The sequence below is a fragment of the Xylanibacillus composti genome (assembly GCF_018403685.1).
Lineage (GTDB): Bacteria > Bacillota > Bacilli > Paenibacillales > K13 > Xylanibacillus > Xylanibacillus composti.
Window position 1 is genome coordinate 1 of record NZ_BOVK01000031.1, and the last position, 115,343, is coordinate 115,343.

Below are 115,343 nucleotides of genomic sequence, written 5' to 3' on the forward strand. Positions count from 1 at the left end.
CGGCCTCTCACTTCCGTTAGCCGTCGAAGCCCGATCCAATTGACGAAGCGGCCTCTCACTTCCGTTAGCCGTCGCAGCCCGATCCAATTGACGAAGTGGCGTCTCCCTTCCGTTAGCCGTCGCAGTCCGCTCCAATTGACGAAGCGGCGTCTCCCTTTCGCTGGCTTTCATGCAGTTCACGCAAAAGACCATGAATTCTATGTGTAGACCCGAATTTCCGAGAACTGCTTGAGCACATCCACATAGACAGCGAACAGGGTATGAATGTTATGCTGATGCAGCCTTCTGTCATTAAATTTGAAGCTGATGACAATCTCTTCGCCATCCTCCTCGTAGCCAAGCGCTAGCTCATACGCCTGAAGCTCCTGCGCATGAACAGTCATAGCCTGCATCGGATATGCTAGCGGCAGCAGTTTTCCGTCCGGCTTATGCAGCAGTTCTGCAGCAGAGCAGGCAGCCTTGAACCGGTAGCCGAGCTCCGCCCCCTGCGCATATTGCGCCTTGATGATCGCAAACAGATCGCGCAGGCTGGCCAGCCGGGATAGGTCCAGCCGAAGCGGAATGACCGTTTCCCCATTGGGGGATACGCTATGCAATACGATGATTTCCTCTTCGCTTACCTCCGACAGCACGTAGGCAAATCCGGCCAGAAGCACGAGATCCAGCTCAACCGTATGCTCTTCCGCAAATTGCTTCAGCCCGTGTACGAGCTCGGCAGGCAGCGTATCGCGCAGCACTCCCTCGCCGCCCGCCCACGGCTCGTGGATGAAAAATTCCGGCGGCAAGGACAAGTAAGCGCCTAACCGATCGAACGAAAACGCGCTCGTCCGAGAATCGACAAACCGTGCAAACTCGGAAATGGTGCCGTATGTGAACAGATCGGCAACGCGTATATTCCACCCGTAGGCCTTTTCCAATTTGGCGTGCAGTTGCATGAGCAGCAGCGAGTTGCCGCCGACGTCGAAGAAGCGGTCATGCAGTCCTACCTGCCCCGTGCCCAGCACTTCTTGCCAGGCTGTTCGCACGCGTTCCTCCGTCTCGCTGGTGTAACCGTTCTCTGCAGCCGGCCGATCCCACGGTTCCGCTTGAATCGTCCGCAGCTTGCGTTTGTCCGCCTTAGCGTGGGCGGTCATCGGAATGTGCTCTACCCGATACAGCCGGGACGGGATCATGTAGCTAGGCAGCCGTTCCGCCAAAAAGCCTCTAAGGTTGGGGGAAGTCTCTGAAGCCGATGCAGCAGGCTTTATATATGCAGCAAGCGATGCTTCTCCTCCCGCTTCCTCCATCGAAATGACTACGGCCTGTTCGACCTCCGGATGCGCTGCCAGCGCATGCTCAATCTCGCCAGGTTCCACGCGATAGCCGCGTATCTTCACCTGATCATCATTGCGGCCGAGGAACGCCAGTCTGCCGTCAGGCAGCCATTTTCCCATGTCTCCGGTTCGATACATGCGCGCTTGCGGATAGAACGGATCGGCAACGAAAGACCTGCTGGTTAACGCTTCATTGCCGTAGTACCCCCGTGCTACGCCTGCGCCGGCGATGCAGATTTCGCCCGGAACGCCAATCGGCATCAACCGATTGTATGCGTCCAGCACATAGACCCGATAATGGCGGATCGGTCGGCCAATCGGCACGCGGCTTGGGTCGTCCTGCTCGCAGCGATGATAGCTGGCGCACACGGTCGCCTCTGTCGGTCCGTAGGAATTGTACACTTGTGCAGCCTGCAGAAGCTTGTCAATGTGGCTTTTCTTCAGCATATCGCCGCCGCTGATGAACAGCCTCACCCGTTCAAACCCAGTGCGCTTGTTCAATTCATTCAACAACAACGGCTGGCAGGTAACGACCGTCACCCCGTACTGCTCGATCAATCCCTGCAGCACATCCAGATCCAATACCTCCATCCGATCGGCCACCATGACGCCGGCCCCGTTCAGCAGAGCCGGGTAGGCTTCTTCAACGAAATGGTCGAAGGAACAGGATGCCTGCTGCAGCACAAGATCTGCGGCATTCAGCTCAAATATCTGCTGAAAAGCATCCACGTATGCCAGCAAGTGGCGATGCTCGACCATCACGCCTTTGGGCTTGCCCGAGGAACCTGATGTATAGATCAGGTAGGCCAAGTGCTCCGGCCTGTTCACCGGCTCCAGATTCGCCGGACTGACGCCCGCCAGCACAGCCTCATCGTCGATCATCAGCACCTTCCCGGAGAAGCGGGGCGGCTGGGCTGCCTTCACGGTCACCAGCACCTCTGCCCGGCTGTCCTGCAGGATATAGTCGATCCGCTCTTGCGGGTATTCATGGTCAATTGGAATATAGGCGCCTCCCGCCTTCAGCACACCCAGCATCGCTGCGAACAAGTCAGCGGAACGCGGGATGAGCAGCGCAATCGGCTGATCGGGCCGGACACCCGCCTCGCGCAGCACTCTGGCGAGCTGATTCGCCCTTGCGTTAAGCTCGGCATAGGTGAGCTGATCGTTCGTCGTCTGAATGGCACATTGTTCGGGCGCCAGCGCTGCCCGCAACTCGAAGGCCGTATGCACTAGACCGAATGCTTGCTCCTCTTGCTCCTCGTTGAACCGCTGTACCAGCTCGATCCGCTCTTCATCGGTGACAAGCTCCAGCTCCTGCAGACTCCGGTCAGGTGTGTGAACAAGCTGCATCAGCACATGGCGATAATGTCCGGCCATACGCTTGACCGTCTGCTCAGAAAAACGCGCTGGATCATAGGACAAATCAAGCTCAATCTCATTGGACATATGGATGCCAAGCGTGAGCGCATAGTGGGTCGCTTCCTCCATCTCGAAACGACGAATCCGCAAATGGCCGCTCTCCTGCAGCCGCTTGTCCAACGGGTAATTTTCCAGTACTACAATCGTATCAAACAGCGTTTCTCCCGTTTTGTCTGCGTAACGGGCAATGTCAACAAGCGGCGCAAACTCCATGCCGTCCCGTTCTTTAAGAGCATGATGCACAGCCTGCACATATTCCGCGGCGTTCCGAATGCCGCCCGTTCTCAAGCGAAGCGGAACAGTGGAAATAAACATCCCCACCATATCCTCAATTCCACCAATTTCTGCAGGCCGCCCGGATACTGTCGTGCCGAATACGACATCCTCGCTCTGACTGTACAGCTGCAGGAGCAACCCCCAGGCCGCATAGTACAATGCCGCTGGCGTAATCTCCATGCTCCGCGCATAGGCCGCTATTTCCTGGGTCGCAGCGGCATCCAGCGTCATTCGCACAGCCCCGCTTCCCCCGTCCGCAATATCTGTCAAGCGTCCCGCATTGCCAGAAGCGTTGCCTGCAGGCGCAGCCATCACTTCATACGGGATAGCTGGCTGCGGCTCGCAGCCCTCCAGCGTTTGTCTCCAAAACTGCTTGTAGGGTTCCTGGTTCTGCTCCTGCTGCCAGCGGAGATATGTCTTGAACGGCGTCTTCATACGGAAGGCAGGCTGCTCTCCCTTGCAGAGCGAATCATAGGCGGAAAGCCATTCCTGCAGCACAACGCCATTGCTCCAACCGTCAAAAACAAGGTGATGCCAGCTGACGAGCATAAAAGCGGCATGGCTGCTGCGCTTGCATATGGCAATGCGTATCGGTTCTTCCGCAATCGCAATGCCCTCGCGCCTTTCCTGCTCCCTGAGAGCCGCAATGCGCTCCGCCTGCTCTTCTGCTGCACAGACGGACAGATCGTACAGGGCTACCGGAACTTCTTTCTGCTTCAGTATGATTTGAACCGGGTGCTCCAGCTTCTCCCAGCGGTATACGGTGCGCAGCATCTCATTCATTCGCGCGACATGCTGCCAAGCAGCTGCCATATGCTGCAACTCAATCTCGCCTTCCAATTCAAGGGCAAGCTGCTGCACATAAGCATGCGGCTGGTCATCCGTGACGTAGTGATAAAGCATGCCTGCCTGCGTAGAGGTAAGCGCCAGAATATCTTCGATTTGGTTGCGGTCCAGTTTTTGATTTGTAGCCATCTCAATTCCCATCCTTTACGTAAGTTGTGCGGCGCTTCTTTGCTGCCCATCCAGAGCGGGCTTCAGCTCGGACATCTTGCCCATATCCATCTTGATTCGATAGTCCGCGCAATCGAAAAATCTGTCGTCATGCGTGATCGCGATGATGCATTTGCCCCGTTCCTTCAATTCGGGCAGCAAGGTGCGGTAGAAAAAGGTCCGAAATTCCGGGTCTTGGTCAGCCGCCCATTCATCAAACAGGTAAATCGGCCGATCCTCCAAGTAACTGATGACAAGCGCAAGCCGTTTGCGCTGACCGGTAGACAATTGGATGGTGCTGAACGCGCCGTCGGCGAAAGAGACCTTGTCGCTTAACTGAAGCTGCTGCAAATAAGTGTTAAGCTGATCCTGCCTCCCGTCCGCTTCCATGCCGTATAGCTTTTCGAACAGGTGGAAGTCGCTGTAGATAGCCGAGTAATGCTGACTAAGCGCCTCACTTGTTGCCTTTCGCCCATTGATCAGAATGTCGCCCGAGGTCGGCGTGTACAAACCAGTCAGCAGCTTGGCCAGCGTAGACTTCCCGCTCCCGTTGCCGCCTGTAATGAACGTGATTTCCCCGGAGCGGAACTCATAGTCGATTGGACCTACGGAGAAGGAGCCATCCTCTGTCTGATCATAGCGAAACGAGACACCGCGCAGCTCCAGCACAACCGGATTCGCCAACGATACCTGCATATCGCGCGTCTGTTGCTTGTCGCGGAATGCCTCCAGCTGGTCAACAAGCGCATTAATGCGCTTCCAACTAATGCGCACCATATAAATATTAGGGATCGTCCCCAATATGCCGTGAATCGGACCAGTCATGTAGAGCAGCACGAACACGTAACTGCGAATCGCGCTATCCTTCATTTCCGTGAACAAGAGCGGGAACAAAAAAGCGATGACCCCGACCACGAATGTAAACAACAGCTCGCCGATGACATTGACATTGGCAAACTTCATATCTCCCAAAATTCTTTTTTCTTTATAGGTTTGCGAGCTGCTTTTCATATCCGCTTTGAAATCGTCACGCTTTCGCGCATGCAGGCTGAGCTCCTTGAATCCCGCTATCAAATCCTGAATAAACTTGAAGAATATATTCTGAATATCGCGCGTCTGTTCCCACAGCCGGTTAGCCTGCTTGCCCATTAGAAAGTGCAGGCCGGCTGCCAGGACGATGACTCCTAACGAGACAAGCAAGCCGTAGAGACTCAGCATGCCCATGTAGACGAAGCAACAGATCAACGTTACCAAGCTGGTAGCGCCCGTAATGACAATATTCGAAAAATTGCTGATCGTCTCCGTATCATTGTTGAGCGAAGCTTCGATCCGCCCTCTTTCCATCTTCTCAATATGCTGGTAGGAGCTGTCCAGCAGCTTGTCTATCAGCACAACCCGCTTCTCATAAACCATTTGGTTCGTTATATGGATGAGACGCGTGCGCACCAGTTTTTGCCCGACTACATAAAGCAGAAGACCTAAGGAGAAGTAGAGCAGCAAGCCGCTTTGGAATCCTTCCCGATTCAAGGCTTCGTTCACGATGAAGATGATGAGCGCATTGCCGAATCCGCTGACAAAGCTAAGCAGGATCAGGGAGAAAAAAGCCTTTTCCTTCGGCTTCGCATAAAAAACTGACAGAATATAATACACGCTGAACAGACACACGGCCACGAACAGGGACCAAGCCGCAGCAGGCATTGCGGACGAAGTCCATACATACATGAACGGCCAGTTCAACCCATTAAAGAGCACATTCGGCAGTTGGTAAAGACTATAGGCAATGCCGGATACAAAGAGGAGAAAGATTCCCATACTTGCTGCAAGCTTCCCTCTGCTTCCCGAATAGCGCCGCCTTCCCTGCAGCGCCTCCCATATGATGCGCCCGATAAGCCACGCCAGCACGATGCTGACGGGAATGAGCACGAACACAATCGAGGAAGAGAATTGATCCAGCGTCTTGTACAGATCGGTAGGCGGGTCGGGCAGCTCCTTGTCCAGCAGCTGGTTGACAATGCTCTGGCCGATCATCTCGGTATAGGCTGAATTAAGATTAGCCAGAACGGCTACGCCAAAGCCATCCCCCGGACGCAACGCAATAAATGCAGAGAAGTTCGGATTGTTGCCCCCGTGTGAAATCTCTCCGCTGCCTCGCTGGAATACCGCCCAGCCTGCAGCGTAGGAAGCGCCGTCCGGACTTGGAGCTACTGACCTGTCCGGAAGCTGTGCGCGCAAGCGCAGCTCATCGCTCCACTCCGCCGGCTGCTCCCATCCCAGCTGATAGCGAAGCCACTTCTCCAGATCGTTGGCGCTGGAAATCACATAGCCTGCAGGCGTATTGCCCCGGTATATCGGAGCATCATATGCGTCCAGCCGCAGGAATGACCAGCGATAGCCGGTAGCCATGCGCGCAGACGCCTCATCCCTGAACAAATACGTGTCGTTCATGCCGAGCGGAGCCAGCACATGCTGCTCCACATACGCTTCGTAGGTAAGCCCGCTCAGTTCTTGAATAATCAGGCCTAGCACGTCGTAATTGATCGTCGCGTACAAGTATTCCTCGCCAGGGGCGAAGTCAAGCTCGCCGCCAACCAGTGTGCGTACCGTTCGCTCCAGGGCATCATCCCCTGTTGCCTCCGGAATAGCCCCTATGGATTTGAAGGGGATGCCGCTCGTGTGATGCAGAAGGTGGTACAAGCGCATGTCTGCTGGCTGACCCTCATAAACCATTTGAAACCATGGCAGGTATTGCTGCACCGGCGCCTCCAGCTCCACGAGGCCTTGTTCCTCCAGCTGCAAAAGCGCCAATGCCGTAAAAGCCTTGCTGGTGGAACCCAATTCAAACAGCGTATCGGCGGTTACAGGCCGGTTCTCCCCCCTATCCGCGTAGCCGAAGCCTTGTTTGAACACGCTCCCGTCTTCGCTTACAAGGACTACGGACATTCCGGGGATGCCGCTCTCCTTCCGGTATTTCTCGACCAGGGGAATCAGTTCAGCCCAATCGCTTTCCGACAATGCGGCCGCTGCCGACGGGGCCGGCGACGGGCCGAGAGCCATCCCGACAAGCAGTGCCGTCATGAACAGGCATAAGCTCAGCCAACGTAATCTTGTTCTTATCATCGTTCTCCTCTTGTTCCTGAGTGTTGTTGGATTTGCGTTGCTTCTTTCGGCTGCCATTCCGCTGTGTAACGCAAGATTTCCTCTGCGATGCGCGTCGGTCCCCCTGCTTGTTCAAAGGTCGCTTTCAGCTTCCGGCAGTTCTCCTTGTAGGCAGGATCACGAATCAGCTGGGTGACAGCGTCCCGCAATTGCATCGCAGAAGGCTCGTCCCCGCGCAGGTAAATACCCGCTCCCGCCCGTTCCACCGCCAATGCGCCCATGAATTGGTCAAAGCTCTGGGGCAGGACAACCGTTGGCACTTCATGACAGATGCTTTCATGCACACTGTTGGCGCCGCCATGCGTAATGAATGCCGTTGCCCGCTGAAGAATCGACAGCTGCGGCACGTAATCCTGAACGATGAAATTGGCTGGAACCGGTCCGAGATCTACCGGATCGACCTGCTTGCCAATCGCCATAACTACTTGCCAATCGGTGTCGCCGAACGCCTCCATGCATGTCCGGTACAGATTGGCAACGTCGTTGAAAATCGTGCCAAACGCGATGTACAGCAGCGGTCTCCCGTCCAATCGCTCCATCGGGAACGAATCCGGCTCCGTACGGGGATATAGCGAATATCCGGCGAATAAATAGCTGTCGTCGAACGCCTCCGGATACAGCTGCATCTCCCGGGAAGTCAGAATGACATTCAAGCCTTGCTTGCTGCAGAATATATCGTTGATCACATTGATCTCCCCGAGACCATATTTTGCGCGAATCAGCTTGGCCAGCTTGTTCAGAAGCCTTCTGTACAACTGGATCGGGTCCGGACTGTTCCGGTAAACCGGATCATTCTCTGCCCGCAGCACATGTCTCAGGAAAAAATCCGGATCGAAATCGGCCATTTCATCGATATACGCAAAATGATCAAAGACCGAGATGCCGGGTATACGCAGCATAGAAGCAAATTCTCTGCCCCAATAGCAGAAAGCGTCGTGAATGATATAGTCAGGCTGCAAGCGGCCTATTTCCTCGCGGAAATGCTCGACCACAACCTGGCTCCTCTGCAAAATAAAGTCCGCCGTTACCAGAAAGGTTTCAATTCCGCCGCCGTCATAAGTGCCAAACTGCACATCCCCTCGATAACTCCTGAATTTCGCGCCCGTAGACTCGATAATCGGCTGAAATGCAGGACCCGAATAATAAAACACCTCTTCGCCGGACTCGACAAGACTTCGCACAAATCCCAAGGTAGGATTGACATGGCCGTGCAAGTCCACACTGAAAAAAACAGCTCTGCCCATCAGTTCCCTCCTTCATTCAAGCGATATCGATCATGCTTAATGGCGTCATCCTTCGCATCGACTCCCCATGTCCCTGCATAGATGACTTGCTGCTCCGGCGGCAGCTGCAGAACTTCTTTCACTTCCTCGTCGTAGTAGCCGCCGATCGCCGAGTAGCCGAGCCCCATCTCCTGTGATTTCAGATAGACGAGCTGCCCGAGTATGCCGGCGTCGATAAGCCGCTGCTGGTATAGGGCATAGCTGTCTTGGCGAGAGGTCGGTATGTCCACTGCGTACATAAACAGGACCGAGCAGTCCCTGACGAACATCTGGCCCAGGCTAAGGCTGGCGGACAGCTCGCGGCATTCTCCCCTCCGCACGCAAGCCAGCTCCCCGTCCCACCGGTAGATACCCGGCGGTATCCCCTCTACTGCGTGAATGAACATATACAGGGTGATGCCCGTCATTTCCGTCTCCTGCATGAATTGCAGCATGTGCTGAAATGATTGCTTGCTAATGGCCCTCTGCTGATACGATGAGCTTGATCTTCTCCGAATGATCAGCTGCAACGCTTGCGCATATTCCAGCCATTCCGGCGGCAGCTTGTGGCGGGCAAGCCAGGCTCGGTCCGGTTCCTGCCGAAATCGGTCAACCTGGTTCCGAAACAAGAAGATCGGGTGCCAGTCGAACGTCTCGATTCCTGTATCCTGCGCCGCCTCCGAACGTGCAAACGGACGTTCGCCAGCTTCTCTTGCAACGGCTGCATGGCTTTCCTCCCATACATCCCTCTCCACAGTGGACGCTTGCTCTAGAACCGGCTCGGTCGATTGGTCTGACTCCGCCGTGTGGTGAACGGCGATAACCGAGGCTGCATCCTCATATGGACTCAACTGCAGCAGCTCGCGCAGTTTGTTGGAGACTGTTCCGGTATACACGTTTGTACGCAAGCCCAGACATTGAAGAACGAGCTGAAAGTTGGCTGTCACATGCCCGGCGTCAATGAAGCTGAAGCGGTAGCCTTTGTAGGAGTACTTCCAGCAGCTGCGCCAAGGAACAGTCGTTACGATGAAATAAAAGTCTGCTTGTCGGTCCTCCGGCAGCAGCAGCTCCTCGAACCGATCCTCCTCGTTGAAATCCCGCAGCTTGTACAGGGACGCCTGCAGCGCAGCATAATAGTAGATGCCCGGCGGAACGCCTGTCAAAGAGCGGATGGCCACATAAATTTCGATCGGGTAGCAAGCTCCTGCCGAGGGGAACGACCATAACAGCTCCGACTGATGGCCATGGAATTTCACTGAGGTTACGCCGTAAGACGGCAGCAATATCTGTTCCAGCACATGAACGCCGTCAAGGGAAAATGGCTTGCTCTCCTCTTCATGGAACAAGGATGTCTTCAAGCGGACGGATGACCCGTGAAAGTGCTTGAACCTTTCCGGCCGCGGAATGTCCATGCGGTTCCCGGCATAGCCTCTCGCGCGCACATATTGGAACAAGGACAATGGGTTATCGTCGCGAATCACGGCATTTATTCTATTCAAGTTCCCCACACCTTTGCTTGGTTTTTGCCAGTTGCCAGACTCATAGCAGCAGCCCGTCCAGCTCATCCTGGGACAGCTTGGCCGTATGAAAGTCTGAAGGTGTGAACTCGCTGTCCCCTTTCGTGCAGCAATGATGCAAAATAGCTTTCAGCTTTTTGTCCAACAGTTCCATCAAGGACGTCATCGTGGTCGTGTACATGCGGTTCCTGCTGTATGTGGCGTGTACCTGCAGGCAGCCGTTTGCAATCCAGGCATTGAACTCGATCAAGGCAGTCAGCGGGTTATCCGGATCAGATTCCGGACCTGTTGTCTCCGCTGACAGGGCAAATAACGAGTTGTTCATAGTCGTGTCCAGTTCTCCGAGATAATTCAGACGAATGGGCTTATGCTCGCCCATTGGATGCTGCGCTTTCGCGAGATAGCGCCATATGCCGTACCCCAAGCCTTTGCGCGGAACTTGTCTCAGCTTTTCCTTGGTTGTCTTAATGGCCGCGTCCAGCGACCCGCCTGTCTGCGCCAGCTGAACAGGGTACAGACTGGTAAACCACCCCATGGTACGCGAAACATCGATGCTGTCGTTCAAGGGTTCCCTGCCGTGCCCTTCCAGCTCGATGACCGTCTTCTCGACGCGAAAGCTTTCAAACAACGTTAATGCCAGTGCCGTGCAAAGCAGATCCTGAGGCTCGGTTCGGTATGCCCGGTGAGCAGCACGCAAAAACTGCTCGCTCTCAGACCGATGCAAACGAAAAGTCAACGTCTCACTGCTGGCCACAGTATCTTCGCCCAGTCTCAACTCCGGCTCCACACCCCTGCTATGCGCTGCCTCTGTCCGCCAGTATTCGAAGTCCTGCTTAAATGCGTCCACATGGCTGCGGAGATGGTGCGCCCAGGCGCGCAGCGAATGAGTCGGAGCAGGCAAGTTCGCTTGCCGCTTCTTCATTCTGGCTCCATACAGCTCGGTGAAGTCGTCCAGCAGTATCCTCCAGGATACGCCGTCCATAATCAGGTGGTGTGCGGTGAGCAGCAATCGGCTTCCATTCTGTCCAAGATCGAATTTGCAAGCGCGGAACAGCATGCCGGGCTCAGCAGCAAATCCCGACTTCAGCATGGCGCCCATCCGTTCCATCTCCGCCTGCTGCTCATTGGCCTGCAGATGCCGCAGCGAGAATATGCCCACTTTGATTTTGGCCGGACTGTTGTCGTAATAGAGTGCACGCGTGTTCATATCGATTCGGATGCGGAAAGCATCATAACGCTCTATCACGGTTTGGAGAACTTCCTCCACAACTTCAGCGGCAATATCTTCATGCAGCTTGAGCAGAACAGATTGATTGTAATAAGCCGGATTGGACAGTGGCTGCTCCCAAAACCAAGCAATAATCGGCCATTCTCCGACCGGACCCGTCCACTGTTCCTCGCGAGCGGGAAGAACGGGAATCTGGTCGTCCGTCGTCTGTGCGAGCATATGCGCCAGCACCGGATGATCCAGGATCTCGCGAACCTTCAAGGCAAAGCCTGCGCTGCGCAGCTTCGCAGAAAGCTGTATCGCTTTGATAGAATCGCCGCCCAGGTGATAGAAGTTGTCCTGCAGGCCCGCATGCTCTACATGCAGAACGGCTTTGACCTGATCGAGAAATGTGATCTCCCGTTCAGTAAGCGTCTCGATCTCAGCATCTCCCGCAGTGCCCCCGGTTGCGGGAGCAGGCAGCGCATCACGGTCAACCTTGCCGTTGCGGTTAAGCGGAATGGCGTCCAGTTCCATCAGCGCAGCCGGCACCATATGAAACGGCAGCCGCTGCTCAACATAGAGCCGCAAATCACTTGTTGACACGTCGGACGAAACAACTACATAAGCACACAAGAATTTGCCTCCTGATTCCGTCGTCCAGTCCAGCACAAGCGCGTCGTTCACCGCAGGATGCGACAACAGACAAGCTTCGATCTCACCCAATTCGATCCGATAGCCATGAAGCTTCACCTGGTGGTCGTTCCGTCCCCCATATTCGATCAATCCATTGTCCAGAAACTTCGCCAAATCGCCTGTCTTGTACATGCGTGCTCCCGGCACGAACGGATTCGGCAGAAAGCGCTCCTCATTCAGCTGATCTCTGTTCCAATAGCCTCGGGCCAAGCCTTCGCCCGCAATGTACAGTTCGCCGATGGTATTGGCCGGAACCGGGTTCAAGTGTGCGTCCAGCACATAGATCTGCATATTGTCAGCGGGCACGCCAATCGGCACGGATACCCGCTTGTCCTTGTCTCTGTCATACAAATGCGTCATACAGCCGACGGTGGCTTCCGTTGGTCCGTACTCGTTGAAAATATCAATGTCCCCCCCCAAAGCTGTCTTGGATGTCTCGCGCCAGGCTCGTTTTCAAATCATCCCCGCCAACGATCAGACGCTTGACCGAGGAACGCCTGTTGTCACACTCCCGCAGGAGAGAAAGATGCGCAGGAGTCAATTTCAAAACCGTAATCTTCCGCTCTTGCATCATGCGATGAAGTACGTATTCCTCGCCATCGTCCCGGTACACTTCAATGGTGCCGCCGCTGATTAACGGCGTGAAAATCGAGGTAACCGTCAAATCAAAAGCGAGTGACGAATATAGGGCGAATACTTCTTCCCCTTTGACGTACATTTTGTTGGCCCACCATATGTAGTGAGTCAAACTGTGGTGCTCGATCATGACGCCCTTGGGCTGGCCGGTAGAACCTGAAGTATAAATGATATAGGCCAAGTCGCTCGGATGATGCGCCACGCTCAAGTCGCTTCCGTCACCCGCATACAGCATAGGGTCCCGCAGATCGAGCTGGAAAATATGCTCCGGCCAGTGACTTCTGATTTCCTGATTGATCATGACCATGGCACATGACGTATCCTCGAGCATGAATGCTACGCGTTCGTCCGGATAGGACGGATCGATTGGCAAATACGCCCCGCCTGTTTTCAAAATGGCCAATATCCCTATGATGGTTTCAATACCATGTTCCGTCATCACGCCTACGACCGATTCTTTATTAACCCCCTTGCATCTCAGGAATCGGGCAAGTTGATTAGCCCGCTCATTCAGCTGTTTATAGGTAAATGCTTGATTGCCGTGTCTCACTGCCCATTTGTTCGGCGTCTGACGGACCTGCTGTTCAAATAACTGCGTCACGGACAGCCTTCTCGGAAATTCCGCATGCGTCTGGTTGAACGCAATCAACAGCTTCTCCTCCTGGAGCGCGCTCATGTTCGGCAGCTGCTGTATAGAGGTATGCGGCGCTTCGAGCACAGCATCGATTAACGTGTATAGATGATCGATCATTTGCTCGACCTGGGCTTCCGAATAATTCGCGGTTCGGAAATCTACATCCAGCGTAAGCCTCTCCGTTTCTCCCCAGTCCTTGATGATGAGCTGCATGGCGTAGAGCTGACAGCCATTATCGTGCTCCCTAACCTCCACAGTCATGTCACCGCAGCTAGTGGTGACCTTTGTGTTATAATAGTTGACACAGGTTTGAAACAGCTGATCATAGCCTTTTCGCTTCAACGCCAAGTCCTGCAGCAAGCGATCATACGGGTATTTCTGATGGAAATAGCATGCTGCCACCTCCTGCTGCAGCTGCTGCAGCGCGGACAGGAAGGACACCTCCGGGTCGATCTGATAACGAAGCGGCATCGTGCTTGTGAACATGCCGACCGTCAACTTTTCTTTCCTGCCCGAACGGTTCAGCACCGGCGTGCCAATAACCAGGTCCTCAAGGCCGGTTGTCTTGTGCAAATAAATCAGGTAAATCAGAATAAAAAAAGTATTAAGCGAGCTGCGCTGCTCCTTGGCCAATTGCTTGACCCTATGCGATCGGTCTGCGTCGAGCTGATAGGAATTGCGTCTGCCTGTCACCTCAGCTTGTCCCGGAACCGGCAGCGTCTCCGGCAATACGGCATATTTGTGCAGCCAGTATTCCCTGTCCTTCTCACACCGTTCAGAGAGCAAATACTGGTGCTCCCTTTCCCAAAAATGACTGTACGATGGCGCTGCTGTCTCCTCAATCGGCTGTTGCTGTTTCAGCTGTGCATAGGTTTGGCAAATTTCATCGATGACAAGGCTGCTGGACCAGCCATCGGCGATAATATGGTGAAAAAGCAGCAGGAACCCATGGATTTCTTCATCCATGCGAAACAGGTGAAAGGTGAACAGCCATTCACGATCAAGCGGGATAGGTTTCCTGGCTTCTGCTTCCACCCATCGTTCGAAAGCGATTTCCGCATTGGGACTAGCTGAGAAATCATGAAGCTCAAGCGGAAATGGTGTGTAGGATGCAAACCGCTGTTGGGGCTCTCCTTCCCCTCCCGCCAACCTGGTTCGCAATCCATCGTGCCGCGCGATCTGCAGGTGGATAGCCTCTTCCAGCAAAGAAAATTCGGCTTCTCCCCTGAACTTCACGGATCCGATAATGTTGTGCATGGACGTGCCAGGATAGATATTTTCCATATACCAAATCCTCTTCTGCGGATGGGTCAAAGGCCAGAGCGGACGATGACGGCCATCTGTCAAACCCGACATAATTAGGCCTCCTTTGGGCATGGGAATGTATGAACATGGAGCTGCCGCATAGAAAACGTCGAGCAGTTGAATGATTGACGCGGCAAATGTGTCGCACAGAACATTCGCGATTGCGTGTGCAAATAATTTCAATTTGTAGGAGACGTCATGATGCGGATGGCGGTCATGCAGAAAATGACCGGTACTGACTTGCATGCTTGTACAGATGAAGTGTCTGCGGTGAAGGATGAACTGGCGGTTCCATTCCATGTGGGGGCGGATTGCTGCAGCGCGGCGCCTGCCTATGTATTGCGCAAACGTTTTCACCAGCTTTAAGGACAGTATAGCTTATAAACGGCCCGTTTGAAAATAAAAATTTGGAAAATTTACGAATGGTTCCGTTCTTCCCTTGCCAACTCGCACAACCTGATCCACCTCCTGACGATTTCAGGGTTCGACCCGAAATGCAAGTGGGTATAGCCCGCACACAAATTGGCGAAAGCGAATCCTTCCCGCTTCATGCCGAATCTGCCTGCAGTTTCGTAAGCCGCCCCCGCGATGGGATCACCTTGTTTATCTGAATCTGATGCCCTCTCTGCATCCTGCAGCATAACAGAGTAGTGGAATTCATGTCCCTTCGCTGTCTCCCCATCGGGCAACAAAAAATTGAATGAAGTGCCGCGCACATCCCTGTAACCCAATGCTGCAAGCTTGTCCTGCATCACCACGCGACCCGCCACCAGGCCGGCCATCGGATAAACAACGCCGTCCGTCGTCTGGATCGACTCGCTCAATACCATATATCCGCCGCATTCCGCCAAGGTTGGCAAGCCTCGGGTAATCGCGTCTTTCATGCTGCGAATCCCGCTTTTTTGGGATGCCAAGACTGGGGCGAACTCCTCAGGAAACCCGCCACCGATATATAGACCGTCCGCTTCCGCAGGCACCGACTCTCCCGCCAGAGGCGAAAAATAGAGCAGCCGCGCCCCGTGCCACTCCAACAGCTCCAAATTTTCAGGATAATAAAAATGGAAGGCAGCGTCGCGTGCTACTGCAATTTGGATACGCGGCCGGCTTGGACTGCCGCGGAACAGCACAGGCTCTGCCGCAAGCTCAGACGCCTCGGAAAGTGCGAATACTTGATCGAGGTCAACGTGAGCCTCAATCAAATCCGCCAGCTGACCAAACAAGGGAGCCAGCTCTCCTCTCTCCAGCGACGGAATCAGTCCCAGATGTCGTTCCGGGATTTCAATCGCTTCCTCCTTGCGGAGATAGCCAATGACTGGAATGCCGCATTCCTGCTCAATAGCTCGCTTGACGAGTTGAAAGTGTCCTTCGCTCCCAACCTGGTTGGCAAATACGCCAACGATGCGAACTTTCGGGTCCAGGCTCTGAAAGCCCTTGACAATGGCTGCTGCGCTCCTAGCCATGCTGCTGCAGTTGACAGCCAGCAGCACGGGACTTTCTGTAATCAGGCTAATCTCGGCGGTACTGCCTGCATTCGATTCGGGACTTTTGCCATCGTAGAAGCCCATGACGCCCTCGATGACAGAAATGTCAGCATCCTGACTTCCTTTCGCCATGATCTCTCTGACAGCTTCCGGCGACAGCATCCAGCTGTCCAGATTACGGGATGGCCTGCCTGTTACAGCCCTATGATAGCTGGGGTCAATATAGTCCGGTCCACACTTGAAACCTTGGACTGCCAAGCCCCTTCTTCTCCATGCGGCCATAAGCCCGATTGTTAATGTTGTCTTCCCGACCCCACTGCCTGTCCCGGCGATGACCAGTCTTCGTTTCATCCGCCCTCCTCCTTCCTGACTCAGCAAGCGACTAGCGCTTTTGAACGATCCTTTGCTCCATTTACGATTTTTCACAAGCCACACAAGTAGACGACATTCTCTCTTGTTCGCAAGCTATTGCACAACGGCTTCTCCTGTCAGCTCAATGACGGGCAGATGCGGTCTGTTGTGAATTCGCATTGGGATAATGCTGTTGCCCAGGCCGCGGCTCACAAACATGCGCACATCGTTCTCCTCATACATTCCGGCAGTGTAGGCAGGGAACAGGCCTTGATTGGGCGCAATGACGCCCTGATCGAGAAAGGGGATGCGCACTTGCCCTCCATGCGCATGCCCGGAGAACACGAGACTGGGACGAATATCATGGTCACGGCTGGCATAACTGTCGAAGAGCTCCGGCCGGTGTGCCAAGAGCAGCATAGGCACCTCTGCCCCTGCTGCATCACGGAACAACTCAGGCGAATAAGGAATACTGTCCGCCAAGCCTGCGATGAACAGCCGCTCTCCTTCTCTCTCCACCCAATCGAACTGATTGTCTAACGCTTTGACCCCGTTGGCTGTTACAATCTCCCGCCACTGTTCTGCCCGTCCGTCATGATCGTGCTCATGATTGCCGGTAACGGCATATGTAACGGCGATATGGGCCAGTCCCCGACACAAGCGGTCCAGTCCGCTTGTCTCAAGTGCAGTACCCCGATCGACCAAGTCTCCGGTCATGACGATCAGATCCGGCTCTTGCTCTCGAACAAGACGGATCAAATGATCGATCGATGCTGCCTGCTGATCGAGATGCACATCGGATACATGCACGATGGTGTAGCCGTTGAAGGCCTTCGGCAAGCCTTCTATGGGAACGGCAATTCGGTCTACTTCAATCCAATTATTTTGTATGTATCCATAAATCCCGATGATTAGTATAATCCCAAGCAGGATGACCCCTCTTCTTACCAGTTTACTGCGCTTAACCAAAGCTCCACCTCGTCCGATTCAATCTGATCCCCTGCTTCCTGACGCCTGCATGTAAGCAGGACGGTTCGATCTTAAAGGGATCATGCTTTGCACGATTGTATTCGATGCATGCTTACAAATTCCTGCCGCATTTGCAAATTGGACACAACCGCTGCGCTTGACGCTGTCGGCAAAAGAAAAGGACATCTCGCCTTCGATCTGTTTCATCGCTTGATGCAGCGACATGGCAGATCAGAGGAGATGTCCTGTCATAATCAGAATGGACAATTACAACAGCTTAGCAGCCCATTGTACGCTTTGACGGATAACTGTGCGGTAGGCAGGAATATCGAACGGTCCGGCATCATGTCCCGGCATCAGGTAGACGACCCGTCCCAGCCCATATTCCTGACACCACCCTGCTGGAACCCTGCCTCCCTCATGTTCGTATTCCATTAATACCGTCTTGTCCGTATAAGGCAGCAAATCATACTGATACGGCTCGTCCTGAATGATGAACGAAGGAACGTCCTTCATGATGGGATGGTCCGTTGCTGCCACCTCAATCTGAATTTCGCGGTACGGAGGATGACCGGTAAACTTTGCTCCAATCATCCGGCAAACCTCGGATCGGCTTTGCAGCGATATGCCGTTATGGATACAGACGAAGGCACCGCCGTTGCTGACGAAGGAAAGCAAGCCCGCAGTCTGTTCGGATGTAAGTTTGTTTTTCCATTGATCAGCAAGGGAGACGAATACATCGTAGCTGTTCAAACTGTCCGCTAACAATGCATCGTAATCCTCCGTATAAGTAATCTCAACCACTTCCGACAGAATCGTTGTAACCCCTTCGCGAATCTTATCGAACGGATGCCAGTCGGCCTTCGCATTATCTCCCAACACCAACGCGCGCAATGCTGCCATTCCAATTCCTCCCATTCTTCGATTGTTTCACCCGTTTTACCAGAGCTGAGTCTTTCCTTCGTTGTCAATAAATGCCGGCTTGTCGCCCATATATTTCTTATGATCAAAGATCAGCTTGGCCAAGTCTGCCGCCGATTGTTCCGGCGTTAACGTCGCATGATCGGTATAAGTTCCGCTCAGATAGCTCTTCACCCATCCCGGGTGGAAATTCAGAACCTGTCCCCCGCGTTCCTTAATGCAGTTATGGGTAGTGACCGCATGCATATTCAAAGCCGCCTTCGCCATGGCATAGCCGTACCATCCTGTCCGGTAGCATTGTCCAATGCTGCCTGCTTCCGAGGAAATGTTCACAACGAGCTTGTGTTCGCTGTTCAAAATCGCTTTGATCAGCGCATGGGTAACGCGAAGAGCGCCCAGGCCTGACACATTGATCACTTGCAGGATTTGATCGAAATCCATTTCCTCGTCCAGAATGGAATCATCGATTTTCCCCAGAATCGCTGCATTGTTGACAAGCATCTCAAGCTTGTCTGTCTTGGACAAAATTAGTTGGGCTGCCGCCTTCACACTGGCATCGTCAGCTACATTCAAATCGACAATATCGATTTGCTCCGGGAACTCTGCCTTCAGCGCCTCCAGCTGGCCTTGATGAGGCATATATTGTCCCGCAAAAACATGAAAACCACGGTTTACAAATTCACGCACTAATGCCAAGCCTACGCCACGGTCCGCTCCTGTTACACATGCATATTTCGTCATAGCAATCCTCTCCTCTACTGGTTTGATGTGCTTCCTCCGAAGGTTTCGTAATCCAATATATCCTCCACGGGGAACCGAATCGTCTGATGGGCTGGCTTCTCCGCGTAGCCCAACGTAATGAGCATGATCGGCTTGTACCGATCAGGAAACTGCAGTTCTCTTCTTAATTCATCATGCTTAAAGCCGCCGATAGGGCAAGATGAAATGCCGAGGGCAGCTGCCGCAAGCATCAGCTGCATAGCAGCAAGAGAGGGATTGATCGTCCCGTCCTTGGCATCGATCGTTGCGTCTGTCGCATAGGTGGTGTGAATTTGCTTGACAAGAATGTCCCTGGCTTGCGGCGTCATATAGCCGGCCTGCACAGCAGCATCGCACACCTTTTCAGCATTTTTGTCCGCTTCCCAGTCACCGAGCACAGCGACTACTGCGGAACAATCCACGATCTGCTCCTGATTATACGCGATGGGGAGCAATCGCTGCTTCCTCTCTTCTTCCTGCACGACAATGAACTTCCAATGCTGCAAATTCCAGCCTGACGGAGCCGTTCCGGCCAACGCAATGATTTCCTCCAATGTTTCCTTCGGAATGCGCAGCCCTTTCTTATATTTCCGTACACTGGATCGTTCACGCATGATCTCTGCAATAATCTGATGTTTTGTATCCTGCATGGCGATCTCCAATCCTTTGATTATTCCGTATTCCACTATCGATGTTCCTATCTGCCTGAACCATTCGCTTAACATTTATAGTATAAGGGCTAGGAATGCGTTTTCCAATGCGGTATTTTTTCGAAAAGAGATAGGTGTAGAAAAAGATCAAACATAATGTTTACCATATTCATATTATGTTAAGTATTTCGAAATATAAAAGAAGACGAGCATATGTGCCCGTCCTCCTAGTAGCAGCACTAAAGCTCAATAGATTCGCCCGGTTTCAACGCACGACCCTTCAACCCATTGCTAATAAGCAGATCCTCAAATTTGCTGCCATCCTGCTTAATAAGTTCAAAGGTATTGTAGTGCACAGGCACGACAAGCTTGGCCTTCAGCCACTTCGCGGCTTCTATTGCATCGTCCGGTCCCATTGTATACAGATCACCCATCGGTAAAAAGGCCAAATCAATGTCATTGCGTTCGCCGATCAGCTTCATATCCGAGTAGAGATTCGTATCGCCGGCATGCAAGATCGTACGTCCCTGCCAATGAATCAGAAATCCCGCAGGCATCCCTGCGTAAATAATCTGCTTGCGCTCATGATCTACGATAGCCGAGCTGTGGAAAGCGGGGACCATTTGCAGTTCGGCAAATCCCAGGTTCATTCGCCCGCCGATATTCATATCGCGAGTGCGAACTCCCTGCCAGCTCATGTATGTAGCCAACTCGTGGATGGCAATCAGCGTAGCGCGATTGTTCTTCGCAATGGCAGCCGCATCTTGGATATGATCGGTATGCGCGTGCGTCAACAGCACGTGCTGAACCTGTATATCCTCCGGCTTGACGGCAGCCAGCGGATTGCCAGTCAGGAACGGGTCAATAATGATCGAATGCTCGCCCTCCGTAATCTGAACGCACGAGTGGCCATGATACTGAATCTTCAACATAACTCAACCTCCTGTTTCATCGTTATTCCCTTCTACTGTACCAAATGCAGGCATTCTCGATCAAACAGGACGTTGTCTTCCTTCAACTCACATCATAGAGGTTCAGCGCTTCCTGCTGCGGCTTGCGACGCTGGAGCTGGGAGACATAAGGAATGCCCTGCATGATCAATTGCCGCATGATTGCCGCATAGCGTTCATGCCTGGCAGGATTCTTGCTGCTATACAATATCGTTGCCAGTTCATCGATCAATTGCTCTTCCTCAGTCAGCAATATGTCGCGCCGCTCGACTTCCGCTGCACTCCCATCTTGTCGCTTCACCTTGAACATCGGGCTTCGATACCGCTCATACGGCATCCCCTCCGTGACAGATTCCACCTCGACAACTTCATCCATTGACAGCCACAAACCCTTCGTCCTCATGTCCTTCCCTCCTCTTCAAGTTCAACTCCCACATCTTCTCCTCTCATTATACCAGAACATCTGTTCGTTGTCTAGTATTTTCCATTCGTATTGCAAGAAGAATCTGATGCCAGTACTCTGTGCATGAGAATAATAAAAAAAGGCCAACCAGCAACTGATTGACCCGAAACTATGAAAAGCTCCTTCTGCCGACGATACCTGAAAAAATACAATTCTATCTCGCACAAAGGACAATTTCTGAAATTCCTGCGTGCGTTTTTCGATCCGACTGATCGCTTTTTGAAGGATCAAGGCTTGATGAACCTGTAACTTTCTTCGGACGTTAAAACATTTATTCATATCTGAGAGCCTCAATCGGTTTTAACGACGCCGCTTTGTTCGCCGGGAACAAGCCAAACAGGATGCCTAGCATAACCGAAAAGCCGAACGCGAACGCCATGACTGGCACTGAGCAGACGACATCCATCTGCAGCAGCGCGGACGCGCCTCGTGAAATGCCTGCGCCTAGCCCGACGCCGATCAAGCCGCCCATGCCGCTCAGCACGACAGATTCTATTAGAAACTGAAACAGAATATCCTTCTTCTTGGCGCCGATCGCCTTGCGAATCCCGATCTCCCTCGTCCTTTCCGTAACTGAGACGAGCATGATATTCATAATGCCAATGCCGCCGACTAACAGAGAAATGCCGGCAATCCCTCCCAGCGCCATCGCCATTGTATTGGAAATAGCGCTGAACGTTTCCAGCAGCTCCTGCTGGTTAAAGATCGTATAGGCGTTCGCATTGCCGCGGAACAGTTCTGTCAATTTGGCTTCAAGTCTCGGAACAGTCTGCTCCATCTTGCCGGGCTCCTCTACCTTCACATAGATCGTTCTTACCCCGGCAGTGCGAAATACCCGTTCCGCCGTTGACAGCGGGATCAACACCATCTCATCGTTCGAGCCTCCCATCGAAGAACCTTTCTCCTGCAGCAAGCCGACGACCTTAAAGCGAGAGCCATTGATCGAGATCCATTCCCCTACCGGATTCATATCGCTGAACAGCGCCTTCGCCACGCCCGAGCCGAGAACTGCAACCTTCAGGTGATAATCCAGGTCAACATCAGACAAAAAGCGGCCTTGTGCCAGCTCGTAGGCGCGGATGTCCGCATATGCGGCATTCGTGCCGATCACGCTGAACTGATCGTCTGCACTCGCATATTTCACAGTGCTGTTCTGCGTACTGGCAGGAGCGGCGCTGGCGATCCCGTCTGTTTCGGACAGCTGCATCGCCTCTTCATACGTCAGCGAGGTAGTAGATCCCCTGCCGAGTATATTTACGGTCAGCATGTCTGTCCCCAGCTCCTGAACCTGATCGGTAACGGCTTTAGTCGTTCCCTGTCCAATCGATACGAGCGCAATAACGGCCGTGACCCCGATGATGATGCCGAGCATCGTCAAAAAAGTCCGAAGCTTGTTCGCCAAAATGCTGGAAAAGGCCATTTTCATGCCCTGCCATACATTCATACGGATGCGCCCCCTTCGACAAACAAGCGACCATCCTGAATCCGGACAATTCGACTGGCCTGTTCGGCTACGTCGAGATCATGCGTAATCAGTACAATCGTATGACCGTGATTGTTCAGGGCGCGAATAAGCTCCATAACCTCGACACTTGTCTTGGAATCGAGCGCGCCTGTCGGTTCATCCGCCAACAGGATGGGCGGATTGCCGGCCAAAGCTCGCGCGATGGCCACACGCTGCTGCTGGCCGCCGGACAGCTCGACCGGACGGTGATGCACTCTGTCTCCCAAACCGACTTTGTCCAAGGCTTCCTGAGCCAGCTGCTTCCGCTGTCTGGCTGGCACGCCACGATAGATCAACGGAAGCTCGACGTTCTCCAACGCACTGAGCTTGGCCAACAGGTTGAAGCTCTGGAAGACGAAGCCGATCTTGCGGTTGCGAATCGTGGCCAGGCGGTTCTCCTTCAATCGGCTGACCTCTTCTCCATCGAGCCAATAGCTGCCGGAAGTGGGCGTGTCCAGACAGCCGATGACATGCATAAGTGTGGATTTGCCTGAACCTGACGGGCCGATGATCGCAAGGAAATCGCCAGGAAGCACTTGCAGCGAAACCTCCGTCAAGGCATGGACCGTTGCCCCTCCCATCCGATACTGCTTGCTTAACCGATCTATGCGAATGAGCGGTTCGCCTCCATTCCTCATGGACGGACACCCCCAAACACGCCTCCTCCCCGAGCACCGACACTGCCTCCGCCAGGGAAGCGCTCACCAGACATCGTTCCGCTCGGGAATGCATGCTGTCCGCTTACCGGGGCATTCGGCAGAATCACCGTATCCCCTTCACTCAGCCCTGATACAATTTCAATATAATCTTCGTTGGCAATCCCGGCCTCAATCTGGATTCTATGGCCTGTCCCGTGATCGGGTGTTGCTGCGGGCAACCCTCTACCCTCTGCAGCAAATCTGTTAGCGCGCTGGGCTAACGAAGATTCCCCATCATTGGAGCCCTCCGACCGCATCGGAGGTGCAGCTTCCCCACGCAAAGCGGCGTCTTGTCCCGACGATTCGCTACCGTCCGTGCCGTCATCCGCCTCTTCCCTGTCTGTTGACGGCTCTTCCATCCTGTCCTTATTGCCAGATTGCGCAACCACTCCAACGGTTTCCCGCATAACTGTTACGAAATAACTGCCGCCTATCGAAGCAACTGCATCAACCGGCAGCAGCAGAATATTTTCCTTTTTCTCCACCTGTATGGCTGCTTCTGCCGACATTCCCGGCTTCAACTGGTTGTTGTCAAGCACTTCAATGGTTACATCATAAGAAGCTACGCCATTCTGGGCTACTCCCTCCCTGGCGATATCCACGACGCGCCCTCCGATTTCCTCGCCCGGCAGAGCCTCCACATACAAGTCAGCCTCCTGGCCAATGGCAATCTTCGTAATATCCAGTTCATCAATCGAAGCAACCATATGTAAAATGTCGTAATTCACAATCGCGCCCAGGGCCGCGCCTGCCTTAATCTGATCCCCTGCAGCCGCATCCAGCTCCGTAACCATCCCGTCGATATCCGCCCGAATAACATAGTCCTCTTCATTGCCAGGCTCATCATCCTCCAACAGCTCGGCCAATTCTTCCCGGGCGATCTCGATATTCAATTGCTGCTTCGCAATGCCAAGCCTCGCATTGTCCCGTTCGCTCTCGTCCGCAGCAGACTTGAACCTGTTCTGAAGCTCGGTCAGCTCCAGCTCCAGCTGCTCGATCTGAAGCTCTTTGGAACGGATTTGCCTACTGGCATCGACTGCTTCCTCCCGCTCCAAGGTGATGAGAATCTCGCCCTTGCTTACCTTGCTTCCTTCCAGCACAAGAACTTCGGCTATGGTGCCGTCCTTCCCCGACTTGATGTTTGTCTGGTCTGAAGGCCGGATGCTGCCCGTGCCGCTGACGCTGACCGCCAAATCTCCACGTCGGACCTCTGTCGTCGCCACGCTTGGAGCCGTTGCTGCCTCATCCTCCGCCAACCAACGAAACCCGTAGGCAGCAGCTGCAACCAATACAACTCCTATGACTGCCGTCCACATGATTGTCTTTCTCTTCATAACAGTCTATCCCACCCCTTCTCCTATTCACCTGTCTGGTTTAGGAGTATAGCAGGACATTGTGAACAGAAAATGAACAGGCAGGCATCACCGAATGCTCAAACTTGTTCCTGTCATATGGGCGGGCAGTGTAAATTGTATGCGGGTTCCCTTCCCTTTCGAGCTTTCCAGAGAAATCTTGCTCTGATGCAAGGTCAAAATATGCTTGACAATCGCGAGGCCGAGACCCGTGCCGGTTTTGTGCGTGCGTGCCTTATCCCCCTTATAGAAGCGATCCCATATTTTATCCAGGTCCTCTTGGCGAATGCCAGCGCCCTGATCGCTGATGCTTACGCTCACATCCTCTTCTGCCAGCTGGATGACCACTGTCACCTGACTATGCAGGGGCGAATGCTGAATGGCATTTTGCAGCAAATTGACGATGACTTGTCCGATACGGACCGGATCGGCATACACATAAGCATCGCTCGGCGGATGAATCAGCTCGACCTTCATCTTCTTCTGGACGAACAGCGGTTCCAGCTGCGCAATGGTTCTCCGCAACTCCTCGGATAAGTTGAACGGACAAGGATCCATATCAAATTGGCCGGATTCAATCTTAGCCATATCCAGCAAATCGGATACCAGCTTCCTCATGCGATCCGTCGAATCCTTCATCATCATCAAATAATGGCGTTCGCGTTCAGGCTGAATGGTGCCGTCCAAAATGCCCGCCAGAAATCCGTGAATCGAAGTCAAGGGTGAACGCAAATCATGGGAGACATTCGCCAGAAAACCCTGCCTCATTTTCTCCAGAGACGAGAGCTCCTCTGCCATATAATTCAGAGACTCGCCCAATTGTCCAATTTCATCCGCGGACTTCACAGGCACTCGTCGGGACAATTCTCCGCCGGCAAATGACAACGCCGTTTCGCTCATTTCCTTGAGAGGGGTTGTCAGCTTCCGCGAAACAAAAAACAAAATAATGGCAGAGACCGGGATCGAAATGATCAGACTCCATAAAATCGGGCCGAACGGGCGGCGCACCTCCCGACCGAATTCTCTCGATGCGATCAAAATCGCTTTCTCCTCTGTGTCTAAGCCTTGCAGAATGGGCGAAGCAACATAATAGACTTCCGCTTCCTCGTGCGGCTCGACGCCCTCGACGGAAATCCCCCTCATGGCTTGCAGCACCTTGCTTCGTTCCTCAGTAATAGCCATCTGCTCCCCGCCAATGGTATACAGCAAGTCCCCTTGCGCATTGTATATCGAAAAAACACGATCAGGATGACCGAGAGCGAGATCCATGGATGCGACCAGGCTCGGCCGATCCAGCCCCATCTCATAAGCGTCCTGGATATGGTGGGCAATTCTGTGCTGCACCTGCACCAGATTGCGTTCGACAATGTGGCGGACATCCTTGCGGAAGAGCAGCGAAAACAGCAGGCTGGTCAAAAGATAAGATATGACAATAATGAGCAGCATGGACACGAACAATTTCAGGAATATGCTCCTGGAGGGCGATATCGTGGACAGCTTCGTTTTCATCGCGTGCCTGCCTCCAGCTTATAGCCCACGCCCCGGATCGTCTGGATGGACCATGGCTGATCAGGCTGGACAAGCCTTTCCCGGATTCGTTTGATATGAACATCCACGGTTCTTGGATCTCCTTCGTAGTCATATCCCCATACCTGGTCCAGCAACTGCTGGCGAGTGAAAACCCGATTGGCATGAGAAACTAGGAAATACAGCAGCTCCATCTCTTTTGGAGGGAGCGTAAACGCAGCATTCTCAGTCTCAACCGCATAACGACGCAAATCCAGCTTCAAGCCGCTAACGGCCGCCACTTCATCGTGGCAAAGCGCTGGATAAGAGCGGCGCAGTACAGCCTTGATGCGCGCCATCAGCTCCTGGGAATCGAACGGCTTGACAACATAATCATCAGCGCCAAGCTCGAACCCTGTCATCTTGTCATACCGTTCACCCTTGCCTGTCAGCATGATCACCGGAATATTTCGGTCCATCTTGAGGCGCCTGCACACTTCCCAGCCTTCGATTTCCGGCAGCATAATATCGAGCACGATGAGATCCGCCTCCAGATCGAGGGCAAGCGCCAAACCTGTCATGCCATCATGCGCAATTAATACCTCATAGCCTTCTTTCTCCGCATACAGACGAATGATTTCACAAATATACGGATCATCGTCAATGGTGAGCAGCTTTATCCGTTTCATGGGCGATACCTGCCTTCAAATGAGAGATTCGGACCGGTGCCCGGTCCCTATCTCTATTACAGTACAATGAAAAGATGAACAGAACATGAACGGCAGCTTAAGAAATATCCCCCAAATAAAACGGAGGCCGCTTCTCGCGGCTCAACTCCTTGCACAGTGCGCGGGGGAACACACGCATGTCCGGAAGATCTTGCAGCTTCACCCACTCCACACCGATCTGTTTCTCGTCCGGGTTTGCTGCATGCGCGAAGCTCTGTCCCGGGTCTCGCAAACGGCAGGAAAAATAAAATTCTACTTGATGCACATCGGCATCCCATCTCGCAAATTCATGATGGCTTCCGATGTATTCGCGGACAGTCAGCAAATCGCCTACTTCCACCTCGGCCCCCAGCTCTTCCATGCATTCCCGGACAACGGCGTCTTTCAGCTCCTCCCCCTTTTCCTGTCCGCCTCCGGGAAACAAATAGAAGATTCCTGTCGAGTCTTGATTTTTGGTAAGCAGCACGTTGCCGTTGTGAATAATGACGGCCTTCGCAGAATTTCGAATCGGTTTCGTCATTCGGAATGACACTCTCCTTCCTGCCAGTAACCCGCGTGCGTAAGGATTACCTTCGAGAACGGGTTCAACTGCTTATAAATGTCTGGCAACGCATAATAACGGAGCGCCAAGCCTTCATCGTCCTGGATGGCCGGCTCCCCTTGAACGCCTCGCGCCTCGTAGACAGCGGTGACGTTATAAACCTCGTCGCCATTCGGATATCGGTAATACATCTCCTTGCCGGACAGCAGCTTTACGAACCGATATGATTCGGCCGATAAGCCCGCTTCTTCGTAAAGCTCGCGCGCAGCTGCTTCCTCCATCGACTCTCCCAGCTCCAGCGCTCCTCCGAGCGTGCCCCAATCCAGGCTGTCGGAACGGAGCTGCAGGAGAAACTCTCCCTGCTCATTGCGTACTATTACGCATACGCCCGTCATAATCAATGGTTGAGACCCGAGAACTTTCCGCAGCTGCATCATATAACTCATGAAGCATCTCCTTCCGCAATCAATCAATTCATGGATTCGACAACGGTTAAAGTCTTATGATTGATATTATTAATATGATTAATTATTTATCTCACTAATATCTCGCTCAGTTGGCTGATCAGCGCGTCCATCTCGGCCTCTGTACCGATTGTAATTCGCAAATACGGCTTCACACGCGGGGCGCTGAAATGACGAACCAAAATCCCTGCCTCCCGAAGCCGGGAATAGATTTCTTCCGCATCGACGCGTCCATGCTTCACCCACAAGAAATTCGTTGAGGACGGGGCTACCCAGAGACCGATATCCTGAAGCTGCTTGATGGTCCTGTCTCTGATCCTCATAATTTCGCTGCGCGTATGCTGGAAGTACTCTTCATCTTCGAAGGCTGCAACAGCACCAGCATGCGCTACGCGGTCCAACGTATATGAGTTGAAAGAGCCCTTTACCCGATTCAATGCTTCAATCAGTGACGGATGCCCGAGCGCCAGTCCGACACGCAATCCAGCCAAACTCCTCGATTTGCTCAATGTCTGAACAATGAGCAAGTTCGGATAGCGTCTTATGAGCGGTAATGCTGTCTGCGCCCCGAAGTCCACATAGGCCTCGTCTACAACTACTACTTGGCTGAGATTCCGGGAGACAATCTCCTCTACTTGCTCCAAGGAAAGAGCCAGCGAGGTTGGCGCATTCGGATTCGGGAACACAATGCCGCCATTGTCCTGGAAAAAAGCGCTGACATCGATGGCGCCCGACTCGTCAACAGGAACCGTTCGGAACGGAATGCCGTAGAGCTTGGCATAAACCGGATAGAAGCTGTAGCTGATTTCCGGAAACAAGATAGGCCGGTCCTCATCGAAATAAGCGCGAAAAGCAAAAGCCAAAATCTCATCCGAACCGTTCCCTACAAACACTTCCTTCTCAGATAAGTGATAGTAGGATGCAATCGTTGTTCTAAGCCGCTCATCCGTCGGATCGGGATACAAGCGCAGATCGTTATTGACTGCCTGTTTCATTGCTTCCATTACGCGTGGAGACGGGGGGAACGGATTTTCATTCGTGTTCAGCTTAATCAAGCCTGCTTGCCTGGGTTGCTCCCCCGGAACATAGGGTTCGAGTTCGTTCAATCGTTTGCTCCAATAGTTGCTCATAGGCACGCTCCTTCTTCTTTCTATGATTCCATTGATTTCATACACAAGGCCTATCAATTGCATGTCTTAATAAGGATAATCTTGACATTGGCTTTCCAATATAGGAGGAACGGCTCATGCCGATGTTCCCATCTTTGCACCTGCACTTCCTTGCGGCTGCTGCTCGGCTTCGTATGACCGATTATGCCCCGGTTGCGGTTCACACAAGTGCCGGACAGCTTCCCGCAAGCAGTGGAAGCGCCTCCTACCAATCTCCTACTCGTACTTGACTGACACTATTATACGTGATTGAAGAAGGGGCATCAAAATTTGACAAAAACAATACTTTCGGATTATTGAATGCATTTCAGCCTTTTTCATAGAATAGAGTTACCCCCAGTAGCTTCATTTGCTTGCGAATTGATATGAAAATGGCAATTGTTGATGATACAATACCCCATTCGACCGGAGGTGATCGCGTGTTTGTAGCCTATGAAGACATGCATGCCAATCGTTTAGCCGGGCTTTACCGCTTCGAGGGACATTATCAACTGCTCCCTGAACACAATCATTTCGAAACCGGGGCCCCTCCGCAGGCCGGGAGCTATGAAATTAAAGCATTGACGGAAGGCCGCCTGTCCTTTCACGCAAACTGGGTTACATCCGACGGACGCGAACAACAAATGATATACAGTGTCAGACCCGATGGCAAGGAATATCCAAACGACAATCCGGTCATTGCCGATCATATGATTACGACACTGGAAGATCCGTACACCCTCGTAACAGTGAAGAAAAAGTCCGGATACACAGTCAGCCTCGCCCGCATCGAACTTTCGAGAGACGAGAGTTGGCTGAAGCTGATTCAATCCGGCTTTACGTGGAACGGAAAAGCTTTCAAAAATATTGCTTTATTTCTTAGAAAATAAAAGCCAGAAGCTGCATCGCAGATACATACAAGGTTTGGTTGCGAAAAACGCTATCCAAACCTTTTTTGCATGGAGAAGATTCTATGCAATTTCAGACTACCTCTATTCAATTGTGTCGAAAATAAGTATAATGAACTCTTGTGAAAAACGGACCCGGCCAACCTGAGAGTGGGAGGCCATACACTACTAGGTATAGACAATAGGAGAGAAACGACATGATGTTATTGCAAAAATTAAAAAACACTTGGCTGTTCAATACGCGCAATGATGTATTGGCAGGCATCACTGTCGCGCTGGCTCTAATCCCGGAGGCAATCGCCTTCTCGATTATCGCTGGCGTAGATCCGAAGGTAGGGCTCTACGCTTCCTTCTGTATTGCGGTATTAATTTCCTTCGTAGGCGGAAGGCCAGGAATGATTTCGGCCGCGACTGGCGCAATGGCGCTTTTGATGGTTACGCTTGTCGCCGAGCACGGTGTGGAATATCTGTTCGCGGCAACCATTTTGACAGGCCTTATTCAGATCGTACTGGGCATCATGAAGCTGGGCAGGTTTATTACTTTTATCCCGCATTCGGTCATGATCGGCTTTGTCAATGCACTGGCCATTCTAATCTTCGCAGCGCAGCTGCCCCATTTCGTCGGGGAAGGATGGATGATGTATGTGATGGTCGCAGTGACGCTGGTTATTATTTACGGCCTGCCGAAGCTGACCAAGGCTGTTCCCTCCGCGCTCGTGGCCATTATCGTCATGACCGTCGCAGCGATGCTGACCGGGATCCAAACGAAGACGGTCGGAGACATGGGCGAGCTTCCGGCTGGACTTCCCTTCTTCCATATTGCCGATGTTCCGTTTACTTGGGAAACGTTGATGATCATTCTGCCCTATTCATTCCCGTTAGCGCTGGTAGGGATATTGGAGTCACTCCTAACCGCTACGATTGTGGATGAAATGACCGAGACGAAGAGCGACAAAAACCGTGAGATTCGCGGACAGGGCATCGCCAATACGGTCACCGGCTTCTTCGGCGGCATGGCTGGCTGTGCCATGATAGGCCAGTCTGTCATTAACGTGAAATCCGGGGGACGCGGCAGATTATCCGCTCTGGTAGCAGGCGTTTTCCTGCTGATTCTGATCTTGCTGCTGGATCAGGTAGTGGTCCAGATTCCAATGGCCGCCTTGGTCGGCGTCATGTTCATGGTATCCATCAGCACCTTTGATTGGCGCTCGCTGCTGGATCTTCGCAAAATACCGGTAACGGATTCGCTCGTCATGATAATGACCGTTGCCGTCGTCGTCTACACGCATAATCTTGCGCTAGGTGTATTTGCCGGTGTTATCATGAGCGCACTGATCTTCGGCTGGCGAATTGCCAAGCTGCGCGTCGAGAGCAAGCTTCATCGAGACGGACAGAAGCAGTACGCCATATCTGGCCAGCTGTTCTTCGGCACGACGTCCCACTTCGTTGACGCCTTCGATTATCGGGAAGATCCGGAACGCATCATCATTGATTTCAGCTCCTCGCATGTTTGGGATCACTCAGCGGTAACCGCAATCGCCAAAGTGAATCTCAAATATCAGCAGCTGGGCAAGCAAGTGAAGTTCACGGGATTGAATCCGGATAGCGAGAAGCTCATTCAGCGCATCGGCAGTTCTGCCATATCCGGACATTAAGGCAATGAGGCCTGACGGTACGTACACCGTCAGGCCTTTCTATTTACCAATCATCTGCAACATTTTTATGAATCCCGTTCAAGCTCGGCGGCCGCTTTTTCATTTTTTCCTCGTTTGGCGTGCCCGCCTCATCCTTCATCGAATCCATGCGCTGCTGTTCATTGTAGGACTTGCTCTTATGCTGCGGCATCGTACCCCTCCTTCTTGGAACATGTATCCGTTAGGATATCCGTCATGCCAAGACCGTATGCGCCGTTCCCGATCAGTATTACCCGTTTTCATTTCCCGGGCAAGCGCAAGTTTCGATAGTCCTAGAAGAAATTAGGTCGAAAGTTGCGGGAAGCTGTCAAATTCAGCATCATGCCGCAACAATTTACTCTCACTCGGTGTATGCAAGCTATTTTTGCAAACCATCGTGAACCAATTGCAGCATGACCTGCTGATTGTCGGGATGGCAGGCGATTAAATAGGGCTCGCTGTTCATGCCGGTGAATGGCTTGCCGTTGAAGTCCACAACGACACCGCCCGCTTCCTTCACCATAAGCAATCCGGAATACAAGTCGTCCCCCTCCGAGTTGTACAAGACGATCCCATCCAGTTGACCGCAGGCCAGCATGCACCACTGAATGGTCGGTGCCCACAGCCGCAGCATCCTTTTGCAGCTCATGTCAATGTGCTGACGCAAACGGACAGCACGCGACTCCTGCTGAACCCGATGCCCCTGAATCCAGCCGATATTCGCTCTGTGCAAGTCCGCAGCCCGCCGCACTTGAATTGGCCGCCCATTGCATGTCGCGCCTTGCCCAGCCTGGCAGATGTACATGCGATTGACCAGTGGTTCGTACACGACACCCAGCACTGGCTCACGACGGTACAGCAATGTCATCGAATGCGCAAACACTGGCAAACCAATGGCATAATTATTCGTCCCGTCCAACGGATCAATCAACCAAAGCCAATCGCTCTTCGGACCTAGATGACCTGCTTCCTCACTGTGAATCTGGTGATCGGGGAAGGCACGCTGTACAGCCTCAAGGAGAATGGCTTCCGCCTGATGATCCACCTCTGTGACAACATCGCCAAAACGGTCTTTTTCCTCCACTATGATCCCACGGCCAAATTTGTCTCTTGCCCATTCGCCTGCCTGCTGAATGGCTTCCCTCGCTATCGCTTCCGCTTGCTGTAAGATCGCTCTGTCCATTTTGTCCTCCTTGATCTTAGGAATGAACAAAAAAGAGACGAGTTTTCGCCTCGTCTCTCATGTTGTGTGATTCAGTGTATCACAAGTGATGCGCATTGAAAACGGATTATGCATCATAAGCCGCAATGATCCGATCGACCCATGCATTCCATTCCTCGTCTATGCCGCAACGCTCCGGTCTCGCTTCGAAATACTTGATCGTCTGCCGGATACCCTCTGCGAACGATACAGTAGCAACGAAGTCCGGAACATATTGCTTGATCTTGCTATTGTCAAAAACAGCGCTGACCGCTTTATCGCCAAGCAAGCCTCCCTCTTCTTCCGGTGCATATTTGATAATGCCGGAGGAGGAGACGTGGGCCAGGATTGGTTCTACACCTGCCGCTTGACCAATGGCTTGATAAATTTGATTCCAGCTCAGCACCTCGTCTGAAGTAATGTGAAATGCATGCCCAATGGCCTGGATATGCCCGAGCAAGCCGACGAACCCTTTGGCAAAATCTGTGTTGTGCGTCATCGTCCACAGTGAAGTTCCATCCCCTGGCACCAGAATTTTCTTGCCCTTGCGCATCCGATCAACCAATGACCACGGCTTTTGCCAGCTGTTGATGGAAGCCGGGATCATCGTATTGCCGTATGTAAAGGACGGGCGGACGATAGTAATCGGAAATCCTTCGTTGCGATAAGCTTCGTTCAACAGCTCTTCGCAAGCAATCTTGTCCCGGGAATACTGCCAATACGGGTTGTGCAACGGCGTTGATTCGGTTATTCGGTAATGCAGTGCGGGCTTCTGGTAAGCGGAAGCCGAACTGATGAAAATATATTGTTTGGTCTTCCCGCGGAAAAGTTCAATATCTGTCTGTACATGCTCGGGTGTAAAAGCGATCCAGTCCACCACCACGTCAAATTCGCGGCCCTTAAGCGCTTGTTCCGCCGATGCGCGGTCGCGAATATCTCCCGGAATCACCTGAGCGCCTTCCGGAACAAATTCCGTGCGTTGGCCCCGGTTCAACAAATACAAGTCGATTCCTTTGTCTACGGCAAGTTTGGATACGGCTTCGCTAATCAGACCTGTACCCCCAATAAACAGCACTTTCATAAGCTTGCACCCCAATCTGTGGAATATCATGTCTTCTCCCTTACTATACCGCAATTGCTTGTTGGCATGAAGCCTGACTGACCAACCGTATAAGAAATTAAACCGTGCGTTGCCGTAAGCGAGCACAACGGGACTTTTCATCATCCTCCCGTTGCGCTATGATCGAAGGAACGAACAATAAACCGAGGTCAATATGCCTACAACGATCGAGACAAACCGAAGCCTGCACAATCGCATACGGATGAATTGGGCCTTTCGCCGAGGAAAGCTTATACGCGGCCGCTATCGCCTGCTGCGCCGCCTCGGCGTCGGAAGCTACGGCTATACGTATTTATGCCGCGACCTCAGTCATGATCAGCTATGTGTGCTGAAAGTGTCTCTGCCCGCAAGAGGGAGCGCTGAACGGGCCGCTCGCATCTACCAACATGAAATCAACTGTTTGTCGGCCATCCGCCATCCGCATATCCCTGCATTGCTGGAGACGTTTGCCCACAGCCGTTATTTGTGCTGCACCATGACTTACATCGAAGGGGATACTCTCGATGCCTGCTTGTTTCGGGACGGGCGCGTCTTCGCAGAATGCGAAGCGCTGCAGCTGCTCCATCAACTGCTTGATGTCGTAGGCTACCTCCACTCCAAAGGCTTCGTCCACCGTGATATCAGCATTGCCAATGTGATGCTTACAGGCAATACTGTGACGCTGATTGACTTTGGCCTGGCAAGACCAATTCCAGCGGATGAGACTGAACAACTGCGGGTAGAAGATGTGGAAGCGGATGACCCGACTGACAAACGCTTGCGGCGCGCACTTCATCCATCCAGTGACTTCTATGCACTCGGCCACTTGCTGCTCTTCTTGCTTTACAGCGGATATTCTGAACAGCCGGGACAGGAAGAAGCTGCAGATGCCAGCTGGGAAGAGGAGCTCCGCGTCCACCCGGATACAAAAAAGCTGCTCCGCCGATTGCTGATGGCGGAGCAGCCCTTCTCTGAAGCCAATGACATTCAACAGCAGATTCGCGCAATTGTCGAATCGCTCTCCCATCGGAATTAACTGCTGAACGAACTGGAATACTTGCGCTTCTTATAATAGGACTGTCCATATTGGTGATGAGGACGATGTCCATAGGCAGAACGTTTCTTATAGTCGTCGCTGCTTGCATACCGATGATAGGGCTTGCTGCGATAGCGTTGTGAAGATTTGCTGTGCAGCAGCTTCTCCAGCCATCTCTTAAACATCGTATCTACCTCCTTTAGCTAGTATACGCAGTTCGTTTTTTTTTCGTTTCACGCGGTGCCTTCCTCCTGTTGAAAATAGCGCAGTTTTCCCGCAGTAATATCCGCCTTCATGAAATTTTCAGCCGCAATGGGCGATCCTGCAAGACGGCGCAGCATGGCCAGCTGGCCTACGTGGGTCAGGGCGTCGCTTAACGGACCTTGGAGCAATTGCTGCGCCTTGCTGTCATCCAAAGCCGCGCTTGCTAACTGACGATCCGCATGCTCCATCGTCTTGAAAAACCGCTCCACCTCCGTCTCCCACGAATCCGCCTTGATAGAAGCTGATTGGCCAGTAGCAAGATGGCTGGCGAAATCCATAAGGTCCGAAATGTGGGCAAGAATCTCGCGAGGCGACTTCACCCCGTTCCCTGCCTGAAAGTCTCCATACCCCGACGGTGCCGATTGCAAGCATTTTGCGCAGCGATAAGCAAGCACAGCCAATAAATGTTGAACATCCAATTTCATCTTCAATCATTCCTTTCCCTTTTTTATACGAAATTTCACACATATTTTTATTGCGAGATTCATAGATTAAGACAACAAGAATAAAACAGTATGCAGTCACAGGAGGAATCTCGCACATGCATGACAAACAGCTTGACGGATTTTTGGGAGAATGGACGCTTGTCCCCCATTTGTGCAGCTATGAGGTCGGACAACCCCCCAAGCAAGGCTTATACCGGATTGAATGGAGCAACGATTTGCTGGTATGTTCCTTGAGTTGGGTGTCAACAGACAACACCAAGCATCAGACAACTTATTTGACGAAGCCTGACGGCGTTGCCCGTCCTTATACAACTTCTGATTTGGCCGATACGATACTCACCCGGCTGAGCGATGATCATACTCTGGACACGGCAGTGATGAAAGCTGACATCGTTGTCAGCTTCGCCAGACGCATCCTTGCGGAGAACCAAACGCAAATGACCATCACCCAGTCCGGCTTTACCCCGGAGGGCAAAGGGTTTGCCAATCATTCCGTCTACCACAGGCAACGGCCCTTATCCGGTTGTTAGAGGAAAGCGCTCCACCGCTCGATAGCGGACGCCGCCAGCTCCGAATACGGATTGATAGAGCACAAGCGCATTCGCTTTCCAGCGGACAGCTTGTACGGGCACTTGCTGGCGAAGCGCGGCGATATCATTCCCCTTCGGATTTCGTCCCATCGTAATATGTGGAACATAAGGCTTGTCCGCTTCAGCGTACCCATATGATTGCAACGCAGGAGCAAGGGTGCGCTGAAGCTCCAATAGCGCTGGTTGTTCCTTCACCCCAATCCAAATGACCCTTGGCCGAGTCTCGTTCGGAAACGCTCCCCAATCATTGAATTCCAGGAAGAAAGCGGGGCTCTGCCGTGTCACCTCCCGCAAGATCGATTGCAGCGATGGAATTTCGGATTCCTCAACTTCTCCAAGGAAGTGCAAGGTGAGATGCATATTCTCGATCTTTTGCCAGCGCTGGCATGGAAGGACAGTCCTGCATCCTTTCTGAAGCTCCTCCATATGCCGGGCAGCCTCGCGGGAAAGATCAACAGCAGTAAAGAGCCGCATAGGTCAAGCCTCCTTCTCGTATTCATCGCTTTAGTATACCCTGGTCCTTGTCCATGCTTGCGCCGCTATGTCTCTTAGACAGAAATGTCAGCGTCCCATTCCTTATAAAATTGATGAAGAAATTGCTCCATGAATAGGTGCCGCTCGGTTGCAAGCGCTCTCGCTGTCGGGGTATTCATCAAATCTTTCAGCATCAGCAGTTTTTCGTAAAAATGATGAATGGCCGTACCGGGCTCGTTCCGATATTGTTCGGCAGTCAGCACTCCTCTGGGAGCGCTTTCGGGTTCGTGGATAAGATGCCCCTTCGCTCCGGCGTAAGTGAACGTGCGGGCAATCCCGATCGCACCAATCGCATCCAGCCGATCTGCATCCTGCACGACTTGTCCTTCCAGCGTCCGCATCGGCGCTCCGCCTCCGCCGCGAAAAGACATGGTCGCAATAATCTCGACAATATGCCGGACATCTGCATCAGGCACATGATGCCGATTCATCCATAGTACGATGTTCTCCAGCTCCTGCTCCTTCGAATCGGTCAGCTTGTCATCGGGCAAATCGTGGAACAGCGCAGCTAACTGGCAAATGCCAACATCTGCTCCCTCCCTTGCTGCTATGGCTATTGCCAACTTCGTAACACGGTCAATATGCCGCCAATCATGCCCGGTTCCTTCGTGTGCCATTCTCTCCCGAACATATACTGCCGCTTCCTGACAGACACTCTCTAGTTTCATTCTATAGCCCTCCTTTCATCGGCTGAGCATCATCACCTCCTTCGAAAGTTTGCATTAATATTCATGAAGATGTATATTAATACTATATAACAATCCTATGGAGGCGTTTTACTATGGTGCAATTGATTCGTGCTGAGGCCGCCCATGCGGAAGCCATTGTTCCGTTATATCAAGCATTGATGCAGGAAATTGCGGATCGTTCCGGTCAAGCGCCGCTCACCGGCAGCGCCAATCCGACAGAGGCGTGCCGACAGTCCATTGAGCAAGGCAAGTATACCGCGTTTTTGGCGCAAGAGGGAGACGGTGATGCCGTGGGCTTCCTTTCGTTGTGTGAAAGCTTCTCCCTGTACGCAGGAGGATCATTTGGCATTATCCAAGAGCTGTACGTCAAGCCGGCGTTCCGTTCCAAGGGGATTGGCCAACTGCTGCTTCAAGCCGCATATCGGCACGCCAAAGAGCAAAATTGGAGCAGGCTGGAGGTCAATACCCCGCCTTTGCCGGCGTTCACGACGACATTTTCGTTCTATGCCAACAAAGGATTTACTGTATCTGGCGGACGCAAACTGAAGTGGACCGTTGCATAAGCCCTATCCATCCAGAGTCATCCTTAGACACTCCCTAAGGGAGTGTCTATTTTTCGTATTTATCCTCTGCAGCTGTCTGTCTCACAAATTGAATGAAATCTGTGTTCACGACTGGCAAGCCTGCGTGCGCCAGGGAGGCGGCGATTTGTCCGCGATGATAGCTGCCATGCAAGGAGACATGGGTCAAGATATCCCCAATGGACGTTTCAAACTGCTTCCCTGTACTGTTCGAATACGAGATAAGACGAAATAGATCGTTCTCGTCCAGCGATCCCAAATATTCTGTGTACCCCAGCCGGTTGGCAGCTACTCTCTCCTCACAGGCTGAGAGATCGAATCTTGGCCAAATCTCCATGCGAGAGGTGTCTTCCCGATTCAGCCGAGCCAGCCAGATTTGCTCCGCAGCCACAACATGCGCAAACAATTGAAGCGATCGAGCCGGAACCGGCTGCAACCCCTGCAACAGCTCCAGCAATTTTGCATTCGCCCAGTAGACATGCTCATACATCCGAACCATCAGCTTGCTCATGAACGATCATCCTTCCGTTCCGCATGTATTTGTTCTGGCAAATTATCAGATGCAGCATCCTGCATCCTATGCGCTGCTTTAGCTGACAGCAATTTAGCGAATGCTTCCCGTTCAGCCAGATTTAAATCCAACTGTCTGACATATTCCCGATCCAGCAATGTTGTGCGGATCTCGTCATCCTGATCGATCACACGCTTGTTTCCTTCCACACGATAGAGCTGCTCGAACCATTCAAAGTGGCGGACGAGTCGCTTGATCGTACGCTGTTTTTGGCGTTCTGCTCTTTTCTTCTCCAACCGTTCCGCGCTGTCTGTCAAGAACAATTCACCAAAAATATTGATAATGAAATCCAAAATGATCCCCATGATGCCTTCCTGCCTTCCAATATGGCTCTTGATGTGTCCGCAACTTGCAATCATTCTGCAGCGTTACCGTCTAACTGGATGTACGTCTTGAGCTCACGGATATGTGTCATGTTGGCTAACGGGCGAACTCCCTTCTTATGCAGAAGATCACTGTCCCCCCGGTAAGCGATAAAAGGGATACCGGCTGCTGCTGAAGCGATGCCATCAATCCAAGCGTCCCCCACAGACACCCATGCGGAAACCGGCAAACCCGGGAAGCGGCTCAACACTTCAAGGAAACCGGAAGGCGACGGCTTCATCTGTTGCATCTGTTCCCGTCCTACGACCCAATCGAAGTAAGACCAGATGCCGTTCTCCTCCAATGCGAGCCGAGCCGCTGCTTGCGAGTTGTTCGTCACAATCGTCAAGCGAAGTTGGCCTGCAAGCTCCTCAAGCAATGCCTGTACGCCCGGCTCCAGCTTGGCTCCGCGCATCCCTATGTATTCATGCTTGGCTGGGATTGTCCATAATTCTTGAAGCAACGCCTGTGTCATGTTGTTCGTATCAATGGCAGTTTGAATCAACGTAGAAGAAGTATGCTCTTCAATGGAAGGAAGAGGCGGGATCAATTCATGCGCACGCAAAAAAGCATAGATTTCCTCCCGCATCGCTTTGAAATCAATATGCGATTGCAGCAGCGTATTGTCCATGTCGAAGATGATCCCTTGTACACTTCGGTTCAATGCCCGATCCCCTCCTTTTCTTCTTGAATTCCTTCGCTTGTCAAGCAATCAACTGAATGCGCTGCAAGAATGCTACGGAAGCCTCTATCGTACGCGCATAAGGAACATTCCCATTTTCGCCATAACGGAAAAAACCGTGACCCATTCCTGGAAAAGTGAGCAGTGTACAGTCATTGCCGTTGGATTGCAGTCGGTTGACGAAACAGGAAACATGCTCGTATGGAACATTTTGATCCGCAGTACCGTGGAAGAACATGCTGGGAGGAACTCCAGATTGGATAAGCTTGACTGGAGACGCAGCCCTTAATGCGTCTGCTTCTTCCGGGAACAATGAGAGCAACGGTTCGGTATCCCTGCATTGAACAACAGACACGCATCCGGCTTGGAACTGACAGACTCGCCCCTCTCCTCCATCATCGCACAACATAAGCTCAAGTAGCCGCCTGCTGATGCACCGGCTGCAACAATGCGATGGACATCTATTCCTAATGTATCGGCATGTTGACGTACCCAACGGATAGCGGCACGGGCGTGGGCCAAGCATGTCAACGGCGAATACAAACCCTCGACAGATGCAGGCCGATACTCCACGCAGAAGGCCAGCATCCCGTATGAAGCGAATACACTGGCATGGTGCTGGAATTGGGATGGCGTCACCTGGTTAGTCGAAAAGCCTGCGCCATGGAAGAACAGGATGGCTGATTTGCGCTCCGTCGATCCCCGGCCACCTGTAATTTGATACAATCGCAGATTCGGATTTGAATAATAGTAGCGACTTATAACAGGTACCTGAAACATTAGCTGGACCTCCCTTCCCGCAGGCTCACACAATCATGGAACGAAGCAACCCATTGCCAGCGAAACTCATCCCTCCTCGCCTAACCGACCGATCCTATTTCTACACACCGGGCATATAAGCCAACACCATCTTGTTGCAGACAGTTAAGACCCTGGTACAAAATCCTCCTTGAATTCATCCTCAGGGTCCCAAATCGACCAAGCAGCTTCCAGCAAGTTGCCTTGGTCATCACGGAAGTAGAAGTATTTCGCTTCACCCGTGCCGAGCGTCTCCAGCGTATCCACCTCAACGCCTTTTTGCTTCAACGTTTCGTACGTTTGTTCAATATTGGAGCATTGAATTGCCATGATCGGGAATGGCCGTCCGTTCCGGGCAATTTCCAACCTGTGCCGATCCTTGGTCTCGATGAGGACAAGCGCAATTGAATGCTTGTGTGCATGGTGCAGCACAGCCAAGTAAGAGCCTCTATCCTCAAACTTGTTCATCAGCTTCAAGGCGAGATGAGTCGTATACCATTCTATGGATGCATCGATATCCGAGGTCGGTGCATAGACGTAACCAATCCTGTTAAACAAATATGTATGTTCCATTCATTCCACATTCCTTTCTTTATTTTATTCGCGTCAGTTAGCTTCGCCGTTCATAGCTTTGCAAATACTTGTCTTCAATCAATGGCAGCACGGTTGGGTTGTCCGCAAATTTCAAGATATAGTCTGCTATGTTAGGGTAAAGGACAAGGGAACCGAGCTCATGGAGCGGGACCCAGCGAACGCCGACTTGCATAGGGTCCGGATTCAACGGCAACTCGGGCACTTGCTCTTCTGGAAGTGTACACGCGAACACAATATGCAGAGAAGGACGCTCATCTGGGCTGTAGTCGCCTGACTGATGCAGCGGGTGAAATTCGTAGATGAAGGCAATGGGACCGACTTCGGCCTGGACATTCGCTTCCTCGCGCAGCTCCCTGACCAACCCCTCTATCAGTGTCTCTCCCTTCTTCAATCCGCCTCCTGGCAAATTGTAATGTTGCTCACCATTCTCCTCGTATTCAATGAGTAAAACATGCCGGTCGCGGAGTATCAGTGCAGTCGGCCTAATGCGATGCTTCTTCATAAGTCCTCCTTTCCAAATACCATGTCCTTCTAATCATACATAAGAACCACAAATTGTTAAAGTGCAGAGGCATCATCGTTAGTTCGATCGTGCTCAATTCAATCGGTCGAAGGCTTTTCCCACATTCCCGCCGTTTGCCGGTTTGCTCTCATCGATGTACATGGTGTCCATTACCTCGTTCTTTTCAGACAAAAACGTCAAAGTGAACTGTTGCCCATCTCCCTCTGTGAGAAAGAAGTACCAAAGTTTTACCCCAAGCTGATCTACATGCAATCCAGCCGTTCGATAGTTTTCTCCGGTAGTGTGGCTATGCACACTTACTGTATGATGCGCCGAATCCATCAAGCCGTACAGCATTGGAAACGGAGATTCGTATGGCGTCCCTTTCGTGCTCGGGAAGTACTGGTACGACCAGCGCTCGGATGGGGGGTGATCACCGAATGCCGCGGAATGGCCTCCTCCGTATCCCCAAATCCATCCCCGCCTCGTCTCCTTCACATACTCGGCCTGGAAATTCCACTCATCTACTTGCAGCCCCCTATGTAAAAACAACACTTTCCCACCATCGACGTCATGCTCATGGATCAGGGTCCCCTTATAGCTTCTGAATGCATGAACCGCTTCTAGCGGCGTTGCATACCCTCCTTCACTGGACCAGTTCCAATAACTTAGGCCGCCGGAAATGAATAGTAACAGAATGAGTATTCCGAAAAACCACTTCTTCATATGTTCCCCCTTGTTCTGCACGGCTCTCCTTTCCAGAGAACCCTGTTGCGCCAACAACCCTCTTACCGTTTCAATTCAAACATAAAAGACCGTTTCCATATTAGGATCGCCGCTTTCTAACAGCCTCTACGAGTGCGTCCAACTTCTCGATCATTTGCTTCTGGAATGAAATTTGCTGGCGAAGTCGAATTTCGATATAGATCACCTCGACAAGAATCAAGAAACCAAAAAGAGCTATTATTATTTCCATGACTGCCTCCATGTCTTTCTACTCCCGCCACAACGGGTCACTTATGCTGATGGATATGGAATCACTTAAATTTGTGTCTAATTCTTCCTTCCATGTTTGGATGAAAGCGTCGATTGCTTCATTAATTTGCATGAATTTTATGCTCCATTTTCAAAGAGTGGTAGCGGAAAATATACACGTGCATGAACCTATCGAGGCTATGACCAGACAGACATGCGTTCCGCCAATGTAGATGTATGTAGCTCAAATTCGATACCGTTGTTATCTAGAAAATTGACGCTCCATCCAGCCCCGCGTTTCAGCGGCCCGCGAACAATCGTCACCCCTCGCTCCCGGAGCAATCGAACAGCACTTTGAAACCCGCTTTCTTCTATATAAAATGCTATATGATTCATCCCTAAAACGCGGGCGGGTACAGAAGCAAAGTCAGGCTCTTCCACAATGCAAATCCAGGCATTCCCCCACTCCAAATAAGCATCACGTCTGCCTCGGTGGCACAAGGTCATTTGAAGAATCTCCGTATAAAAGGAAATGGTCTTTTCCAGATTCCCTACATTTAATGTCAGATGATTGAACCCTCGCACCTCTTGCATTTCCATTTTCTCCTTATCGAATCCGATTCTGATGAACAGTTAGAAATGGCAGATGCCCATCAAGTGACCGTTCAGCTCAGTGAATTCCATCGCTTGTATGCCGCCCATATCTTTAATCTCACTGACTTGAACGCCGTTTTCCTTCAACTTGGCATGTGTATATTGAATATCCGACGAATAGAAATTAATCATCGGATGTGGGGTTTGCTGGTAAAAAAACGACATCGGCACAATCTCCTCTACCTGCAAGAGCGTAATCATAGCAAGGCCAGACACGATATTCCCTTGCCCCTCTTGGCTCAGATGGACGTTTAGTGCAGCATAATCGCCTTCTTGCCACATAAATCTGCAACCTAGTTTATTCGTATACCAATCAATGGATGCAGACAAATCCTTGACAGGAATAAAATTGCAATCGATTCGCGTTAAGATATCCTTCATGTTTCACACTTCCTTCGTCTTATCGTTCAATTCGGTGTTAATCTTAGAATCTATTACATATTCCATTATAACCCATATGATAGCGGGTGGATAACCTTTTTTCCTGACGCAACCTATGAGTGAGACTATCCATTTCTACCAAAGCAGTACATGAAGGAACAATTTGGGTTTAATGAAGCTAGTTTCTATTCAAGTTATGTTGCCCTAATATCTGCTCTAGCTAAAAAAGCCTGAATATCCTTCACCATAGCAGCACTTTCAGTATTTCGGATGTCATGTCCCGAGTTTGGGTAGTTCTTTTTCTCGAGATGCATATACAGGCTCTCATATTCCTGCATATGCGCATCCGTCAGCATGCTGCCTTCCTGCATCCCCCGCAGGATTAACACGGGCAAATTCAATCTCTTGGCTAGAGATAGTTGAGTGGATTCCCGTTCAATTCCTCTGACTGCCTCCTGCCGAATATGGGCTTCCCGCTGTGCAGGAATCAGATAATCACGTATATAGAATTCTGCCCAGCTTTCGGGCATCTTCTTGTGCTCGGCGGGATAATCTTCCAAAACAAGGGATCGGATGGCCTCGTTATGGTTGAGCGCATAGCCCAGTACATACGACACTCCGCGCGAATGGCCCATTAGATGAAATGCAGGCAAGTTCGCCTCGCTTATGACAGCTTGCAAATCGGTCACATGCTCGGCCAGCCCGTAGCCCCGCTCAGGTGTATCGCTTCTTCCCCTTCCACGATAGGAAAGTACGATGCATCGGCGGGGATACATCTCATGCATAAATTCCATATATTCTTCTGCTGTCTCTGACAAGCCGGGGCTAATGACAAGCGGAGGTAAGGTAGGATCTGACATCGTCTTTGAGTCCAGTACATGGATGGCAATGCCATGGTGGCGGACAAATCTGGATTTAATCATCAATGCCTTCCTCCTCTGTGCATGTAGGAATTCTGCCAACTGCATAATAGGATCTTGTGCTGCGGATCGCAGAAATGACGCCGCTCGCAATCTCTGCGTGAGTCAACCACCTGGTACCACTGTCCTCCTCTATGCTTCCCAACTGAACTTGGCGATAACAGATCCCTTCAAGTTGACTGAGCTCCTCACGAAGCAGACCAGCAGGGTCGCGACTCCCCAATATGTGGTATATCGACCATCCCTGACCGTGCCCCCTGTTAAGCAGGATTAGTTGTTGGAGGATTTCAGAATGTCGGCTATGGAGCCAGGCAACCATGAGATCGAAGGTGCCTCGCTCCTTCACAGCTTGCTCCACCCGTTCGCTGAATGAAACGGGATCATAATAGTTTGCCATTACTGGTATAATACGGCTGTTGTCTGCCGCAAGCGCTTGCAGTTTTCCTAGTTCCCTGCCGACGACAGAAACCTTAAATCCGCATTCGGCAAGCCAAATGGAAACCCCACGAAGCATGCCAGAGCCACCCACTACAAGTGCATGCCCCATTGCCACACCTCCCTTACAAGGGTACAGGTTGTATGCACTCTACTCGATTTCCGAAAGGATCGCGAAATTCAAACCGGTCGTAGCCGGGAATGGGGACAGCATCCACTATCGTTATGTTCTGCTCCTCCAAACGTTGTCGAACCGTTGTGATATCCTCTACTTCATAGGCAATGTGGGCTTTGGTTATGAATCGATCCACTCCGTCCTCTGTGCCAATGTGCACTTGCTGGTCACCTATTTCAATCCAGAAGCCACCTCTGGCCAACAAAGACTCCGGCTTTGGGATCTCCCTCAACTGCAGGACGCCGCAATAGAACGTTCTGGCCGCTTCCTCTTCGCCTTTCGGGATCGTAATCTGTGCGTGATGAATGCGAACAATCATTGCCATTCTCCTTTCCGCAGGTTCTCCTTGGAGAAAATGCCTCATTATGAAAGTGCCTCATACCGAATTGCAAAGCGACACGTCGTCTTATCTCTACCTCCGTATCATTGTCCAGTAAGACAACCCTAAGATTGCGGTAATAGATATGATCAGCAAGGTTGCTGCTGCCAACGATTTCTGTTTCTCCGACGCCCTCCATTCATTTAGCTTTTGGATATCTTCAGCGGCTTCGCTGGCCAGCAAGTTCCCGCTGCATATTCCGGTTCTCTCCATACCTTCGGCATGCCAAGTATGAATCAAATACTTCTGGCCCATCTCAAACTCTATCCCGCACATCCCGAAGGATCCGCCGTATACATAGAGGGTGTTGCCCAGCACACTGCCTTTCCAGACGCGTTCGATCTCGAATATATTTCCGCCTTGCCCATCCTTCTCGATTACAGTGCCAAGGAAGACAATGTGCGAACGCTCGTATTGCTCCTCAATCGGCACGCTGATGCACGAGCATGCATAAGCATCATCGTTCGATGCCAAGGCGAACAACAATAGCAAGCTGCAGCAAAGTAGAATCCGCGGGACGATTCTCATGAATGATCCCTCTCCCTTCGACGATATTGCGTTGACCACACTCTTTCAAATAGCCGAATGACCAAATAATAGATCCATGCTGAGAGGCTGCCCAATAGGAGGAGGTTGCTCATAATGAGATGGCCAATCGACGTTCTACCTATCACGATGAAGAAAAAGAGCAACGCAAGAATCCCCCCTCCCATGTACAAAAGCATAATCAGAACTTCTTGAAACCATCGATTCATCCGAATGCGAGTAACCACACTATCTATAAGTAACGAATACGGGAGACCCAGTAACAGGTAGATAGGTACGGCAAATATGAGTGACGTTATAAAATTCCCGCTGAACGAAAAATAGTACACCTCATCTAGCCGTTCCGATTGCGGCACAGTATGGACCCACGCCCACGCCAAACAAATGATGACAGCAGCTATCGGCGCACTGATAATTCGGATAATAACAAACACTCGCTCCCACCTCGAAGAAAAGAAATCAAGCTGTGTTACATGGAACCGCATTCACCTATGGTTTTCCTCGGGAATAGCCCGCAAAGCAACGTCCCCCGTACTTTTCGAGTTCTACCACTATCCAATCGATTAGCGGCTGTTTCTCTTGATGTACATATAGTTGCTTCAAAGCCTTTATCAAAATTTGGTACGAAGCTTCATCCGATCGCTTCAGCAGACGCGGGACCCATTTCCCACGGCCCATCCACTCTTGGCGGTTTACAAGTAGAAAATTGCATGTTTGCTCTACCAATTTATAAGAGATAAACAACTGTTCGTCGTAATTCTGAGCGCCTATCAGATCGTCCAGCAGATCTGTGATGATGTATCTTCTCGTTTCAGACTCTTCTGGTGTGAACGGGGCCGGTCCTGCTGCCAGCAATTCATGAGCCAGCTCTTTCAATCCCTTGCCGAGCGCACCGAGATCCTTAATGAGGATACCTTCTGCGACCATGTTCACCAAGGAGGGCCGTCTTCGTTGTATATCATGATCGAAATATTCCCTCACGGTTTGTTCATTATGGACAAATACCTCAATAGGCCATCCATATGCATGGAAGGACTCCCGATAGGCACGGTCAATACAGTCATCCACGATCACAATGTCTAAATCCGAAGTGATGGTTCCCTCTCCTCGTATGACACTGCCAGCAGCAAGAGCGAAGGGCGACTGATGAAAGTTGGATTCGACGAACAATTTTGCGGCTAGTATCGGTTCCATATTCCCTTCTTCCCTCCTTCACTGTCAGAACGGATGTACGAGGAAGCTGCAGATGACATGCTAACGGAAATCACAGCCGTTAAAGGCCTCATTTTTGCGCAGATTGCAATCTAACGGAACTCATGGACCTTAAATCTACCGAAATCATTGTTTTTCGCATATCATCCACCAAATAAGGTCTCTGGCTTCCGTTAGCATTCTAATCACCCTGAAAAGCGCCAAATAGTGTCTCTGGTTTCCGTTAGACTATCCATTTATGCCAACGATCAGCTCATCTCTACCGCTCCGCCTTCCCACAGGTCAGCGTAACGTTTCACAACCATGAACTGATGCTTCTCATAGAAGCGAATCGTGCATGCATAGCGTGCATTCGTCTCGGGCGGAACTGTCCAAAGCTTAATCTGTGGGAAGCCAAGTGTTTGGCCATGATGAATGAGGGCGGATAACAGACGGCTGCCATATCCTCGTCCTTGTTCGTCGGGATGCGTCGCCATCCACGTGATATGCAATGCTCCTTCCAAGCTTGTAAACGATGTAAATGAGGTCAATCTCCCTTCCTTGTAAAGGCAAAGCACATCCTGCAGCAGCAAATCCCGGCGCATCTCTTCGGCTACCTGTTCGGTGAACCATGTTCCTGTAAGCGATCGTATCAAACCTGCAATTTCCTCTGTCAGTTTAAAGCCCGGTCTGCTATGAAGTTGAATATCAACCATCTTCACAATCCTTCTCCACATCTGAACCATACCTGCCGAAATCCGGTGTTATCCTATATATTCCATCATTCTACCGCACTTCGAGCGAATCGACAACAAACGAATGTTCGGATTGCGGCGAACTTCATTTTGGAGCGCTTCCATGATAAAATAACAGAGAACATAAATTACTGATGAAATTTGGTGATAAGCGTGGACGACTTGAAGAAAGCCGCCGAGCTTCTCGGTGTATCTGAACATGCGGAGATGGAGGAAATTGAGAATCGGTACTACTTAATAGTCCGGAGACATCGGAAAAGCCCGGACGATGTACCAGAATTTGAAGCCATTAGCCAGGCATACAAACAACTTAAGGATTATCACCTCAATAAAATGATGGAGAACAACGAGGTGTACCAGGCAGAAATGAAGAAGTCGCCGACCAGAAGGAAAGTCGAGCATTTCTTCTCCGCTTATAAGCTTCATATTTTTGGCACCGCGGTCATTGTCGCCTTCGCCGGCATGATGCTTTCCACATTTCTGAATAATGCGGCAGAAGTACCGGAGGATGCCGCTGTCATGCTCTTCGGCGCTTATTATGCCAACATCGAAGCTGACGATGAAGAACAGTCGCTGGAACAACGAATGACGGCTTTAGTGCCGGAATGGCAGCGCATTAAGGTACAGCTTGTATTCGCGCCGCATGACCAAATGGATACGTTCGATATAGGGATGCTGCAAAAAGCGATGGTGATGTTGGCTACGGAACGACCGGACCTTTATGTAATGGACCCCCAGCAATTTGAGATTGTCGGGAACCAGGGAGCTTTTCTCCCATTGGACGATTACGAGGATAGGCTGCGAGAAATGTTCGGTGAGGAACGGCTTGTCTATCATCAATATACTGCAGATACTCAACCGCATTTATATGGCGTAGATTTAACCGATCACCCGGTCTTTGAGGGCGTCATGATGGACCAAAATTCGAAAATCTTCACGATCCGCAGCGGCGTGCAGGATACGTCGAACGCTCTCCGAATCTATGAGGCCCTGGCTCAATAGCATTTCTGCATCGTGCCCAACTATGCAAAAGAAGCTGAACCGAGGTTCCCCCGGAACCAAGGCTCAGCTTCTTTTGCATGCAACGAGATTAGCCGGATGCCCCCTTCAAGGTGTTGCGGAACTGCTGAGGAGTCATGCCGTACGCTTTTTTGAACAGCTTGATGAAATAATGCGGCGTCTGATACCCAACCCGACTTGACACCTCGTATACCTTGCAATCTGTATTTCGCAGCAGCTCAGCCGAGTATTCCAGCCGGTACTGCAGCAGGTAATCGCTTAGCGTCAACCCGGTCTCCTCACGGTACACCTTTGAAACATACGATGGATGCAGGCCAACCGCTTCAGAAATTGATTGCAGGGACACATCCTTCTCCAGATTCGTTTCGATAAACTGGTGAATACGCTGAATCAGAGACCGGTTTTGATCATAGGAGGTTGACGCTGCTAAAATTTGCAGTCGTTCCAATGAACGAAGCACCCACGAGCGGAACGCAGACAAGTCCCAATGAATGTACTCCTGTATCAAAGCGTGATCGGACACGCCGATGACATCAATCAGCCGTTTGCCATTTTTGTGGGCTACGAATTGGAACGTCCCCGCAATAATGAAGAAGGCCTCCGACAAATATTCGCTGGAACACATCCATTTTTGCTCCAGTTCAGCAAAGATGATTTCGAGCCGCGCTCTGGCATCTTGCCATCTCCCTGTTTCCAGGAGCGTCATGAGTGAAGGCTGCGCATACAACGACTCGATTAATCCCTGCAATGTCGGATCTGGCAGATCTTCTACACCGGCAAAAAATCCTGCCGCCTTCCCTTCCTGGCTGCGCAGCAGCCGCTTGGCCTTCTCGTAAGACACGGCCAGATCCTCCGGAAAGCGTCTCCATGAATGCAAAACCCCAACAGACAGCATATGCTTCAAATAGCGGTATACTAGCCTCTGAAGCTCCTTCGCCTTCCGTTCTAGTTGACCTTGCGGTTGATAGATCTGTTTATGTCCGGCCGTTTTCGCAAGCATGACCAGACGTTTCGCTGTAAAACGGGTATGCCATACATCAAAGCAATCTCCGAATACTTCCTCGGCTATATTCGAGACAGCATACATGAGCAGCGACACATCGTATTCATTATACCCTGTTAAGTCATCCTCGAGCTGAAAGACGGCCAACGCCACGTTATCCCCCACCTCGAAAGGCAGGTTATAAGCAGAGAGCTTGTGGGTCAGCTCCGATTTCGGGACATTCTCTCCACTCAACAGCTTTTGCAGCAAGCGCTCCCGCAAAATTGGCAAATTCTCGCGAAAGGTATAGATCGTCTGCTGCATCGTCTGCTCCGCCTCCTGCTCCGCACGCAGCTGCTCCATCACATTCTGCAGAGTTTCTATGAGTTCGTGCGTTTTGACCGGTTTCATCAAGTACTTCGAGGTTTGCAGCTCCAATGCCTGCTGGGCATACTCAAAATCGGCATAGCTGGAGAGCAGAATGCACTTCACCTGCTTTGACGTCTGGCGTATCCTTTCGATCAGTCCGATACCGCTAATCTCAGGCATGCGGATATCGGTAATGACAATATGAATCGTCTCGCGCTTCATCCATTCCAATGCTTCGGCAGCAGAATGCGCTTTGTAGATCGCACCGACGTCCAATGAACTTTGCTCAACGGTGTATACAATACTGTCGACTTGATAGGGATGGTCATCAACGATCAACAAATTGAACATCGAACCCCTCCAACCTAGATGTCTGACTGATTACTCCTTTGGCAATACCACTTGCAGAGTGACGCGAAGACCGCCGAACGGCGACTCCGCAAGAGCTAGCCCTGATCGAGGATCGAACATATGCTGCAGGCGCTGGTGCACATTTCTAAGGCCGCAGCCTTCCTCTTCCATACTGTCCTGAAGCAGCTGCTGCGATTGCCTGCGAAGCTCCATCGGTGTCATTCCTTTTCCATTGTCCTCCACGATCAACTGGAAGCCCTGCGCTGTTTGCTCACCGCGAATACGAATATATCCGTCGCCCAGCCTATTCTCTATGCCGTGCACGACAGCATTCTCTACTACCGGCTGCAGGAGCAACGGAGGAAAGGATGCGGACATGAGCGCTTCATCCACATCCACGTCGTAAGCCAGGCGTTCCATTTGCATTTTATGAATTTCCAGATAACTTTGAACCAGCGACAATTCCTCCCGCAGTGTGGTGAGGCCGTCCCCCATTCGTGTCGTATAGCGATAATAATGACTCAAGTGCTGCGTGAAGGCGATGACGGCTTCCTTGTTGTCCATCTGCGCCATACTTTGTATAAAATTGAAGTTGTTATATAAAAAATGCGGATTAATCTGTGCTTGCAGCTGTCTAAGCTTTGCCTTGCGCACGTTGATTTGTTCCACGTATACTTTCTCGATCAATGTCTGGATTTCAGAAGACATCACGTTGAATTCCGAGAACAAGTAAGCAAATTCGTCCGGTATTTTCCCTGTAAGGCGAAAGGCATATTCGCCTCGCCTCAACCGTTGGACGCCTCTGGTCAACCGATGGATGGGCATTTGCACATTGCGATATAGAAGCGATGCGCAGACTAGCCCAATGCATAGCAGCAGGGCGACTGTCAAATAAAAGAGGAGCATCGTATGCTCAATCGGCTGCATAATCGATTCCAGCGGAATCATATCGATCAAATACCAGTTCAACGTTTCAGACCGGGCGTAATTCATCAAATAGGCGATCCGTCCGATTTCCACAATCTCATGTCCCTGATCCTGCAGCACAACAGTTCGCAGCAATTCCTCGTAGGAAGCAAGCTGTTCTGCCTTGGCTGACGGACTGCCCACCGCACCATAATCCATATGATAAAAAATGGGCTCACCCGGACCGTCCGCTCTCAGTTGTTCCAGCAAATTTGCGATTTCGCGTTCTGGAACAGCAACCTCAAGTATCAGTCCCATTGCTTCCTGATTCATTTCCATAGCGAACGGCTTCGTCATGTGCCTAACCATATAAGCCTCATTCTCACCGTTCAAGTTGAGTAGCCGATAAGACCATTGCAAGCTGTAATTTGATTCGAAATAGGAGAAATCATAATCGCGTTTGCGAGTAGTCGTCACGACCAGTTCCGTTTCCGGCGCATAAATCGTCAGCTCAACATCCCAGGGCAGGGAAGTTCGCAGCTTCTCCAGATCCTCCACCACAGCCTGCCTGGACAAGAGTGAAACTAAGGTTCGATTGTCCATCGCCTGGTTCTGCATGCGGATCGCATCAGGGTCTTCGAGCATCAAGTAAGAGGATCGCCATATCTGTTCACTGATATTGTCCATTTGCCTTAGAAAGAAGGAAAGACGATTGAAGTTAGATTGGATCAACTGCTCTTCCACGACGCGTATGCTCGTCTGATTGGAATAAATATACACCGCCAGAATCGGAACGAGCAGCATGACGATAATCACCGTTATTTTTGTAAACGTATTCATTCGGGCAAACATGGAAGCCTCCCCTTTCCAACAGGGTCCCTTTATTGTAACGCCATAGGGACGATTGCGAAAGAGGGAGACTTAAGAAAATTGAAGCGCTTTCTTATTCCTTGACAGAGCCTAGTACAATCCCTTTGACGAAATACCTTTGCAGGAACGGATATACGAGCAAAATCGGCAGCGCCCCGATAAAGATTTGCGAAGCTTTGACCGTCCGGTTCGAGATTTGCTGCAAGTTCTCGAGATCGACGCCTACTTCATTGAAGTTCTCCTTGACCACGACGGTATGCAGGAAGGAAGCAAGCGGATAATCCTGCAGCTTCGTCAAATATATAATGCCGTCAAACCAGGAGTTCCAGTGAAAGACCATGGTAAACAGCGTCATGGTGGCAATCGCGGGCAAAGAAACTGGAATATAAATGCGGAACAGCGTTGTAAAATGCCCCGCACCGTCGATCAAAGCGGCCTCCTCCAGCTCGCCAGGTAGATTGCGGAAGAAGTTCAGCATCAGGATCATGTTCCATACATTGACTGCGGATGGGATGACAAGCGCCCAAATCGTGTCATAAATGCCGGTTTTGGTCACAACCAGGTAGGTTGGAATTAGACCGCCGCTGAACAGCATCATAAAGATAAAGAACCATGCATAAATATTGCGTCCCTGGAACCGAAGATTCGACTTAGACAAGGAATATGCCGCCATGGTGATGATGCTCATCGATACGATTGTTCCGAGTATCGTCCGCTGGAAACCGATCATCAGGGCCCGCAGAAAGTTTTCGTTGCCAATAGTCTGCTCGTAGGCGGCAAGCGTAAATCCGACGGGCCAGAAGTTGACGATATTAGCTGTGGCAGCTTCACGCGAGCTTAGAGAAACCGCAAGGATATGAAGAAGCGGCAGGATACAAAGCAAGCTGAGCACGCCAATCAGCACATAGTTTACTATCTGAAAGATCGTATAAGACGTTGAACGATAATGCAAGCTTTGTCCCCCTTTCTAGAAGATGCGGTACCCCGCCCATTTATAAGCCATCCGATAGCTGATGACGATAAGGATAAACCCGATGACTGATTTAAATAGTCCGACCGCCGTTGCAAAGCTGAACTGGGCTCCCTGCAGACCGACTCTGTACACAAAGGTGTCGATAATATCTCCTTTTTCGTATACAAGCGGGTTGTACAGGTTGAAAATCTGGTCAAAGCCGGCGTCCAGCACGCGCCCGAGCGACAGCGTCACCACAACGATAAAGATCGGCATAATACCGGGCACGGTAATGCGCATTACCTGCTGCCAACGGTTCGCGCCATCGATCGCTGCGGCTTCGTAAAGCGCCGGGTTAATACCGGCGATTGCCGCCAGGAAGATAATCGCCGAAAATCCGAAGTCCTTCCATATATCGGATAAGATCACTGTAATCCGGAACCAATCCCCGTTGGCCAGAAAAAAGATCGGTTCAATACCGAACACGCCCAAAAACCGGTTCACTATTCCTCCCCGAATCGAAAGAATGTCGACGAAGATCCCGCCAAGAATAACCCAGGACAAAAAGTGCGGCAAATAAACGAGTGTCTGCGCGGTACGCTTATACCAGATTATCCGAATCTCGTTAAGCAATAGCGCAAAGATTACCGGGACGAACATCTGCATGAGAATTTTAAGTGAAGCGATTAATACAGTGTTCCAGATGACCTGCCTGGCGTCCCGATACCCGAACAAGTACTCAAAATTTTCCCAACCTACCCACGGTGATCCGCTAAAGCCAAGCCATGGTCGGTAATCCATAAATGCGATAATGATGCCGAACATCGGCGTATAGTTGTAGATAAGCGCGATGACCACTGCTGGAAGCAGAAGTACATGCAGCGGCCATGTTTTGCGCCAGTAGGAAATAAACTTCTTACCTGAGCTCTTGCGCTGTAGTGTTGGCGGATGAAGAGTTGGAGATGGTTCCGTTGCAGCCATCGTTGCTGTTCACTTCCTTTCTGCCGGACAAGCCCGTCAATGCCGAGAGGGAACTACGCCCTTTTCGAACGGTGCCCGGAATGATGTCCACGCCAGGTAGCCATAAGGAGGAGAAAGGGTCGTTGCCGACCCATCCTCTTCAAGATTGCAAGATGCTATTTGGTGGATTCATACCATTCGTTTACTTCTTCGATCAGCTGATTGCCGCCGTTCGCTTTCCATTCCTCTACGAACTGATCGAAATAGTCGATCGGCTGATCCCCATAAATAATTTTCAGGTAGCTTTCCGACTCAAGCTTGGTAAGCAATTCGCTCTTGGACAGCATGGTCTTGGTTGGCGGTCCATTAAATTGATTGTGAATCGCGGTATCGTTCTGACTGATTCGTACTAGTCCCGCTTCCAGCTGACGCTGCTGCGATCTCTTCACGCGTGATTCCATCGCATTGTTCGGATCAGCTTCAGGATCATCCTTGAATTTCTGGAATGCCGGGTCTCCCAGATAAGGCACGAACGGCGCCCCCGTTATCGGGAATTTGATGCTGTACGTTACTGTCGGATCGTCCGGTTTCGGCCACTTGGATTCCGGGATGCCATGCTGATCGAAATTGTTGTGATAAATCTTGCCTTCATGTTCCACATAATCGTAACCTTCATGCCAGCCGTGCTTTAACTTCGGATCGAAATAAGGATCACCCTCGCCAAAGTTCGTGGCAAATAGCTTGTTAATATACGCAATAATGGCTTCAGGATGCTCAAAATCGATGTTGAACATCGTGTAATCATGCACCATCTTTTTCTCCGCACGGCCCACTTGTCCGCCCGGTCCGACCGGGTTAGGATACGGCTGGAATTCGGGAACGCCGCTGAGCGGATAACCGTTCATCCAGAATGGCCCGAAGATGATGCCCGCTTGACCGGAGGCCGCCATCTCGCCTGCTTTAGTCGGGTCCTTGATGCCCGCTTCCGGATCAATATACCCCTTTTCCATCCATTCGCGCATCTTCGCCAGAAACTTCTTCTGATCGGGATGCGTAGTGCCATAGATCAGCTGGCCATTCTCTTCATGCCAATATTCTGCTGGGTTAGTCGTTTGCGCAACGTAATCGCTGAACATGCCCACAATCGAATCGGCCGATGCCATCCACTGATATGGACCATCCTTCAGTGAAACAGCGAGCCCAACAGTATCGTTCAGACCGTTCTGATCAGGGTCATCCTCGGTGAAAGCGCGCAAAACTTCTTCAAATTCCTCAAGCGTCGTTGGCGCTTCCAATCCTACGTTCTGCAACCAATCCTCGCGCACCCACATAATGGTGCCCTCATCCATGGCATACATGTTCGGCAGACCATAGATGACGCCATCGCGCGTCACCGGATGAAGCATGGACGGGTATTCTTCATAAAGCGCTTTCAAGTTCGGAGATAAATATTTATCAATCAAGTCATTCAGAGGCATCACTTTTTTCGCGGCAATTAGATCGTCAGCCAAAGTTGTAAACGCTGTGATCACGTCTGGAAGCTGCTGATTGCCGGACAGCAGCAGGCGCATCTTGGTTTCATAATCATCGGAATTGGGTACGACAAAGTCATAGGACACTTCCAAGCCCAACTCGTCCCGCATCCAACGCAGGTGCACATGATCCTCGATGTTCTCGCCAGGCTTGAAATCAATATCCGTTTGTTGTTGGAACGTAATGGCTGTTGAGAACTGGATCGGCGGATCAAACTTGAAGTTCACGGGATCATTCAAAATTTGTTCCCCGATCTCGCTTGAACGGTTCTCTCCGTTTTGGTTGCTTCCGTCAGCTTGACCAGATCCTCCGGATTGGTTACAAGCGGAGATGATCAGTGTCAGGGAAAGCATCATGGCGATCAACATTGGCAGGCGGCGCTTCTTGCGTGTGTAGCTGTCAGTCATGCTGGGTACCTCCCTTTTGTGTATGTGATTTGGTTCCACCTTATTGTATGCCAGTTCGAGAGCACCCTAAAATACAACAGTTTTTAGGTTATACCACAATCTTAATATAACACCTTAGGAAATTGTGTCGAACTGGCGCTGAACAAAAAAAAATTGGAAGGAGCAACTGCGTGGAAATGCAGTTGCTCCTTCCAACTTAGTGGACGTATATATCAATGCGAGCTGCGTTGCCGGGCGTGTCAGTCGACCATTGCGAAGTTCCCTTACTGCTGAATTACAAATTGGGGCGACTTCCTTAGAAAGCGTTCCGCATCCCGGATGAACCCGAACTGCTCATACAACTCATGTGCATCAGCTGTCCCCAGCAAGCCCATCATCTGATCATGGCCGTCAGCGTTCACAATTAGTTCGATGAGTTTCTTTCCGATCCCCCTGCCGCGGTGGTCCTCATGGATAAATACATCGCAAATATAGTAAATCGTGGCATGATCCGTCACGATCCGGGCAAATCCTACCTGTTCCTCATCCTGATACACGCCCAGGCAATATGAATGCTCGATCGCTTTGCGCGTCAAGGTTGACGGCCTCTTGTTTGCCCAATAACTCCGTGCCATAAACCCCAGCACTTGGTCGATTTGCAGCTTAGACTTGTCATCACTGATTACATACTCCAGGTATCGGACTTCCATGACCCTTCCTCCCCGCACATACGCTCTCCTGAACAATCATTACGGCTTAAATGCTTAATGAGATAAAAGACAATGTCATCATTCACGGTTATCGTTTCGCCATGTTGGATATAGCGCTGCCCTTCGTGAATGCCCTTCCCATCCGGGATATAGCCACGTTGTGCATAGAGCACTTGAGCCGCTCCATAGTTGGAGAAGATTCCAACACCCAGCCCGGCTATCCGGGACCGTTCACGTATCATTTGTTCGGCATGATCCATCAGTCTTGAACCAATGCCCATACGTTGGAACTTCTGCAGCACATTGAAGTCATGAATTTCCGGGATGTTCTTCTCCCGACTCCTATCATGCCAATCTCGCATCAAGCTGTTGTTAGGCAATATGGGAGATTCAGAAAATTACGCAACTCAACCATTTTTCCATCTATTTGCACTTTAAGCGGGAATATCTCTACTTTCTTATTTGACCCCAGCCATTGCCGTTCCAGTGTGGTTAGAATCAACAATCCTTCTTCATCGCCAATGGGTGTAAAAACAGCATCGCCGGAAATGTACACACATTCATCTAACTGGTGTACCAACAAGTCCGACAACGCCTCCACTTGACTTGTGGGTAAGCCGATTTCGCTTATATTCAAGATGTCGTCGGTGGAGAATGTCGTACCAGGCTTGCTCGGCAGGCGATGTCTGGCGATAAACTCAACGATATTTCCAGCCGGATCGTAAAAATAGATTGAATGGGAATCCCAGCTTTCTGAATAGAACACTTCACTTTCATTTGTTCGATTAAGTGAAATCCCTTTTTGTCTCAAATAATCCATTGCAAGATCTAGCTTGTTCTCAGCGATATTAAACGCAAAATGGTAGTAAGGTGAGGAAATCTTATCCTCTTGCTGAAACGAGAGTACAGAAGACCCACATTGTAGGCGTACAGTTGTCCCAGTACACTCAATGACCGGGAACTTCAAAATCTCATGATAAAACCGCGTAACGGGCTCCAACTGATTGACAAGCAGTGTAATTTCTGCAATTTGCAAAACACTCCCTCCACTCCTCATGGACTCTACTGTCCTTCACCGCCCCATTCGATAGTCGCAATTAAAATCCAACTATTTAAACAATTCTATTCAATCCATTCACTTCAACATCGACACAACCGACCATACCTGAAAGACGATGAAGCTGGACACCCAGAGGATGATTGTCCATCTGAACACACCGCGTATGGCGCGCGGCAAGTGATCCAGCCTCTTGGGAAACTGGTGGCCATTCACAATATCATACGTCTCGATGACATCGTTAAATCCGCACCGGTCGTCAAGCGGTTGCGGCTTGGAGACAGGCTGATTTGCATGCAAGCTCATATCCTTATATGGATTATAATGCCCTCTTTGCATAGTTATCCCCTCCAATCAGCTAGGTGGGTAGAACTGGATCAGAACCGTTCCCTTACCGTCTAATCGCGATGGTTCATCTTTTGCAGAATGGCTTGCAAAGTCGAATTAATATTCAACAGACTCATCAAGATAAATCCCAGCATGACGAACGTGACCATTTCCCCCGTAAAAAAAGACACGAACGCCAGCAGCACAGCAAAAAATCCATACCCCATCTGACGTAGCACAAGCGTCACTCCCTTCCTTTTACGCAGGTATACTCTTCGTAATGAATGGGTGAATTGAAGCTTATCGTAAATAATTCGGCACGTACATAACCAGTTCAACGATTCGCTCAAACCTGGTCTTGTCCTCATCCAAGCCTGTTTTGTAGGCTGCCACTTGCCGCTTCATCATGGCGCGTCATTTTCCAACCGAAAAAACAGCTCTGTCTTCGTACCGGCCTTTACGAATCCGCACTTGGCATACATTATTTTTGCTGTATCTGTACTGTTGGTCACCAAGTAAGCTTGTTTGACATGCTGATCCGCTGCGTGTTTAAGAAGATGGCGAATAACTGTACTGCCAAAGCCTTGGCGCTGATGATTCTCGAGGATGTCGAAATCTTCAATCTTGGCAATATCCCGCAGTATCATAAGCTCGCACTTGCCTACTGCCAGTTTGCCATGGTAGCAAACATATAATTGCAAGGGGAGCAGCGAATCTTGATACACCTTGGACTTGCGATGAATGCGTCTTACCGCAAATTCCAGCCCCATCGCTTCCTCATTCGCCAGAACATCGACGGCGATTCCGTCGGCCAGCACATTTTCGCGATATGCCGGTTCGACTCGTCCATCCATATTTCCTTGAATCGTCTGATAGCGATCCGTATGGATGACCATATAATCATAGTGTGTCACATTGGGCTTTATGGGCAACTCATCCAGCAAACTATTGTCGAAAGCAAAACTGAACTCTGCCCGCAGAAACTTTTTTCCCTCTGCATGTCGTTGTGCAAGCTCTGCCTTCAGGATCTTTGCAAGAGGCGCTTGGTTATGCTTGACCAGTATATAATTGTGCGTGTACATATCCGGAATCGTCTCATCCCAAAATCGGATGAAATCTCCTTCATCCTCACTCTGCGCGAACAGTTTCGTATATGCGATTTCCGCTTCTAGCATGGATGCATTCATGGCAACCTCTTCCTATCAAGAATGTGGGGGACACTCCCGCTTGCTCATGCACACCGTATTACCCGCAACCGGTAATCGTGCATAGTTCCATTCTGTATTTTTGACGAAATATGAGCGGAAAACGTTATCTGTGTAAAGGATCTTCCCCTCTCCAAGTATCCGCTAACCCGAGCCCGGCATTCCCATGTCAACCGTTCCTGGTCAAGGTTGTACTGTACGGCGCAAAACCAACCCGCTGCCAAAATCGATGCCCGGCGGGATTCGTCTCCAGCACTTCCACGACGATGGTGTGCCCGGGATCCCATCTTGTCTCAAGCAGCAAGGCTATCCCCGCTTGCCCATAGCCACGCCCGCGGTGCTTTCGTTCAATGAAATACTGCCGCAGGTACACCTCTTCCTTCCCGCGCTCATTTCTCCGCAATTGATATAGCGCGTAACCCAGTACAGTAGTGTCCCGAAGGAGGAGATCAATCTGCCAGCCAGATTGGAGCCATCCCTTCATGCGTACAAGGAGCTCCTCGGTAGACATGGGATTCGTACTTCCCTCATCCTCGATGAGTTGCCGATTCATACGACTCAGCAGGGGCAAGTCGGACGCGTCTGCTTGTCTCAAGAACAGCTTCATCCATTTCCCCATCCTTCTTCGGACATTTCCTTTGACTCATTGTCATCGTTGTGCCTGTGATGCTGGATGAGCCCGATGGCAATTCCGTCCGGTTCTTGACTGCTCAGTTCTAATAAAACAACTCTTCCCATTTGACCTCTCCCTTCTGCCTATATTCCTCACTCAGCCTCAAAAAAACGATTGAGCTTCTCCTGGTCTTCCAGCTGTTCCTGAATATAAACGCGCAGGTCCTCCTCCTTCGAAAAAGACATCCACTCCTCACCACCGTACCATGCAAGCAGGCTGTCTCTTGACACCACATATTCCTCTTCATCCATTCGGAACGAAATCCACTCCGCATTCTGAACGAGTGCGAACAGGAATGTCGCGTTATAAATTACGGCTTCTCTTCTCTCCTCTTCGGTCATGTTAGCGGGAAGCTCCTCGTAAGTAATCTCCATTCCGTAAGGCTCGGCATCGGTAGCAAGCGACAAATGTTTGACATTCTCATGTCTGGGCAGGCGTTGGATGATATTTCCCACTCCGCTGTTGTCTCCGATGTAGGAATTTTGGTACTGAAATAAGTCCTTGTTAGCGGAATTCTCTGCTATACATCCGGTCAGCATGACGGATAACAGCAGAAGCATGACCAGCATTCGCATTTTCATCCTATCTCTCTCCTTCCTCTTGCAAATGTTCAGGCAAACCCACTTGGCACATCTCTATGCTATTGGTGTAAGTCTGTAATGTCTCGATAATGGCCGGGTGCGGTTCATGGAAGTTGATGCCGTAATCTCTCTCGTCATATTCTGGTCGAATGGGAAATGCCAGCTTCTCTTCCTCAGTCGAAAACTGGGCATCAATCCCCTCCTTGTTGCCCCTCGCGTCCAATCGGATCCACTTCCCCAGTTCACGTACATACACGGTGTTCAAAGCATGAATGCAATACCCGTCCTCTGGTGTGTCGGATAAGGTCAAACGCTGATAAGTAATGCCCGATGGAATTCCCATCCCTCTTAATAATGCGGCAAGCAGATGCGATTTGGCATAACAGATGCCATGCCCCTTCTCCAGAACCTCCGAAGCTCGGCGTGTTACCTCTTCATTACGAATATCCATGGAATGGCGGATCTCATCCCGCACATACTCGAACGCCGCTTTTATCCTCTCAAGCTCCGTCTCTTGTCTGAAAGACGTAACCAGCTTCTGCAGAGAAGCATGCTGGAAATCGATGTAGGCCGATTGTTGCAAATAGGCTTGAAGCGGTTGAAGCTGTTTCATGAATGTTCACTCCGTAATCAATAGTTGGAATTTTCAGCGAATGGAGACGTGAGTGTATTTTATTTCCTGAGTCCGTTGATATCCCTACACTTTATCATATGAATGGTCGCAATAGTAGGGTTTGACGGCAATCGATCGATTATTTTCTCATATTTTCCTTGTACTTGCGAATCGGTTCCCATCCTTGAAGTACTTGAAGTACTCGCAACATCCTGAAACCGTTCGAAATGGAAGGTCAACAGAAATGTGGGATTCATCCGATATTTCTCATTATAAACCAAATAGTGGGTCTGGGAACATGAATTTTTCGCACGAAAAAGGAGCTGTTTCCGAGTCATCCCGTGACTGTCAGCTCCTTCTTATATGGAAAGCGAAGTATGGATATTATCAACTCTGGCGGGCTGCACCATGGTGCCGATAGTCGCGGCGAAGGAGCAGGCACTCACTGCTTCAGCTTGCTGGCAGAGTACCTGCTCGCGCGTTCGTGCTTGAACTTCAGAACGTCTCCGAATTGAAGCAGGATGGTGATGAATGCCAACACGCAGCCTGCCAGGAAGACGAGCTGGACGTTACCTGCCGCAGCGACCTGTCCGCTTCCCTGCAGCGGGCTTGAATTCGAGGAAGCATACAGCAGGAAGGCCAGTGCTGTGCCGGACACCCTGCCGAAATTGCGTATCGTCGCCATGATGCTGCCTGCAGCTCCATTCTTGTCCGGCGGCACATCTTGCAGCACTGCCAGCTGGTTGGGGGCCTGGAACAGGCCAATACCCAACCCGAACAAGCCAAGGGCAAGCACGATGCTCCCATATCCGGTACCGGGTTCAAGACCGCTTAACAGCCCAAGCCCGGCGGCACAGCAGAGCATGCCGACTGCCGCGGGAATACGCCCATTGAGCTTGTCGGTCATCCACCCGCTCACCGGTGCGGCAAGCACAATAGCGACGGCTTGTACGGATATAAGGGCACCTGCCGTGTCTTCGGATATTTGCATCACTTGAATGAGATAGAGCGGCAATACTACGGCAGGCAGCATGGTAAGGACAAAGGACAGGTACGAGGCCAAGTTGGCGAAGATGAATCTGCTTTTTCGAAAGAGGGAAAGCTCGAGCAATGGGTGTGCGGCGCGCGCCTGCCAATAGATAAAGAAAGCCATCATGCCGAGTGAGCCGCCTAACAACGTCATTGCCCATGCGCTTGCCCATCCTAGCGTGTCCGCCCAGGACAGATAGGAGAGCAATCCTGCCATGGCCACGAAGAATGCAACTGCTCCAACGTAGTCAAACGATTGCCCTGCCGGCTTATGCTGCGGGGCTGCAGGGATATGCAGGATGGAGAGCAGAAGCGCCGCAATGCCAAGCGGCAGATGCAGAAGGAAAACCGCGCGCCAACTCGACAGGTGAAGCAGCAGCCCGCCAACTGCCGGACCCAGGATCGTTGCTACGGCAATCACGCTGCTGATGCCGCTCAACGCCCGACCCTTCAAGCCTTGCGGGAAGATCTGTGTCACCAGCGACATCGCGTTCGCCATAATCATCGATGCGCCGATCGCCTGCAGCAGCCGAAACAGCAGCAGCTGCCAGAACGAGCCTGCTCCTGCACACAGCAAGGTGCTGACGGTAAACAGCGAAACGCCCAGCATATATATCCGCTTCTTCCCTGCCCTGTCCGACAATCGGCCGATGCTGGGCAGCAGTCCGGTAATCAGGATCAAATAGCCGAGGACAAGCCATTTCAGCTGAAGCAGCGGAACCTCCCACTCCTTCTCCAGCCGCGGGAGCGCCATTGTCAGCATGGCGCTATCCATATTCACCATAAAGATGCCTAGTCCGAGCGACGCGAAGGCCAGCCATAACCGTGCGTTCATCTTACTGATTCCTTAACAACGCAGCCGGTTTCATGCGCAGTACCTTCGCAGCACTGCTCCAGCCTGCGGCCAGTACGCTGATGCCAACGGCAATACTAGCCAGGAGGATTGTCGCCGTATCCAGATAAGCAGGCAAAGCAGCACTCTGCTGGCTCGTATGCACCTGGTTCAGGCTGTCTAATTCGTGGGCGATTCCTGCAAGCGGGATGTCAGGCATAGGCAGCAGCTGGACAGCATGCATACTGCCCCATCCTAGCACCAAGCCTGCCAGCAAGCCGATTCCCCCCAGCAGCGCAGTTTCCAGCAGAAACAGCTTGTAAATCTCACGCTTCCTCCAGCCCAAAGCCTTCATGATCGCAATTTCCTTCCGCCGTTCTGCCATCATGCCCTGTAAGGCAAACCAGGCCAAGAGCACGCCTCCGACTAATCCGACAGCTGCCGCCGCTTTCGCAAATTGCGCAGACACCTTGCCTATTCCGCCCATTACCTGGATCAAGCTGTCCTCTGTAACAACGTGCGCGTGCGGCAGGAGATACCCGATCTCCCGGGTGATTTCCTCCATTCGGCTGGCATCCGCTACGCGGATATAAAGCTGATTGACCTCATCCTGCTCCAGCCCTGCCAGCATTCTGGCATCTGCAAGCGGGATATACACATTGGCGGCAGCCGTCTGGTTCGTATTGCTCTGGCTGACAGTCCCGACCACTTGGAACGTCTGGTCGCCGACCAGCAATTCCGAGCCCGGCTGCAGATTATAAAACGCTGCATAATGCCGATCCACCACCGCGACACCCCGATCCGTACTCGAGAAGCTTCTTCCCTTCACAATCCCCTCTTCAAGTACATAAGCCGGGCCCGATGCATGCTCAGACGTATCCACCCCTAGAATCGTCTTGTAGCCGGAACGATCAAAATCCCAGAGCAGCAGGACACCTGTCAAGGTATCTATCGACGGCTGCTCTGCGATCTGAGCCCGCTCCTCTTCCGTAATCGCTTCGATGCCGAAGGGCATGCGGATGCCTCTCGTAATTTGCGAAGCTGCAGAGGTTGAGTCGGCAGATTTGCTTACCACAATATCGGAGGCCAAGCCGGATAAGGGGAGCCTGGCCGCCTGCTGATAGCCATTGCCCAATGCAGATAATGCAAGAAACAAGCCCGTTCCCATGCTAATCCCGATCACCACACTCAAAGTACGAACCAGACGGCTTCGCAATTGTGAACATATATAAGCTCCCATCGTTATTCACCCGACAAGAGAGACAGAACGGCATGCAAATCATCCATGGCCCATCCGCCGCTTCCCATCATAAGCGTGCCGCTCCCTTCAGGAAAGCTGTAGAAGGTCACGTCCTTCCCGTCCAGCTGGTAATCTTTTTGCCCATTGATGAAAATAACCAAGGGCGTGTGTCCGGTAATGCTGCGCGCTTCCGCCAACGCTTCTCCTTCCTTCGAACCAAACGCATAATAATGGATATCAACATCATCCTCGTATTCCGCAACTACTGCCTCAATGTCGTCTAATATCTTCTTCACCGGCCAATGGTTCAGATGCAACACTTCCACTTGTATCTGGTCAGGGTCTCCATCCTCTGAATCTGATTGCGGGACTGAGGCGGGCCGATTCGAGCAAGCTGCGGCAATGAGCACGATAACCAGACAAGCGGCAGCCCCTCTTACCCATTTACTTCGCATGTTCCATTGCCTCATGGCTGAACGTCCTCCCATCCTTCATTTCAATTCGTCTGTCTGAGCGCGCGGCTACTTTTTCCACGTCATGCGTGACGATGAACAGGGCAAGCTGATGTTCCTCGCGCAGCTGCAGGAACAAATCCATGATTCGGTCGCCTGTGGCCGAATCCAGATTTCCGGTCGGTTCATCCGCGAAAAGAATGGAAGGGCGGAAAACCAGGGAGCGAGCAATCGAAACACGCTGCTGCTCCCCTCCGCTCAATTGATGGGGGCGGTGGTTCGCACGTTCAGCCAAGCCAACCTGTTCCAGCATCTCCATCGCCCGCTGCTTGCGCGCATTCGCACTCATCTTGATCGGATACAAGGGGAAAGCAACATTTTCCAACGCGGTTAATGTCGGGATCAAATTATAATTTTGAAAAACAAGCCCGATATGTTCCCTGCGCCAGACTGCCAGCTCTTCCTCGCTGTAAGCGCTTAACTGCTGATCCTTGTAACGGATAGTGCCGCTATCTGCTTGCTCCAGACCTGCAAGCAAGTAAAGCAGCGTGCTCTTGCCCGATCCCGAGCGGCCGACTATGGAGACAAATTCGCCTGCATAAATCTCCACAGTGCCGTCGCGAACAACCTGAACGTTGCCATATGACTTGACGATCCCTTTCGCTTCCATTAATTTATTCACTACGCAGCACCTCCACAGGTTTCAAATTCGCCGCATTTCTCGCGAGCCACCAGCTTATGCACCAGCCGATCCCCAAGCAAAGCAGCAAGGCTGCCAGAAGTCCATAGAGATGGACGGCAGCTTCCAGCGTCACCGTCAACGACAGCTCCTTGGCGCCGCCTGCCATAAAGTGGGGAGTTGGACTTAGCTCCCAAGGAACAGGAATGGATACGGTGAACAGCCGAAGCACATGGGTCACCCCCCATGCAGCAATTGCGCCAATCCCCCAGCCCGCCATTATTAGCACTAAGGATTCCCGCGTAATCTGTTTCACGATGTCCCGTTTTTTCCAGCCAACCGCCCGCATAATGCCTATATCACGCTTGCGTTCTGCCAGACCTCCGACAATAACCCGAAGCAAACTCAAAAGCGCCAATATCAAACAGGTGAACCCCACCAGAAAGCCAAAGCGGTCTATCAGCTGAAAGGTCGTGCCGAACACCGCTTCGAACGATTGCGGCGTCGTGACCAGGGTCTTCTCTCCAAGCAACGGCTGAAGCGCTTCCGAAACTTTCGCTGCCTGGACGGAATCGGCTTTCACAAATAACAGATTCGTTACCTGCTCATCAAGCGTATAAATGGCGTTCACATTGGGGGCCTCATGAACCAGTCTGTTCGCATCTGCAAGAGGCAGGTACACATTCGCGTTGGCGACATTCCCAACGCGGCTCGTGTCTACCAGACCGACCAGTTCAAAGACTTCGCCGGAGATCGTAACCGAGTCGCCAACCCGCAGCTGATATTGGTCCGCATAACTGGAATCGGCTACGGCGACACCTGTATCGCTGCTTTGCAGAAACCTCCCCTCGCGGACAGCGGCGCGCAGCCGGCCTGGACCGAAATCCGATTCCGGATCCATGCCTAATCCGACTATAAACTGATCGGGTTCGAATACCCAGAAGAACAAGGCTCTCCCCACATCTTCCACGCCTTCCACTTCCCGTATGGCTGCAATCTCCTCTTCCCGCAACGGCGCGGTGGAATGCGGGAAGACAATGCCTTCGAATGCTTCGGGGATGTCCCCCTCCCGCTGAACGATTATATCTGCGCCAATTTCCGTTAAAGGCTTTCTGGCTGCGTTCTGATATCCTTCTGCATACGCTTGCAAACTTAGAAACAGCGCAACGCCCAAAGCTATGCTCAAGATCGCAACGACCGACCGCTGCGGCCGATGCACCAATTCGCTCCATACATATCGCACTTGCACAGTGGACTCACCCTTTCCGTCATCCATCAAAAAAAGACAAAAGCAGCTCCCGATAAGAAGCATACCCTTGTCTTCTTCAGATTTTCTAAAGAGAGGATTAAGTTTTGCTAAAGATTTCGAGGAGCAGCAGGAATGGTCACGACAAATGTGCTGCCTTCATGCAGTTTGCTCTTGACGGAGATGCTCCCCTGGTGGGCCTCCACGATGGATTTGACAATCGACAACCCGATGCCGGCTCCTTCGTTCTTCCCATGGCTTCTCGCTTCATCCGCCCGGTAAAACCGTTCAAAGATATATGGCAAATGCTCTTCCGCAATCCCCTTGCCGTTGTCTGCAACCCGGATTTGGCATTGTTTCTGGCTCGCCTCGCAGCAAATCCTGACTTGCCCTTGGGGCGCTGTATGCTGAATGGCATTGTTGACAAGGTTGTACAGCACCTGATTCATTCGTTCAGCATCGAGCATGACGGGAATCTCACTAGTGCGGGATTGCTCCCATATTAACGTGATGTCCTTCTCGCGAGCAAGCGGCTCCAACCGATTCTTCGCTGCTTCTATCACGTGACTCAGCAAGGTTTCAGTCAAGTTCAACTGACGGGTGCCGGAATCCATAATGGACAGATCTTGCAAGTCTCCCAAAATGCATAGCAGCCGCTTCACCTCTTCATGCATCGCATGAAAGGCCATTTCGGCCGAGCGGCGATCAAAAATATTGCCTACGCGCAATGATTCCAAGTACCCTTGGACCACGGTCAGCGGTGTTCTCAGCTCGTGCGAGACGTCTGCCACCAGCTTTCTCCGCCTGTCCTCCACCTTCTTCATGCCTACGGCCATTTTCTCGAACGCAGTCTTCAACGTATCGATTTCCTCCGGACCGCCCCTTGTCATGGTCACTTCGTAATTCCCCTGCGCAATTTCCTGGGAAGCCTGCGACATCTCAACCAGAGGCTTGCTGAACGACCGGGCCATAATGCCGCCTAACAGCAGCGCGCTTAGAGCCACAACAATTCCGACGATGACTAGGCCTATGCCAACCTGTTCGAGAAATTGCTCGTCTGCCCTCTGCTGAAACGGATCCCGGCTGATCGATACGGTACCGATCAGCTGCTGGGCCTGACTATAAATAGGAATGTGGATGGCGGAGGCCAGCTCCCCTTTATCGAATGCCAGCCGCGGCTGCAACGTGGTTGCGACTACCTGACCGCCGGCATCCTGCAGCGTTACATTCGCGCCGATCATATGCGCCGCATCCTGCAAACTTTTCTCCACGCCATCCCAATTTCCATTGCGCGAATACTGTCCGGCCAGCATAACGGGGAGCATCTCGCCGTGCATCTCGGTCTGCTCTGCCAAATAACGGGAGAAGGTCTGCTCCGTCATAAGGTTTATCATCATCCCCATAATTCCGACACTTGCCACAATAATCAGAATATAACTGCCGAACAAGCGTTTGAACACTGGCCTAGTCCTCCTCGTTGATATAGGCATACCCCAAGCCGCGCACGGTTCGAATCACGTGACAGCCTTCCGCACTCAGCTTTTGGCGCAAATTGCTAATATGCGTAGTTACTGTTGCTTCCCCTGCCTCGTCCTCATATCCCCAAATTTTCTCTAACAAATGCGTGCGTGTGAAAGTCCAGCCGGGATGGCTCATGAGGATGTGCAGCAGCTCAAACTCCGTGGGCGTCAACTCGATCGTACGGTTGTCAACCTTCACTTGTCTAAGGGAAGGATCGAGACGCAGCCGTCGGTTGCCCAATGTACGGGACTTGGGCTGCTCGTTGTATTGGTAGGAGCGGCGGAGCAGGGCCTTAATCCGAGCGGTCAGCTCAGTCGGACTGAATGGCTTAGTCAAATAGTCATCAGCCCCTATCCCGAGACCAATTGCTTTGTCTGTATCCTCTGTGCGTGCGGTCAGCATCAGAATCGGAACCGTGGACTCCTGGCGAATGCGCCGGCACAATTCATACCCGTCCAAGCCTGGCAGCATCAGGTCCAGTATGATCAGGTTGGGGGATGCCTGCTTGTACAGCTTCTCGCCGGACACCCCGTCATAGGCTGCCATCGTCTGGAAGCCTTCAGTTTCCAATAGAAATTGAATCATATCCGCTGTGGGCTTATGATCTTCTATACATAATATATTCATTTCATTCATCACACTGAGCCCCCTCTTGCTTTTGTTATAACACAAAAGAGAATCTCTCCGCTATTTTTTTCCTGCAATAGGAATCAACTAGCTTCGAGATTCTGCTTTGCTTACTGCGAGATTAGAAGGAATTCAGCGGTTCTATCCGTATCGCTGCAGCTTTGATGCTGGCATACACCCGATCACCGATTTTCAACTTCAGCTGTTCCATCGCTTCGGCACTGACGGCCGCCTGCAGTTCCAAATTGTCCTTCAGATGCAGGCGGTACATGCCGTTAACCAACCGATGCATCTCCATTATCTTCATGACAAAGCAGTTGCGAGTGGAAAGCTGCATCCCTTCCTCTTCTCGTGCTATGACAATATCTGTCGGGTCGAAAATCGCGAGCACATCCCCCGTTGTTTGTCCGACCGCCTTCAATTCGGTTCCCTCATGCAAGCGGATGCGCAGCAGCCCCGATCTATCCGGAAAAGCCACTCCCTTATAGGCGGTCAATCCAGCGAATTCGGCCACGAAACTGGTTCGCGGCCTTTTCCGCAGCTCATCGTAAGCTCCCTGCTGCACAAGCTTGCCCCGTTCCATAATGTAAACCTGCTTGCCGAAGGTGATTGCATCCATTGGATCGTGCGTCACCATAATGGCGGGGATGGAGGCGGCAGATAAGATTTCCATGATCTCCGTGCGCACATACCGCTTGGTTTGGACATCCAGCGCGCTGAACGGCTCGTCCAACAGCAGCAATGCAGGCTGGGTGACAATAGCTCTGGACAAGGCAACCCGTTGTTTCTCGCCACCGGACAAATCCCGCGGAAACCGGTTATGCAGATGCCGAATGCCGCAAAGCTCCATCGCTTGCTCCACCTGGCGGGCAATCTCCTTCTTGGCCATTTTTTGCTGTTGCAGGCCGAACGCGATGTTATCGAAAACAGACATATGGGGAAACAGCAAATAATTTTGCGGCACATAGCCGATTTTTCTTTTTTCCGGATAAACGTTGATATTTTTGGAGCGGTTGTATACGTATTGACCGGAAACTTGCACGTATCCTTCTTCCGGATCGGCAAACCCGGCAATCATTTTCAATATCGTCGATTTCCCGCTTCCGCTCTGGCCTGCCACGACCGTCATCCGCTCCGCGAATTCTGTACGAACGTCTATGGTCAACGCCGGGAATTGGCGCTTAAGTTGAACGCTTATCATATTACCTCCGCTCCACCGCTAGTAGTCGCACGGTTGCCATTAATAAAAGACTCATGACCAACAGCAAATTCGCCAACACGATTGCCACGCCCAAATCCTCGTTCATCGCAGAGTATATGGCTAGCGGAAGCGTCTCGGTCTTGCCGAGGAAATTGCCTGCGAACATGATCGTTGCGCCGAATTCCCCGAGCGCCCTCGCCCAGCTGGTCAGCATGCCCGAAATTAGATAAGGTCTTGCCAGCGGCAAGCTCACCCGGTAGAAGGACCGCCACCAGCTGGCGCCGAGGGAGCGGGCCATCGCTTCCATCTCTTTGCCGTCATGCTTGAAGCCTTCCTTGGCTGAACGAATATAAAAGGGGGCGGCGATGAACACCTGCGCGAAAATGACAGCCACAACCGTGAACGAAATGACAATACCGTGCTCGGCCAACCAGCTGCCAATCAAGCCTTTGCGCCCGAAAGCAAGGATCAGACCGATACCCGCTACCGATGGCGGAATGACCATAGGCAGATCGACCAGCACTTCCAGCAGCTGCTTGCCGCGAAATGAACTGCGCGCCAGCATATACGCTAGAGGTGTGCCCAGCAGAACAATAATCCCGATTGAGATAATCGAGGTAAACAGGCTGAGCGCCAACCCGTAGCTGAGATGAGGACTGCGAAAGGCTGCGTACAGATGCTCAGTTGTAATGGACGTAAACAGCCCTATAATCGGCAAGCATAGGAACGCGACAATCAGCGTCGACAACAGGAAGAACACCACTGAATATCCTACAGGCACTAACGACAAAGAAGCTTGGGGAATCAACAGCCGGTGGATCATACTCCTCATAACCCGGGCCATACTGCTATCATCCCCCTTGATCGTAACCGTACCGCGCCTGTAAAGCCTTCCCCTTCTCTGATTCCAGCCAGTCAAGGAAGGTTTGTGCAGCGGCAGATGCCGGATTCATGCGGGCTGCGTAATAATGAGCCGTGACATTCAAGGACTCCGGAATTTGCAGGTGAGACAGGCGCTTGCCTGCAATGGAAGCTGCAGCCAGAGACGAAGTGTAGACAATGCCGGCATCTGCTTCGCCGAGTTCTACCTTGGCCAGAACATGCTGCTCATTGCTCTCATAGGACACCACATTTCTCATGAACCGTTCTTTGAAATCACTGCCGTATTGCCCGGATTGCTCCAATTGGTCAATCAAGCGCTGGGCATATTCGCCGACGGGAGCCTTCGGTTCAGCCATGACAAGCAGCACGCCCTCGTTCGCCAAATCATCCACTGTTTGAATGCCCCTGCTGCTCTCCTCGTTCACAACGATGACTAACTGATTGCCTGTGAAGCGCGAAATTGGGCCGGCCAGCCCTTGTTCCTGCAAAGCTTGCACATCCTGCTCTCTCGCTGCGAGGAATACATCCGCTTCGGCGCCTTGCTCAATTTGGGTTTTCAAAACATGCGTCCCGGCAAAATTGAACTGCAGCCCAATATCCGGATATTCCTTCGAGAATTCAACCTGTGCCGCTTCCAGCAGGCTCTTAAGGCTCGCTGCCGCATATACCGTGACACTGGCTGAAGCTTCTTTCGTCGAAGCGGCCGCACCGCAAGCAGACAAGGCGGTTACCGCCATACTTAGCGCGAGAGAGATGATTGCGAATCTACTGGCTCTCATCGTTATCCCCCCGCCATTGGCATGAGCACACTAATCCGATCTCCATCTCGGAGCCATTCATCCTCCGTCACCATCTCATCGTTAACCGCCAGCAAGATATGTTGGTGGACAGTATGCTGGTCTTCGTCAAGCAGCAGGTCGCGCTGCCCGGGTTGAAGCTGTTCCCCAACCAATCGGATGGCATCGTGCAAGGAGCAGGACGATGCTTCAATGTACAATTCGACATCTCCTTTTAGCGCTTCGCGCAGCTTTCCATTAGCACTGAACATTACTTTCATCATGGTTATTCTCCCCATTCTTTTTTCTATTTTTTATTTGCTCCTATCCTGTTTCTCTTTATCTCTTTATTGAAAAACTAGCGCTTGGTCGCACACCGGACAATTCGCCCGTCTTTTTAGTTTGATCGTTTGGTACGATGCCGTTTCACCGTTGTACATCACCAAGCGGTTTTTCAAGGGCTCTCCATAGCCTGTCAGCATCTTGACTGCTTCCATGGCTGCCATGCTTCCTATGACGCCGGGCACAGCGCCGATTACCGGGAACGGCAGCTCCCAATCCTTGCTATGAAAACCAAGGCACGACATGCAGGGAGTCTCTCCCGGCACAATCACCGTTACATACCCTTCCGCACCGCAAACAGCCGCCTCTACCATCGGCTTCTGCTGACGTATCGCCTCCCGGTTCAGCAGATGCCGCTCCTCGAAGTACGGCGGACAGTCCATAATAATATCCGCTTGGGAGACAAGCTCTTGCACGTTCTCTTCGGTTACGCTTTCCTTCACCCCCACCAGTTCAATCGTCGGGTTAAGCTTGCGGATGTGATCGATTACCGAATCAACGGGGGACACTTTGCCTACGCCCTCATAGGGAGACATAATCCACCTGTTCATATGCCCCATTTCCGGCACCCCGCCGTGAGCAATCACCAGCTTGCCTATCCCGGCCATGGCCAGATAGAGAGCTACAGGCGAGCCCAGTCCTCCTACTCTTGAAACAAGCGCCGAGGATTGCTTGAGCTTCACCTGACTGTCCTCCCCGAAGCCTGTCATCATGATTTGCCAGCCGAAGCGCTCGCGTTCCTCATCCGTCAGTATGTGTGTACTCATCATCCCATCTCCTTTTCTCTCGTTTCTAATGATGAATGACTGTCAACGGCAAGCCTGCATTTTCCCATGCAAGCAGACCATCATCCAGATTGTATATATTGGAGCAGCCTTCCATCAGGCACTTGCGTACTGCAAATTTGCTGCGCTTTCCGATTTGACATATGAAGACAAGACGTTTTTCTCCTTGCAGTAATGTATCCATATGCGCCTGGAGTTCGCTGAAAGGAATATGTCTCGAACCAGGTATATGGCTGGACCTGTACTCTTCCTCCTCTTCCCGGACATCAATCCACCAGGTGTCGGGATCATTCAGCCACTCCCTGGCGGTCAGCACTGAAACACTGTAAGCCGTCTGGGAAGCGGGCTCCTCCTCTTCAACGGCTTTCCCTGCCGGAGTGGAGACCTCTTCTCTCTTCGGGAGGCCGCAAAACTGTTCATAATCGATTAATTGATCAATTTCCGGTTGATCGCCGCATACCGGACATGAGGCTCGTCTGCTCCGCTTGATCGTATGAATGGTACCGGCCAACAAATCCATCATGATGGTCTTGTTCGCCAATACGCTGTCCAAGCCGAGCAGCACCTTCACTGCTTCCAATGCTTGATACGAGCCCATAATGCCTGCCACTGCACCAACGATACCGGCTTCGGCACAGGATGGCACCGTACCGGGCTTAGGCGGCTGCGGATACAAACAGCGGTAGCAGCCTTGTCCAGGCATAAAGACACTGACGCTGCCTTCCCACTTCAGAATACTCGCGTCCACTAGCGGCTTGCCCAAAAGGACGCAGGCATCGTTCACCAAATACCTGGTTGGGAAATTGTCGCTTCCGTTAATGACCAGATCGTACAACGCGATCAATTCGAACGCATTGGCCGAAGTGATCATCGCTTCATGTTCGATGACCTGGACTTCCGGATTCATCTGTATCAGCCGCTGTCTGGCAGAGCGAGTTTTCGCCATGCCTATCGAGGCGTCATCGTGCAATATTTGTCTGTGCAGGTTTGAGCGGTCTACCCGATCACAGTCCACAAGCCCGATGGTTCCAACGCCTGCTGCGGCTAAATAAAGGGAAGCCGGGGATCCTAGCCCGCCAGCCCCGATAAAGAGTACCTTGGCGCAAGCCAGACGCTTCTGTCCGGCGATCCCGATCTCCGGGAGCAGCAATTGGCGCGAATACCGCTCCAACTGCTTCTCATTGAATGCCGCTTCCGCAATTTGCGCTGTCATTCTTCTATGCACCTCCGTTTTCACATTGAGCCATAGTCAACGTTTCTCTATATCGCGTAAGATCTCAGGCTGTGAACGGCTTCTGTTATGGCTTGTACCAAATACGTTATGGCTTCGTCAGTGGTCGTCTTGCCAAAGCTTATGCGAATGCTCGATTCTATCTCTTGCTTCGCCAAGCCCATCGCAGACAGCACATGCGAATGATGCTGATGTTTGCCGCTGCTGCATGCGGAACCGACCGAAACCGCGACCCCATGGTCGATGCTCAGCACCTCTGCGAGCTCTTGCCCATCAACACCGTCAATGCGAAGGTTTACCGTATTCCACAAGCTAGCTGAGTCTGCATCGTCCATGCCGGTTTCTGTCACGCCATTAACTGTGAAATCCTCCAACCTCTCGGCCAGCGCGGTCAGCAGCTTCCGCTTCAGTCTTCCCCCGGATTGCGCTGCCTCTCGCACATCGAGAGCTGCCTCCGCGCAGGCTTCCCCCAAGCCTGCAATCGCCAGCACATTCTCAGTACCGCTGCGCAATCCCCCCTCCTGACCGCCTCCATGGAGAATAGGCAGGATGCTCGATGGATCTCTCACATACAATGCTCCTATTCCCTTGGGGCCGCCAAACTTGTGTGCCGAAATCGACAAAGCGTCTACGCCTAACTCCTCAACATCCAGAGGCAGCTTGCCTGCAGCTTGTACCGCATCGCAATGGAAGAATATCCGTTGGCGGCGGGCAATTTCGGCAATTCGGCGAATCGGTTGGATCGTCCCTACTTCATTGTTAGCCAGCATCACCGATATCAGCTGTGTGTTCGGTTGAATCGCTTCCTCCAGCTCGCGGGGAGAAAGATGCCCCTGCTTGTTCACAGACAAGAACGTTGTCTCAAATCCATGAACGAGCGATAAGTGGCGGCAAACCTCCAATACAGAAGGATGCTCAACCGCTGAAGTGACCAAGTGGCCCGGATTGTTCAGACAGGCTTGCAGCCGGCCCTGAATGGCCAAATTGTTCGCTTCCGTCCCGCCAGACGTCAGGACGAGATTGTCTGGCTTGCAGCCGAGCATGGCAGCTGTTTGCTCCCTGGCCTGCTTGATCAGACGTTTCGCTCTTTTCCCTGCTTCGTGCATGCTCGAAGGATTGCCGAACTCTTCGAAACCCCGCTGCATGGCAGCCACAACTCGTTTGCTAATTGGTGATGTTGCATTGTAATCGAAATAATAGTACGGCATAAATCCTCCCTCCCACCTATCTTTCGGCATTTTTTTATATGTTTCGCGCCACTTTAAGAATAGGAGGATACGCTTAAGAATTGCTAAAGAATAAATAAAGATTTGATAAAGATTGCTAGTTTGGATATTGTTAGAAATCAGTCGTCTCGGGACTGAGAAAGAAACTGCTGCACACAAAAAAACCTGAACGCGAAACGCATCCAGGTTAGTTTCCTGCCATGTTAAGGGCAAGCGGTTCCTCTATATCATTCACAGCCTCAGATTCAACGTTGTTGCTTCCGCAGGCAGAGTTTGTACATGCTGCAGATATTGTGTCATGAGACAGTCGCTCTGCTCCGGATAAGGGTAATCGAACGCCTTGGCCACTTCTTTGCCCAAAGTGCGAAACAGCTCGCACGCGACAAAAATCGACTGCCACATCTGGGTGTAGTTCGCTTCTGTGTAAGTTCGTTCGTACATAAGCCAATAAGGTTCCGGCAAGTAAAACTTGAAATACTTATTCATCGCGCCAACAGAGACTTGGTAATCGTGCTGCATGCCAATCCACCAGGAGATCATTTGATCCAATGCTTCTCTGACCGGTTTATGGAACATGGCCATCGCATAGGGCAGCTGATCTCGCCAAATTCCCTTCGCCACATTTTGCAGGCACCACCAAAAATTGTTCGTGCAGCTTTGAAACTCTCCTTCTGTTGGCGGCATTACGTGGTAATCCTTGTCAGTCGGGACCGGAACAGGAGGCATGCAGCCGTCCTTGTCCAGCAAAGGGATTGTAAGACTGTCGTCGATATCCGCTTCACTGAAATACTCAGTAGCTATTAGATGAAGATCTATCCGGTTCCCGTCTGTGAAGAGCATTAAATACCCGTAGGATCGTGCAAAATCAACTTCCTTGCCAAGTGCCAAATCATGTTTATCCGGCTCTTGCACCATAAGCAGATCACCGAACTTTTGAATCCACTGTTCGTCTGTGAGGAAAGATGCCGTCTCTGTAACGACATACACAATATCATAATCCTGGAACAGATCTTTGCGGACAAGAGAGTTCGTTCTTGAACCGTTCATATAGACAGCACGAATTCTCTCGTCTCGCTCAGCCACATGCATAATCAGCTCTAACATTTCCTGTTCACCGCGCATGCTCAACCCTCCTCGCAGACACTTTCGAGCTTACCTCGGTTCAGTCTCCATTCCAATCATCTAATCGCCTTCCCGCAACCGGGACAATACTTATACGATTCATCGGCCACATTCTTGCCGCAATAAGGACAAAAGTTAACCTCGTCTCCAGCAACCTGTTTCTGAGAATTGGAATCTGCATTGGCATTGGCATCGCCATTGAAATAAGTGTCCAGGGGATCCGGTTCCTGGGAAGTTATGTCGAATAGAGACATGCGATTTCTCCCTGTTGCATTTTTATAATGATAGATGGCTTGTACGACCGCCACACCTACGAAAACGATGCCAAAAAGCACAAAAAATATAGGCGCACCCATACTGGCTGCAGCAAACGTCCAGATGACCCCAAATATGCCAACCGCAATACTTCCGACAGCCCCCATAGCCGATGGCCCTCGCCCCGGTTTTATGCTTTTCAAGCTTCATACACCTCCAACCTTAGCTGTTCCATTCCAGTTTCAATAAAGAATAACAACGCTGATCGCAGAATTGTCCATGAAACATGGCATACCCCCTGAGGATGCCTTCTTCCTTGAAGCCCATTCTCTCCAGCAGCTTCATGGACGGGACCGCGTCCATATTCGTAAATGCTTCTATTCGGTGCAGAGACATCGTGTCGAAACCGAATGAAATTGCACTTTGAAGCACCTCCGACATATAGCCTTGCCGCCAATAAGCTTTGCCTAAGTCATATGCAATCTCACCCCGGGACCCTCTTTGGATTTCCCAGCCGTTATAGCCGCAGGTTCCGATAAGTTTGCCGTCCGCTTTCCTGATGATTCCCCAACGGAAAGCCGATTTCTGGTCGTACAATTGGTTCATGAAGTGGATGATTCCTTCCGCCTGCCCGATATTGTCTAGAGGGTCGATCCCCATGTCCTTCGTTACCTCGGCATCGGAGAAGATTTGGTACAGATCCGCGGCATCCTCCACCTTCATCTGTCTCAACAGACATCTTTCTGTCTCTAGTACGGGAAATGGTACGATGTTTATCATTGATCAGTTCCTTCTTTATGATGGATGTTCTTTCTCGGCAATTTGCTTCAATTGCTGATTTCTATGCTTCAGGAAGCTGGCCAGATACGTTCGCAGTACAAGACGCTCCACTACCCATCCAATCGGCCCGTAAGGTGCGGCAAATTCAACAATATCGGACATTCTAGTCTTCCCTTGCACCTCTTCGAAAATATGGGTATGCCGCAAGAAGCGAAACGCTCCTTCTTGCATTTCGTCTATGAACAGATAAGGCCTGTCCAGCGTCACTACCTTCGAGGTTAGCCTTTGCCTGACACCAAGGTGCGTAGCTTCGAAGGTGACCGATTCCCCTAATCCGATCAAACCCGTTTTGACCCCGTCTACAATTTCTTCTTTGGTATGTTTCCATGCTGTTCGCTTGTGAATAGCCATGTCCCGGGCCAGATCGAAGCACAGCTCGATTGGTGCATCAATCACAATGTCGGCTTCCACCGTAATCACCTGTCACACCCCCACTACCCATTGGCACTTGTCGTCAGTTGCCTGTCTCTTTTTATCATTTCTATATCAAGTGCTTATTCTCCTGTAAATCCCTAACATGATAAACGGTCATTCGTCTTCAAACAACTCACTCAAAATCACATTCCTGTTTTCCAAAAAACGCCTAGTAATCTGGTAATGCTCCGTCTGCTCGTAATTGACTTCCCGGATCCCTCCGTGATCGAACTGAAGTATCTGTGCGTTAGGATAGCCGAGAATTATCGGGGAATGCGTAGCAATAATGAACTGAGCCGCGCCTTCAAGATCCTTCAGCACGCGAAGAAATGACAACTGTCGGGTCGGGGATAAGGCTGCTTCCGGCTCGTCCAGAAGGAAGATCCCTTTTCGATTAAATCGATTCAAAAACAGGCTCAAAAAGGACTCTCCATGGGACTGTTCATGCAGGGACCTCCCCCCATAAAATTGCTGCGCGTCAACCTGATCAATATGCGTGGCGAATTGATAGAAGGATTCTGCTCGGAGAAAAAAGCCATTCGTCATTTTGGGCAGCCAAGACAATCGTAAATAGTCACCCAAGGCTGCATCAGCCGACTCGACCTCATAAACATTGTTTCTGCCTCCGCCCGCCGGATTAAATCCACATTGGTAAGCAATGGCTTCCAGAAGCGTAGATTTCCCCGAGCCATTCTCCCCGACGAAGAATGTGACATTGCGGGAAAATGCCAACCTGTCCAATGTGCGAATAGCAGGGATGTGGAACGGGTATCGCTCCGTTGATTGAATCTTATCCTTTAGCAGCTCTACGCTTCTTAGAAACATAGCTCCTCCTTAGAAAGGCGACTGACTTGCTTCGCTTATTACAACGCAATATATATGTCGATTTCATTCTCCGGGCTTATCTGGGTGAAGGCGTCAACTTTAGGATTAAATTTCGGCTTCCTCGGTAAATCTGCATCAAAATGACATGCTCATTCTGCTTGTTGAACAAATGTTCCCTAAACTCTTACTGCCTTCTCTTTTCGACGTTCCTTTTCCAAACGAGATACACAATAATGAAAACATTAATCAGATAGGTGACAATTTTCAACCAAACTACAACTGAACTGTTAGTAATGAGCAGGCTCGCAAGCAACAGTAGACCAATGTTCTCTTTGAAATATGGTTTGTCTCTCTGAAAGATCAAACGGTATGCCACAATGCCATAAATAAACAAAACCCAGACGATAAAGAATATATTCAGAAAGCTACCCATACCGAGTCTTCTCCTATTCTCCGTCTTTTCCTTCGACCCTAATATTCGGATTTCTCTTCAGCAGCTCTGTGATAAATTCCTCTTGATGTTTTGGCGAGATTACAACACTGCCCATAAATCCTGTTTTGTAATGAACTTCAATGGCATCGCGGGAAAAGATCAGTCTATATCCCATCCATATGCTGGGTTGCCTGGTGATCTTGGTGATGTCCTTGTATGAGATTTTGGAACGGAAGAGATCGAGCAGAAGCAATACAATCAATGCATTCCATGCAAACTCAAAAAATAATGGTGCAAATAAAGCTATATTTATGAATACGACTAACCCTAGAAAAAGATATACAAAAAACGGATCTCGCTTTGTCTGAAACTTCAATTCTGTCGCCGCCCCTCGTATTCCAAATGATCGTCGACTACCAGCGTAACCGTCTATAATCATTCTCATCCTTGCTCTTACTTGTTCCTTCGTCTAACGAAAAATACTCACATCAATAACGCCCAAATCGCGCCAGTAATAGGCCATTGAATAAAGCTTTCCAGCAGATCTTGTCCCCAGCCAGTATCCAAAAACTACGAAGCGTCGAATCCGTGTTCCTAGACACGACCAAATAAGAAAGAGATTAGGGCAGTGTTGGCCCGGATTTGGATAGTGCTATCCTCGATTGATGATGTGCTTAACTTCATTCGTAAACATGAGTTGCTCCAGATCCGTCGCTTGCTTCAAGAATGCCGGAACGATCGGGTGCTGAGCAAACGCTTGAATTGGAATCCATCTACTGACGGATATGCCCTCAAGACAGCTGAAATGTTCGTCAGTTACATTCAGCGCACCTTCGATTTCAACGAGATAATATAAACCTAACTCGTGATAATCAGTACCTTGCAATCGGAAAAAGTTCTCAACAATCCACACCAAGCGTTTGGCCTTCACCTTCCACCCATATTCCTCATTGATCTCTCTATCGACGGTTGCCGATGTTTCTTCCATCGCTTCAACCCTGCCGCCAGGCAGGAACCAATAATCTTCATTGTTGAACTGCTGGAATAATACACAGTTGTCCTTCACGATTAAGCAAGCTACTCTAAGATTAAACTGCTGCAACTCATTGACATCGAATGAAATCATAAATCCAGTTCACATCCTTATCAGACAGCATAGTGGGACTGGCTTTATAGCAAAAGCAGAATGATCGTTCCTGGCAGTTTGTACGATTTTCCACCCAAAGTCAGTCCTATTTGGTGCCCCAGTTCAATTTTTATTCGAAATATCGTACAAAACGATGTACTCCCCTCAAGAAAGTGGATACTTTGTAAGATTTTTCGTTCAAACGTTGATGTCGAAGCCTATTGACCAAGGCGTTAATACGATTTTTCGCACAAAACAACAATTTCAAATTTCGATCTCCCATTCGCCGAGCGTTTCATGTACTGAACTTCATGTACTGAATTCATATTCGCCCCTATAAGATGACCATAAACAGGACTGCAATCAGCACTACAAATCCGATTATCGGTAACACGACTGTCAGCAGCGCTAACCAAGCTGAAAATTGATGCGCTTCTCCCAGGCACTTCAAAAAAATAAATATCCCCCAGATCCCAATCGCCAACTCTATGACAGCAAAAATCAAATAGATTAAAGATAAACCCGCGCTGCTATCCAATTTGGGCGTTTCGGTTGTAAAGTTATCAGATCCGAACAAGATAATGGAAGGAATCCACAGCAGAATGGTTACAGCAGCAGGTATATATGAATACGCGATAGCTAAACGAACATCTCCATATTCACCTGCACCTCCTAGCAGCGTACCGACCCAATATAATATTCCGCCAATGATGTAATAATAGATCGCAGCACCTATCAATGTTGCAATGATAATTGTTACGAACATCAAAACTAACGAAGTATCATCAGCGGCATTCCTCATTGATGCTTGATTCAAGGCATACACAAATCCACCTAATAAGAGGAGCAGCAAAACATGTGACTCATTAGTAGGTTGATCGAGAATTTCCCGCATTGTTTTCCTAGGTTGCGTCCAGATCTGTAACCAATATTTCCAGTGGTTATCAGGTTGTTGCGGCACAGTGGCTTGATTGGTTTGCATTTCCATGTCTATTCCTCCAGTTCATGCCTCCCATGGAGACAACAGTCCATCACTTATTTCTATTTATTGAATCACTTTTCTCCAAATATTTCAACCAGATAATTCCACATACAGTGCATCTTCAGCTACTAATGACGGTATTTAGATTCACGTTCCCAAATGTGTTCAAGTCCCCGCTTCTTTGCAACAGTGTGCATACTCTTGACTGCTCTCACAATGGACGGCCGTTTATCAGATAGCAGTACTGGAATGACATCGTCCTTGAATTCAAGCATATACTTTGCGCCTTCAGCCGATGTAAATATCTTGGCCAAATTCCATCTAACCTGTTCATTGTCGATTTCTATCCAAATTCTTATTCGTTGAATGACATGTGAAGGGAAATACTTCAGCAAACCGCCTCCTATGGCGAATGCTCCAACATTCTTCTTCACATAGGGATCCGTATCGTACAATAGAGGCTCTATAAGATCTATAAGCTGGTTTGCTTTGGACTCATCTCTGGACTTCGCCGAATATTTCACGGCGACAGCCACTGCTCTGCGTATATGGGGAGAGGAGCTTTGGGTCCACTCCAACAACGCGGGATAATAGGATTCGAAGTGATGGTCTAATACGATGCTACATGCGCTTGCGGCCCACTCTCTCACTTCCCAATTCGCTGAATCCGCCAGATGATACAGTCTAAGAGTCGCTTCTTGAGGATCTACATGATAATGCTCAGCAATTAATATAGCTCCTAACTCATCGCCTACAATGCTTGATGAATCTGCCAAGGCACAACCCATCTTGTATGCATCATCGGCATGATCACAATGGCTTCGAATCATCTTCAACGCTTGAACCTTGACGGCTTGCGCGGGCGTCCTTGCATGATTGGTAGACAGACTATCCAAAATGCTCAACATTTCTTGCACTTTTCGAGATCGCAATGCCCGTAAGAAAGGTACTTCCCAAGCCATCTGTTCACCTCCAGCCAATAATGAGTTGCAGCCAGCCGTTACAGAAACGTTCACAAATGAAGACTTAATCTAATCATATCCATAACCTGAATTCCGTTCTCTACGATCTTTTCCTTGTAATGCCGGATGAAGAAGTCGCGATCTACACCAGTAATGCGAAACCCGCATTTTTGATACAACGCGAGTTGTCCCACACTGGAATTACCGGTGCCGATGTCAACGGTTTTGACTTGTTGTTCTTTCGCTTTGGAAATAGCAAATAAGAGGAGTCTTTTGCCAACCCCCTTGTTCTGATGATCTTCTCGGACAGCGACGTTTACAATCTCTATGGTTTCCGGACGCGTTCTTATTAGAACAATCACCCCAATCACTTCATCGTTGATTGTAGCGATATAACATTGCCCTCTGCTCAAATATTCATGCACAAGCTTCTCCGAGGGATCAGCTAACAATAATAATTCAAGAGGTGCATCCTCGATATTCTCTAACAAACCGATTTGTATGTCCATGTTTATCCCCTCACAGTACGTTTCCAAGAAGTTAAGAATCGATTCTATTGCGCTCAAACCAGGTATATAATGCAGGATTCGAATACGTTTCATACATAACGGAGTGCTGATGACCGAATCCTTGATATCTTGTAAATCGAGGCGATCCCTTGTGGTCAGTTAATGCTTGAACCATGGATTCCGTTTCGGTTATGGGAACTACATCGTCTTCTTCACAGTGAAACGCCCATATTGGTATCGAAGTCAAATGTACGGCTTCATCTTTGTTATACCATCCGGCTATTGGTGCAGCAGCCGCGAAAATACCGTTGGTCTTCGCAGCCAGATCCCATACGCCATTCCCACCCATGCTGAAGCCGGTTAAGAACACTCTCCCTTTATCAATGGCATGCTTCTTTATGACTGCATCGAGTATAGATAAAGTTGATTGACGAATATCCGGCCACATTAAATCAGCCGGACATTGTGGCGCAACAACCGCGTATCTATATGCTGCCTCTCTCTCCGCAACACGAATCAAGCCATAATCATCTAGCATATGGAGGTCATTTCCTCTTTTTTTGATGCCATGTAAAAACAAAATCAAAGGTAAAGACCCCTTAGACACTTTGGGTAGAAATAGTTTGTATCCCACTTTGATTCCGTTATGGTTGAAATAATGATGTGTTGTCGGCATTGTCCTCATTCCCCTGTCTTTCATGCAGTTTCGCATCATCCCATTCGCCATAGACCCTATCGTATAGATGCCTTTATATCATACCATAAAGTTCCATACCAGGGAAGAACATTTGTTCGTTATCATTCTGCGGCAGTCTCGTCCCGATGAAAGCGAACTTCAAATACCGTGCGAATGGCATCGCTTTGTGCCGTAATCGTGCCTTGATGCTGCTCTACAATATTTTTCGCGATGAACAAGCCAATGCCCGAGCCCCCGTCCCGCTGCGTCCGCGCTTTGTCGCCGGTATAGAACATGTCGAAGATATAGGGCAGTTCTTCCGGCGAAATGCGATGCCCGTAATTGATCACTTGAACGACGGCATCCTGTCCATCTAGATGGCCATGTATATCGATATACTGCCCATCCTTCCCATAACGAATGGCATTGGTCAGCAGATTCTCAAATACGCGAGCCAGCAGGTCTCCGTCCCCCCAAATTGTTATTGGCTGCGTCACATGCAAGCGAGTGGTCAAATTATTTTTTTCAAGAGCCGGGTACATCTCCTCGTTCAATTGATTGAGCAGCTCGCTTAGATCAATCGTTCTTTTGTTAATTGTTACTGGCGTGCCATAATTCGTGCGAGCGATCTCGAACAGTTCATCAATCAGCTTTTCCAAGCGCTGCGATTTGGTGAAAGCAATGCCCGCATAGTGTTTGGTTTGCTCCGCTGTCAGCTCTTCGTCCTGCAGAATGAAATCCAAATAACCTAGAACCGATGTGAGCGGCGTACGCAAATCGTGAGCCAAGTTCAAGACTAATTGCTCCTTGCTGTTCTCTGCGAAATCCCCCCGCTCCAATGCTTGCTTCAGCTTTTCGCTTGCCAGATTGATGTCACGCGCAATATCTTCGAACTCATCGTTGGATCGAATGTGTACCCGGCTGTTGAAGTTGCCATTCGCCAGCTGATGGATGCCGCGGGAGATTTCTTGGAAATAGGACGAATACCGTTTCGTGAAGAGGTAAAAAAAGTAAAACGAAAGAGGGATAAATACAATCAGAAAAAAGTTAATGTCGCCAATATCCCGTATGAAATAACGAACCTTCGTCAGGGGGTGTTCAAGCTTCAACGTATGGTAGTAGCGTTGAAGAACCAAGTAGAGCAAATAGGTGATCGCACCGGAACAGAGTGTGCTTGCACCGAATAACATGATCATTCTGAACCGAAAGCTTCGGATGAAATTAGCCATTGAATGTATATCCCACTCCCCAGACTGTTTTGATCCATTTGTTGGTGTTGTCTTCTCCAAGCTTTTTACGCAGTGTGCGAATATGCACCATCACCGTGTTTCCGCCTTCGTAATAAGCCTCCCCCCATACATGCTCGAAAATATTTTCCGTGCTGAAGACCTTCTTCGGATGACTCGCCAGCAAATGTAATATATCAAACTCTTTCGGAGTCAGTTCGATCTGTTTGCCAAAAACCAAGACCGTTCGTTGTTCCGGATCAAGGATCAATCCTCCGATATCCACGACAGCTGTGTTCGAGGCCGGCGAAGAATTGAACTGTAATGCTCGCCGCAGCTGGGCATTTACACGCGCAACCAATTCCATCGGGTTGAACGGCTTGGTTACATAGTCGTCCGCCCCCCTTATCAGTCCCGTAATTTTATCGAGGTCGCTCGTTTTGGCGCTAAGAAAAATAATGGGCAGATGATGATGTTGCCGAATGAGCTGTGTCGCTTCGTAGCCGTCCATATTCGGCATCATAATATCGAGAATCGCCAAATCGACGGGCTCCGTCCGAACAACACGTACAGCCTCCAGCCCGTCGGAAACTTTGATGCACCGATAGCCTTCTTTCAACAAATGCAGTTCCATCAAATCGGCAATCTCCGTCTCATCATCCGCAATTAATATTGTGATCGGTTTCATGGTCCACCTCTAAAAAAATAAATACTCCTATATTGTATCAAATTCTCCATACCTCAAGAGCGACGCTCGGATGCTTGTCCGGCGGACTTTCTCCTTCCGTACTTCGTCAGAGTCAGTGAAAAAGCAGTGGTCGGCAGCGATGTTCAACAATGCCGCCCTCGCTGCCCGGGAAGCATGCGACTCACACTGCAATAAATAATGGCAAATTTGATAACAGTATATCTCATACTGCCGCAAAATCTCGATCTTATGCAAGTCCATGGCGAACAAAATTCCCCCTCTCCTCAACTGTTCCTCTCCGCTGCAGCCTCATTGTCTATTTGTTCGTCCCGATTGCGGGACACCGTTACAATCACACCATCCATATTGTTGCCTGAAATTTCATACCGGCCACTGGCAGGCACATGGATTGCAGTGGTTTGAGAGATTGGATAGTAAGAGATCTCGTAAACTAGCTCGTCAATCGTAGCCACTATAGACTTCTGTTCCTTCAAAAAATCCAAATACTCTTCCAGAACAAAGTTTCGCTCATACATAATAGCGCTGTGCGGCATTCCCACATAACGAAAATGCCATGGCTCATATTGAATACCTGTGATGGCCGTCTTGTCCTCTGGATAACGTAAAATATAGCCGTACTTCCAGGAGTTCGCTTTCAACCACTTGCCTTCAGCCGCATATTCCATTTCTCCTTGTGTGGAGCCGATATCCAACGACAAGCCCAAATTGTGCTCGCTATGGCCCGCCTTCAATGCGTATGCTGGGCCCATCTTCCTGTACAGCTCGCTCTGCTCCTCCTCGTCCCGGTAACCGCTGCTAAGCATCAAATGATTGACTCCATCTTGATTTGCTGCCTCCACCATCGTTGAAAATGTTTGCAACAAATATGGCGTCAGCCGGATATCATTATCCAGCAACACGAACCCGTTCACCCATTCCCGATGATGAGCCAGTGTGACAGCCTCGTTCTTCTCTACAGCCCCGGGTGGAACAGGATAATCCTTATTGACCAATAATAAATTGCCTTGGTAAATGTGATCGATTGTTACCGGGATCGGAATTTCGTTCTCTTCGGCCACCACAGCTTCCACTTGATAATCGATCTCCGGCAGTGTCTCGTTCTTGTCTTCTAGCAGAAATTGCGTAAAACCATAGCCAAATATGAAAAGTAGAACAAATAAAAAAAACCATTTCTTCATCACAGCTTCCTCCTGCAACCTTGAGTACCTATAGAGTAAGGAATACTGTTTAAAAAGAAATGGGGACAAATATTAAATTTTTCTTAAATCGTTCTGTTGCAATGAATTGTTCCACTGTTTCTCGGCTACCCAGATAATTCGATGCATGGTTCGCTCTATCCCTTGTGCCGTGGCGCACCTCTGTTCTATTTCCTGCAGCTTTGGATAATCACTTTCAATGGCAAAGTCCTCAATGATCGGGGTTGATGTTACACGCTCCGCTTGTTTCTGATGATACATGTCATGATGAACGAGTATCTTTGCGTAGACATCTCTTAAAACTATGAATATCCTTTATGCGACGGTATTCAAATTGTTTGCCGCCTTACTGTCTTTGTAGCAAGAGATACGAGAATCAATCCCAGAACTGCCCCCGAAATCGGAGCAACTACGATAATTCCGGTAAGATTGCTGCTTGTTGTGCCCGCTAATTTCACAATCGTGACCGCAATCGACGTGAGCAAAACGAATGTCCAGTATAAAAGTTTCCTCTTCCCGCTCACGTTCATGGGCAACCTGAATTTCAGGTCCGGCTCGCTCCGGAAGAGCCGATATCCGATCCATACGAAAGTCAGACATAGTCCCAATATAGACAAGCTGTGCTGCAGGAGCTTGTAGAAGGGGTAGTTGAGAATGACGATTTCCCGCAACCATGAATACTGCATGACCCCATACCCATGAGCATGAGTGAACGAGTCCAGGGTGACATGGGAGAGAAAGCCGATCATCACAGAACTGATGAAGATTAGCCAATCCCGGAGACTTCTAAGCTGCCACTTCCCTAACAGGCTGTATGCTCGTTGATCGAGCTGAAAGGTCGATGGCAAGTGCTTCGCCATAGATTCTTTCACGACATAGTGAAAGAGGAATGCCAATACTAGGCTGAGAGGAATGGCCTGCAGGAATAGACCGGCCAAAGAATGCCCCATACTGCGGTATGGCTCAAGCATGAGAAAATATTCAAAATCAGGCGCCATGCTTCCGAGAATTAATCCGGTCAAACTCACATATTTGGGACTAACATACTTAAGCGGTGCTATATAAACGGGATGCGCAAACGTGAACGGCATAAAAAAATCTCCTTAAGATTCATACCTTCTGGGCGATCTTAAAATTCAAATACCTCGCCGTTATGCAATGTAACAATCACCTTGAATAGATATTCTGGAAAATCGTCGTGCTCCACAGGAGCACCGGTTTCCGCATGAAAGACGCTTACCATATAATTCCCGTATTCGTCTCCGTGCTCGTCTGCGGCAATGTCGCCATACTTTACTTCAGGAACGGCTGCAGGGTCCATCTCGCCAGACGCTATCATGAGATTGATTCTGTCCCTAGCTTCGGCATTGGCGATATTGTGGCCAGTCACATCCTTCGAAACAACTTCCTCACCCTCGTAGAAAGCTTTCACTACCACACTTTTCATCTTCAAATCAGGTTCGCCAAACGTCTTATTCCGAATGGTGAAGGTATAATCTGTACTTTCTTTATTGGTGCCTGTACCCGATGACGTTACATGGATTCTGTTATCCATGTCACTTTTAGCATGATGGGGATAGGAAGAGGTGTTCAGCTTTTTGTAGCTTCCGTCATCCGATCTTTGATACATATCCAAAACATAATTGTCTGTGTAGGCTAACTCGACTTCGCACGAATAGTCTAGTCCATTAGAAGTGGCGCACTCATATTCATTCGACACAGAGTTGTCCGGTATAGAGGCTCGCAGAAAAACAGACGCATGTTCATCCGCCTGTTTCAGTGTGAACGCTACTAAGGATTGAAGCGTCTTGGTTTGTGTATGTACTGCTTTATACATCGACTTATAATTCGTTACCATACTTTGTTGCTCGTTGACCACATTCTCTACTTGGTTGATCAAGGTGTAGCTAGCATGGTTGATGGCTTGATTCACATTAGATTCCAAGTTGGAAAGCCGATTATGCATTGCTTCCATTTCGCTTCTTAGCTTGAAGTTCTGATTGATGATCAATACTATGACCAAAAGCAAGCCTATCATGATGGCCACGGATCTCCTGTTGTTATCCATATCTGTTCATCGCCTTTTATTATTTATTTCACACAATACCCGGAGCTGCTCAAGAACTTACTGAACGATCAGTCCGTTACGTAGACAGTCTGACCAACTTGTATATGTCCAGTCTTTCGGACTCGGGCATAGACACCGAAGCTCAGGTCTAATTCTTCATATACTGTGCCAAGCAAGGTAAAATCGCTCTCGCACGTATCTGGATCAATGGTAATGAGCGAGCAACGCTCACAAGAGGCTTGGACTTCCAATACCGCATCCCCGAAAAGTAGATGTTTTCCTATCCAGTCTCTCTCGTTATGCTTTCCATCCAGGGACAGCAGCAAATTGGCCCGAAAGCGTCGTCTATCCACCTTTTTCCCCCATATCCTCTCAAGATGGCGCAATGAGGAATCCGTAATGACCAGAATGCTGGCTTGGTCAACGGACATTAGATTAGAACGCGTTGGATGCGGCGCCTGATAACCCGACATGGAGATTTTTCTCCGGCTCTTTTTCTGTATTTCTTGGAGCAGTTCATCATTCCAGCTGAAGCGTTCTCCATTCGGTGCCGTGACATTCACCACTCCATCGACAAGCTTGGCTTGATAACCCAGCATTTCGGGGATATCCCTAGCCGTAATGAAGCTCGCCCACCCTTGCTTGGTTTCATCGTAGAAAGCACAGTATCGGTCGCCGTACAATCCGTAAGCGTGCAAGGGACAGCTCTCCATACTTTCGCCAGCAAACGATTTAACAGGATATCTGGTAATTTCCCTAACCACTCCAACTCGCGAACGCAGGGCAGATCCCCTCCAATTCCAATTCGCTTGCCTAACCAAAAAATAGTTCTTCCATTGTACCTTTACTACAAATCATATAATATAAATAACATATAAGTAAATGATATGCATCCATTCCTACGTAGGCATACACTTTCATAGTCGGAAAATCTAGTCTATTCAAAAAAGAGAAGGTGGATTCATTGAAGAAACTACTGATCACTGTTTTGCTTATCTTATTCGGCATAAGCGGGACCGGCTGCAATGGTGACGTTCCAGATGATACGATCGCTATGAAGGAAGCCTTGAACCAGATTCCCGTTCCAGCCATGTCATCATCAATCTTGCATGGAAGTGAATCCGAACAACTGCAGTGGCTGGCTGATATTTATGAATTCGAAATCAATACGCTAAGAAGCAAAGCATCTGAGATTACGGAAGATGAGCGGGAACTTGTTGCAGAACACTTATCCCAGGTTTATGGCTCTGAGGAAGTAGGCCTTTTGCTCCATGAGATCTACCAATACAGCCAGGAGGATCAAAGTTACTTCGTAAAAGATGGACATTGGTTCAGTTATAATGAACGCTGGCCTTCCAGCAATATCGAGATTTCCGATTATTCGGAATCGTCCGCCACACTCCACTTAACGGGTGTCGATGATTACGGCGGTGACGAACGGGAAATTCATTATACCTTTTCCATCCAAGATGGCCAGATGTTATTGGAAAAACGGACTGTTATAAAGTAATACTTGCTCGAGCGGATTCATGTAGACTGGTCCGCTCTTCTACTACACATCTGCACGCTTATAGTGAAACAGTACCTTCTATACACGTTACTGCATGACCGCCTATTCGGATATCACCATCTTCGCGGTATCGAACTTCAACACGGCCACTGCGGCCCAGACAATATCCCTGACTAGCTGTATACATCGATACGATGAAAGATCCATTTCCCAAACAACATTTTTTGGGGGTAAGCATCTCGATAGCCCTAAGGTGTCCATCCAATTTGATGAAATGCATGGATGACTTTATAGACGCTAATTATTTTGACTATTATATCATAGTGCCTCCTCTCGATTACCACAATCTTATGCGCATGTTATAAATATCCTGATCCGTACTTTTTCATAGTAAAAAAGACCGCAGAAACCTATGTTTCCGCAGTCCATTCGACTTATTCTATTTCCAAACTGTCTCCCTGGTGAAGCGAATAGAGTTGGCGCCAGCCTTCAGCTTCTAGCTTGCGCTGTAAGCGACCGATACTTGCATGATCCGCATGCACGAGCAACGAGCGTTTCGGCTTCAAGTGATCCAACATTCGCTTCACATCCGGCATTCCCTGATGCACCTTGAATCTGCACTGAACAAGTTGAATAGGCATCTCCATGTTCAGCAATTCCGCTGCCTTCGTTCCTGGATACACATGTCCAGTCCAAATGATCGCACCTGCAGCATGGCGCTTAAAGGCTTGGACGCAAGCTTCCGTCGCAGGCTTCTGCAGCATCGGATCGGTCAACAAGTAGATGGCAGGCTCTTCCGAGGCGAGCGATTGCTGCAGGGACTCTCTGTCCAATACCCGCATCCTCGCCTTCCAAGAGGCTTCGAGCTGTGCGTAGCTCTCTGCATGGAACCAAGATGTGTCCATGATCAGATCGGCAAAAGCCGCTGCAAGCTTTTCGTCACAGTAGAAGGGAAGCCAATCTGATTCGAAGGCTTCCATCAACAGATGTGCCAATTCATGTCCTCTGCCATGCATCGGGACCGGCAGCCAAACCTTGCCTCCTTGTGCGATTGTCTGCCTGCACATCTCAATGATCTGTGCAGCGCAGGTCTCTTGCATCTTCTCATCGTCGCTGTACGCGGCATCGATTATGGCCAGATCAATAGGCGGCAATCCGTGCAATACAGGCAGGGTAGCTGACAGCAGTCGCGATTCTCCGCCATAATCTCCTGAGTAAAAGAGAAGATGCTCCCCCAGTTGAATGAGCAGCCAGACAGCGCCTGCCAAGTGCCCGCTTGCCCCATATACAACCTTCAGTTCGGGTTGGATTTGAATCCAATCCCCCGGTCCTCCTGCCTTCTCCAGCAACCGCTTGTTGATCTTCTTCGCCTGCCGGTCATAGGTGTCTCTGTCTGCCAGTTCGCCCTCCGTTTGCTGTGCAGCATATTGTCCCCAACTGGATAGAAAGTCCGCAAGCTGGCGGCTGGTCGGTCTGGTCATCCATACTTCTCCTGCATACCCATGTTTATATAGCAAGGGCAGTCCGGCACAATGATCCTCATGGGCGTGAGACAGAAACACGGCGTTCAGTTTACGCACCTTCTCAGGATTCAGCTTCGGGTACATCTCCCTTGCCTGCTTCTTGCCTCCGCAGTCAAGCAGAATAGCTTGATCCCCCGATTCAATATAATAGCAGGATCGGCCATGCTCCCCCGCTCCGCCCCACACTTCAATTCGCAGCATCGCTACTCCTTTCTGCCTGCTCCCAGATGATTCATGATGGCGAGCACTACTGTCGTGATGCCGACGGAAATGACCGCCATCGCCATGCCCATCGCTACCTCCCCTTGCTCAAACTGAGCAAAGATGTATGTTGCGGATACCCGCATCGAAGGCGGCAAAATTAGCAAGGACGCCACCAGCTCGCGGATCGATATCGTGAAGGTCATCATCCATCCTGCCAGCATGCCGGGTATGAGCAGCGGCAGGATGATTCGTCGAAAGATGTACCAGGGCGTACCATTAAATACGCGCCCTGCCATGGTCAGGGAGCCGTCAATCTGCCTGAAGCCCGATTTGACATATTGCACCGTGTACGGCAAGAACAGCACCACGTAGGTCAGCACCACCATTCCGTACGTATTGTAAAGCGGAATGGGCATCCACGGCGCGTTCCAGAACAAGATCAATCCGACTACCGTTACAATGCCTGGAACCGTATTCGGCAGCAAGCTGAACACATCCGTTGCCCGTTCAGTGAAACGGCTGGCTTTCTTGATCTGGAGCGAAAGGAATGTGCCGAGAATCACTGCCACTGTTGCTGCCAGGCAAGCCAGCCCGATGCTGTTCAACAGCGCCTCTAATCCAGGCGAATTCCACGATAGCAGCCTCTTATAATGGTCAAGCGTAAAATTGCCCGCACTTAGACCGTCCCCTCTCAGCTTCTGAAGTGAGGCAACAATAATGGAGAAATACGGGACTCCGATTGACGTGGCGAGCAGCAAGCCGATATAGCTCCACGCGAGCAACGCTTTCCACCCCCGCAGCTTGACGTAGGACTGTCTGCTCCCTTTTCCGCCCAAAGTCGCATAATCGAAGCGTCGTGTAATCACATGCTGCATATACCAGAACAGCAGGCAGGTGCCAAGCAGGACCGATGCCAGCGCAGTAGCCCGGCCGAAGTCCAGCGGCCAGCTGGAGGTGTAACGGTGAATCTCGCTGGTCAGTACATAATAGCCAATCTTGCGCCCAAACGTGGCCGGGGTGCCAAATTCGGCTATTGTCTTGACGAACACTAGCAGCGCGCCCATTGCGTAGCTGCCGAGCAGCAGCGGCGCTACAATGCGGCGAAATCGATACAGGAACCCTGCCCCGTAGATGGCGGCTGCTTCTTCGTAGCCGGCCCCGATGCGGCGCAGCGCATTGCGCAATATTAAGTAGAGAAATGGATACAAATGCAGGCTCATGATCGCCGTCATGCCGAACAGGCTGAAGAAATGCGGAGTGATGCTTGCCGCTCCCGGCCACAGCTGCTCCAGAAACCCTCTGCGCTCCATGAATAGAATCCAGCCCATCGAACCGATATACGGCGGCGTCATGAACGGAATAATAAACACAATATCCAGCCATCGATGCTTGCCGATGCTTGTCTTGGCCGTCAGCAATGCGGCCGGCAGCGCAAGCAGTGTAGCGCCAAGCACAACCAGCAACCCCAGCCAGACCGAATTCAGGAGCACCTCCCGCAAACCCGCATGGCGGATGACTTCCAGCGGGGCCAGCCAATCCCACTGGCCGTGCGGACGCACGCTCTCCATCAGGATGAAAAGCAAGGGCAGGACGATCAGGACCGACAGCAACGCCAGCGCCAGAATCCTGCCCCACGCAGCGGGTATAAATTTCGAGAGCATTATTTGAACAGATCCAGGAATTCCGTTGTAATCGCTGGTCCTTGCTCTGTCATCCAGTTCCAGTCATAATCCAGCAGCTTGATTTCATCCACCTGGGTGCGATCCTGATGGGCAGGCACGTCCGAGCGCCCGGGCAGCAAGTAGGCGTTTGCCACCATTTCCTGTGCCTCATCGGACAACAGGTAATCGATGAACTTCTGTGCGTTCTCCACGTTTTGCGCATCCTTCAAGATCATTGAGGGACGCGGGTTGATGACAGTGCCGCTTATTGGATAGGCAATCTCAATCGGCTCCCCCTTGGCAATCTCGCTGTATGCCATATAGTCCACGCCAGCCATGACCGCGCTCTTCGCACCTGTAATCACCGGATCAAGCGCCTCCTTATTGGCTCCTGCCAGCGCCACGCCATTATTCTTCAGCGCTTGGAACAGTTCCCAGCCTTCGTCCCCTCTTTCATTCAAATACCCGGAGATGAAGTCCAACGCCGAACCGGACAGCGAAGGATCTGGAATGTTGACAGCCCCCTGCCAGTCGGCACCTGCGAAGTCAGCCCAATCAGAAGGCGGATTGTCGACCAGCTTGGTATTATATGTCATGCCTAGTGCCGAAGCGCTGTAACCGAACAGGTGCTTGTCCGCATCGATCCAGGTCGGATACAGATTGTCGCTGTTCGCCGCTCCTGCATAGCTTTGCGTCAGGCCCTGCTCCTTCATTGCAATGCCCGACGGCCAGGATGCGAGTATGACCACATCCGCCACCGGATTATTCTTCTCTGCTTCCAGTCTCGCCAGGATCTTGCCCGTCGTGCCGTCGAACTGCTCAATGGTGATGCCGGTTTTCGCTTCGAATCCTTCCTTGATCGCTTCCGCCACGCCTCCAGGACCTGCCGTATAAACGACGAGCTTGCTGCCGCTTGCCGCCATTTCTTGCGCCCCTTCTTGATCTTGCGCTGCTGTCTGCGGCTGATTGCCGGCATTGTCTGTTCCTGTGGCGATGCCGCCTCCGCTCTGGTTCCCGCCGCAAGCGGTCAGTGCCAGAATCAACACAATGGCCGCCACTAGCAGCTTGCTTGCTCCTTGCTTCCTGTTCAAAATTTCCATGACATCACTTCCTCCTTGGGATGGGAATAGGGATTGGTTCCGACAACATGCACATGTCGGGATGATGCGAACAACCGCAGCCGCTCGCCTTCTCGAAGCCGATCTTGGTGGTAAGCCGTCCATTGGCTGCCATCCTCCAGCTCCACTGTAATTTCGTAACGCTCTCCCTGATAGCTGACATTTCGAACCATGACATTCCAGCTTACATCCCCCGATGAAGTCGGCTCCCACCGCAGATGCTCGGGCCGAATCATCACCTCATCCGGTTCAATCCAGTTGGACTTGCCGATGAATCGGGCGGCGAAAGGATGCGCTGGTCGGTGGTAGATCTCTTCCGGCGTGCCGTCCTGCAGCACCTTGCCAGCTTGCATGACAATAATGTGATCGGACATGGACATAGCCTCAAGCTGATCATGGGTCACATAGATGGCGGTCAGGCCGCGTTCTTTCACCAGCTGCTGCAGCTCCGCCCGCATTTCTTCCCGCAGCAGCGCGTCAAGCGCACTTAGCGGTTCATCGAATAAAATCAGCCTGGGCTCTACGGCAATCGCCCTCGCGAAGGCTACCCGCTGCTGCTGTCCGCCAGACAATTGGCCCGGGTAACGCTGCTCAAGCCCCTGCAGACGAACAGCGGCAATCGCGCTCATGACCTTTTCCCGCAAGCGATTCGTCGCCTTGGCAGCTCTCAGGCCGAATGCAACATTCTCAAAGACGGTCAAGTGCGGCCACAGGGCAAAATCCTGGAACACCATGCCGAGCTTGCGCTTGTGAACCGGCTTATTCACTCCTGATTCCGCGTCAAACATACACGCTTCATCCAAATACAGCTGTCCCGAATCGGGGGGTGTGAGGCCTGCGATCATGCGCAGCAGGGTCGTCTTGCCACAGCCTGACGGACCGAGCAAGGTCGTGAATTGGCCGGAACGGACTTGCAGGTCTGTTGGATGGACCGCCGTTGTCCCTTCGTACGACTTGGATAACTGGTTCAAGATCAACTCCATGCCAAAATCCTTTCTTCTTCGAAGATGATCCTAGTGTACGGGACTAGCTTTATCGCGGTGTTAAGCTTGCGTCATCCCTTTGTTAAATATTTTGTTAATCTATATTCATTTCCATAGAACTTTTCTATACTAGTGAGAGAATAAGGGTAGAAACTACGGGGAGGGCGTCACATGAACCTGAACAAGCTGGAGATTGTTATCATGCTAGCCAAGCACAGGAAGGTATCTGCGGCAGCGGAGGCGTTGGGAATGAAGCAACCGACCGTGTCTTTTCATATGAAAAGTCTGGAGGAGCATTACGGCGTTCGTTTATTCGAATCCAGAGGGGGCATGATGGTGCTCACTGAGGCAGGCAAGGCACTGCTGCATTATGCAACAGGCATTCAGGCGCTTAACAGGGAAGCCGATCGTGTCTTGCAGGAGTATAGGGAGATGGATAGAGGGACATTGACAATCGGAGCGAGTTATGTTCCCGGTACCTATCTGCTTCCCGGGATGATTAGCAGCTTTAGCCACGTTTACCCGGGGGTTACGGTAAAAATGCACATCAAGCCGGCACCGGTGATCCGTCAGCAATTGCACGATCATCAGATTGACATTGGATTTTTGTCTTCGCTGCCCTTTGAGGACAGTGAGCTGCATACGATATATTTGGGCGCCGACGATCTCGTCCTTGTGTATTCCGCCGCACACCCTTTCGCCCAGCTGAAGCATATCGATGTATCAGCGATCGCCTACCAGCCCTTTATTTACCACGAAGCTCACTCCACTACCCGTCAGATGACCATGCAGTGGGCAGCTGCGCATCAGCTTAATCTTCGCCCCAGCATGGAATTGGATTCATTGGAGGCGATCAAACGAGCCTTGCTGCTGGGAGACAGCATTTCCTTCATCTCGCAGCAGGCGGTCAAGGAAGAGGTCGACAGAGGCATACTTGCCTGTTCTCCTCTGCCGCCTCCCACACAGGACCGGGCCATCTATGCCTGTTACCGCAAGGACCGTTGGTTGTCCAAAGGAGTTCAGGCATTCTTGGACACCGCACGGCAAAGTGGAGGCCATCAGGCGACATGACAAAGGCAATGCTGGATCGCGCCTCCCCCTTTATGCCTTCCCCCGCCTCTCAGCGCGAACCCCTGCATTGAATAAGGGCCACGCGGAAACGGCCACGAGAAAAATGAGGAGATATGCGAGCGGAACGTTCCCGAGTCCAATAACAAAACCGGTAGACAGCGGCCCAATCGTCCCAAATAAATGACGAGAGAAAAATAACATCGAAAGCGCAGTCCCTCTTAAATCAACGAACCAATTGACCAATATGGCAGTGACAACCGAGAATATAATGCCGAGCGAAATGCCGACAAGATAAAGGTTGGGGACGAGCGCAGCAACGACATGCACGCCCGAAAAGCTGTAAACAAGTCCCACGAACGTGCCGGAAAACACAGTAAGGGCAATCAAGCCAAGCTTAACAATTTTCTCCCTGCTCCATACCTGCAACAGCTTGCGGCTAATAGTCGAACCCGTTGCAACGCCAAGCGGAATAGTCATAAATACATAGCCCGTCCAGCTCGCTTCAATATGCAAATGATCAGCGAACAAAAAACCCAAGCTCGTATGGAAGCTCTGGATGACGAACGAAGTGCCGGCAGCGGATAAACAAAGGTAAACCAGATTCGGCCTATGCAAAAGGCGAATAGCCCCCTTGAATGAAAAGGTGCTGACCATCCGTCCTTCCGGCAAAGCGCTGGCGAGTACAAGGATCACAAGGAAGATGCACCCGGTCAAGATGAGAAACGAATAGCGCCAGCTGCCGACAAGCTCAACCGTTGCGCCTACAGCGGGCCCCACTGCTGCGCCAATACTATGAAACATCTGAAAAACTGAGATCGACTTGTCTCTCTCCACGCCGCTGAACATTTCGGTAATAATTGCATTCCCGCACACTCCGACCGAGGCTGCGCCGAGAGCTTGCACGATGCGAAATGCGATAATCGCCTCGATGCTCATCGAGAAGAATATCCCGAGACTGGAGAGGGTAAAGACGGAAAGGCCGACCAAAAGAATAGTTTTCGGCTTCCATCTATCCACCATCGGACCGTAGAAAAGCTGTGCTACCGCCAACGCGAAGGAATACAGGGCAATCGCCATGGATACTTCGAAGGTCGTAGCAGACAGCTCCTCCCTGATCGCTGCAACACTCGGCAAAAAAACAAGCTGGGACAAGGTCGCGATCATTCCTGCAGAGCATAATACGTATAGGACAGCTTGTTCTTTTCTCATCTGTTCTTCATCCGCTCTAGGCTTGTTTCTCTGCTGCGGCCTCTCTCCAGCGCATTTCGAATAGAAGTTCATCCAGCGCTTGCTGCAATCTTTGATGCAATTCATCGTCCATCTCAAAACCGTCATCCACGCGCGCGATCATTTTGTCCACGCCATATACTCCGGCAAGGATATGCCTGCCGGAGAGTGCGGAAATGACTGGTTTCAACGCATAATCCATTGCCAGCAAATGCGCCATCGACCCTCCGACAAAGAGGGGCAGTACGATTTTATTGTGCAGGCCTTTTTGCGGAAGCATATCGAGAAACAGCTTCAACACACCTGTATATGACGCCTGGTAAACTTGACTGGCTATCAGTACCGCTTGCGCTTCCTTCACCCAGTTCACCTTCTCCTGAATCGCCTCGCTCTGAAAATCCGCGCGAACCAAGTCCTTTGCGGGCAGCTCGGCAATGTGCACAGTCTTTACCTCAATTCCTGAGTATGCAAGCTTCTCGCAACTTGCTTGAATAAAAGCGTTCAATCTTGAATTAGCTGTCGGACTGCCGGAAAGGATTACCACGGAAGACATAGTATCAGCTCCTTATGTTGTCTTGATCTCATTCTAGAAAACCCTTATCGATAGTTACATCATAAGGCATAATACCTAACAATTCATTAGTCAAACCGTACAGAACGCAACGGTTTTATTAGTTATTGCAGCTATAATTCGATCATGATACACTATTTGCGTTAGATATAATGACATTCGGAGATGATATCATGCAGCTGGCAGATTTGCTTCACAAACTCTCATTTCCGCCTTCCACCGTATTGGCAGGGAAATCCGGACTGCACCGCTCCATCCAATCCGTGAATATCATGGACACGCCGGATATGATCCGCTATCTCAAAAAGGACGAGCTGCTGCTTACGAACGCGTATGTGATGAAAGACGACCCCGAGCAGTTGATCATGCTTGTCAACGATATGCAAGAGAGAGGCTGCGCGGGACTCATGATCAGCTCAAGAAGATTCCTTCCCGAGCACCCTCAGCAATTGCTTACTGTGGCAGAACGGCTGAACTTCCCGATCATCGAACCCCCTCCAGGCCTTACACTAGGTGAAATATCCAACAAAGCGATCGGGTTTATACTGGAGCAAAAAACAGACGAAATGAAATATGCGCTCGATTGTCATCAGCATTTTTCGAGCATGGTCATCCAGGGACAGGGACTGCCCGAAATCATTAATGCTCTTGCCGCTGTTTTGGAACATTCCATTGCGCTGTTTGATCACCATTTTGATTCACTAGCACTCTCCAATAATATCGATTACGCTTCGTTCGCCCCCGTGCTGGCAAACGTGCAGCAAATACTCAGGGAACTCCCCCTCACTTCCCCTGCTACCCGGCTGTGCCTGTTGCACGACCGCGCAGATTGGCGAAGGACACTGACAGTGTATGCCATTCATTCGTATCAACCGAGCGGATTTCTCGTCGTTTTTGGCGAAACCGATGACGGAAGAAATCTCTCGCACTTGGCTATCGAGCAAGCCATAAACGTGATTCAATTTGAGATTTTGAAGAGACAGGCGGTAAAAGAAAGGTCGAGGCGCTACAAAAATGAGTTTTTTGCAGATGTCGTCGAAGGTTATATTGCTTCTGAACAAAACATTATGCACCGGGGGAGTCGTTACGGCCTCGTCAATGACAGCAAATACCAGACCATCGTCGCCAAGATTGACTCTTTCGGCACGTCCAATCCATATGCGCTCACAATCAGCGAACAAGAAACGAAGGAGAGGATAATCGATCAACTCTACGAATACGTGAAGCCTGCATTGCTGGATAAGGGGCAGGATTGCATCCGTTTTGTAAAAAACGACGCGGTCGTATTGCTGCTTCCGACTTCGAACAAAGGTCCATGGTTGGAGGAATTGCTCTCAGACGTATCGGAGCGCGCTTTTCACCAGCAGCAGCTCCCAATTTCCTTCGGGGTCGGAAAGCCCGTCGATCATTTGCTGGATCTGCCCCTGTCTTACAAGGAAGCCCTGGAGGCATTGGAATTCGGTTATCGGTGCGGAAAAGAACGCTTCGTCCAACTGAATAACAACCGGGAGCTCGTTGACCTGTTTCGATTCATGGATATCAATTATTTGAAAGCCTTCTACAAGCATACGGTACAGCCCTTTGCGCATTTGGAGGAAAAGGAACGGACAGACCTGCTGCTAACGCTGAAAGTGTATTACGATCAAAATTGCCGCATTGCGGAAACGGCTTCGCGGTTGTTTGTACACCGCAATACCGTGATCTACCGTTTGGACAAGTGCGCTCAAATTCTGGAGAGAGAGTTGACAGCCGCTGATGAAAGCCTCCGGTTCCGCATTGCCTTCCTGATCGAGCCTCTGCTGCAGCAACCATCATGAAAAGCCGGCATCTGCCGGCTTTTCGCTTCAATTCTATTCACCTCGAGGCGTGCCTCCCCCTCTTAGTCGTTCCAGGCAGTTCATTAACGTTCAGCAACGGCCGCCGCGAACTGATTAACCGGTCTTGACAATCCCAGGTTCTCGCGAAGCGTGCTTCCAGTATACTCGGTGCGGAACAATCCTCTCCGCTGCAGTTCCGGGATTACTTTTTGCGAGAATTCTTCCAGACCACCCGGGAAGTACGGCGGCATAATATTGAATCCGTCACAAGCTCTGGTGAGAAACCACTCTTCCAACTGATCCGCAACCTGTGCGGCAGTTCCCACGATAGTAAAGTCACCGCGCCCGGCAGCAGTGCGGTGAAGCAACTGCCGGATCGTCAGGTTTTCGCGCTTGGCCAAGTCCACGAATATCTTATACTTGGTCCGCTGCCCATTAATTTGCTCCGCATCCGGCAATTCCGGCATCGGTCCGTCCAACGGATACGAGAACATATCTACACCCGTCAAAGCGGATAGTCTGCGCAATCCGATTTCCGGATTAATCAGCGCATTGAGCTCCTGCTCCTTCTCTCTGGCTTCCGATTCGGTTTCACCCAGGATCACGGCAACACCCGGCAATATTTTCATCTGGTCGCCAGACCGCCCGTATTTCAACAGTCTTGCTTTGACATCCTTATAGAACTGTCTGGCTTCCTCGATGTTCGATTGCATCGTATAGATCACTTCCGCAAACCGGGCGCCAAATTCTCTCCCGCTCGGCGAAGAGCCAGCTTGCACCAGAACAGGGTACCCTTGAGGCGACCTCGGGATATTCAGCGGGCCTTTCACTTGGAAAGCTGGACCTACGTGATGAATCTCCCGAATTTTGCTGCTGTCCGCAAAGTCGCCAGACGATTTGTCGAAGGTCAGCGCCTCGTCCTCCCAGCTGTCCCACAGCGCCGTCGTCACTTCCAAGAACTCATTGGCGCGTTCATAGCGCTTGACATGTTCCAAGTGTGAATTCTTGTTGAAATTATATGCGGCATCTTCACTGCCGGTTGTTACGATATTCCAGCCGGCTCTGCCTTTGCTGATATAGTCCAATGATGCGAAATAGCGAGCCAGGTTATAAGGTTCTGTGTATGTGGTCGAGACCGTGCCGATCAAGCCGATATGCTTCGTGACTGACGCAATCGAGGAAAGAAAGGTAAGCGGCTCGAAGAAGTTCGAGAAGGATTTCCCTCCGGACAAACCGTCTGCAAGGAAGACAGAGTCGAATTTGGCCTCCTCTGCGATTTGGGCCAACCTTTGAAAATACTTGATATCCATCATTTGCTGCGGATCGGCATCCCGAAACCGCCATGCCGCTTCATGGTGCCCCATGCCGAACAAAAAGCAGTTCAAACTCATTTGCCTCTTCATTTCCGCCATATTCGCTCACCCTTTCATCTTAGTGTGTAATCCCCTATGAAGCCCGGGCTATTTCCGCTTGATTTCCTCCACATAGAACATCTGATCCACGCGCGGTTCGTAGTCCAGCGCATCATTAATCCCCATAATATCCTTGAATTGATAAACGTAGATATAAGGCAATTCTTCTGCTACGATACGTTGAATTTCCTGATATTGCTCGGCCCGCTCCTCAGCATTCATGTTGACTCGCGCCTTCTCAATCAGCTCATCCACTCTTGGATTGCTGTATCCGAAGCCCGCCGGATTATAATCGGAACGGAAGTGATCCACGGCCAATGAAGCGTCGAACAACAGGTTGTTCCAGCCAACAAGCAGAAGCTCCTTATTCTTCCCGGTATTGCGAACATCCACATATTGCGATCTCTCGTGCACTTCCAGATTCACCTTAATGCCGACTGCTTCCAGCATGCCCGCGATCAACTGCGCCATTTCGCTGTTCGAGTAAATACTCGTGCCCTGCATCGTACCGAATGAAATCTCCAAGTCATCGTTATATCCAGCCTCTTGCAGCAATTCGCGCGCACGTTCCGGGTCGTATCGATAGGTGTTGTGCAAGCTTTCCTCGAACCCTAACACTCCTGGAATAACGCGAGTACGGGAAGGGACGGCAAGACCGTTCGTAAATTTGTCAGCCAATGCCTGATTGTCAATCGCATAATCGATCGCTTCGCGCACTTTCGGATCCGATGTCGCAAATGCTTCATTCTGGTTCACCATGATCATCGACATAACGGTCGTTTCTGCCTCGATTGCCGATGTTCCATCATGGTTCTGTATGCGATCCCAATCGGTAACCGGAACGGACGAAGCGACATCAATGCCTCCGGTCAACAGCTCCCCAATTCGAGTAGAGGCCTCCGGAATCGTGCGGAAGACGACTGTATCCCATTCTGAAACATCGCCATTGAAATAACGATCATACTTCTCAAGAATGACGCGGTCATCTTTCCGCCATTCCACGAATCTGTACGGCCCGCTTCCGATCGGCTTCTTCAAGAATTCATCCCACCCTGCTTCTTCTATATAGGATTTCGGGAAGATGCCCGAGCCTTCTCGAGCAATGCGATACGGGAGCGCAGGATCCGGTTCGTGTGTAATAATGTCAAAGTTATAGTCGTCTATGACGCGGACTTCTTTGATCGACTTGTAATGCACGTGCTGCTGCAGCATATCGTCTGTAGCGACACGTTCCAACGAGAACTTGATATCCTCTGCCGTCATCGGATCGCCATTGTGGAAGGTTATGCCCTCCTTCAACCGGAACGACCAAGTAGTGTCATCCACATTCTCATAGGTTTCGACCAAATGGGGCTGCAAGCTTCCGGCATTGTCCCGTCTGAGCAAGTAGTCCAGTACGTTGACCATGATGCTTTCAGTCGATACCGATGTGGAATTATGGGTATCCGGCGTATCCATATCGAACGTGAGCGCAATATGCAGCTCACTGTCTGTGCCGCTTGATTGCGCACCTTCGCCCTCGTCCGCAGATCGATCACTCTGCGAGGGAACAGCAGAATTCTCGCTGCAAGCGGCGAGCAAGACCATCATCACAATCAACAAGAATAGGGGAACACGCCTTGCATTTCTCTTTAACATACAGCTTCTCTCCATTTCTCCCTTAGGATTTTGTATGCGAAATTAAGGAATTTTCCTTAACATCGTGCCGATGTATGGTAATTCGGGAGCTGCCTTCCCTGTCACAGGGTGGTGGCAGGCTACTTGATGCCCGGTAGAAGGCTCCTCCTCCAAGGACGGCTCCTTCGATTTGCAGAGATCGCTCGCGAAGCTGCAGCGTGTATGGAATTTGCATCCGGGCGGAGGATTTGTCGGACTCGGCAATTCCCCTTCCAGGATGATCCGCTGCCGCTTCCCGCGCATCGAGGGCGTGGAAATGGGAATCGAGGAAAGCAATGCCGCCGTATATGGGTGACGGGGCTCGGTAAATAACTGCCGCTTGGTTGCGATCTCCACGATTTTCCCCAGATACATCACTGCAATGCGGTCGCTGATATGCTTCAACGCAGGGAGTCCGTGTCCGATAAACATATAGGTCAGATGGAATTCCTTCTGAAGCTCGGAAAGCAAATTCAAAATTTGCGATTGAATCGATACGTCCAGCGCAGAAACCGCTTCGTCGCATACGATCAATTTCGGCTGCAGCGCCAGCGCCCGGGCAATTCCGATGCGCTGCCGCTGGCCTCCGCTGAACTCGTGCGGATACCGGTTCACAAACGACGGGCTCAGCCCGACAATGTCCATCAACTCGGCTACTCGACGATCCAGCCTCTCCCCCTCCGCGACCCGATGTGCGCGAAGCGGCTCGGCTATAATATCCTTGACGCGCATTCGCGGATTCAGCGAGGAGAACGGGTCCTGGAATACCATCTGAATGTCTTTGCGCTTCTCCCGCATTTGCTCCGGCGTCAATGTGCGCAAATCCACACCGTCAAACCAAATTTCCCCTTCCGTCGCCTCGAGCAAGCGCATGACGACGTTGCCAGTAGTGGACTTCCCGGATCCGGATTCACCTACAATGCCAAACGTTTCTCCTCGATACACCTTGAAATCCACACCATCTACAGCCCGCAGGTAGACCTTCTCCCGGGCAAACCACCCCTTTGTCACATCGAAGTACTTTTTGACACCTTTAACCTCCAACAGCGGCTTCTCGTCTCTGCTCAAATCCTTCAACCAAGCTCACCTCCCCATGCTCATGCAGCCAGCATCGCACATTCGCCCCCGCGTTGATCTGCGCCAACGGCGGTTCCTGCTTCACGCATTTCTCCATCGCATACGGACAGCGGGGATGGAACCGGCAGCCTATCGGCATATTCGAAGCAACAGGAACCGTTCCCGGGATGGATTCCAGCACTTCGTTCCATTCATCTATTTTCGGCGTACTGTTCATGAGACCCAGCGTGTACGGATGCGCCGGGGATTGAAACAACTGGAACACGTCCCCCTCCTCGACAACCTGACCGGCGTACATAACGACAACACGGTCCGCGATCTCCGCCACAACGCCAAGGTCATGCGTAATGATCATAATGGAAGTGTTTAGCTCTGATCTTAAATCCATCATCAGCTTCAAGATTTGCGCTTGTATGGTTACATCCAAAGCTGTAGTGGGCTCATCTGCAATCAGCAGCTTCGGATTGCATGACAGCGCTATCGCAATCATCACCCGCTGCCGCATACCGCCGCTTAATTCATGCGGATATGCACGGTACACTTCTTCCGGACGCGGGATTCCCACTTTTCTCAACATCTCGATGCTCTTCGCCTTCGCCGTCTTCTTGTCGACCGTTTGATGCAGGGTGATATTCTCGGCAATCTGGAAGCCTACGGACAGCAACGGATTTAATGAAGTCAAGGGCTCTTGAAAGATCATGGAAATGGCGTTTCCTTGAATGTGTTTCAATTGTTTTTTGGACAGCTTCGTTAAGTCCTTGTCCTCAAACAGGATTTCACCTCCTTCAATTTTGCCCGGCGCCTCCACAAGTCCCATAATCGAAAAGGAGGTCACGCTTTTTCCGCAGCCGGATTCGCCCACGATACCAAGCACCTCGCCCGGTTTGATCTTCAGAGAGACCCCATCCACCGAGCGTGTCGTTCCGCTTTCCGTATGGAAATAGGTTCTCAGGTCACGCACTTCCAGCAAAGCCTCTTGTTTCGCCATGCCTCATCCCTCCTGAAAATATGAGTACTTCTATAAACGTCAGGATCGCCGCCCTTGCGAGCGCGGATCGAACACATCCCGCAGCCAATCACCCAGAAAGATAATCCCCAGTACGGTAATCGTAATGGCCAAACCAGGAAAAGCTGCAATCCACCAGCTTGTTGCTATGTGATCCCTTCCTTCGTTCAGCATGTACCCCCAGGACACGGCAGGGGGTTGAATCCCGAGTCCGAGGTAACTGAGCGAAGCTTCCAAAATAATGTTGCTGCCTACCGCCAGTGTAGAGACGACAATACATAGCGAAGCGATATTCGGCAGAATATGGGTGAACATGATCGTTCGATCCCGGCTGCCGATCGACCGCGCCGCCCGCACATAATCCCGCTGTTTGATGCTTAATACTTCACCGCGTATCAGCCGGGTGAACATCGTCCATTCCGTTAGCCCGATCACGATGATCAGCGTGGAGACGCTTGAGCCGAACACGCCGATAATGACGAGCATCAACAGAATGCCCGGAATAGCCATCTTGGCATCCACCAATCGCATAATCGCCGTATCAAACCATTTGCCGCCATAAAATCCGCAGACAATTCCCAGCAAAATGCCAATGAACGCAGCTATAACAACCGACACACCGCTGACCAGCAAGGAAACTTGTGCTCCATAAATCAGACGGCTTAATACATCCCGACCGAGATTGTCCGTGCCCAAGATGTGCTGCATGGAACCTCCCTCCGCCCACGCCGGCGGTGTCAACGTATTGCGAATATCCATCACAGTCGGATCATGCGGCGCCAGATAAGGAGCAAATGCCGCCATTAGTATCACAGCAACCACAATGATGAAGCCAACCGTCCCCGTCTTGCTATTCAGCAAGAGCTTCGTCCATCTGGCGAACGGACTGATCTTCCTTCCAACCTCATATTGACTGCTTGAGGCGCCCGGCCTCTCCATTCGGATCTCTGCTGCCATCTCCCACTCCCTCCCTATTCGTATTTAATCCTTGGATCGATGAGGCGATAAGTGATATCCGCCAAAAAGTTCATGAGGATGATGGCCAATGCGCTTACGATGACAACCGCCTGCACGACCGACATATCCCGAACGTTAATCGAGCTGACTAACAACTGCCCCATTCCCGGCCAGGCAAAGATCGCCTCGGTAATAATGGCTCCGCCTACGACCCACTGCATTTGCATGGCCAGAATTGTAACGACAGGAATCAGGCAATTTCGAAATGCGTGTCTAAAAATAATAGTGAAGCTGGATACCCCTTTGCTCTTGGCTGTCCGGATATAGTCTTGACTCAGAACATCCAACATGCTGGAACGAATCAGACGCGTGATCTCGGCTGCCGTATTGCTTCCCAGCGTGACGGCGGGCAGGATGAGATGCATCCAGGTCCCGTGTCCGGATACAGGAAAAAGGGACAGCGTAATCGAGAATACCAGAATCAGCATGATGGCTAACCAGAAATTAGGAACCGCCTTGCCCAATACAGAAGTGCCGGTTATGATCAAATCAACAAAGGTGTTCTTTCTCATTGCGGAGAAAATCCCCAGCGGGATCGCCATGACTAAAGCGAAAACCATCGATGCCGCGCCAAGCTGCAACGTTAGAGGCAGCCTCTCCAAGACGAGCGAGAGCGCATCTTGCTGGAACACATAGGATGTGCCAAAATTCCCTTGCACCAAATTCCACATATACATGCCGTATTGCTCATAGAGCGGACGGTTCAAGCCCAGCGCTTCCCGCAACCCTTCAATCTGCTCAGGGGTGGCGGTTTCCGCCAGCATTAATGCGACCGGATCGCCGGTTACAAAAATGAGGATGAAAATGACCGAGGAAATAATGAAAAGGACAGGAATAATTTGAAAAGCATATTTTAGAACGTAAATTTTGATGACACACACCTCCCTGAAAAATATGCTTTTTGATGATAAACTGAAGACGAAACGGCTTATTGTGTTATGTTTGATTACATATTAACAACTTGTTTGTCCTAAGTCATTAGTTATAAACGCTAAGAAAACCTAAGTCGTTTGTTCTTAAGGGCCAAATATAACATTGAAATGATATATTGAATCACACAATGGTCGCATGGTCATAAATCATCTAATATGAACAACGAACAGAGACGCTGGATAAAAGAAAAAAACCCTTAATACTAAGGGTTTTTTGAATGGAATGCTATGAATCTCCAGAAGTGAATCCTCATGTGCGACAGCAACTGCCTGATCGCTTATCCGCAGCACTTGCGAATGATTATTCTTCCTAACACCTAAAAGACGCGTCCGGTCAATACACAATGGAAGAATAAGAACATCTCACAGCCTCCGAGCGATTATGGCTCAGATACGGTGACAGATTGTGAATGCATGGATCTTTTCTTCAATACCAGCCAAATCTGGCTGGCAATACATATCGATGAATAGACGCCAAACACCAGACCTAACGTCATAGCCAATGAAAACAGCTTGATTGACTCACTGCCGAATAAAAACAAGATTAACGAGGCGAAAAGAACAGTTATCCCGGTATTGATGGAACGGGTTAACGTTTGCTGGATACTGCTATTCACCAAATCCTCCAAAGCTTTTGCTGATTTCTGCGTCCCCTTCGCCATGTTTTCTCTGATGCGATCAAAAATGACGATGGTGTCATTGATCGAATAGCCGATAATGGTCAGCACAGCCGCCACAAAAGGCAAATTGACCTCAAGTCTGAAAAGCGAGAAAGCGCCGATGACCATAAATGCGTCATGCATAATTGCAATTATCGCTGCCAGTGCAAAGCGCCATTCAAATCGCAAGCTGACATAGAGCGCAATTCCCACACTCGCGGCTGCAACGGCATAGATGGCTTTTTGCGCCAGTTCCCGCGCAATGCCTGGGTCTACCGTATTTTCTTCGGCGGACGATTGCTCGCCAAACGAATCACGGAAAACGTCCATGATTCGTTCGATTTCTTCTCCAGTCAGCACACGGTCGAAGCGGGCGGACACCCGTTCCGCCGGATTTCCGCCAACTGTCAAGGAAGCCGGTGTATGACCTGCGATTTTGAATAGCTCCTGAGCTTGCTCCCGATTGATTTCCTTGCCTACGGTCACATCTAAGCTGGTCCCCGCTTTGAAATCAACGCCAAGATTCAACTGAAACACCATCAGGGAAACGATGCCGACGGCTGTAATCATCAGGGATATAAGGAAAAATGGCTTTTTCCATTTAACAAAATCGATAGCACGCGTCCATTTGGCAGGGGAAGCTCCATTTGAATCGGATAATGATCCAATTTCAGACGCCTTGACCCCCAGCCATTCCGTTCTGCGGATCATGCCGGAGCGAATCAGCTGCTGCAGCAGCCATCTGGACATGAAAACATTGGTGACCATGCTGAGCACAATGCTTAAAATTAACGTCAAGGCAAATCCCTGGATTGCGCCCGTTCCCAGATAATACAGGACGACACCGGCAAGAATGGTGGTGATGTTGCTGTCCAGAATCGTCCTCAACGATTGTCTGGAGCCCACTTTCATCGCGGAAGGTATGCTTTTTCCGCTCTTCAGCTCATCCTTGATTCTCTCGTAGGTTATAATATTGGCATCCACAGCCATCCCAATTCCTAGAACAAAGGCAGCAATTCCCGGCAAGGTTAGCGTTGCGTTCATCCAGTCGAATATCAGCAATAAGGCCCATGTATAGGTAATGAGCGTGATGCTTGCAATTATACCGGGAACCCGGTACATACCCACCATAAAAAGCAGAATCAGAATGGATGCGATCACACCCGCTGTGACCGTCTGTTCCAGAGACTGCTGACCAAGCGTTGCCCCAACCGATTGTGTATATTTCTCTGTCAATTGCAAAGGGAGTGCGCCCAGGTTGATGATATCCGCTAGTTCTTGCGCCTCTTCCCGGGTAAAAGAACCGGATATGGTCGCATTGCCATTGGGCAACACATGTTGAATGATCGGCGCGGATATTTGTTCTTCGTCCAAATAAATCTTCAACGGCTGGCCAAGCAACTTTTCGGATACCTGCCGCAGCTTATGCGGGTCTTTCACTTCAATGTGGATGATGGGACGGTTGATCTCATCAAACCCCACCTCCGCAGCTCCTTCTTTGAAGTCAATCCCTCTCATTTCTATCGTTCCGTCGGGTCCGCGAAAGGTCAACTCTGCCGGCTTTCTCATCATTTCTCTCACTTGCTCTTCATTGGAAACACCAGCAATCCGCGCACGGATGCGGTCTTCCCCCTCGGGGGTGACTTCTGGTTCAGCGACGCCATACGCATCTGCACGCTGTTCCAGCATACGCGCCGTCTGCAGGAGCGCATCGCAAGTGATCGCAGTGCCTTCCTCAACAGGCTTGGCCTCATACAAAATTTCAAAACCGCCCTTGAGGTCCAAACCCAGCTTCAAACCATTCATAATGGCTGGAGTGGTCGTGAGAATAACGGCGAACGTAAGAATAACCGTCACAAAAAAGACTACCGTCCTTCGAATATTCAATTGAAAAACTCCTTATAGGCAGAATAAAAAACCCGCATCTGAACAAAGCATGTTCGATGCTCACGCAAAAACATAATCATCTTGTGAAACGGGTACCTGCCTATTAGGACGTGTAATTAGAGGTGAATTTAAGCGGTCGGAGTAAAGCATGCTTCATCAGTTGGGGAACATACACAGAATGGTGGTTAATATTGGAGGTCAGCACTTTGAGAAGGGCAAACAGCGTGAGGACAACGACAATAGCCCACTTCTGTGGAAACGGGAGAGATTGGGCATTTAAACCTGCTTTTACATGATAGGTGAATTCTGAATGGGTTTCGCCTTCCAATTGATGAGGGGGCTGTTCATGATTCGAGGAAATCGGGATCAGAGATCCATCCCCCGCACTGGCTTGCATGGCGGGAATAGCTGAAAAGAGCAAGAATAGCAGACAGATCCATATCATAAGACGTTGATACATAAGTTGCTTATTCATAACAGATCTCTCTTCCTCCTTGTCCCTTCATAGTTGTTTATCATCATAACACAAAGCATGAAAAGAGTAAAATCCCCCGGCTGACCTTGAACGAGGCAAGCATAGCAAGCGCTTCGGCGGTCTCTACTGATTCAAAACAATAAATGCCAGCCAACCAATGACAAAATATACAGGCAGACAAGCCAACAATGAAAGGGAGCGTCTATCCTTTTTCATTGATATTGCTGCCCCTACATAAAACAACGGGAACAGTAATCCCCAAATCCGAAACAGCGGCCAACCAGCTAAATATATAGACATGGGAATGATACATATAGCAGAAGCATAGAAAAGTCGATGACTTTTTATCCATATCCCCAAGATAGATAGAACTACTGATGCAATCATGAAAGGCCAGAATAAAATCGTAATCATTCCGCTCTCCCACCTCTACTGTTTTATTGTTCTTTCAGATCTTGCATCCACTTCGAATCAGGTTTCATGATGCTTAGTCCCTTCCTCAACCATGTTCTCTGTTTCTCATTCATATTTGGCAGGAACGTATAGAAATCATGCTCATCCTGTTCTCTCGAAGTCAATCCCTTAAACAGTAACTGCCAAGCAGGATCCACGTAAGGTCTGCCTTGGTTATCAACATGGGAGAACTCGGATACATTCATCCAAATCTCCCGATTCTTTCTGAATTTCACGTTCTCTCCCTGTCTTTCCGTCAGTAGAATTTCGATAAAATCCTTCTCTTTGAAAAGATGCAAACAGTACCGCGGGGGATGGACATCCTCTTTGCTAGTACACGGCTCTAAACGGTGCTCGCCTGGAATTGCCACATGGATTTCCCATTCATGGAAGTAATCAAAAATGACATTGGTATCTTCCCGGAACACACAGATGTCTATATCTTTGTGGCTTCTAGTGACACACCCGATTGCCAAGTCAATGGCCCAGCCTCCCGAAATAAACCACGGCTTCTGAAAATGCTTCATCTCATTCATGATAAAATCAAGGTCACTGTGGATAGAAAACAGTCCCTTCTTGTTTTATTTCCACGACTACCCAAGCTCCTTTTCCATACCATAAAACGGTAAGCATCGTCTTGGAAAACGAACTTCACCCCGCATCTGGTAGCCTAATTTCTTATAAAACTCCACTGCTCGGAGATTTCCGCTATACACGTCCAATCGAACCGATTTGTACGAACCTTGGTTACACATGTCATGTATTGCATTAGTCTGTAGGCGAAACCTTTCCCTTGATGCGAAGGTCTAATGACCAAACGATGAATAACCATACAGTCATCATAAGCCCAATAAATCTCCCTGTACTCTTCTTCCTCGTTAGTATCCAACGTGATGACCCCTACTATTTCACCATCTTTCGTTAAAGCGTGCATATTCTGATTTATGATATCTTTTACGATTACATCTTTATGGGGATATACGTGATCCCACTGAAAAATCCCCTGATAATCAAGATCCTGCTTACATTCTAGGAAGATTTCATTGATCAAATCCAAATCTTGTATGGTCGGACGATGTATCATCATGCTCGAATTATCCCTTCTGGTTACAAGTTGAGATCCGTGTTTGTGCTGGGTAATCAGAGTTGATTGAAGGAATTGACTAAACTTAAGCTTTAACATTTCATACTGCTTCTGACTTGTATCAGTAAATGCTTCATCTCTGTTGGATTGAATATCCAAGTATACGGGCTTGTCGGAGAATTGTGATTCTGTGAAATCAAATGCAACTCCTCGAATTCGGTTGTAATAATGCCATTCATCACGTATAGGAGTTTTCAATATCTCTCCACCACAAAAGTCGTTTACTACTAATGCCGTAACTCCGCATTGTCCACTAGCTGGGTTCTCCCTAGTCCATTTCGAACTTGTATCAACTGACCACGCTTTAAGCAGTATCTCAATCACTAAATCAGGTGTTAGTTGATTAATCAAATGCATCTAAGTACATGCTCCTCTGGGGATTAAAATTAAGTCGTTATTCAGGTAAAAGAACATCCTGAATATAGCGGGTGTCGTATTTGATCTTTATTTTAGGAGTTGCGTTCGTAGATCCTACGCAGAGTAGAGCAATGAAAACGGAATCCAGTATCTCTTCACAATCCTTACGCCTACTTCCATGAATGGTTTCTTCATTGCCTCACATACGTCCGGATATTTCCCAGCCTCGTGCATTAGGGAAACCTCCTGTTCCAACCCTTATTTTTGATGTAGTAGTATGTTGGCACAACAGCACATATGATGATTATACCCGCCCATACATATTTCATTACAGTCATCCTTTCTTATTTAGGAAAGTAAGAACTATCTTGCTTTCCATTCCTGCACCTCTCTTAGTACAATCTCACCAGCAATATTTAGTTCATTTCTTTTTTCTGCAAACCCATGTTCATCATAAGGCCCCGATACCTCTCCTGTATCGATGTCCAAAATCCAAAATTGATAGTTCAGCGGGTCAGGAATCAGGTATCCGTTGGGGCTGTTGAGGTCCGGCTTCAGTTTACCTTGTTTTGCAAGTATATAGCGATCATCCCATGCAACTTCTGTTACTTTTGTAGGTATAAGATTTTCGCTCCACGGTCCTCGTTCCCCTAACTTAAGAGCAATCGTTACATGGTGAGCAGACGTTCTAATTACGGAATAGTTGCCAGGCAAGTCCAAATCGTAATCGGCCGCTCCGGGACACCCTGTCAACAATAAGAGGACGAAGATTGCGATGATAAGCTTTTTTCCTCCTGTTGGCATAGAACCTTACGCTTGAAACCGCCCTAGGTAAAACGCAACGGCTTCAAATGAATGACCAAGCGGTTTATTATACGAACAATACAGTGGTTCCAAAACACACTTCTTTATTGATTTTCTTCAAACCATTTGACGATCTTCGGCATGTTTTCTTCAAATCCACCTGGTATAAAAATATTTAAGACTCCCGCACGGTCTTTAGTCTTATTCTTAAAATCATGAATCATCCCCGAAGGAATGCGGATGAATGTTCCCTTGGGCGCGTCGATAAATTGTTCGCCAACTTGAAAAGTCATAGTCCCTTCCAGTACATAAAAAATCTCTTCGTTCTGATCATGTGAATGGGGTCCGGGCCCATCGCTTAGCGGATCGAGCCACCATTCTGATACACAATACCGATTATCGGTCTCGATGCCGTCTGCATAAAAAACACTGGACATGGAACCCATTTGGTAATGGCGCCCCGATCCTGGTAACGTTACAATAGGCTCATTGCTTCTGTAATCTGTGCTCATTTTCCCAATCCCCTTTCTTTATCCCCAGAATGATCGTTTGGTCTAGATAAACGGCATCTCTTAACTCCACCCTCTATCCAACACACATTTCACTTTACTACCTACTGTTCTTGCCCTTCCAGCAAATAACTCTTAAACGTAATACGCTGTTCCCTCGTCCAACCAGTTCACATGACCGACCACAGGATTAATTTGTTGTATCACCAAATGTACAAATTCATGTATGACTTGGAATGTATATTCTTCGTACAGATTGGGACTATTTATATTTTCAGGCGTATACACTTTGATAATGTCGTCATCGGCATCCTACGTTCCCTCCGTATTTCGTCCAATTATCCTTATCAATTCATCGTGATTCGTATACACATGAAAAGTCGACTTGGCAGAAGGATGAAACTCGAATAGATCCACAATGCGATGGTAGTTCGACTCAAATTCGGTTGCCAGGCTCTCAATCATTTCCTCTACATTTTCGTTCAATATTTGGCTATAAAACAGCCCATGATCAGTCTCTCGAATAAGAATCAAATCACTCTCTGGTTGAACCCCATTGTCGTTAGTACAGGCTGCAAGAATGAATATGGCCGCAACCAATAACACTGCTTTTGCAAAATTGGAACGCCCCATCTTTTCCCCCATATACATGTACCTATAAGTGGATAGAAGAAAAGGAGTCCTGGTCGACTCCTTCCCATTCACTTCCATTATAATCTAAATAAAGTGAAAAGCTATTGAAAATTATAAATTCTCCAAACACAAATTGGATTCGCATTGTTCGAGCTTTCGCTCAAGCTCATTCTTGGAATAGTGCTCGCCCGTAAAGACAGCCACGTCCTGTACTTCTCCTTGCGGTTGAATCGGTAGAAGCTCCAACTGCCTGTATGCGAATTGAAACATGAACCGACCTCCGGTGTCCGCCGCCGTGAAATTCCTTTCGCCCGATAGACGCCATCCGGCAGTTCGTATAGAAAACGGGATTTGAACGATAGGTTCCAGTCGAGTTTATATGTAATCACGATTTATACATGAGCATTTTGCATAATTCCGTTTATAGAAAAGTTGGCTGTAGATTCTTAGGCCAGTAGAACGGTATTTTAGCCGGATTCACCTTTGAATCACAAAATGAACAGACCTGCAGAATTTTTGCTGAATCAAAATTTTAAGCGGCGGCTTCCTTAGACTGACGGGCCATCGCTAACGCAGAAGCCAGCAACACAATTGCGTTTAAGTATTGGTGAGTGGTCACCTTCTGGATGCCCCAAACGTGCATGGCGTCTGCGGTCAAATGAGTTTTCAATCTGGAATTGCAACGTTCTACGCTTGTTCTTTCGTTGTAAAGCTCCTTCCAGCGTTTCGTTTCCCGATGTGGACTCGAGTAGCGTCGCGGATCGCTTTTCGTATTGACTTTGACGACCATTCCATAGTTGGAAGATGAGCATGCAGCCATACCAAGCGGACAGTCGACCTTCCCAGTGGCATGAGGACACCGGAATTTCAGGTGATCGCCATCGGCACC

At 50.3% G+C, this 115,343-nt stretch carries 123 protein-coding genes and 1 pseudogene (1 of these 124 running past the window's edge); 10 read left to right on the forward strand and 114 right to left on the reverse strand.

All coding sequences use genetic code 11. The annotated features are described in order from the left end of the window. Positions 1-197 precede the first annotated feature (197 nt). From XYCOK13_RS11865 to XYCOK13_RS11890, 6 genes are read right to left on the reverse strand one after another with little or no spacing between them, the layout of a single operon-like run. Entirely contained in the window at positions 198-3,983 is a 3,786-nt protein-coding gene (locus tag XYCOK13_RS11865) for a non-ribosomal peptide synthetase (RefSeq protein ID WP_213412371.1), read from the reverse strand. A gap of 15 nt (positions 3,984-3,998) precedes the next feature. Continuing rightward, the gene (locus tag XYCOK13_RS11870) at positions 3,999-7,118 is read right to left on the reverse strand and encodes a cyclic peptide export ABC transporter (protein ID WP_213412372.1); all 3,120 of its coding nucleotides are present in this window, start codon (positions 7,116-7,118) and stop codon (positions 3,999-4,001) included. Continuing rightward, on the reverse strand, positions 7,115-8,401 hold the full coding sequence (locus tag XYCOK13_RS11875) for a macrolide family glycosyltransferase (RefSeq protein WP_213412373.1): 1,287 nt from the start codon (positions 8,399-8,401) through the stop codon (positions 7,115-7,117). The genes XYCOK13_RS11870 and XYCOK13_RS11875 overlap by 4 nt, the downstream gene beginning before the upstream one ends. Then, positions 8,401-9,918 (reverse strand): SagB family peptide dehydrogenase, encoded by a 1,518-nt coding sequence (locus tag XYCOK13_RS11880; protein ID WP_213412374.1) that lies wholly within the window; start codon positions 9,916-9,918, stop codon positions 8,401-8,403. Before XYCOK13_RS11880 ends, XYCOK13_RS11875 begins: the two co-directional genes overlap by 1 nt. A 40-nt stretch (positions 9,919-9,958) precedes the next feature. Continuing rightward, positions 9,959-12,259 (reverse strand): condensation domain-containing protein, encoded by a 2,301-nt coding sequence (locus XYCOK13_RS11885; RefSeq protein WP_213412375.1) that lies wholly within the window; start codon positions 12,257-12,259, stop codon positions 9,959-9,961. Beyond that, entirely contained in the window at positions 12,243-14,465 is a 2,223-nt protein-coding gene (locus XYCOK13_RS11890) for a non-ribosomal peptide synthetase (protein ID WP_213412376.1), read from the reverse strand. The genes XYCOK13_RS11885 and XYCOK13_RS11890 overlap by 17 nt, the downstream gene beginning before the upstream one ends. Positions 14,466-14,615: 150 nt before the next feature. Here XYCOK13_RS11890 and XYCOK13_RS11895 point away from each other — a divergent pair, with 150 nt between their 5' ends. Further along, positions 14,616-14,780 carry a hypothetical protein gene (locus XYCOK13_RS11895; RefSeq protein WP_213412377.1) on the forward strand — a complete coding sequence of 55 codons (165 nt, stop codon included), beginning with the start codon at positions 14,616-14,618 and terminating at the stop codon, positions 14,778-14,780. 50 nt (positions 14,781-14,830) lie between these two features. On the opposite strand, the gene XYCOK13_RS11900 is transcribed toward XYCOK13_RS11895, so the two are convergent. From XYCOK13_RS11900 to hisC, 15 genes are all read right to left on the reverse strand, one after another. Further along, entirely contained in the window at positions 14,831-16,246 is a 1,416-nt protein-coding gene (locus XYCOK13_RS11900) for a cobyrinic acid a,c-diamide synthase CobB (RefSeq protein ID WP_213412378.1), read from the reverse strand. Positions 16,247-16,360: 114 nt separating this feature from the next. Further along, complete coding sequence (locus XYCOK13_RS11905; protein ID WP_213412379.1) at positions 16,361-17,215, reverse strand: metallophosphoesterase; 855 nt, start codon at positions 17,213-17,215, stop codon at positions 16,361-16,363. 267 nt (positions 17,216-17,482) lie between these two features. Next, a complete protein-coding gene (locus XYCOK13_RS11910; protein ID WP_213412380.1) occupies positions 17,483-18,118 on the reverse strand; it encodes a ThuA domain-containing protein in 636 nt (211 codons plus the stop codon). 36 nt (positions 18,119-18,154) lie between these two features. After that, the gene (locus XYCOK13_RS11915) at positions 18,155-18,877 is read right to left on the reverse strand and encodes an SDR family NAD(P)-dependent oxidoreductase (protein WP_213412381.1); all 723 of its coding nucleotides are present in this window, start codon (positions 18,875-18,877) and stop codon (positions 18,155-18,157) included. A gap of 14 nt (positions 18,878-18,891) precedes the next feature. Continuing rightward, the gene (locus XYCOK13_RS11920; protein WP_244865127.1) at positions 18,892-19,581 is read right to left on the reverse strand and encodes a nitroreductase family protein; all 690 of its coding nucleotides are present in this window, start codon (positions 19,579-19,581) and stop codon (positions 18,892-18,894) included. A gap of 203 nt (positions 19,582-19,784) precedes the next feature. Then, entirely contained in the window at positions 19,785-20,477 is a 693-nt protein-coding gene (locus XYCOK13_RS11925) for a metal-dependent hydrolase (protein ID WP_213412382.1), read from the reverse strand. Positions 20,478-20,559: 82 nt separating this feature from the next. Next, positions 20,560-20,898 carry a hypothetical protein gene (locus tag XYCOK13_RS11930; RefSeq protein ID WP_213412383.1) on the reverse strand — a complete coding sequence of 113 codons (339 nt, stop codon included), beginning with the start codon at positions 20,896-20,898 and terminating at the stop codon, positions 20,560-20,562. 331 nt (positions 20,899-21,229) lie between these two features. After that, a complete protein-coding gene (locus XYCOK13_RS11935) occupies positions 21,230-22,402 on the reverse strand; it encodes an ABC transporter permease (RefSeq protein WP_213412384.1) in 1,173 nt (390 codons plus the stop codon). Further along, positions 22,399-23,100, reverse strand: a complete 702-nt coding sequence (locus XYCOK13_RS11940) for an ABC transporter ATP-binding protein (protein WP_213412385.1) — start codon at positions 23,098-23,100, stop codon at positions 22,399-22,401. Before XYCOK13_RS11940 ends, XYCOK13_RS11935 begins: the two co-directional genes overlap by 4 nt. Then, positions 23,097-24,494 (reverse strand): efflux RND transporter periplasmic adaptor subunit, encoded by a 1,398-nt coding sequence (locus XYCOK13_RS11945; protein ID WP_213412386.1) that lies wholly within the window; start codon positions 24,492-24,494, stop codon positions 23,097-23,099. The genes XYCOK13_RS11940 and XYCOK13_RS11945 overlap by 4 nt, the downstream gene beginning before the upstream one ends. Before the next feature lie 87 nt (positions 24,495-24,581). Next, the gene (locus tag XYCOK13_RS11950; RefSeq protein WP_213412387.1) at positions 24,582-26,021 is read right to left on the reverse strand and encodes a sensor histidine kinase; all 1,440 of its coding nucleotides are present in this window, start codon (positions 26,019-26,021) and stop codon (positions 24,582-24,584) included. Beyond that, entirely contained in the window at positions 26,018-26,707 is a 690-nt protein-coding gene (locus XYCOK13_RS11955) for a winged helix-turn-helix domain-containing protein (RefSeq protein ID WP_213412388.1), read from the reverse strand. Before XYCOK13_RS11955 ends, XYCOK13_RS11950 begins: the two co-directional genes overlap by 4 nt. 97 nt (positions 26,708-26,804) lie before the next feature. Continuing rightward, a complete protein-coding gene (locus XYCOK13_RS11960) occupies positions 26,805-27,266 on the reverse strand; it encodes an NUDIX domain-containing protein (protein ID WP_213412389.1) in 462 nt (153 codons plus the stop codon). Next, positions 27,263-27,733, reverse strand: a complete 471-nt coding sequence (locus XYCOK13_RS11965) for an NUDIX hydrolase (RefSeq protein ID WP_213412390.1) — start codon at positions 27,731-27,733, stop codon at positions 27,263-27,265. The genes XYCOK13_RS11960 and XYCOK13_RS11965 overlap by 4 nt, the downstream gene beginning before the upstream one ends. A gap of 86 nt (positions 27,734-27,819) precedes the next feature. Then, the gene (hisC, locus tag XYCOK13_RS11970) at positions 27,820-28,881 is read right to left on the reverse strand and encodes a histidinol-phosphate transaminase (protein ID WP_213412391.1); all 1,062 of its coding nucleotides are present in this window, start codon (positions 28,879-28,881) and stop codon (positions 27,820-27,822) included. 404 nt (positions 28,882-29,285) lie between these two features. Here hisC and XYCOK13_RS11975 point away from each other — a divergent pair, with 404 nt between their 5' ends. Then, a complete protein-coding gene (locus tag XYCOK13_RS11975) occupies positions 29,286-29,789 on the forward strand; it encodes a hypothetical protein (protein WP_213412392.1) in 504 nt (167 codons plus the stop codon). A gap of 218 nt (positions 29,790-30,007) precedes the next feature. After that, positions 30,008-31,462, forward strand: coding sequence for a SulP family inorganic anion transporter (locus XYCOK13_RS11980; RefSeq protein ID WP_213412483.1), 1,455 nt, complete (start codon positions 30,008-30,010; stop codon positions 31,460-31,462). Positions 31,463-31,505: 43 nt separating this feature from the next. Here XYCOK13_RS11980 and XYCOK13_RS11985 read toward each other — a convergent pair whose 3' ends face one another. The 3 genes from XYCOK13_RS11985 to XYCOK13_RS11995 form a co-directional block, all read right to left on the reverse strand. Then, positions 31,506-31,652 (reverse strand): hypothetical protein, encoded by a 147-nt coding sequence (locus tag XYCOK13_RS11985; protein ID WP_213412393.1) that lies wholly within the window; start codon positions 31,650-31,652, stop codon positions 31,506-31,508. A gap of 207 nt (positions 31,653-31,859) precedes the next feature. Further along, on the reverse strand, positions 31,860-32,663 hold the full coding sequence (locus XYCOK13_RS11990; protein WP_213412394.1) for an inositol monophosphatase family protein: 804 nt from the start codon (positions 32,661-32,663) through the stop codon (positions 31,860-31,862). 106 nt (positions 32,664-32,769) lie between these two features. Beyond that, the gene (locus tag XYCOK13_RS11995; protein ID WP_213412484.1) at positions 32,770-33,762 is read right to left on the reverse strand and encodes an SDR family oxidoreductase; all 993 of its coding nucleotides are present in this window, start codon (positions 33,760-33,762) and stop codon (positions 32,770-32,772) included. A 193-nt stretch (positions 33,763-33,955) separates the two neighbouring features. Between XYCOK13_RS11995 and XYCOK13_RS12000 the strand changes: the two genes are divergently transcribed. Beyond that, positions 33,956-34,816, forward strand: coding sequence for a serine/threonine protein kinase (locus XYCOK13_RS12000; RefSeq protein ID WP_213412395.1), 861 nt, complete (start codon positions 33,956-33,958; stop codon positions 34,814-34,816). Here the strand turns inward: XYCOK13_RS12000 and XYCOK13_RS12005 are convergent. After that, entirely contained in the window at positions 34,813-35,001 is a 189-nt protein-coding gene (locus XYCOK13_RS12005; RefSeq protein ID WP_213412396.1) for a hypothetical protein, read from the reverse strand. The genes XYCOK13_RS12000 and XYCOK13_RS12005 overlap by 4 nt on opposite strands. Before the next feature lie 48 nt (positions 35,002-35,049). Next, positions 35,050-35,505: a hypothetical protein gene (locus XYCOK13_RS12010; protein WP_213412397.1), complete on the reverse strand. Its 456-nt coding sequence runs from the start codon at positions 35,503-35,505 to the stop codon at positions 35,050-35,052. A 116-nt stretch (positions 35,506-35,621) separates the two neighbouring features. Here XYCOK13_RS12010 and XYCOK13_RS12015 point away from each other — a divergent pair, with 116 nt between their 5' ends. Then, positions 35,622-36,056: a PH domain-containing protein gene (locus XYCOK13_RS12015; RefSeq protein ID WP_213412398.1), complete on the forward strand. Its 435-nt coding sequence runs from the start codon at positions 35,622-35,624 to the stop codon at positions 36,054-36,056. Here the strand turns inward: XYCOK13_RS12015 and thpR are convergent. Then, positions 36,042-36,590, reverse strand: coding sequence for an RNA 2',3'-cyclic phosphodiesterase (gene thpR, locus XYCOK13_RS12020; protein WP_213412399.1), 549 nt, complete (start codon positions 36,588-36,590; stop codon positions 36,042-36,044). The two genes, XYCOK13_RS12015 and thpR, sit on opposite strands and share 15 nt — an antisense overlap. Before the next feature lie 74 nt (positions 36,591-36,664). Then, complete coding sequence (locus XYCOK13_RS12025) at positions 36,665-37,318, reverse strand: HD domain-containing protein (protein WP_213412400.1); 654 nt, start codon at positions 37,316-37,318, stop codon at positions 36,665-36,667. Positions 37,319-37,431: 113 nt separating this feature from the next. On the opposite strand from XYCOK13_RS12025, the gene XYCOK13_RS12030 reads away from it, so the two are divergent. Beyond that, positions 37,432-37,902, forward strand: a complete 471-nt coding sequence (locus XYCOK13_RS12030) for a GNAT family N-acetyltransferase (protein ID WP_213412401.1) — start codon at positions 37,432-37,434, stop codon at positions 37,900-37,902. Between the two features lie 46 nt (positions 37,903-37,948). Here the strand turns inward: XYCOK13_RS12030 and XYCOK13_RS12035 are convergent, their stop codons facing one another. The 17 genes from XYCOK13_RS12035 to XYCOK13_RS12115 form a co-directional block, all read right to left on the reverse strand. Further along, a complete protein-coding gene (locus XYCOK13_RS12035; RefSeq protein WP_213412402.1) occupies positions 37,949-38,431 on the reverse strand; it encodes a DinB family protein in 483 nt (160 codons plus the stop codon). Beyond that, positions 38,428-38,796, reverse strand: coding sequence for a hypothetical protein (locus XYCOK13_RS12040; RefSeq protein WP_213412403.1), 369 nt, complete (start codon positions 38,794-38,796; stop codon positions 38,428-38,430). Before XYCOK13_RS12040 ends, XYCOK13_RS12035 begins: the two co-directional genes overlap by 4 nt. Before the next feature lie 50 nt (positions 38,797-38,846). Next, positions 38,847-39,518 (reverse strand): HAD family hydrolase, encoded by a 672-nt coding sequence (locus XYCOK13_RS12045; protein WP_244865128.1) that lies wholly within the window; start codon positions 39,516-39,518, stop codon positions 38,847-38,849. 40 nt (positions 39,519-39,558) lie between these two features. Continuing rightward, positions 39,559-39,891 (reverse strand): alpha/beta hydrolase family protein, encoded by a 333-nt coding sequence (locus XYCOK13_RS22355; RefSeq protein WP_373314394.1) that lies wholly within the window; start codon positions 39,889-39,891, stop codon positions 39,559-39,561. Further along, positions 39,822-40,316: an alpha/beta hydrolase gene (locus XYCOK13_RS12055; RefSeq protein ID WP_213412405.1), complete on the reverse strand. Its 495-nt coding sequence runs from the start codon at positions 40,314-40,316 to the stop codon at positions 39,822-39,824. Before XYCOK13_RS12055 ends, XYCOK13_RS22355 begins: the two co-directional genes overlap by 70 nt. 144 nt (positions 40,317-40,460) lie before the next feature. After that, positions 40,461-40,907, reverse strand: a complete 447-nt coding sequence (locus XYCOK13_RS12060; protein WP_213412406.1) for a VOC family protein — start codon at positions 40,905-40,907, stop codon at positions 40,461-40,463. Positions 40,908-40,944: 37 nt separating this feature from the next. Then, positions 40,945-41,430 (reverse strand): NUDIX domain-containing protein, encoded by a 486-nt coding sequence (locus XYCOK13_RS12065; RefSeq protein WP_213412407.1) that lies wholly within the window; start codon positions 41,428-41,430, stop codon positions 40,945-40,947. Between the two features lie 93 nt (positions 41,431-41,523). Then, positions 41,524-42,156, reverse strand: coding sequence for a hypothetical protein (locus tag XYCOK13_RS12070; RefSeq protein ID WP_213412408.1), 633 nt, complete (start codon positions 42,154-42,156; stop codon positions 41,524-41,526). A 100-nt stretch (positions 42,157-42,256) separates the two neighbouring features. Continuing rightward, positions 42,257-42,406: a hypothetical protein gene (locus XYCOK13_RS12075; RefSeq protein ID WP_213412409.1), complete on the reverse strand. Its 150-nt coding sequence runs from the start codon at positions 42,404-42,406 to the stop codon at positions 42,257-42,259. A 197-nt stretch (positions 42,407-42,603) separates the two neighbouring features. After that, complete coding sequence (locus XYCOK13_RS12080; RefSeq protein WP_213412410.1) at positions 42,604-42,999, reverse strand: VOC family protein; 396 nt, start codon at positions 42,997-42,999, stop codon at positions 42,604-42,606. Positions 43,000-43,038: 39 nt separating this feature from the next. Further along, positions 43,039-43,440 (reverse strand): VOC family protein, encoded by a 402-nt coding sequence (locus tag XYCOK13_RS12085; RefSeq protein ID WP_213412411.1) that lies wholly within the window; start codon positions 43,438-43,440, stop codon positions 43,039-43,041. 194 nt (positions 43,441-43,634) lie between these two features. Further along, complete coding sequence (locus XYCOK13_RS12090; RefSeq protein ID WP_213412412.1) at positions 43,635-44,363, reverse strand: alpha/beta fold hydrolase; 729 nt, start codon at positions 44,361-44,363, stop codon at positions 43,635-43,637. Further along, positions 44,356-44,907, reverse strand: coding sequence for a Rossmann-fold NAD(P)-binding domain-containing protein (locus XYCOK13_RS12095; RefSeq protein ID WP_213412413.1), 552 nt, complete (start codon positions 44,905-44,907; stop codon positions 44,356-44,358). Before XYCOK13_RS12095 ends, XYCOK13_RS12090 begins: the two co-directional genes overlap by 8 nt. Positions 44,908-44,920: 13 nt before the next feature. Next, positions 44,921-45,289: a VOC family protein gene (locus tag XYCOK13_RS12100; RefSeq protein ID WP_213412414.1), complete on the reverse strand. Its 369-nt coding sequence runs from the start codon at positions 45,287-45,289 to the stop codon at positions 44,921-44,923. A 93-nt stretch (positions 45,290-45,382) separates the two neighbouring features. Continuing rightward, positions 45,383-45,877: a hypothetical protein gene (locus tag XYCOK13_RS12105; RefSeq protein WP_213412415.1), complete on the reverse strand. Its 495-nt coding sequence runs from the start codon at positions 45,875-45,877 to the stop codon at positions 45,383-45,385. A gap of 507 nt (positions 45,878-46,384) precedes the next feature. Further along, positions 46,385-47,089, reverse strand: a complete 705-nt coding sequence (locus XYCOK13_RS12110; protein WP_213412416.1) for a nucleotidyltransferase domain-containing protein — start codon at positions 47,087-47,089, stop codon at positions 46,385-46,387. A 266-nt stretch (positions 47,090-47,355) separates the two neighbouring features. After that, the gene (locus XYCOK13_RS12115) at positions 47,356-47,823 is read right to left on the reverse strand and encodes a GNAT family N-acetyltransferase (protein WP_213412417.1); all 468 of its coding nucleotides are present in this window, start codon (positions 47,821-47,823) and stop codon (positions 47,356-47,358) included. Positions 47,824-47,994: 171 nt separating this feature from the next. Here XYCOK13_RS12115 and XYCOK13_RS12120 point away from each other — a divergent pair, with 171 nt between their 5' ends. Continuing rightward, entirely contained in the window at positions 47,995-48,843 is an 849-nt protein-coding gene (locus XYCOK13_RS12120; RefSeq protein ID WP_213412418.1) for a J domain-containing protein, read from the forward strand. An 88-nt stretch (positions 48,844-48,931) separates the two neighbouring features. Here the strand turns inward: XYCOK13_RS12120 and XYCOK13_RS12125 are convergent, their stop codons facing one another. From XYCOK13_RS12125 to XYCOK13_RS12345, 46 genes are all read right to left on the reverse strand, one after another. Then, the gene (locus XYCOK13_RS12125; protein ID WP_213412419.1) at positions 48,932-50,563 is read right to left on the reverse strand and encodes a response regulator; all 1,632 of its coding nucleotides are present in this window, start codon (positions 50,561-50,563) and stop codon (positions 48,932-48,934) included. Between the two features lie 30 nt (positions 50,564-50,593). After that, entirely contained in the window at positions 50,594-52,321 is a 1,728-nt protein-coding gene (locus XYCOK13_RS12130) for a sensor histidine kinase (protein ID WP_213412420.1), read from the reverse strand. Between the two features lie 91 nt (positions 52,322-52,412). Beyond that, positions 52,413-53,291, reverse strand: coding sequence for a carbohydrate ABC transporter permease (locus tag XYCOK13_RS12135; RefSeq protein WP_213412421.1), 879 nt, complete (start codon positions 53,289-53,291; stop codon positions 52,413-52,415). 15 nt (positions 53,292-53,306) lie between these two features. Continuing rightward, on the reverse strand, positions 53,307-54,272 hold the full coding sequence (locus XYCOK13_RS12140) for an ABC transporter permease (RefSeq protein WP_213412422.1): 966 nt from the start codon (positions 54,270-54,272) through the stop codon (positions 53,307-53,309). Between the two features lie 155 nt (positions 54,273-54,427). Further along, positions 54,428-56,191, reverse strand: a complete 1,764-nt coding sequence (locus XYCOK13_RS12145; protein ID WP_213412423.1) for an extracellular solute-binding protein — start codon at positions 56,189-56,191, stop codon at positions 54,428-54,430. Between the two features lie 263 nt (positions 56,192-56,454). Beyond that, the gene (locus tag XYCOK13_RS12150) at positions 56,455-56,880 is read right to left on the reverse strand and encodes a GNAT family N-acetyltransferase (protein WP_213412424.1); all 426 of its coding nucleotides are present in this window, start codon (positions 56,878-56,880) and stop codon (positions 56,455-56,457) included. Next, on the reverse strand, positions 56,853-57,242 hold the full coding sequence (locus XYCOK13_RS12155) for a GNAT family N-acetyltransferase (protein ID WP_213412486.1): 390 nt from the start codon (positions 57,240-57,242) through the stop codon (positions 56,853-56,855). The genes XYCOK13_RS12150 and XYCOK13_RS12155 overlap by 28 nt, the downstream gene beginning before the upstream one ends. Beyond that, positions 57,242-57,916: a VOC family protein gene (locus tag XYCOK13_RS12160; protein WP_213412425.1), complete on the reverse strand. Its 675-nt coding sequence runs from the start codon at positions 57,914-57,916 to the stop codon at positions 57,242-57,244. The genes XYCOK13_RS12155 and XYCOK13_RS12160 overlap by 1 nt, the downstream gene beginning before the upstream one ends. 99 nt (positions 57,917-58,015) lie before the next feature. Then, positions 58,016-58,276 (reverse strand): hypothetical protein, encoded by a 261-nt coding sequence (locus XYCOK13_RS12165; RefSeq protein WP_213412426.1) that lies wholly within the window; start codon positions 58,274-58,276, stop codon positions 58,016-58,018. Positions 58,277-58,335: 59 nt separating this feature from the next. After that, complete coding sequence (locus XYCOK13_RS12170; RefSeq protein ID WP_213412492.1) at positions 58,336-58,503, reverse strand: hypothetical protein; 168 nt, start codon at positions 58,501-58,503, stop codon at positions 58,336-58,338. Positions 58,504-58,668: 165 nt separating this feature from the next. Further along, positions 58,669-59,451, reverse strand: coding sequence for a GNAT family N-acetyltransferase (locus XYCOK13_RS12175; RefSeq protein WP_213412427.1), 783 nt, complete (start codon positions 59,449-59,451; stop codon positions 58,669-58,671). 187 nt (positions 59,452-59,638) lie between these two features. Then, positions 59,639-60,076 carry a GNAT family N-acetyltransferase gene (locus XYCOK13_RS12180; protein WP_213412428.1) on the reverse strand — a complete coding sequence of 146 codons (438 nt, stop codon included), beginning with the start codon at positions 60,074-60,076 and terminating at the stop codon, positions 59,639-59,641. Further along, positions 60,073-60,207: a hypothetical protein gene (locus XYCOK13_RS22150; RefSeq protein ID WP_280520896.1), complete on the reverse strand. Its 135-nt coding sequence runs from the start codon at positions 60,205-60,207 to the stop codon at positions 60,073-60,075. The genes XYCOK13_RS12180 and XYCOK13_RS22150 overlap by 4 nt, the downstream gene beginning before the upstream one ends. Before the next feature lie 27 nt (positions 60,208-60,234). Then, positions 60,235-60,723: a DUF4825 domain-containing protein gene (locus XYCOK13_RS12185; RefSeq protein WP_213412429.1), complete on the reverse strand. Its 489-nt coding sequence runs from the start codon at positions 60,721-60,723 to the stop codon at positions 60,235-60,237. Between the two features lies 1 nt (position 60,724). Next, positions 60,725-61,336, reverse strand: coding sequence for a transglutaminase-like domain-containing protein (locus XYCOK13_RS12190; protein WP_213412430.1), 612 nt, complete (start codon positions 61,334-61,336; stop codon positions 60,725-60,727). A 442-nt stretch (positions 61,337-61,778) separates the two neighbouring features. Next, the gene (locus XYCOK13_RS12195) at positions 61,779-63,200 is read right to left on the reverse strand and encodes a DHA2 family efflux MFS transporter permease subunit (RefSeq protein ID WP_213412431.1); all 1,422 of its coding nucleotides are present in this window, start codon (positions 63,198-63,200) and stop codon (positions 61,779-61,781) included. 1 nt (position 63,201) lies between these two features. Continuing rightward, a complete protein-coding gene (locus XYCOK13_RS12200; RefSeq protein ID WP_213412432.1) occupies positions 63,202-64,437 on the reverse strand; it encodes an ABC transporter permease in 1,236 nt (411 codons plus the stop codon). A gap of 2 nt (positions 64,438-64,439) precedes the next feature. After that, positions 64,440-64,907, reverse strand: a complete 468-nt coding sequence (locus XYCOK13_RS12205; protein ID WP_213412433.1) for a hypothetical protein — start codon at positions 64,905-64,907, stop codon at positions 64,440-64,442. After that, on the reverse strand, positions 64,882-65,571 hold the full coding sequence (locus XYCOK13_RS12210; protein WP_213412434.1) for an ABC transporter ATP-binding protein: 690 nt from the start codon (positions 65,569-65,571) through the stop codon (positions 64,882-64,884). Before XYCOK13_RS12210 ends, XYCOK13_RS12205 begins: the two co-directional genes overlap by 26 nt. Next, positions 65,564-66,817: an ABC transporter permease gene (locus XYCOK13_RS12215; RefSeq protein WP_213412435.1), complete on the reverse strand. Its 1,254-nt coding sequence runs from the start codon at positions 66,815-66,817 to the stop codon at positions 65,564-65,566. The genes XYCOK13_RS12210 and XYCOK13_RS12215 overlap by 8 nt, the downstream gene beginning before the upstream one ends. 107 nt (positions 66,818-66,924) lie before the next feature. Then, positions 66,925-68,274, reverse strand: coding sequence for a sensor histidine kinase (locus XYCOK13_RS12220; protein ID WP_213412436.1), 1,350 nt, complete (start codon positions 68,272-68,274; stop codon positions 66,925-66,927). 4 nt (positions 68,275-68,278) lie between these two features. After that, positions 68,279-68,971 carry a response regulator transcription factor gene (locus tag XYCOK13_RS12225; RefSeq protein ID WP_213412437.1) on the reverse strand — a complete coding sequence of 231 codons (693 nt, stop codon included), beginning with the start codon at positions 68,969-68,971 and terminating at the stop codon, positions 68,279-68,281. A 112-nt stretch (positions 68,972-69,083) separates the two neighbouring features. After that, on the reverse strand, positions 69,084-70,163 hold the full coding sequence (locus XYCOK13_RS12230) for an ABC transporter ATP-binding protein (protein WP_213412438.1): 1,080 nt from the start codon (positions 70,161-70,163) through the stop codon (positions 69,084-69,086). Position 70,164: 1 nt separating this feature from the next. Further along, the gene (locus tag XYCOK13_RS12235) at positions 70,165-71,007 is read right to left on the reverse strand and encodes an ABC transporter permease (RefSeq protein WP_213412439.1); all 843 of its coding nucleotides are present in this window, start codon (positions 71,005-71,007) and stop codon (positions 70,165-70,167) included. A gap of 7 nt (positions 71,008-71,014) precedes the next feature. Then, the gene (gene modA / locus XYCOK13_RS12240; RefSeq protein ID WP_213412440.1) at positions 71,015-71,824 is read right to left on the reverse strand and encodes a molybdate ABC transporter substrate-binding protein; all 810 of its coding nucleotides are present in this window, start codon (positions 71,822-71,824) and stop codon (positions 71,015-71,017) included. Between the two features lie 2 nt (positions 71,825-71,826). Continuing rightward, on the reverse strand, positions 71,827-72,105 hold the full coding sequence (locus XYCOK13_RS12245; protein WP_213412441.1) for a MoaD/ThiS family protein: 279 nt from the start codon (positions 72,103-72,105) through the stop codon (positions 71,827-71,829). Between the two features lie 63 nt (positions 72,106-72,168). Beyond that, on the reverse strand, positions 72,169-72,930 hold the full coding sequence (locus XYCOK13_RS12250; protein ID WP_213412442.1) for a HesA/MoeB/ThiF family protein: 762 nt from the start codon (positions 72,928-72,930) through the stop codon (positions 72,169-72,171). A gap of 25 nt (positions 72,931-72,955) precedes the next feature. Next, positions 72,956-74,161, reverse strand: coding sequence for a molybdopterin-synthase adenylyltransferase MoeB (moeB, locus tag XYCOK13_RS12255; protein WP_213412443.1), 1,206 nt, complete (start codon positions 74,159-74,161; stop codon positions 72,956-72,958). A 47-nt stretch (positions 74,162-74,208) separates the two neighbouring features. Continuing rightward, on the reverse strand, positions 74,209-75,387 hold the full coding sequence (locus XYCOK13_RS12260; protein WP_213412444.1) for a cysteine desulfurase family protein: 1,179 nt from the start codon (positions 75,385-75,387) through the stop codon (positions 74,209-74,211). Positions 75,388-75,636: 249 nt separating this feature from the next. After that, on the reverse strand, positions 75,637-76,527 hold the full coding sequence (locus XYCOK13_RS12265) for an aminoglycoside 6-adenylyltransferase (RefSeq protein ID WP_213412445.1): 891 nt from the start codon (positions 76,525-76,527) through the stop codon (positions 75,637-75,639). A 56-nt stretch (positions 76,528-76,583) separates the two neighbouring features. Next, positions 76,584-76,985 (reverse strand): zinc ribbon domain-containing protein, encoded by a 402-nt coding sequence (locus XYCOK13_RS12270; protein WP_213412446.1) that lies wholly within the window; start codon positions 76,983-76,985, stop codon positions 76,584-76,586. Positions 76,986-77,004: 19 nt separating this feature from the next. Continuing rightward, the gene (locus XYCOK13_RS12275) at positions 77,005-77,562 is read right to left on the reverse strand and encodes a GNAT family N-acetyltransferase (protein ID WP_244865129.1); all 558 of its coding nucleotides are present in this window, start codon (positions 77,560-77,562) and stop codon (positions 77,005-77,007) included. 15 nt (positions 77,563-77,577) lie between these two features. Beyond that, a complete protein-coding gene (locus XYCOK13_RS12280) occupies positions 77,578-78,042 on the reverse strand; it encodes an SRPBCC family protein (RefSeq protein WP_213412447.1) in 465 nt (154 codons plus the stop codon). A gap of 108 nt (positions 78,043-78,150) precedes the next feature. Further along, complete coding sequence (locus tag XYCOK13_RS12285; RefSeq protein WP_213412448.1) at positions 78,151-78,861, reverse strand: AAA family ATPase; 711 nt, start codon at positions 78,859-78,861, stop codon at positions 78,151-78,153. A 446-nt stretch (positions 78,862-79,307) separates the two neighbouring features. Then, complete coding sequence (locus tag XYCOK13_RS12290) at positions 79,308-79,733, reverse strand: PH domain-containing protein (protein WP_213412449.1); 426 nt, start codon at positions 79,731-79,733, stop codon at positions 79,308-79,310. Between the two features lie 213 nt (positions 79,734-79,946). Continuing rightward, positions 79,947-80,420, reverse strand: coding sequence for an NUDIX hydrolase (locus tag XYCOK13_RS12295; RefSeq protein WP_213412450.1), 474 nt, complete (start codon positions 80,418-80,420; stop codon positions 79,947-79,949). Between the two features lie 334 nt (positions 80,421-80,754). Continuing rightward, on the reverse strand, positions 80,755-81,408 hold the full coding sequence (locus XYCOK13_RS12300) for a Yip1 family protein (RefSeq protein WP_244865130.1): 654 nt from the start codon (positions 81,406-81,408) through the stop codon (positions 80,755-80,757). Between the two features lie 122 nt (positions 81,409-81,530). Then, positions 81,531-82,364, reverse strand: a complete 834-nt coding sequence (locus tag XYCOK13_RS12305) for a DNA alkylation repair protein (RefSeq protein ID WP_213412451.1) — start codon at positions 82,362-82,364, stop codon at positions 81,531-81,533. Positions 82,365-82,414: 50 nt separating this feature from the next. Continuing rightward, positions 82,415-82,867, reverse strand: a complete 453-nt coding sequence (locus XYCOK13_RS12310; protein ID WP_373314397.1) for a GNAT family N-acetyltransferase — start codon at positions 82,865-82,867, stop codon at positions 82,415-82,417. Between the two features lie 37 nt (positions 82,868-82,904). Beyond that, complete coding sequence (locus XYCOK13_RS12315; protein ID WP_213412453.1) at positions 82,905-83,549, reverse strand: carboxylesterase family protein; 645 nt, start codon at positions 83,547-83,549, stop codon at positions 82,905-82,907. 122 nt (positions 83,550-83,671) lie between these two features. Next, on the reverse strand, positions 83,672-84,778 hold the full coding sequence (locus XYCOK13_RS12320) for a HAMP domain-containing sensor histidine kinase (protein ID WP_213412454.1): 1,107 nt from the start codon (positions 84,776-84,778) through the stop codon (positions 83,672-83,674). Further along, complete coding sequence (locus tag XYCOK13_RS12325) at positions 84,771-85,463, reverse strand: response regulator transcription factor (RefSeq protein WP_213412455.1); 693 nt, start codon at positions 85,461-85,463, stop codon at positions 84,771-84,773. Before XYCOK13_RS12325 ends, XYCOK13_RS12320 begins: the two co-directional genes overlap by 8 nt. Before the next feature lie 284 nt (positions 85,464-85,747). Then, complete coding sequence (locus XYCOK13_RS12330; RefSeq protein ID WP_213412456.1) at positions 85,748-86,662, reverse strand: M15 family metallopeptidase; 915 nt, start codon at positions 86,660-86,662, stop codon at positions 85,748-85,750. 347 nt (positions 86,663-87,009) lie between these two features. Further along, entirely contained in the window at positions 87,010-87,771 is a 762-nt protein-coding gene (locus tag XYCOK13_RS12335; RefSeq protein WP_213412457.1) for a DUF4184 family protein, read from the reverse strand. A gap of 38 nt (positions 87,772-87,809) precedes the next feature. Further along, positions 87,810-88,727: a hypothetical protein gene (locus tag XYCOK13_RS12340; protein WP_213412458.1), complete on the reverse strand. Its 918-nt coding sequence runs from the start codon at positions 88,725-88,727 to the stop codon at positions 87,810-87,812. 89 nt (positions 88,728-88,816) lie between these two features. Then, positions 88,817-89,512, reverse strand: coding sequence for an MOSC domain-containing protein (locus XYCOK13_RS12345; RefSeq protein WP_244865132.1), 696 nt, complete (start codon positions 89,510-89,512; stop codon positions 88,817-88,819). A 200-nt stretch (positions 89,513-89,712) separates the two neighbouring features. Here XYCOK13_RS12345 and XYCOK13_RS12350 point away from each other — a divergent pair, with 200 nt between their 5' ends. Further along, positions 89,713-90,258: a hypothetical protein gene (locus tag XYCOK13_RS12350; protein ID WP_213412459.1), complete on the forward strand. Its 546-nt coding sequence runs from the start codon at positions 89,713-89,715 to the stop codon at positions 90,256-90,258. Positions 90,259-90,692: 434 nt separating this feature from the next. Here XYCOK13_RS12350 and XYCOK13_RS12355 read toward each other — a convergent pair whose 3' ends face one another. Genes XYCOK13_RS12355 through XYCOK13_RS12370 form a run of 4 tightly spaced genes read right to left on the reverse strand, consistent with a single transcriptional unit; the run spans position 90,693 to position 95,747 of the window. Further along, positions 90,693-91,982, reverse strand: coding sequence for an MBL fold metallo-hydrolase (locus tag XYCOK13_RS12355; RefSeq protein ID WP_213412460.1), 1,290 nt, complete (start codon positions 91,980-91,982; stop codon positions 90,693-90,695). Positions 91,983-91,984: 2 nt separating this feature from the next. Beyond that, a complete protein-coding gene (locus XYCOK13_RS12360) occupies positions 91,985-93,646 on the reverse strand; it encodes an ABC transporter permease (RefSeq protein WP_213412461.1) in 1,662 nt (553 codons plus the stop codon). Beyond that, positions 93,646-94,746 (reverse strand): ABC transporter substrate-binding protein, encoded by a 1,101-nt coding sequence (locus tag XYCOK13_RS12365; protein ID WP_213412462.1) that lies wholly within the window; start codon positions 94,744-94,746, stop codon positions 93,646-93,648. Before XYCOK13_RS12365 ends, XYCOK13_RS12360 begins: the two co-directional genes overlap by 1 nt. After that, a complete protein-coding gene (locus tag XYCOK13_RS12370) occupies positions 94,734-95,747 on the reverse strand; it encodes an ABC transporter ATP-binding protein (protein WP_213412463.1) in 1,014 nt (337 codons plus the stop codon). Before XYCOK13_RS12370 ends, XYCOK13_RS12365 begins: the two co-directional genes overlap by 13 nt. Before the next feature lie 171 nt (positions 95,748-95,918). On the opposite strand from XYCOK13_RS12370, the gene XYCOK13_RS12375 reads away from it, so the two are divergent. Then, entirely contained in the window at positions 95,919-96,818 is a 900-nt protein-coding gene (locus XYCOK13_RS12375; RefSeq protein WP_213412464.1) for a LysR substrate-binding domain-containing protein, read from the forward strand. Between the two features lie 30 nt (positions 96,819-96,848). Here the strand turns inward: XYCOK13_RS12375 and XYCOK13_RS12380 are convergent, their stop codons facing one another. Together XYCOK13_RS12380 and ssuE are read right to left on the reverse strand one after the other, a co-directional pair. Beyond that, positions 96,849-98,027 carry an MFS transporter gene (locus XYCOK13_RS12380; protein ID WP_213412465.1) on the reverse strand — a complete coding sequence of 393 codons (1,179 nt, stop codon included), beginning with the start codon at positions 98,025-98,027 and terminating at the stop codon, positions 96,849-96,851. A 16-nt stretch (positions 98,028-98,043) separates the two neighbouring features. Further along, positions 98,044-98,598 carry an NADPH-dependent FMN reductase gene (ssuE, locus tag XYCOK13_RS12385; RefSeq protein WP_213412466.1) on the reverse strand — a complete coding sequence of 185 codons (555 nt, stop codon included), beginning with the start codon at positions 98,596-98,598 and terminating at the stop codon, positions 98,044-98,046. Positions 98,599-98,789: 191 nt separating this feature from the next. On the opposite strand from ssuE, the gene XYCOK13_RS12390 reads away from it, so the two are divergent. Then, positions 98,790-100,433, forward strand: coding sequence for a PucR family transcriptional regulator (locus XYCOK13_RS12390; RefSeq protein WP_213412467.1), 1,644 nt, complete (start codon positions 98,790-98,792; stop codon positions 100,431-100,433). Between the two features lie 83 nt (positions 100,434-100,516). Here the strand turns inward: XYCOK13_RS12390 and XYCOK13_RS12395 are convergent, their stop codons facing one another. From XYCOK13_RS12395 to XYCOK13_RS12470, 17 genes and pseudogenes are all read right to left on the reverse strand, one after another. Beyond that, positions 100,517-101,845 carry an LLM class flavin-dependent oxidoreductase gene (locus XYCOK13_RS12395; protein ID WP_213412468.1) on the reverse strand — a complete coding sequence of 443 codons (1,329 nt, stop codon included), beginning with the start codon at positions 101,843-101,845 and terminating at the stop codon, positions 100,517-100,519. A gap of 48 nt (positions 101,846-101,893) precedes the next feature. After that, on the reverse strand, positions 101,894-103,483 hold the full coding sequence (locus tag XYCOK13_RS12400; protein ID WP_213412469.1) for an ABC transporter substrate-binding protein: 1,590 nt from the start codon (positions 103,481-103,483) through the stop codon (positions 101,894-101,896). A gap of 42 nt (positions 103,484-103,525) precedes the next feature. Beyond that, positions 103,526-104,569, reverse strand: coding sequence for an ABC transporter ATP-binding protein (locus XYCOK13_RS12405; RefSeq protein WP_213412490.1), 1,044 nt, complete (start codon positions 104,567-104,569; stop codon positions 103,526-103,528). Further along, positions 104,535-105,566 (reverse strand): ABC transporter ATP-binding protein, encoded by a 1,032-nt coding sequence (locus tag XYCOK13_RS12410; RefSeq protein WP_213412470.1) that lies wholly within the window; start codon positions 105,564-105,566, stop codon positions 104,535-104,537. The genes XYCOK13_RS12405 and XYCOK13_RS12410 overlap by 35 nt, the downstream gene beginning before the upstream one ends. Before the next feature lie 39 nt (positions 105,567-105,605). Continuing rightward, the gene (locus XYCOK13_RS12415) at positions 105,606-106,541 is read right to left on the reverse strand and encodes an ABC transporter permease (protein ID WP_213412471.1); all 936 of its coding nucleotides are present in this window, start codon (positions 106,539-106,541) and stop codon (positions 105,606-105,608) included. 14 nt (positions 106,542-106,555) lie between these two features. Beyond that, a complete protein-coding gene (locus XYCOK13_RS12420) occupies positions 106,556-107,473 on the reverse strand; it encodes an ABC transporter permease (RefSeq protein WP_213412491.1) in 918 nt (305 codons plus the stop codon). A gap of 440 nt (positions 107,474-107,913) precedes the next feature. Continuing rightward, on the reverse strand, positions 107,914-110,079 hold the full coding sequence (gene secD / locus XYCOK13_RS12425) for a protein translocase subunit SecD (protein ID WP_213412472.1): 2,166 nt from the start codon (positions 110,077-110,079) through the stop codon (positions 107,914-107,916). Positions 110,080-110,182: 103 nt separating this feature from the next. After that, positions 110,183-110,554: a hypothetical protein gene (locus XYCOK13_RS12430; protein WP_213412473.1), complete on the reverse strand. Its 372-nt coding sequence runs from the start codon at positions 110,552-110,554 to the stop codon at positions 110,183-110,185. 123 nt (positions 110,555-110,677) lie between these two features. Next, a complete protein-coding gene (locus XYCOK13_RS12435) occupies positions 110,678-110,968 on the reverse strand; it encodes a hypothetical protein (RefSeq protein WP_213412474.1) in 291 nt (96 codons plus the stop codon). Positions 110,969-110,991: 23 nt separating this feature from the next. Next, on the reverse strand, positions 110,992-111,543 hold the full coding sequence (locus XYCOK13_RS12440) for a nucleotidyltransferase domain-containing protein (protein WP_213412475.1): 552 nt from the start codon (positions 111,541-111,543) through the stop codon (positions 110,992-110,994). A 134-nt stretch (positions 111,544-111,677) separates the two neighbouring features. Then, a complete protein-coding gene (locus XYCOK13_RS21920; RefSeq protein ID WP_308443027.1) occupies positions 111,678-112,094 on the reverse strand; it encodes a GNAT family N-acetyltransferase in 417 nt (138 codons plus the stop codon). Between the two features lie 63 nt (positions 112,095-112,157). Further along, positions 112,158-112,508 (reverse strand): annotated as a pseudogene (locus XYCOK13_RS21925) (YunG family protein); the annotation flags it as partial. Positions 112,509-112,871: 363 nt separating this feature from the next. Then, the gene (locus XYCOK13_RS12450; RefSeq protein WP_213412477.1) at positions 112,872-113,312 is read right to left on the reverse strand and encodes a DUF3997 domain-containing protein; all 441 of its coding nucleotides are present in this window, start codon (positions 113,310-113,312) and stop codon (positions 112,872-112,874) included. A gap of 104 nt (positions 113,313-113,416) precedes the next feature. Continuing rightward, a complete protein-coding gene (locus XYCOK13_RS12455; RefSeq protein WP_213412478.1) occupies positions 113,417-113,824 on the reverse strand; it encodes a cupin domain-containing protein in 408 nt (135 codons plus the stop codon). Positions 113,825-114,133: 309 nt separating this feature from the next. Then, on the reverse strand, positions 114,134-114,454 hold the full coding sequence (locus XYCOK13_RS12460) for a hypothetical protein (RefSeq protein ID WP_213412479.1): 321 nt from the start codon (positions 114,452-114,454) through the stop codon (positions 114,134-114,136). 111 nt (positions 114,455-114,565) lie between these two features. Further along, positions 114,566-114,724 carry a GTP-binding protein gene (locus XYCOK13_RS12465; RefSeq protein ID WP_213412480.1) on the reverse strand — a complete coding sequence of 53 codons (159 nt, stop codon included), beginning with the start codon at positions 114,722-114,724 and terminating at the stop codon, positions 114,566-114,568. Between the two features lie 262 nt (positions 114,725-114,986). Next, a protein-coding gene (locus XYCOK13_RS12470) for a transposase (protein ID WP_213412481.1) crosses the window boundary here: on the reverse strand, positions 114,987-115,343 show its final stretch. It continues 837 nt past the right edge of the window; 357 of the gene's 1,194 nt are visible here — the last part of the coding sequence; the start codon falls outside the window, past its right edge; its stop codon occupies positions 114,987-114,989.

Bases quoted from the DNA above. Each gene is read 5' to 3' on its own strand.
- XYCOK13_RS11865 (WP_213412371.1), bottom strand. From the start codon at position 3,983: ATGGCTACAAATCAAAAACTGGACCGCAACCAAATCGAAGATATTCTG.
- XYCOK13_RS11870 (WP_213412372.1), bottom strand. From the start codon at position 7,118: ATGATAAGAACAAGATTACGTTGGCTGAGCTTATGCCTGTTCATGACG.
- XYCOK13_RS11875 (WP_213412373.1), bottom strand. From the start codon at position 8,401: ATGGGCAGAGCTGTTTTTTTCAGTGTGGACTTGCACGGCCATGTCAAT.
- XYCOK13_RS11890 (WP_213412376.1), bottom strand. From the start codon at position 14,465: ATGTCGGGTTTGACAGATGGCCGTCATCGTCCGCTCTGGCCTTTGACC.
- XYCOK13_RS11895 (WP_213412377.1), top strand. From the start codon at position 14,616: ATGCGGATGGCGGTCATGCAGAAAATGACCGGTACTGACTTGCATGCT.
- XYCOK13_RS11900 (WP_213412378.1), bottom strand. From the start codon at position 16,246: ATGAAACGAAGACTGGTCATCGCCGGGACAGGCAGTGGGGTCGGGAAG.
- XYCOK13_RS11910 (WP_213412380.1), bottom strand. From the start codon at position 18,118: ATGGCAGCATTGCGCGCGTTGGTGTTGGGAGATAATGCGAAGGCCGAC.
- XYCOK13_RS11915 (WP_213412381.1), bottom strand. From the start codon at position 18,877: ATGACGAAATATGCATGTGTAACAGGAGCGGACCGTGGCGTAGGCTTG.
- XYCOK13_RS11925 (WP_213412382.1), bottom strand. From the start codon at position 20,477: ATGTTGAAGATTCAGTATCATGGCCACTCGTGCGTTCAGATTACGGAG.
- XYCOK13_RS11930 (WP_213412383.1), bottom strand. From the start codon at position 20,898: ATGAGGACGAAGGGTTTGTGGCTGTCAATGGATGAAGTTGTCGAGGTG.
- XYCOK13_RS11935 (WP_213412384.1), bottom strand. From the start codon at position 22,402: ATGAATGTATGGCAGGGCATGAAAATGGCCTTTTCCAGCATTTTGGCG.
- XYCOK13_RS11940 (WP_213412385.1), bottom strand. From the start codon at position 23,100: ATGAGGAATGGAGGCGAACCGCTCATTCGCATAGATCGGTTAAGCAAG.
- XYCOK13_RS11945 (WP_213412386.1), bottom strand. From the start codon at position 24,494: ATGAAGAGAAAGACAATCATGTGGACGGCAGTCATAGGAGTTGTATTG.
- XYCOK13_RS11950 (WP_213412387.1), bottom strand. From the start codon at position 26,021: ATGAAAACGAAGCTGTCCACGATATCGCCCTCCAGGAGCATATTCCTG.
- XYCOK13_RS11955 (WP_213412388.1), bottom strand. From the start codon at position 26,707: ATGAAACGGATAAAGCTGCTCACCATTGACGATGATCCGTATATTTGT.
- XYCOK13_RS11960 (WP_213412389.1), bottom strand. From the start codon at position 27,266: ATGACGAAACCGATTCGAAATTCTGCGAAGGCCGTCATTATTCACAAC.
- XYCOK13_RS11965 (WP_213412390.1), bottom strand. From the start codon at position 27,733: ATGAGTTATATGATGCAGCTGCGGAAAGTTCTCGGGTCTCAACCATTG.
- hisC (WP_213412391.1), bottom strand. From the start codon at position 28,881: ATGAGCAACTATTGGAGCAAACGATTGAACGAACTCGAACCCTATGTT.
- XYCOK13_RS11975 (WP_213412392.1), top strand. From the start codon at position 29,286: ATGAAAATGGCAATTGTTGATGATACAATACCCCATTCGACCGGAGGT.
- XYCOK13_RS11980 (WP_213412483.1), top strand. From the start codon at position 30,008: ATGTTATTGCAAAAATTAAAAAACACTTGGCTGTTCAATACGCGCAAT.
- XYCOK13_RS11985 (WP_213412393.1), bottom strand. From the start codon at position 31,652: ATGCCGCAGCATAAGAGCAAGTCCTACAATGAACAGCAGCGCATGGAT.
- XYCOK13_RS11990 (WP_213412394.1), bottom strand. From the start codon at position 32,663: ATGGACAGAGCGATCTTACAGCAAGCGGAAGCGATAGCGAGGGAAGCC.
- XYCOK13_RS11995 (WP_213412484.1), bottom strand. From the start codon at position 33,762: ATGAAAGTGCTGTTTATTGGGGGTACAGGTCTGATTAGCGAAGCCGTA.
- XYCOK13_RS12000 (WP_213412395.1), top strand. From the start codon at position 33,956: ATGCCTACAACGATCGAGACAAACCGAAGCCTGCACAATCGCATACGG.
- XYCOK13_RS12005 (WP_213412396.1), bottom strand. From the start codon at position 35,001: ATGTTTAAGAGATGGCTGGAGAAGCTGCTGCACAGCAAATCTTCACAA.
- XYCOK13_RS12010 (WP_213412397.1), bottom strand. From the start codon at position 35,505: ATGAAATTGGATGTTCAACATTTATTGGCTGTGCTTGCTTATCGCTGC.
- XYCOK13_RS12015 (WP_213412398.1), top strand. From the start codon at position 35,622: ATGCATGACAAACAGCTTGACGGATTTTTGGGAGAATGGACGCTTGTC.
- thpR (WP_213412399.1), bottom strand. From the start codon at position 36,590: ATGCGGCTCTTTACTGCTGTTGATCTTTCCCGCGAGGCTGCCCGGCAT.
- XYCOK13_RS12025 (WP_213412400.1), bottom strand. From the start codon at position 37,318: ATGAAACTAGAGAGTGTCTGTCAGGAAGCGGCAGTATATGTTCGGGAG.
- XYCOK13_RS12030 (WP_213412401.1), top strand. From the start codon at position 37,432: ATGGTGCAATTGATTCGTGCTGAGGCCGCCCATGCGGAAGCCATTGTT.
- XYCOK13_RS12035 (WP_213412402.1), bottom strand. From the start codon at position 38,431: ATGAGCAAGCTGATGGTTCGGATGTATGAGCATGTCTACTGGGCGAAT.
- XYCOK13_RS12040 (WP_213412403.1), bottom strand. From the start codon at position 38,796: ATGGGGATCATTTTGGATTTCATTATCAATATTTTTGGTGAATTGTTC.
- XYCOK13_RS12055 (WP_213412405.1), bottom strand. From the start codon at position 40,316: ATGTTTCAGGTACCTGTTATAAGTCGCTACTATTATTCAAATCCGAAT.
- XYCOK13_RS12060 (WP_213412406.1), bottom strand. From the start codon at position 40,907: ATGGAACATACATATTTGTTTAACAGGATTGGTTACGTCTATGCACCG.
- XYCOK13_RS12065 (WP_213412407.1), bottom strand. From the start codon at position 41,430: ATGAAGAAGCATCGCATTAGGCCGACTGCACTGATACTCCGCGACCGG.
- XYCOK13_RS12070 (WP_213412408.1), bottom strand. From the start codon at position 42,156: ATGAAGAAGTGGTTTTTCGGAATACTCATTCTGTTACTATTCATTTCC.
- XYCOK13_RS12075 (WP_213412409.1), bottom strand. From the start codon at position 42,406: ATGGAAATAATAATAGCTCTTTTTGGTTTCTTGATTCTTGTCGAGGTG.
- XYCOK13_RS12080 (WP_213412410.1), bottom strand. From the start codon at position 42,999: ATGCAAGAGGTGCGAGGGTTCAATCATCTGACATTAAATGTAGGGAAT.
- XYCOK13_RS12085 (WP_213412411.1), bottom strand. From the start codon at position 43,440: ATGAAGGATATCTTAACGCGAATCGATTGCAATTTTATTCCTGTCAAG.
- XYCOK13_RS12090 (WP_213412412.1), bottom strand. From the start codon at position 44,363: ATGATTAAATCCAGATTTGTCCGCCACCATGGCATTGCCATCCATGTA.
- XYCOK13_RS12095 (WP_213412413.1), bottom strand. From the start codon at position 44,907: ATGGGGCATGCACTTGTAGTGGGTGGCTCTGGCATGCTTCGTGGGGTT.
- XYCOK13_RS12100 (WP_213412414.1), bottom strand. From the start codon at position 45,289: ATGATTGTTCGCATTCATCACGCACAGATTACGATCCCGAAAGGCGAA.
- XYCOK13_RS12105 (WP_213412415.1), bottom strand. From the start codon at position 45,877: ATGAGAATCGTCCCGCGGATTCTACTTTGCTGCAGCTTGCTATTGTTG.
- XYCOK13_RS12110 (WP_213412416.1), bottom strand. From the start codon at position 47,089: ATGGAACCGATACTAGCCGCAAAATTGTTCGTCGAATCCAACTTTCAT.
- XYCOK13_RS12115 (WP_213412417.1), bottom strand. From the start codon at position 47,823: ATGTGGAGAAGGATTGTGAAGATGGTTGATATTCAACTTCATAGCAGA.
- XYCOK13_RS12125 (WP_213412419.1), bottom strand. From the start codon at position 50,563: ATGTTCAATTTGTTGATCGTTGATGACCATCCCTATCAAGTCGACAGT.
- XYCOK13_RS12130 (WP_213412420.1), bottom strand. From the start codon at position 52,321: ATGTTTGCCCGAATGAATACGTTTACAAAAATAACGGTGATTATCGTC.
- XYCOK13_RS12140 (WP_213412422.1), bottom strand. From the start codon at position 54,272: ATGGCTGCAACGGAACCATCTCCAACTCTTCATCCGCCAACACTACAG.
- XYCOK13_RS12145 (WP_213412423.1), bottom strand. From the start codon at position 56,191: ATGACTGACAGCTACACACGCAAGAAGCGCCGCCTGCCAATGTTGATC.
- XYCOK13_RS12150 (WP_213412424.1), bottom strand. From the start codon at position 56,880: ATGGAAGTCCGATACCTGGAGTATGTAATCAGTGATGACAAGTCTAAG.
- XYCOK13_RS12155 (WP_213412486.1), bottom strand. From the start codon at position 57,242: ATGCGAGATTGGCATGATAGGAGTCGGGAGAAGAACATCCCGGAAATT.
- XYCOK13_RS12165 (WP_213412426.1), bottom strand. From the start codon at position 58,276: ATGCAAAGAGGGCATTATAATCCATATAAGGATATGAGCTTGCATGCA.
- XYCOK13_RS12175 (WP_213412427.1), bottom strand. From the start codon at position 59,451: ATGAATGCATCCATGCTAGAAGCGGAAATCGCATATACGAAACTGTTC.
- XYCOK13_RS12180 (WP_213412428.1), bottom strand. From the start codon at position 60,076: ATGAAGCTGTTCTTGAGACAAGCAGACGCGTCCGACTTGCCCCTGCTG.
- XYCOK13_RS22150 (WP_280520896.1), bottom strand. From the start codon at position 60,207: ATGGGAAGAGTTGTTTTATTAGAACTGAGCAGTCAAGAACCGGACGGA.
- XYCOK13_RS12185 (WP_213412429.1), bottom strand. From the start codon at position 60,723: ATGAAAATGCGAATGCTGGTCATGCTTCTGCTGTTATCCGTCATGCTG.
- XYCOK13_RS12190 (WP_213412430.1), bottom strand. From the start codon at position 61,336: ATGAAACAGCTTCAACCGCTTCAAGCCTATTTGCAACAATCGGCCTAC.
- XYCOK13_RS12195 (WP_213412431.1), bottom strand. From the start codon at position 63,200: ATGAACGCACGGTTATGGCTGGCCTTCGCGTCGCTCGGACTAGGCATC.
- XYCOK13_RS12200 (WP_213412432.1), bottom strand. From the start codon at position 64,437: ATGGGAGCTTATATATGTTCACAATTGCGAAGCCGTCTGGTTCGTACT.
- XYCOK13_RS12205 (WP_213412433.1), bottom strand. From the start codon at position 64,907: ATGAGGCAATGGAACATGCGAAGTAAATGGGTAAGAGGGGCTGCCGCT.
- XYCOK13_RS12225 (WP_213412437.1), bottom strand. From the start codon at position 68,971: ATGAATGAAATGAATATATTATGTATAGAAGATCATAAGCCCACAGCG.
- XYCOK13_RS12230 (WP_213412438.1), bottom strand. From the start codon at position 70,163: ATGATAAGCGTTCAACTTAAGCGCCAATTCCCGGCGTTGACCATAGAC.
- XYCOK13_RS12235 (WP_213412439.1), bottom strand. From the start codon at position 71,007: ATGGCCCGGGTTATGAGGAGTATGATCCACCGGCTGTTGATTCCCCAA.
- modA (WP_213412440.1), bottom strand. From the start codon at position 71,824: ATGAGAGCCAGTAGATTCGCAATCATCTCTCTCGCGCTAAGTATGGCG.
- XYCOK13_RS12245 (WP_213412441.1), bottom strand. From the start codon at position 72,105: ATGATGAAAGTAATGTTCAGTGCTAATGGAAAGCTGCGCGAAGCGCTA.
- XYCOK13_RS12250 (WP_213412442.1), bottom strand. From the start codon at position 72,930: ATGAGTACACACATACTGACGGATGAGGAACGCGAGCGCTTCGGCTGG.
- moeB (WP_213412443.1), bottom strand. From the start codon at position 74,161: ATGACAGCGCAAATTGCGGAAGCGGCATTCAATGAGAAGCAGTTGGAG.
- XYCOK13_RS12260 (WP_213412444.1), bottom strand. From the start codon at position 75,387: ATGCCGTACTATTATTTCGATTACAATGCAACATCACCAATTAGCAAA.
- XYCOK13_RS12265 (WP_213412445.1), bottom strand. From the start codon at position 76,527: ATGCGCGGTGAACAGGAAATGTTAGAGCTGATTATGCATGTGGCTGAG.
- XYCOK13_RS12275 (WP_244865129.1), bottom strand. From the start codon at position 77,562: ATGATAAACATCGTACCATTTCCCGTACTAGAGACAGAAAGATGTCTG.
- XYCOK13_RS12285 (WP_213412448.1), bottom strand. From the start codon at position 78,861: ATGTTTCTAAGAAGCGTAGAGCTGCTAAAGGATAAGATTCAATCAACG.
- XYCOK13_RS12290 (WP_213412449.1), bottom strand. From the start codon at position 79,733: ATGATTATAGACGGTTACGCTGGTAGTCGACGATCATTTGGAATACGA.
- XYCOK13_RS12295 (WP_213412450.1), bottom strand. From the start codon at position 80,420: ATGATTTCATTCGATGTCAATGAGTTGCAGCAGTTTAATCTTAGAGTA.
- XYCOK13_RS12300 (WP_244865130.1), bottom strand. From the start codon at position 81,408: ATGGAAATGCAAACCAATCAAGCCACTGTGCCGCAACAACCTGATAAC.
- XYCOK13_RS12305 (WP_213412451.1), bottom strand. From the start codon at position 82,364: ATGGCTTGGGAAGTACCTTTCTTACGGGCATTGCGATCTCGAAAAGTG.
- XYCOK13_RS12315 (WP_213412453.1), bottom strand. From the start codon at position 83,549: ATGCCGACAACACATCATTATTTCAACCATAACGGAATCAAAGTGGGA.
- XYCOK13_RS12320 (WP_213412454.1), bottom strand. From the start codon at position 84,778: ATGGCTAATTTCATCCGAAGCTTTCGGTTCAGAATGATCATGTTATTC.
- XYCOK13_RS12325 (WP_213412455.1), bottom strand. From the start codon at position 85,463: ATGAAACCGATCACAATATTAATTGCGGATGATGAGACGGAGATTGCC.
- XYCOK13_RS12330 (WP_213412456.1), bottom strand. From the start codon at position 86,662: ATGAAGAAATGGTTTTTTTTATTTGTTCTACTTTTCATATTTGGCTAT.
- XYCOK13_RS12335 (WP_213412457.1), bottom strand. From the start codon at position 87,771: ATGCCGTTCACGTTTGCGCATCCCGTTTATATAGCACCGCTTAAGTAT.
- XYCOK13_RS12355 (WP_213412460.1), bottom strand. From the start codon at position 91,982: ATGCTGCGAATTGAAGTGTGGGGCGGAGCGGGGGAGCATGGCCGATCC.
- XYCOK13_RS12360 (WP_213412461.1), bottom strand. From the start codon at position 93,646: ATGCTCTCGAAATTTATACCCGCTGCGTGGGGCAGGATTCTGGCGCTG.
- XYCOK13_RS12365 (WP_213412462.1), bottom strand. From the start codon at position 94,746: ATGGAAATTTTGAACAGGAAGCAAGGAGCAAGCAAGCTGCTAGTGGCG.
- XYCOK13_RS12370 (WP_213412463.1), bottom strand. From the start codon at position 95,747: ATGGAGTTGATCTTGAACCAGTTATCCAAGTCGTACGAAGGGACAACG.
- XYCOK13_RS12375 (WP_213412464.1), top strand. From the start codon at position 95,919: ATGAACCTGAACAAGCTGGAGATTGTTATCATGCTAGCCAAGCACAGG.
- XYCOK13_RS12380 (WP_213412465.1), bottom strand. From the start codon at position 98,027: ATGAGAAAAGAACAAGCTGTCCTATACGTATTATGCTCTGCAGGAATG.
- ssuE (WP_213412466.1), bottom strand. From the start codon at position 98,598: ATGTCTTCCGTGGTAATCCTTTCCGGCAGTCCGACAGCTAATTCAAGA.
- XYCOK13_RS12390 (WP_213412467.1), top strand. From the start codon at position 98,790: ATGCAGCTGGCAGATTTGCTTCACAAACTCTCATTTCCGCCTTCCACC.
- XYCOK13_RS12395 (WP_213412468.1), bottom strand. From the start codon at position 101,845: ATGGCGGAAATGAAGAGGCAAATGAGTTTGAACTGCTTTTTGTTCGGC.
- XYCOK13_RS12400 (WP_213412469.1), bottom strand. From the start codon at position 103,483: ATGTTAAAGAGAAATGCAAGGCGTGTTCCCCTATTCTTGTTGATTGTG.
- XYCOK13_RS12410 (WP_213412470.1), bottom strand. From the start codon at position 105,566: ATGGCGAAACAAGAGGCTTTGCTGGAAGTGCGTGACCTGAGAACCTAT.
- XYCOK13_RS12415 (WP_213412471.1), bottom strand. From the start codon at position 106,541: ATGGCAGCAGAGATCCGAATGGAGAGGCCGGGCGCCTCAAGCAGTCAA.
- XYCOK13_RS12430 (WP_213412473.1), bottom strand. From the start codon at position 110,554: ATGAATAAGCAACTTATGTATCAACGTCTTATGATATGGATCTGTCTG.
- XYCOK13_RS12435 (WP_213412474.1), bottom strand. From the start codon at position 110,968: ATGATTACGATTTTATTCTGGCCTTTCATGATTGCATCAGTAGTTCTA.
- XYCOK13_RS12440 (WP_213412475.1), bottom strand. From the start codon at position 111,543: ATGAATGAGATGAAGCATTTTCAGAAGCCGTGGTTTATTTCGGGAGGC.
- XYCOK13_RS21920 (WP_308443027.1), bottom strand. From the start codon at position 112,094: ATGATGATACATCGTCCGACCATACAAGATTTGGATTTGATCAATGAA.
- XYCOK13_RS12450 (WP_213412477.1), bottom strand. From the start codon at position 113,312: ATGCCAACAGGAGGAAAAAAGCTTATCATCGCAATCTTCGTCCTCTTA.
- XYCOK13_RS12455 (WP_213412478.1), bottom strand. From the start codon at position 113,824: ATGAGCACAGATTACAGAAGCAATGAGCCTATTGTAACGTTACCAGGA.
- XYCOK13_RS12460 (WP_213412479.1), bottom strand. From the start codon at position 114,454: ATGGGGCGTTCCAATTTTGCAAAAGCAGTGTTATTGGTTGCGGCCATA.
- XYCOK13_RS12465 (WP_213412480.1), bottom strand. From the start codon at position 114,724: ATGTTTCAATTCGCATACAGGCAGTTGGAGCTTCTACCGATTCAACCG.